This is a genomic window from Pseudomonas sp. CH235, assembly GCF_004368175.1.
GTDB classification, from domain to species: domain Bacteria; phylum Pseudomonadota; class Gammaproteobacteria; order Pseudomonadales; family Pseudomonadaceae; genus Aquipseudomonas; species Aquipseudomonas paraglycinae.
Genome location: NZ_RRZJ01000024.1, coordinates 1 through 88114, shown reverse-complemented (window position 1 = coordinate 88114; position 88114 = coordinate 1). Strand labels below are relative to the sequence as shown.

General features: G+C 61.0%; 90 protein-coding genes and 2 pseudogenes. 51 read left to right on the top strand and 41 right to left on the bottom strand.

Going from position 1 to position 88114, the window contains the following annotated elements:
- From EIY71_RS21720 to EIY71_RS21665, 12 genes are all read left to right on the top strand, one after another.
- The coding region (locus EIY71_RS21720; protein WP_372239292.1) for a type IV pilus biogenesis/stability protein PilW at positions 1–512 on the top strand (512 nt) is incomplete at its 5' end.
- Between the two features lie 37 nt (positions 513–549).
- The gene (locus EIY71_RS21715; protein ID WP_064600452.1) at positions 550–1011 is read left to right on the top strand and encodes a hypothetical protein; all 462 of its coding nucleotides are present in this window, start codon (positions 550–552) and stop codon (positions 1009–1011) included.
- 20 nt (positions 1012–1031) lie between these two features.
- The gene (locus EIY71_RS21710; RefSeq protein ID WP_064600451.1) at positions 1032–2396 is read left to right on the top strand and encodes a lysozyme inhibitor LprI family protein; all 1365 of its coding nucleotides are present in this window, start codon (positions 1032–1034) and stop codon (positions 2394–2396) included.
- A gap of 138 nt (positions 2397–2534) precedes the next feature.
- Positions 2535–3929 (top strand): TIGR01777 family oxidoreductase, encoded by a 1395-nt coding sequence (locus EIY71_RS21705; protein ID WP_082934453.1) that lies wholly within the window; start codon positions 2535–2537, stop codon positions 3927–3929.
- A gap of 9 nt (positions 3930–3938) precedes the next feature.
- The gene (locus tag EIY71_RS21700; RefSeq protein WP_064600448.1) at positions 3939–6389 is read left to right on the top strand and encodes a hypothetical protein; all 2451 of its coding nucleotides are present in this window, start codon (positions 3939–3941) and stop codon (positions 6387–6389) included.
- On the top strand, positions 6386–6895 hold the full coding sequence (locus tag EIY71_RS21695; RefSeq protein ID WP_111539323.1) for a hypothetical protein: 510 nt from the start codon (positions 6386–6388) through the stop codon (positions 6893–6895). Before EIY71_RS21700 ends, EIY71_RS21695 begins: the two co-directional genes overlap by 4 nt.
- Positions 6896–6981: 86 nt before the next feature.
- Positions 6982–7437 carry a hypothetical protein gene (locus EIY71_RS21690; RefSeq protein WP_039765437.1) on the top strand — a complete coding sequence of 152 codons (456 nt, stop codon included), beginning with the start codon at positions 6982–6984 and terminating at the stop codon, positions 7435–7437.
- Positions 7438–7441: 4 nt separating this feature from the next.
- Positions 7442–7987 (top strand): hypothetical protein, encoded by a 546-nt coding sequence (locus EIY71_RS21685; RefSeq protein ID WP_134023031.1) that lies wholly within the window; start codon positions 7442–7444, stop codon positions 7985–7987.
- Positions 7974–8822, top strand: a complete 849-nt coding sequence (locus EIY71_RS21680; RefSeq protein ID WP_134023029.1) for a type IV pilus biogenesis/stability protein PilW — start codon at positions 7974–7976, stop codon at positions 8820–8822. Before EIY71_RS21685 ends, EIY71_RS21680 begins: the two co-directional genes overlap by 14 nt.
- A gap of 2 nt (positions 8823–8824) precedes the next feature.
- The gene (locus EIY71_RS21675; RefSeq protein ID WP_134023037.1) at positions 8825–9634 is read left to right on the top strand and encodes a lysozyme inhibitor LprI family protein; all 810 of its coding nucleotides are present in this window, start codon (positions 8825–8827) and stop codon (positions 9632–9634) included.
- Positions 9631–10236: a lysozyme inhibitor LprI family protein gene (locus EIY71_RS21670; RefSeq protein ID WP_134023027.1), complete on the top strand. Its 606-nt coding sequence runs from the start codon at positions 9631–9633 to the stop codon at positions 10234–10236. Before EIY71_RS21675 ends, EIY71_RS21670 begins: the two co-directional genes overlap by 4 nt.
- A 4-nt stretch (positions 10237–10240) precedes the next feature.
- Positions 10241–10681 (top strand): hypothetical protein, encoded by a 441-nt coding sequence (locus tag EIY71_RS21665; protein WP_256661101.1) that lies wholly within the window; start codon positions 10241–10243, stop codon positions 10679–10681.
- Positions 10682–10736: 55 nt separating this feature from the next.
- On the opposite strand, the gene EIY71_RS21660 is transcribed toward EIY71_RS21665, so the two are convergent.
- Positions 10737–11105, bottom strand: coding sequence for a DUF6124 family protein (locus EIY71_RS21660; protein WP_134023025.1), 369 nt, complete (start codon positions 11103–11105; stop codon positions 10737–10739).
- A 587-nt stretch (positions 11106–11692) separates the two neighbouring features.
- On the opposite strand from EIY71_RS21660, the gene EIY71_RS21655 reads away from it, so the two are divergent.
- Positions 11693–12079, top strand: coding sequence for an SCP2 sterol-binding domain-containing protein (locus EIY71_RS21655; protein WP_134023023.1), 387 nt, complete (start codon positions 11693–11695; stop codon positions 12077–12079).
- A gap of 120 nt (positions 12080–12199) precedes the next feature.
- Here the strand turns inward: EIY71_RS21655 and EIY71_RS21650 are convergent, their stop codons facing one another.
- The 6 genes from EIY71_RS21650 to exbB all read right to left on the bottom strand — a co-directional run bounded on the left by EIY71_RS21650 (position 12200) and on the right by exbB (position 18998).
- Positions 12200–13600, bottom strand: coding sequence for an aminoacyl-tRNA deacylase and HDOD domain-containing protein (locus EIY71_RS21650; protein WP_134023021.1), 1401 nt, complete (start codon positions 13598–13600; stop codon positions 12200–12202).
- Between the two features lie 79 nt (positions 13601–13679).
- Positions 13680–15755 (bottom strand): ATP-dependent DNA helicase RecG, encoded by a 2076-nt coding sequence (gene recG / locus EIY71_RS21645; RefSeq protein WP_085746808.1) that lies wholly within the window; start codon positions 15753–15755, stop codon positions 13680–13682.
- Positions 15756–15764: 9 nt separating this feature from the next.
- Entirely contained in the window at positions 15765–16694 is a 930-nt protein-coding gene (locus EIY71_RS21640; RefSeq protein ID WP_007954418.1) for a hydrogen peroxide-inducible genes activator, read from the bottom strand.
- A gap of 175 nt (positions 16695–16869) precedes the next feature.
- Complete coding sequence (locus tag EIY71_RS21635; RefSeq protein ID WP_007954422.1) at positions 16870–17616, bottom strand: energy transducer TonB; 747 nt, start codon at positions 17614–17616, stop codon at positions 16870–16872.
- A complete protein-coding gene (exbD, locus tag EIY71_RS21630; RefSeq protein WP_039765185.1) occupies positions 17613–18041 on the bottom strand; it encodes a TonB system transport protein ExbD in 429 nt (142 codons plus the stop codon). Before exbD ends, EIY71_RS21635 begins: the two co-directional genes overlap by 4 nt.
- A gap of 6 nt (positions 18042–18047) precedes the next feature.
- Complete coding sequence (gene exbB / locus EIY71_RS21625; RefSeq protein WP_134023019.1) at positions 18048–18998, bottom strand: tonB-system energizer ExbB; 951 nt, start codon at positions 18996–18998, stop codon at positions 18048–18050.
- A 188-nt stretch (positions 18999–19186) separates the two neighbouring features.
- On the opposite strand from exbB, the gene EIY71_RS21620 reads away from it, so the two are divergent.
- A complete protein-coding gene (locus EIY71_RS21620; protein WP_134023017.1) occupies positions 19187–20044 on the top strand; it encodes an SDR family oxidoreductase in 858 nt (285 codons plus the stop codon).
- Positions 20045–20108: 64 nt separating this feature from the next.
- On the opposite strand, the gene EIY71_RS21615 is transcribed toward EIY71_RS21620, so the two are convergent.
- The 6 genes from EIY71_RS21615 to EIY71_RS21590 all read right to left on the bottom strand — a co-directional run bounded on the left by EIY71_RS21615 (position 20109) and on the right by EIY71_RS21590 (position 25419).
- Positions 20109–20849, bottom strand: coding sequence for a hypothetical protein (locus EIY71_RS21615; protein ID WP_007954437.1), 741 nt, complete (start codon positions 20847–20849; stop codon positions 20109–20111).
- 72 nt (positions 20850–20921) lie between these two features.
- On the bottom strand, positions 20922–21302 hold the full coding sequence (locus tag EIY71_RS21610) for a RidA family protein (RefSeq protein ID WP_003229509.1): 381 nt from the start codon (positions 21300–21302) through the stop codon (positions 20922–20924).
- Between the two features lie 24 nt (positions 21303–21326).
- On the bottom strand, positions 21327–23432 hold the full coding sequence (spoT, locus tag EIY71_RS21605) for a bifunctional GTP diphosphokinase/guanosine-3',5'-bis pyrophosphate 3'-pyrophosphohydrolase (protein WP_007954439.1): 2106 nt from the start codon (positions 23430–23432) through the stop codon (positions 21327–21329).
- Between the two features lie 57 nt (positions 23433–23489).
- Entirely contained in the window at positions 23490–23753 is a 264-nt protein-coding gene (rpoZ, locus tag EIY71_RS21600) for a DNA-directed RNA polymerase subunit omega (protein ID WP_003229503.1), read from the bottom strand.
- A 168-nt stretch (positions 23754–23921) separates the two neighbouring features.
- Positions 23922–24542 (bottom strand): guanylate kinase, encoded by a 621-nt coding sequence (gene gmk, locus EIY71_RS21595; RefSeq protein ID WP_003229498.1) that lies wholly within the window; start codon positions 24540–24542, stop codon positions 23922–23924.
- A gap of 13 nt (positions 24543–24555) precedes the next feature.
- On the bottom strand, positions 24556–25419 hold the full coding sequence (locus EIY71_RS21590) for a YicC/YloC family endoribonuclease (protein WP_007954440.1): 864 nt from the start codon (positions 25417–25419) through the stop codon (positions 24556–24558).
- Positions 25420–25686: 267 nt separating this feature from the next.
- On the opposite strand from EIY71_RS21590, the gene rph reads away from it, so the two are divergent.
- Both rph and EIY71_RS21580 read left to right on the top strand, forming a co-directional pair.
- Positions 25687–26409, top strand: coding sequence for a ribonuclease PH (gene rph, locus EIY71_RS21585; RefSeq protein WP_003229494.1), 723 nt, complete (start codon positions 25687–25689; stop codon positions 26407–26409).
- A 29-nt stretch (positions 26410–26438) separates the two neighbouring features.
- Positions 26439–26807: a DUF4870 domain-containing protein gene (locus EIY71_RS21580; RefSeq protein WP_007954441.1), complete on the top strand. Its 369-nt coding sequence runs from the start codon at positions 26439–26441 to the stop codon at positions 26805–26807.
- Between the two features lie 63 nt (positions 26808–26870).
- Here the strand turns inward: EIY71_RS21580 and EIY71_RS21575 are convergent, their stop codons facing one another.
- Entirely contained in the window at positions 26871–27650 is a 780-nt protein-coding gene (locus tag EIY71_RS21575; protein ID WP_007920349.1) for an exodeoxyribonuclease III, read from the bottom strand.
- A gap of 82 nt (positions 27651–27732) precedes the next feature.
- On the opposite strand from EIY71_RS21575, the gene pyrE reads away from it, so the two are divergent.
- The gene (pyrE, locus tag EIY71_RS21570; protein WP_007954442.1) at positions 27733–28377 is read left to right on the top strand and encodes an orotate phosphoribosyltransferase; all 645 of its coding nucleotides are present in this window, start codon (positions 27733–27735) and stop codon (positions 28375–28377) included.
- Positions 28378–28446: 69 nt separating this feature from the next.
- Here the strand turns inward: pyrE and argB are convergent, their stop codons facing one another.
- The 4 genes and pseudogenes from argB to coaBC form a co-directional block, all read right to left on the bottom strand.
- Entirely contained in the window at positions 28447–29352 is a 906-nt protein-coding gene (gene argB, locus EIY71_RS21565; protein WP_007954443.1) for an acetylglutamate kinase, read from the bottom strand.
- 24 nt (positions 29353–29376) lie between these two features.
- Positions 29377–30753 (bottom strand): annotated as a pseudogene (locus EIY71_RS21560) (phosphomannomutase/phosphoglucomutase); the annotation flags it as partial.
- 257 nt (positions 30754–31010) lie between these two features.
- Positions 31011–31466: a dUTP diphosphatase gene (dut, locus tag EIY71_RS21550; protein ID WP_007954445.1), complete on the bottom strand. Its 456-nt coding sequence runs from the start codon at positions 31464–31466 to the stop codon at positions 31011–31013.
- 5 nt (positions 31467–31471) lie between these two features.
- The gene (gene coaBC, locus EIY71_RS21545; RefSeq protein ID WP_134023013.1) at positions 31472–32680 is read right to left on the bottom strand and encodes a bifunctional phosphopantothenoylcysteine decarboxylase/phosphopantothenate--cysteine ligase CoaBC; all 1209 of its coding nucleotides are present in this window, start codon (positions 32678–32680) and stop codon (positions 31472–31474) included.
- Between the two features lie 136 nt (positions 32681–32816).
- Between coaBC and radC the strand changes: the two genes are divergently transcribed.
- On the top strand, positions 32817–33491 hold the full coding sequence (radC, locus tag EIY71_RS21540) for a DNA repair protein RadC (protein ID WP_007954447.1): 675 nt from the start codon (positions 32817–32819) through the stop codon (positions 33489–33491).
- Positions 33492–33623: 132 nt separating this feature from the next.
- Here radC and EIY71_RS21535 read toward each other — a convergent pair whose 3' ends face one another.
- On the bottom strand, positions 33624–35210 hold the full coding sequence (locus EIY71_RS21535) for an ABC transporter substrate-binding protein (RefSeq protein WP_102685871.1): 1587 nt from the start codon (positions 35208–35210) through the stop codon (positions 33624–33626).
- Positions 35211–35656: 446 nt separating this feature from the next.
- On the opposite strand from EIY71_RS21535, the gene rpmB reads away from it, so the two are divergent.
- Positions 35657–35890 carry a 50S ribosomal protein L28 gene (gene rpmB / locus EIY71_RS21530; RefSeq protein ID WP_003177273.1) on the top strand — a complete coding sequence of 78 codons (234 nt, stop codon included), beginning with the start codon at positions 35657–35659 and terminating at the stop codon, positions 35888–35890.
- Between the two features lie 11 nt (positions 35891–35901).
- Positions 35902–36057: a 50S ribosomal protein L33 gene (gene rpmG / locus EIY71_RS21525; protein WP_003177274.1), complete on the top strand. Its 156-nt coding sequence runs from the start codon at positions 35902–35904 to the stop codon at positions 36055–36057.
- Positions 36058–36209: 152 nt separating this feature from the next.
- Here rpmG and EIY71_RS21520 read toward each other — a convergent pair whose 3' ends face one another.
- Both EIY71_RS21520 and EIY71_RS21515 read right to left on the bottom strand, forming a co-directional pair.
- Complete coding sequence (locus EIY71_RS21520) at positions 36210–36416, bottom strand: hypothetical protein (RefSeq protein ID WP_085746801.1); 207 nt, start codon at positions 36414–36416, stop codon at positions 36210–36212.
- 84 nt (positions 36417–36500) lie between these two features.
- Complete coding sequence (locus EIY71_RS21515; RefSeq protein ID WP_085746800.1) at positions 36501–36860, bottom strand: cupin domain-containing protein; 360 nt, start codon at positions 36858–36860, stop codon at positions 36501–36503.
- Between the two features lie 235 nt (positions 36861–37095).
- On the opposite strand from EIY71_RS21515, the gene EIY71_RS21510 reads away from it, so the two are divergent.
- Together EIY71_RS21510 and EIY71_RS21505 are read left to right on the top strand one after the other, a co-directional pair.
- A complete protein-coding gene (locus tag EIY71_RS21510; RefSeq protein ID WP_102685870.1) occupies positions 37096–38589 on the top strand; it encodes an aldehyde dehydrogenase in 1494 nt (497 codons plus the stop codon).
- Between the two features lie 184 nt (positions 38590–38773).
- Positions 38774–39919, top strand: a complete 1146-nt coding sequence (locus tag EIY71_RS21505) for an MFS transporter (protein ID WP_007954456.1) — start codon at positions 38774–38776, stop codon at positions 39917–39919.
- Positions 39920–39940: 21 nt separating this feature from the next.
- Here the strand turns inward: EIY71_RS21505 and EIY71_RS21500 are convergent, their stop codons facing one another.
- Together EIY71_RS21500 and EIY71_RS21495 are read right to left on the bottom strand one after the other, a co-directional pair.
- The gene (locus EIY71_RS21500) at positions 39941–41509 is read right to left on the bottom strand and encodes a phospholipase D family protein (RefSeq protein ID WP_102685869.1); all 1569 of its coding nucleotides are present in this window, start codon (positions 41507–41509) and stop codon (positions 39941–39943) included.
- Positions 41510–41569: 60 nt separating this feature from the next.
- Positions 41570–42991: a PLP-dependent aminotransferase family protein gene (locus tag EIY71_RS21495; protein WP_102685868.1), complete on the bottom strand. Its 1422-nt coding sequence runs from the start codon at positions 42989–42991 to the stop codon at positions 41570–41572.
- A 179-nt stretch (positions 42992–43170) separates the two neighbouring features.
- Here EIY71_RS21495 and EIY71_RS21490 point away from each other — a divergent pair, with 179 nt between their 5' ends.
- Entirely contained in the window at positions 43171–43416 is a 246-nt protein-coding gene (locus EIY71_RS21490; RefSeq protein ID WP_039765237.1) for a DUF1127 domain-containing protein, read from the top strand.
- Positions 43417–43523: 107 nt separating this feature from the next.
- On the opposite strand, the gene EIY71_RS21485 is transcribed toward EIY71_RS21490, so the two are convergent.
- Positions 43524–44834 (bottom strand): FAD-binding oxidoreductase, encoded by a 1311-nt coding sequence (locus EIY71_RS21485; RefSeq protein WP_134023011.1) that lies wholly within the window; start codon positions 44832–44834, stop codon positions 43524–43526.
- A gap of 145 nt (positions 44835–44979) precedes the next feature.
- Between EIY71_RS21485 and EIY71_RS21480 the strand changes: the two genes are divergently transcribed.
- Positions 44980–45333 carry a YkgJ family cysteine cluster protein gene (locus EIY71_RS21480; protein WP_007954485.1) on the top strand — a complete coding sequence of 118 codons (354 nt, stop codon included), beginning with the start codon at positions 44980–44982 and terminating at the stop codon, positions 45331–45333.
- A 114-nt stretch (positions 45334–45447) separates the two neighbouring features.
- Here the strand turns inward: EIY71_RS21480 and EIY71_RS21475 are convergent, their stop codons facing one another.
- Positions 45448–45936 (bottom strand): Lrp/AsnC ligand binding domain-containing protein, encoded by a 489-nt coding sequence (locus EIY71_RS21475; protein WP_003177284.1) that lies wholly within the window; start codon positions 45934–45936, stop codon positions 45448–45450.
- A 154-nt stretch (positions 45937–46090) separates the two neighbouring features.
- Here EIY71_RS21475 and dadA point away from each other — a divergent pair, with 154 nt between their 5' ends.
- The 6 genes from dadA to EIY71_RS21445 all read left to right on the top strand — a co-directional run bounded on the left by dadA (position 46091) and on the right by EIY71_RS21445 (position 52183).
- Positions 46091–47395 carry a D-amino acid dehydrogenase gene (gene dadA / locus EIY71_RS21470; RefSeq protein ID WP_007954487.1) on the top strand — a complete coding sequence of 435 codons (1305 nt, stop codon included), beginning with the start codon at positions 46091–46093 and terminating at the stop codon, positions 47393–47395.
- Positions 47367–47720, top strand: coding sequence for a RidA family protein (locus EIY71_RS21465; protein ID WP_039765240.1), 354 nt, complete (start codon positions 47367–47369; stop codon positions 47718–47720). The genes dadA and EIY71_RS21465 overlap by 29 nt, the downstream gene beginning before the upstream one ends.
- 95 nt (positions 47721–47815) lie before the next feature.
- Positions 47816–48889, top strand: coding sequence for an alanine racemase (alr, locus tag EIY71_RS21460; RefSeq protein ID WP_085746795.1), 1074 nt, complete (start codon positions 47816–47818; stop codon positions 48887–48889).
- An 88-nt stretch (positions 48890–48977) separates the two neighbouring features.
- Complete coding sequence (locus EIY71_RS21455; RefSeq protein ID WP_003229444.1) at positions 48978–49526, top strand: cupin domain-containing protein; 549 nt, start codon at positions 48978–48980, stop codon at positions 49524–49526.
- A gap of 181 nt (positions 49527–49707) precedes the next feature.
- Positions 49708–50124, top strand: coding sequence for a cytochrome c5 family protein (locus EIY71_RS21450; protein WP_085746794.1), 417 nt, complete (start codon positions 49708–49710; stop codon positions 50122–50124).
- 136 nt (positions 50125–50260) lie between these two features.
- A complete protein-coding gene (locus EIY71_RS21445; protein ID WP_134023009.1) occupies positions 50261–52183 on the top strand; it encodes an acetyl-CoA hydrolase/transferase C-terminal domain-containing protein in 1923 nt (640 codons plus the stop codon).
- 137 nt (positions 52184–52320) lie between these two features.
- Here the strand turns inward: EIY71_RS21445 and EIY71_RS21440 are convergent, their stop codons facing one another.
- Both EIY71_RS21440 and rep read right to left on the bottom strand, forming a co-directional pair.
- On the bottom strand, positions 52321–52893 hold the full coding sequence (locus tag EIY71_RS21440) for a xanthine phosphoribosyltransferase (protein ID WP_003229440.1): 573 nt from the start codon (positions 52891–52893) through the stop codon (positions 52321–52323).
- Between the two features lie 57 nt (positions 52894–52950).
- Positions 52951–54960, bottom strand: coding sequence for a DNA helicase Rep (rep, locus tag EIY71_RS21435; RefSeq protein ID WP_085731399.1), 2010 nt, complete (start codon positions 54958–54960; stop codon positions 52951–52953).
- 264 nt (positions 54961–55224) lie between these two features.
- Here rep and EIY71_RS21430 point away from each other — a divergent pair, with 264 nt between their 5' ends.
- Positions 55225–56895 carry a bifunctional diguanylate cyclase/phosphodiesterase gene (locus tag EIY71_RS21430; protein WP_085746792.1) on the top strand — a complete coding sequence of 557 codons (1671 nt, stop codon included), beginning with the start codon at positions 55225–55227 and terminating at the stop codon, positions 56893–56895.
- Positions 56896–56935: 40 nt separating this feature from the next.
- Here EIY71_RS21430 and EIY71_RS21425 read toward each other — a convergent pair whose 3' ends face one another.
- Complete coding sequence (locus tag EIY71_RS21425; protein ID WP_085746791.1) at positions 56936–58330, bottom strand: NorM family multidrug efflux MATE transporter; 1395 nt, start codon at positions 58328–58330, stop codon at positions 56936–56938.
- A gap of 157 nt (positions 58331–58487) precedes the next feature.
- On the opposite strand from EIY71_RS21425, the gene EIY71_RS21420 reads away from it, so the two are divergent.
- From EIY71_RS21420 to EIY71_RS28960, 3 genes and pseudogenes are all read left to right on the top strand, one after another.
- Positions 58488–59408, top strand: coding sequence for a LysR substrate-binding domain-containing protein (locus EIY71_RS21420; RefSeq protein ID WP_085746790.1), 921 nt, complete (start codon positions 58488–58490; stop codon positions 59406–59408).
- A gap of 180 nt (positions 59409–59588) precedes the next feature.
- Positions 59589–60710, top strand: a pseudogene (locus EIY71_RS28965) (Cache 3/Cache 2 fusion domain-containing protein); the annotation flags it as partial.
- Complete coding sequence (locus EIY71_RS28960) at positions 60705–61565, top strand: methyl-accepting chemotaxis protein (RefSeq protein ID WP_371855392.1); 861 nt, start codon at positions 60705–60707, stop codon at positions 61563–61565. The pseudogene EIY71_RS28965 and the gene EIY71_RS28960, both read left to right, overlap by 6 nt.
- 105 nt (positions 61566–61670) lie before the next feature.
- Here EIY71_RS28960 and EIY71_RS21410 read toward each other — a convergent pair whose 3' ends face one another.
- Positions 61671–63164 (bottom strand): YifB family Mg chelatase-like AAA ATPase, encoded by a 1494-nt coding sequence (locus EIY71_RS21410; protein ID WP_134023007.1) that lies wholly within the window; start codon positions 63162–63164, stop codon positions 61671–61673.
- Between the two features lie 484 nt (positions 63165–63648).
- On the opposite strand from EIY71_RS21410, the gene EIY71_RS21405 reads away from it, so the two are divergent.
- The gene (locus tag EIY71_RS21405; RefSeq protein ID WP_102717318.1) at positions 63649–63903 is read left to right on the top strand and encodes a HigA family addiction module antitoxin; all 255 of its coding nucleotides are present in this window, start codon (positions 63649–63651) and stop codon (positions 63901–63903) included.
- A gap of 304 nt (positions 63904–64207) precedes the next feature.
- Here the strand turns inward: EIY71_RS21405 and EIY71_RS21400 are convergent, their stop codons facing one another.
- Positions 64208–64468 (bottom strand): accessory factor UbiK family protein, encoded by a 261-nt coding sequence (locus EIY71_RS21400; RefSeq protein WP_011336527.1) that lies wholly within the window; start codon positions 64466–64468, stop codon positions 64208–64210.
- A gap of 398 nt (positions 64469–64866) precedes the next feature.
- On the opposite strand from EIY71_RS21400, the gene glnK reads away from it, so the two are divergent.
- The 4 genes from glnK (at position 64867) to sutA (ending at position 67650) form a co-directional block, all read left to right on the top strand.
- Positions 64867–65205 (top strand): P-II family nitrogen regulator, encoded by a 339-nt coding sequence (gene glnK, locus EIY71_RS21395; RefSeq protein WP_002555808.1) that lies wholly within the window; start codon positions 64867–64869, stop codon positions 65203–65205.
- A gap of 37 nt (positions 65206–65242) precedes the next feature.
- Positions 65243–66580: an ammonium transporter gene (locus tag EIY71_RS21390; protein WP_007951904.1), complete on the top strand. Its 1338-nt coding sequence runs from the start codon at positions 65243–65245 to the stop codon at positions 66578–66580.
- Between the two features lie 215 nt (positions 66581–66795).
- Positions 66796–67221: a secondary thiamine-phosphate synthase enzyme YjbQ gene (locus EIY71_RS21385; protein ID WP_011336526.1), complete on the top strand. Its 426-nt coding sequence runs from the start codon at positions 66796–66798 to the stop codon at positions 67219–67221.
- Positions 67222–67323: 102 nt separating this feature from the next.
- Positions 67324–67650: a transcriptional regulator SutA gene (sutA, locus tag EIY71_RS21380; protein ID WP_007951900.1), complete on the top strand. Its 327-nt coding sequence runs from the start codon at positions 67324–67326 to the stop codon at positions 67648–67650.
- Positions 67651–67715: 65 nt separating this feature from the next.
- On the opposite strand, the gene EIY71_RS21375 is transcribed toward sutA, so the two are convergent.
- From EIY71_RS21375 to EIY71_RS21350, 6 genes are read right to left on the bottom strand one after another with little or no spacing between them, the layout of a single operon-like run.
- On the bottom strand, positions 67716–68420 hold the full coding sequence (locus tag EIY71_RS21375; RefSeq protein WP_085746783.1) for an HAD family hydrolase: 705 nt from the start codon (positions 68418–68420) through the stop codon (positions 67716–67718).
- On the bottom strand, positions 68417–69316 hold the full coding sequence (xerC, locus tag EIY71_RS21370) for a tyrosine recombinase XerC (RefSeq protein WP_085746782.1): 900 nt from the start codon (positions 69314–69316) through the stop codon (positions 68417–68419). Before xerC ends, EIY71_RS21375 begins: the two co-directional genes overlap by 4 nt.
- Positions 69317–69318: 2 nt before the next feature.
- The gene (locus EIY71_RS21365) at positions 69319–70044 is read right to left on the bottom strand and encodes a DUF484 family protein (RefSeq protein ID WP_007951894.1); all 726 of its coding nucleotides are present in this window, start codon (positions 70042–70044) and stop codon (positions 69319–69321) included.
- 13 nt (positions 70045–70057) lie between these two features.
- A complete protein-coding gene (gene dapF, locus EIY71_RS21360; protein ID WP_011336523.1) occupies positions 70058–70888 on the bottom strand; it encodes a diaminopimelate epimerase in 831 nt (276 codons plus the stop codon).
- A gap of 4 nt (positions 70889–70892) precedes the next feature.
- Entirely contained in the window at positions 70893–72140 is a 1248-nt protein-coding gene (gene lysA, locus EIY71_RS21355; protein WP_102685858.1) for a diaminopimelate decarboxylase, read from the bottom strand.
- A 9-nt stretch (positions 72141–72149) separates the two neighbouring features.
- The gene (locus EIY71_RS21350; RefSeq protein ID WP_007951888.1) at positions 72150–72323 is read right to left on the bottom strand and encodes a lipoprotein; all 174 of its coding nucleotides are present in this window, start codon (positions 72321–72323) and stop codon (positions 72150–72152) included.
- A 239-nt stretch (positions 72324–72562) separates the two neighbouring features.
- Between EIY71_RS21350 and cyaY the strand changes: the two genes are divergently transcribed.
- The 3 genes from cyaY (at position 72563) to rnk (ending at position 73663) form a co-directional block, all read left to right on the top strand.
- A complete protein-coding gene (cyaY, locus tag EIY71_RS21345) occupies positions 72563–72895 on the top strand; it encodes an iron donor protein CyaY (RefSeq protein ID WP_007951887.1) in 333 nt (110 codons plus the stop codon).
- 4 nt (positions 72896–72899) lie between these two features.
- Positions 72900–73124: a DUF1289 domain-containing protein gene (locus EIY71_RS21340; protein WP_045121669.1), complete on the top strand. Its 225-nt coding sequence runs from the start codon at positions 72900–72902 to the stop codon at positions 73122–73124.
- Between the two features lie 128 nt (positions 73125–73252).
- Positions 73253–73663: a nucleoside diphosphate kinase regulator gene (gene rnk / locus EIY71_RS21335; protein WP_007951886.1), complete on the top strand. Its 411-nt coding sequence runs from the start codon at positions 73253–73255 to the stop codon at positions 73661–73663.
- A gap of 6 nt (positions 73664–73669) precedes the next feature.
- On the opposite strand, the gene EIY71_RS21330 is transcribed toward rnk, so the two are convergent.
- The 3 genes from EIY71_RS21330 to EIY71_RS21320 all read right to left on the bottom strand — a co-directional run bounded on the left by EIY71_RS21330 (position 73670) and on the right by EIY71_RS21320 (position 77429).
- Entirely contained in the window at positions 73670–76513 is a 2844-nt protein-coding gene (locus tag EIY71_RS21330; protein ID WP_085746780.1) for a class I adenylate cyclase, read from the bottom strand.
- A 194-nt stretch (positions 76514–76707) separates the two neighbouring features.
- Positions 76708–76953, bottom strand: a complete 246-nt coding sequence (locus tag EIY71_RS21325) for a TIGR02647 family protein (protein ID WP_007951883.1) — start codon at positions 76951–76953, stop codon at positions 76708–76710.
- 191 nt (positions 76954–77144) lie between these two features.
- The gene (locus EIY71_RS21320) at positions 77145–77429 is read right to left on the bottom strand and encodes a hypothetical protein (protein ID WP_085746779.1); all 285 of its coding nucleotides are present in this window, start codon (positions 77427–77429) and stop codon (positions 77145–77147) included.
- Positions 77430–77552: 123 nt separating this feature from the next.
- Between EIY71_RS21320 and EIY71_RS21315 the strand changes: the two genes are divergently transcribed.
- A complete protein-coding gene (locus EIY71_RS21315) occupies positions 77553–78212 on the top strand; it encodes a glutathione S-transferase (RefSeq protein WP_085746778.1) in 660 nt (219 codons plus the stop codon).
- A 127-nt stretch (positions 78213–78339) separates the two neighbouring features.
- Here the strand turns inward: EIY71_RS21315 and argH are convergent, their stop codons facing one another.
- Positions 78340–79734 (bottom strand): argininosuccinate lyase, encoded by a 1395-nt coding sequence (argH, locus tag EIY71_RS21310; RefSeq protein ID WP_011336517.1) that lies wholly within the window; start codon positions 79732–79734, stop codon positions 78340–78342.
- Positions 79735–80208: 474 nt separating this feature from the next.
- Between argH and EIY71_RS21300 the strand changes: the two genes are divergently transcribed.
- From EIY71_RS21300 to rsd, 7 genes are all read left to right on the top strand, one after another.
- Complete coding sequence (locus EIY71_RS21300; RefSeq protein ID WP_007951875.1) at positions 80209–80955, top strand: LytTR family DNA-binding domain-containing protein; 747 nt, start codon at positions 80209–80211, stop codon at positions 80953–80955.
- 138 nt (positions 80956–81093) lie between these two features.
- The gene (gene hemC / locus EIY71_RS21295; protein WP_007951874.1) at positions 81094–82035 is read left to right on the top strand and encodes a hydroxymethylbilane synthase; all 942 of its coding nucleotides are present in this window, start codon (positions 81094–81096) and stop codon (positions 82033–82035) included.
- Positions 82032–82799 carry a uroporphyrinogen-III synthase gene (locus tag EIY71_RS21290; RefSeq protein ID WP_134023005.1) on the top strand — a complete coding sequence of 256 codons (768 nt, stop codon included), beginning with the start codon at positions 82032–82034 and terminating at the stop codon, positions 82797–82799. The genes hemC and EIY71_RS21290 overlap by 4 nt, the downstream gene beginning before the upstream one ends.
- A gap of 16 nt (positions 82800–82815) precedes the next feature.
- A complete protein-coding gene (locus EIY71_RS21285; protein ID WP_102717325.1) occupies positions 82816–83958 on the top strand; it encodes a uroporphyrinogen-III C-methyltransferase in 1143 nt (380 codons plus the stop codon).
- Complete coding sequence (locus tag EIY71_RS21280; RefSeq protein ID WP_102685852.1) at positions 83955–85193, top strand: heme biosynthesis protein HemY; 1239 nt, start codon at positions 83955–83957, stop codon at positions 85191–85193. The genes EIY71_RS21285 and EIY71_RS21280 overlap by 4 nt, the downstream gene beginning before the upstream one ends.
- Before the next feature lie 219 nt (positions 85194–85412).
- On the top strand, positions 85413–85964 hold the full coding sequence (locus EIY71_RS21275; protein WP_085746773.1) for a disulfide bond formation protein B: 552 nt from the start codon (positions 85413–85415) through the stop codon (positions 85962–85964).
- A gap of 185 nt (positions 85965–86149) precedes the next feature.
- The gene (gene rsd / locus EIY71_RS21270; RefSeq protein ID WP_102685851.1) at positions 86150–86608 is read left to right on the top strand and encodes a sigma D regulator; all 459 of its coding nucleotides are present in this window, start codon (positions 86150–86152) and stop codon (positions 86606–86608) included.
- A 60-nt stretch (positions 86609–86668) separates the two neighbouring features.
- Here rsd and EIY71_RS21265 read toward each other — a convergent pair whose 3' ends face one another.
- Entirely contained in the window at positions 86669–87334 is a 666-nt protein-coding gene (locus tag EIY71_RS21265; RefSeq protein ID WP_085746772.1) for an FKBP-type peptidyl-prolyl cis-trans isomerase, read from the bottom strand.
- 192 nt (positions 87335–87526) lie between these two features.
- Here EIY71_RS21265 and EIY71_RS21260 point away from each other — a divergent pair.
- A partial coding sequence (locus EIY71_RS21260; RefSeq protein ID WP_218568801.1) for an AlgP family protein occupies positions 87527–88114 on the top strand: 588 nt, incomplete at its 3' end.

Below are 88114 nucleotides of genomic sequence, written 5' to 3'. Positions count from 1 at the left end.
AATTTAATGTTCAGCGTATATCGTGTTTCACTTTGTTTTCTCAATTCTCAGAAAGTGCACCGAAGTTTAGCTATTTGAGTGATGAGACTCAGCTTGCAGAAATCAGGAAAGACTTCAAATATATCCTTAGCGAGCTTCCTCAGGGTGAAAAAGGAGAATTATTTTATGGGCTCGATGATAGCGGGAATAAGGTAAGGCGGAACATTCCCCAAGAGCTGGTGTATGAGCTGACTTTGATTGTTGCTGATGATAATGTCGGACCTTTAAATGACTATGCTTATTATTTGTATCGCAGCAAAAACAATGTTTTAGCTGCTTTGCTTTTGAGGGAGATTCATAAAAAATTCCCGGAGAGAGTCGTTGCAACACTAAATTTGGCAGATGCCTATTGGGATATAGGAATGAGGTCCGACGCATGTCCGCTTTATAAGGAATACATCGCGCAAATGACAAAAAACGGAAAAGGTGGACGTATTCCACAGGCGGCGAAATCTCGGGAAAACTGCAATTGAGACGAGCCGCGTTTTTCAGTGAAAGTTAGGCAAGTACATGCAATTCAAAAATCTAGCGGTACCACTGCTCGGCTTGATGTGGACCCTCCAGGCGTTTGCCGAGACGTCGACGTTCAGCCCAACCCAAGGCGTCGAGGCGGCGCTGGTTCTCGAAGGCTCCACGCTGAACATCGCGGTTAAAGGCGAAACGCATAACGAGTCGCGGACAATCGATTTTCAAGCCGAAAACGAACTCCATGTGCAGGTCGATGATTTCAATTTTGACGGCGCCAAGGATTTCGCGGTCCGGCAGCTCGATGACGGCATGGGCACTTACGACTACTACCGGGTATTCATTTACCAAGCCAGAACGGGCACCTTCAAAGAGTTACAGCCGGACTGTGGCGATGGCTTCGTTAATTTGCGTGTCGATAAAAAACGTAAAGCTTTGCTCAGCACCTATTGGGAAATGAACATAGCCAAGCAATGCGTCACCCGGTTCGCCAAACGCAAAGCCTGAATGACTCAAGGAAGAACATAGTGAAACGTTTTGTTTTTACCCTGCTGGCCGTGCTGCTGCCTGTTTCAGCAGTGTATGCGCAGGATGGCTGCAGCAATGTCACCTCTAGCCTGGAAATGGTGCCGTGCTCGGAGGCGGCGAAGAAGGCTGCCGATACGCAGCTGAACGTCAGCTACAAGCAATTGATGGCGCGGCTTGAGTCTGACTATCGAGCAGATCCGGCATTGGGCGCGGAGTACGCGGCGAAGGTTAAAGAGTCGCAACGTGCATGGCTGAAGTTGCGCGATGCGAATTGTCCGTTGGAGGCATTCGAGATCGAGACGGGGATGCCAGCGCATGTGTTCGCGGTCAACTCGTGCATCGCCAGAATGAGTCGCGAACGCTCGGCGTATCTGGACAAGATCGTCCCTGCTCTTGCATCCGACAAGAGTACTTCGACAGCGCCGGCCAACGGCGCTTGTCCTTCGGAGGAGTTCCCTGCTTTCCTGACAGCCTTTTCCGCCAGCAGTGAATTACAGCGCCGTCTCACTGCGATGACGGTCAAGTCGCTTGTTTTGAAGCCGGTAGCAGGCAAGGACCGTAGTACCTTTGAGCCTTCGACCTCGGGCGTCAGCGGAGCTTCCTTCACCTACCCGCTGATGGCCGCCATCACACCCGGCAAGACACCTGGAGTCGAGATTGAAGAGGTCGATGACAGTCACGTCAACGTGGTCGATAAGCGGGCGGGCAACAGCAATGTGAAAATCTTCAACTTCTCTCGTCAGGCATGTTGGGTGCTTGAGGGGATTGAGGATTGGTCAGTGAGTGAGAAGGATCTTGTCGCAACTCGTAACCCCGGAATGAGCCGCGCTGAGAATTTCTGCGAACAGCGTGCTGAAGCTTTAGGAGGGTTAGGTTTTCTTGAGCAATACCCTCTGACTGGGGAGTTGATTGAAGCGTCTCTGGAAAACTATGTCTGTGCAGCAGAGTCGGGTGACCCACAGGCGAGTCTCTCAGCGGCAAGCTTGAGCCTTTCGCAGATGGCGTCTCAGTTGGAAACGAGCAAGGTTGAGGCGTTGTTCAAAGCGGCCTCGAAAATACCGAGTGGTGCGTTGGGCTATGCCACGTTTCTTTGTTCAGGAAACTCCACCGACTATAACGGTCCTTGTCTTCATCCCAAGCAGGCAGAAGAGCAGGTCATTCGAGCAATCAACATGGGCTCCATAGAGGGAATGAGTTATCTGGCTTCTACCTTTGAGGGTGGCGAGTTGGGAACAAAGGATATGTCCCGAGCATTAGCCTGTTATCAAATGGCGGCTGACAAAGGTCATCGGTTGAGCATCGACAACGTGGCGCGATTGAAGTCGCAAGGTCCAGAGCCGATCAAGGCGAGCCACTGCATTTGAATTTCGGGTTCATGCTTGATGCGCTTCCGCACTTGTTGGGCGTGAGCCTGTCACGGTAAACGTTTAACGCTTGTGCATCTGACAACCCCCATTTTCCTTTAAACTCCCCGCCCTCAAGGAACGCGCTCAGGACACGGAATGCCAGCCCCCTCTTTCTCTCTTCGCTCCGCGATGGTGCTTTGGCTGTATGCCGCCGCGATCGTGCATGTGCTCGCCGGTCTCACGCTGACCTGGGCCGGTCATTCCGGATTACTCGACGGCTATTTGAACACCCTCGAACTCGCATTCTGGGGCGCCGATGCGGTCCCTGCCGCCGGTCACGAGCAGCAGGTATGGTGGCTCGCGCTGTTCGGCGCGACGCTGCAAAGTTATTCGCTGTACATGCTTGCGTTGGTGCACCTCGGCAACCGTTTTAAAGCTCCCGCAATTTGGGGCTGGTTGATGGCTGGTGTTCTGTTATGGGCGCCGCAGGACATGTGGCTTTCAGCTCAACAACAGGTCTGGTCGCATCTGTGGCTCGACGGTTTTGCGCTGCTGGTGCTGTTGCCGCCGCTGGTCTGGTTGCTGCGCCATGATCGTCGAAAATCCCCACCAGAAAGGACCGTGAGCAAGTCCAACCCCTTTGTCGGCGGCGCCTACAAGCGTGTGCTGATCACCGGGGGCACCGGGTTTATCGGTGAAGCCGTGGTCAATCAATTACTCGACGCCGGCCACACGGTCAGCGTGTTGGCGCGGGATCCGTTGAAAGCGGCGAACCTGTTCAACGGTCGCGTTCGCTGTTTGCGTTTGTTGAGCGAACTCGGCTGCGACGAACCCTTCGACGTGGTGATCAATCTGGCTGGCGCACCGGTCGCTGGTCCGCGCTGGAGCCCCGAACGGCAGGCGCAATTGCTCGCCAGTCGGGTCAACATCACTGAAGCGTTGATGACCTGGCTGGAAAACGCCAGGCACAAACCGGCGCTGTGGATTCAGGCCTCGGCCATAGGTTACTACGGCGTGCGCGATGCCAGCGAAAGCCTCGATGAACAGGCCCGCAAGGGCGACGGTTTCATGGCCGAACTCTGTGCGTGTTGGGAGGCTTCGGCGCAACCCGCCACGCAGTTTGGCGTGCGTCAGGTGGTGCTGCGCCTCGGCGTGGTGTTCGGGCCGGGCGGTGCGCTGCTGCCGTTGCTGATTCCGTTTCGCCTGGGTTTCGGCGGTCGCATGGGCGATGGTCAGCAGATCATGAGCTGGGTGCACCGCGACGATGTGATTCAGGTGATCGCTCGATCCTTCCACGATGAAAATTTGCGCGGCACCTACAACATGGTCGCGCCTGAAACCATCAGTCAGGCAGCCTTCGCCGAGAACGTCGGCAAGGTCCTCAAGCGTCCGGTGTGGTTCCACATTCCTGCAGCGCCGGTGCGTGCGTTGGCCGGGGAAATGGCTCAGCTGTTCTTCGACGGTCAGCGTGTGGTGCCGCAGCGTTTGAGCGAGGCGGGCTACACGTTCCGCTATCCGACTCTCGACGCCGCGCTGCGCGATCTGGCCTGAGGATCGCCCATGAGCAAGCCCCTGATGTACTTGCTGGCCGGCAACGGCAGCGCCGCCGATTGGTGGGATGACGCGCTGCCGCATTTTCAGCGTTACGACGTGGTGCCGCTGGAGCTGCCGGGCTTCGGCGCCAACCCGCAGCCGCCCTGCGAGGATCTGGCGGCTTACGCCCAGGCCTTGTTGGCGATGACGCAAAAGGGCAGCGCGATCATGGCCGTCGGGGTCAACGCGTTGCTGGTGCTGCATGCGCTGCAACGCCGGCCCGGGCACTTTTCTCGCAGTGTGTTGCTGGCGCCGGTGGGCGCCTTTTTGTGGCAGCGACGATTGCCGGCGCTGATGTCACCGCTGCCAATCCGCAGGACTATTCACTGGCTGTTGTCGAACAGACCCACGCTGTTCGCGCACAAGTTCTCCAACCAGACCTGGACGCCCGCGCAGTATCAGCGCATGGGCGCCGGTTATGCGCGCTGCCGTGCGTTTGTGCCGCACTGGGATCTGATCCGTGCGGACACCGCGCTGCCATTGCTGGAGTGGATCACCGACCCGGTTGAACTGGTCTGGGGCGATCAGGACAAGGTACTGGGCATCGAGCAAGCGGCCGCATGGTCGGCGATTCTTGCGCGCGCAGACCTGACTATCAGCCTCAAACCCGGTTGGGGTCATTACCCGTGGATCGACGCGCCCGCGCCGTTTGCGCAGTGGCTGGAGTCGGGCGAGCGCGGGTTTGTCGCGCACACCAAGGGCGGGCGTTTGCGTCTGGCGGAACTGGCCCGGCAACCGGTGCCGGCGGCGCTGACCCTCAACGATTGCAACGACCCGCGACTACCGGTCTTTCTCGCCCGCCAACCACAGGCGACTTGGGCGGTGCGCTCCTCCAGTTATGGCGAAGATCAGGCCGACTCGGCGAATGCCGGTTTGAGTACGACCTATCTGCGCGAGCCGAGCGCCAACGTGCCGGCGCGCATTGCCGCGCTGACTGCCGAAGGTGTCGAGGAAGTGGTGGTGCAGCGCTTCATCACGCCGCAGGTGTCGGGCATCGCGTTTGTGCGTCATCTGTCGGTGGAGCTTGAATGGGTTGAAGGTCATCTTGAGTCCCTTGCCGACGGTCAGATCAGCCCGGAACGAGCGACGCTTTCGCGGCTCGGCGATGCCTGGCGCAGCGGCACGTTCACGGCCGCCCACGGTTTGACCGAAGACGTGCTGTGGCGCTTTCTCCAGGATGTCTTGCGGGTGTTCCACTATGTGCCGGGCGATGTCGAATGGGCCTGGGACGGAACACAGCTGTGGCTGCTGCAATACCGACCGATCAGCGACTACGGCTGGCGCCGGCACCTGACGGCCGCCAACATCGCCGAGATCCTGCCGCCGCAACCCAGCGTGCTGGTGGAATACGCCCAGCGCCGGGCCGCCGCGAGCATTCCGGCGATCATGGCCCGTTGGGATGCGCGGGTGTTGCAGGACAACGAACCGTTCACGGCCGTGTTTGGCGGTGCGTCTTACATCAATAACGACCTGTTTCTCGCACGTTTGGGCGACTGGGGCATCAGCGCCAGCAACTATGCCGGTGAAGTTGGCGGCGCGACCCCGCATCTGCCGTGGCGACCGCTGCGGATGTTGCGTTCGCTGCCATTGTTTCTGCGCATGCAGCGTATCGCTCGCGGGCATTTGCTGAGCCTTGAACAGGGCTTGCAGCGCTTCGACCGGGAGCTGACCGACCTCGTCGCCCAGGGTGCTGACGGTCAGCAACTGGCCGACTGGTTCACCCGTTTCTATGTGTTCGTGGTGCAGGGCAATCTGTGCATCGCCACGGCGCTGGCCAGCAGCGGCGGGGACTGGCTGGGCCGACCGCCCACCGCTTACGACAACCTGGAAAACAGCCCCCATCGACTGCCGTGGGAGACAGATCCGGCCACACCTCGACCCGCGTCGAATGCGCTGCCATTACAGGTGTTCCCGCAATGGTCAGGGCTGATCCGCCTCGCGTATTCAACCGGCCTGCCAGGCCTGCGTGGTTACTACCTGCAAGTGCGCGAGTGGTATCGCGACAACCTGATGCGCATCTTCTTCCGCCTGCATCACGCCATGCCACTGGCGGATCGCGAACACTGGTTTGCGCCGCACCCGGACGTCCGCACGCGCGACGGCAGCTTCTGGCAGGACGGCCGCGAAGGTGCCGAGCAAGCCACCGGATTCATGATTTACCCGGGGCAGGTGCGGGGCATTCTTGGCGAAGACATCTTGCTGGAAGACACCCTCGATCCCGGGCGCCACGCGCACTATCAGGCCGCGCGGGCGGTGATTGCGCGGATGGGTGGACGGTTGTCGCATGGTTCGACGTTGTTGCGGGAACTGCGCAAGCCTTCGGCGGTGATGCCGCAGGTGGATCTGGCGTGGATCGGGTGCGAAGTGTTGTATCGGGATGGTGAATTGGAATTGATGAATTCGAAGGATGTGAAGTGAAACGACTGCTGGTGTTATGCATGAGCTGGTTGCCAATGGCCGTTCTGGCGGCAGGTGTCTGCAATCAGGAAACTGACTCCAAATATTTCTTATCGCAATGGCCGGAGAGCGGCGCAGATCCGGAAGACATACTTTCCAGTCTCGATGGAAAAGAATTCTCTATCGAGCCAGGCCACGTGGTCTTCCGTGGCGACCTAAATGGCGATGGTATTGAAGACTTCATCTTCAATTCCCGCGTAGGCATTGGCTCATCGATGGACAGCACATTCGCCTTCCTGATCCAGTGCCGTGGTTACTTGAAGTATTCGGGTGGCGATTACTTCGCCGGAGTCAAAGTTCTGGACGGTCCGCCCAAAGGTGGCGGTGAATTCAAGGACATCGAGATCTACTCCTACATCAGGGACAAGCGAGGGCGGATTCGCTACAAGGGCGAAGAGGGCATGACCCGACCACATCTGTGGCAATTCAACCCGCAGACACAGCGTTATGAAGGTCAGTCTGAGTAAGCCAACGGTTTTCACTGCAGTTATGGAGTTAGTACTTGAAAGGATTTTCGATTGTTCTCGGCAGCTTGCTATCAGCTGCCACTTCCATGGCATTCGCCGCCGATCCCGACTTTAAGGATTACGCCGTCACCCCCGTTTTCAGCGGCCCCAACCATGAGCCGGTGCAGCAAGAACAAAGCAACGCGGTCATGGACAGCACCCGTGCGAAGGCCCTGCAAGGCAAGGTCAACTTCGCCGGCCATTACATCCTGTACAGGTTCGGCTGTGGCGGCGGCGCCATTTGTGGCGAAGTGCTGGACGCCCACAACGGTGATGTCGTTGGCGGTCTTCCGAATGCCTACGACGGCAGCACTTTCGACACGACGTACCTGCCCGATAGTCGCTTGATCATCATTTCCGGCGTCACGCTCGATGGCGAAGAAGACGCCCAGGGAAATCCTCTGGAAAACCGTAACCGGGATCGGTACTACGAATTCGTGAACAACGAGTTCCGGCTGCTTGGCATGACCGACGTGGAATCGCCGTCGATTGATGAGGAATGAGTGGATGAACCGACTACTCGCGGGCAGCCTTTCGCTGCTGCTCTCGCTTCCAGCATTCGCCGTTCCCAAGGATGCCTACACCCAGCGCGATGTCATGCAATGTGGCGGCGTTGAAGTGGTGATGGTGTCGTCCTGCCGATCCGTGACGGTGGATGCCGCAGAAACCCACCTCATCCCGGTTTGCTCCGACCAGGCGATCAACATTGGCGGCAAAGTGTTGCGCCGCAACATCGACAAGGTTTCACAGCTCACGTCTGACGGTAAGAAAGCGAAGATGCTGAGTAACGTTGTCGTGGCGATGGATTGTGTGAAAGGCACCAAGGGCAGTCTTGTTTCGATAGGTGGTTATGGCGGTTGCGGCGCCTGCCCTGAATGGCGCGGGTATTACTCGACGGCGGGGCGATTGGAGCAATACAGCTTCGATAATACCCAGCGCTCATTTGGTTCGAAGGGCTCCTGGGAAGAGCTGATCAAGGCTTATGGCGTGACGAAGAGGCAGCTGCAGTCGGAAAGTCCGTCAGTGAAAAGGATCGACTATGGACAGCCTTAAGTGGGTATCGATGATCGGCTGTCTGTTCGGAGCTATGAGCGCGTTTGCCGAAGACCCGCCAATAGTTGGTGTCAACGGGAACACGGTGTCATTTCGGGCTACAGAATGGGCGATGCCCGGTGTGGATTCGGCGACTGCATGGTTCACCGCCAATGGCAAAACCTTCCCGCTCTTTGGCGCCGATATTGGCGCCGATGGGCACTCCAATATGCTCAGTCCTGACAAGAAAACCTTGCTGCTCGACCCGGTGATCTTCGGCATGTTGTCGGACGAAAACGGTGAAGAGAAGCTAGTGTCGCAACAGCATTGCACGGTGATCTCCATGGAGACCGGTTGTGTGCTGGCTGATCGTTCGGCCACTTTTTGTGTCGGCCAGTGGAAGGGCAATCAGTGGGTTACCGGCGACGGCGATGTGCTCACTCCCGCCCTGGAGACGAGGTCTCCAAAGGACTTGCTGAAACATGTCTCAAGTAACGAACCGGCGCAGTCCCGCGCAGAGTCCATCGAATGGGGTCTGGTCTTTTTAAGTCCGGAGTCTTACATGGCGTGTCATCCCCCGGCGCAAAATGTTCAGGCCTATAACGACCTAGGCTTTTACCTGGCCGAGGGCGGCAAAGATGAGCTTGCACTGAAGTTTTATCGCGGCGTTGAGGCCGTCGGTAAACGCACCGTGCTGATGTTGAACATCGCCGATTCACTCTGGCGCCTTGATCGCAAAGACGAAGCGCAGCGCTATTACAGCCAGTACCGCGACGCAATGAGTGCCGACGGTAAGGCGCAGAAAATACCTCAACGTGCAGTTGAGCGATCCGTTATTCAGGGAATGAAAAAATGAACATGTTTGTGCGCGTTATAGCGTTGTCCTTCGGATGCCTGTTTGCCTCCTTTGCGATGGCCGAGGAGAACTGCAAAGAGATCACCGTGAGCTCGCAGGTTGATCGCTGCGTGGAGGCGGCCCGCAAGGAAGCCGATGCACAGCTCAATATCAGCTACAAGAAGTTATTGGCGCGCTTCGAGTCTCAGCAACAGAGCGATCCGGAGCAGGGCAAGACGCTGGTTGCCATGACCAGAGAATCCCAGCGCGCCTGGATCAAGCTGCGCGACACCACGTGCCCGCTCGAAGCCACGGAAATTGAGCCGGGGATGGCAGCGCATGTCACGACCATCAACAACTGCATTGCCAGAATGAGCCTGGAGCGTGCGGCTTATCTGGACACAATCGTCGCTGACGAGCCGGGGAATGTGGTTGATCTCAACAAGGTGTTCCTGTCCGGCTCCCAGCGCTTCGGCGATGTCGTGGCGCGTTATGTCAGCACCTTTGGCAGTCCTTGTTTGACAGTTCAGATTCTGGCGCCTAACGGCGGTTGGAGAGTGCTTTCTTCAAAGCGTTTTTGCAGTTTTGATGGCAAGTCGTTTTGGTCGGGTTATGCCGACGCGGGATTTGAGGGGCACGTATTTGCGGACGACGGTTTGCACGTGACACTTAGCCTGACAGAGCTTCGTCCTATCGGCGAAAAGCGCCTCACCTGTGTAATTCCAATTCAGAACGAGCAAATCAAAGAGCTGAAGTGCGGCGCCTCCGAGCTCGGTGCCTCGAAGGTATCTGGACGGGTAGCTGAGCGCAGCACCGGAGTATCCGGATCATGATCAAACTCAAGGCGTTTTTTGGGCTGGTCGCGGGTGTTTCTTTGGCTGCTTTGCTGGTTCCTGCGCATGCCCAGGAAACCTGCAATCCCGACAGCTTTTCCAATCCCGATATGATCATTTGCGGTCAACAGACTTTCGAAAAAGTCGATGCAGTGCTGAATGAGCAATACAAGAAAGCGCTGGTCAGTTTGGCGCCGGCTGACAAGAAGCAACTGACCGATGTGCAAAAGAAGTGGGTGCGCTTTAAAGAGGCGTATTGCGAGGATATCTATCAGTCGGCCTTGCCCGGTGCAGAGGCGCCTATCGAAAGGCTTGGGTGCCTGGTGCAAACAACCAATGCCCGGTTGGGGGAATTGGTTGCTCTGCAGACTGGGATGATGATTGATGGCTTCTACAAATCGGCATCTGTAATGGCCGGGGCCGGTGAGAACCGGGAGAGGGAAATGGTGGCTTCAATCGAGCGACTGGGAGGGGCTGAGCTCGATGATCCGCTATTTAAGCAATACGCTAGTGGGCACTGCGAAATGAGCGAACGTGTGCTCCGGGAAGATTCAGTCTATTGCACGGCGCGAATGCGCTTTCAGCTGCCTCTGAACCGTTGAAGGGATGACCGGTTTGAAATCAATGCGCGCATTGTTCGTTACGCTGTCGTTCCTCTTTCCTGTGATGGCTCACAGCGAGGTCAAAACGGAGGTCTATTGCTTCCGCTCACAAGAGGGCAAGAGCATCAATTTTGAATTGCGGACCTATTACGACTCGACCGTCAAATGGCAAGGTGCGAGCGTCAAGTACAGCAAGTCGAAAGAGGCAATTGCGCTCGTTTATGGCGGCGCGGAAGAAGAGTTTCCAAACCCTAACCGCCCTCCCGAAATCACGACGAAGTGGGTGGAGGTGTCCGGAGGCATGGTGACTGGTGATTATGTAATGGCGAGCCAGGATCCCTTCATTTACGGAATCGTTTACACAAACCGCAAGTCCGGAAAGAAATATATATTCGAGCACGATAGCAATATGAGTGCTTTGCCTGAAACCGGCTGCCAGTGGTGACTCAGGTATTTGAGAAAGGGGACTCAACGTCCCCTTTTTTCCGCCCGCGATTCAGCTACGGCTTGGCCTGATACTCCCGAAACTCAATGTGATCGAGCGTGCCTTCCACCATCAACCGCACGCCGTCCGCCATTCTGCTCAGGCCCAGTGCCATCGAGCGGCGGGGGCCGTCGAGGTCGTCGGCCAGGTTGGCGGCGAAGGCGCTGATGGACAGGAGGTCTTCGGAGGCGTTGGCCATGAGGGCTTCGGCGTCGGCGTTGGGGCAGAGGGCGAACAGGCCGCCCAAGCGTTTGGGGCGTGGGGTGGTGGGTTTGAAATGGTGGTCGAGGGCGCGTTCGGCGGCTTCGTGGAGTTTCTTCGAATCGGGGGATTCGTAGGGGGAGGTTTCTGGTGTTTCTGGTGGATTGGGTGTTGGTTTGATCATGGATGTCATCCCTGGAGTTAAGACGCTGACACCGTTTCGCTTTGCACTTCGAAATAGGTGGCAGCTGTGCGTTGGTGTGCAAGACCGGTCCAGGTGCCCGGCAGACCCAAAGGTCTCCGACGCACAGCCGCCATAACGATCCGCGAGCATAGGAAAAGGCTCGGCGAAATGCCATTGCGATTGTGCACCTGAACCGGACTTGCACGTCCGAGTCACCGATTTTGCGGTGACACACAGAGGCTATCGACGATGGTCTAGCCTGCCTAGTTCATGGACAGCACCGCAGTTTGAAGGACATTTCCCAAGGAGTTGCGGGGTAGAGGAACAAGAAACCATTGCTATCGGCAGCTCCTACAGGAATGTGTTTCTTCAGGTGTAGGACGGGGGATGGTGTGACGCGGAGCGTCACGGGATGCATTCCCACGTAGAGCGTGGGAACGATCAGGCTCAAGGGTTAGGAAGCGTGACTTGGCAGTCATCATGCGAGAAAAGACCTGCATCGTCTTCTATCAATCCAGGATAGTGGCGAATCCGTCCGAATCCCTTACACTCCCCCAGCCGTTCATTTCCCTTTTGAGGCTGTGCGCATGAAATTTCGTTTTCTTCTGTGGATGCTGGGTCTGTTGATGGGTAAGGCCAGTCGGACAAATCCTGCGTTCCAGCAGCAGTTGGGTGACAAGGAACTGGTGTTTCAGCTACAGACTCTGGACGGGAAAGTGGCGCGGCATTTTGTGGTGAAGGATCAGCGCATTACCAGCAAGTCCGGGGTGGTAGCGGAGCCGGCGTTTGCGATTGCCTTTAAAGACGCGGCCTTCGGGTTTGCCACGATGCAGGCGAAGAACAAGCAGCTGGCGTTCATGCAGGGGATTCAGGACAAGTCGATCCAGCTCAAGGGGAATCCGGCGCTGGTGATGTGGTTTCAGGGGTTGATGAAGTATTTGAAGCCGCGGAAGGCGAAGGCCAAGGCTGCTTGAGTATTGCGTGAGGCTGTGACGCGGAGCGTCATGGACTGCATTCCCACGCAGAGCGTGGGAACGATCAAATACAAAGGCCCCACACTCGGTTGAGTGTGGGGCCTTTTTTATGAGCGCAAATCAGGCCTGGCTGAACTGCGAAGCCAGTTCCCGCAGCAGCACTTCCGCCTCAAGCACTTTGCTGACCACATCATTGGCCTTGTCGCGGCTCAAACCAACACGCTCCAGCAGCGCATCCGGAATGTCTTCATCCGGGCCGGAGCCGATCCCGCGACTGCGCAGCAGGCGCACGGCCAGGCAGACGAGGTTCGGGTATTCGGCGTAGGCGCCGTCGTAGTTCGGGTCGTGCTGGAAGCGCAGGGCGGTGGCCAGTTCGTCGGGCATGTCCCAGTAGCGCATCAGCCAGGAGCCGATCTGTTCGCGGCTGATGCCCAGCAGGTGTTGCTCGACATAGCTGTGGCACAGGTGCGGGTTGACCTCCAGGTGGCGGCAGATCAGTGAGAAGTGCGGCGGGAACACGTGGGCCAGCAGCAGGTAGCCGAAGTTGTGAAGCAGGCCGGCGAGGTAGGTCAGGCCGGATTCCGGACGCTGGGCACGCGGCATGGCGCGGGTCAGGCCTTCGATGACGGCGGCGGTGTAGATCGACTGCTGCCAGTACGGCGTGGTGTGTTGCGGGTGATCCTTGGGCAGGCTCAGGGTCTTGCCAAGGGCCAGGCCCAGCGCCAGGTTGATCACCAGATCGAAGCCCAGCACGCGGACGATCGCGTCTTCCACCGAACGGATCTTGCCCGGCGAGGCGTAGTACGGCGACGCCGCCCAGCTCACCACTTGCGCAGCCAGCGCCGGGTCGGTTTCGACCACGCCGGTGATGTCGTCGATGGTGGCGTTCGGGTCGACGCGCAGCTTGATGATTTTTTGTGCGGTTTCGGCCAGCGGCGGAATTTCGATGGTAGCTTCCAGACGCTGCTGGATGCGCCGCGCGGTGAACGCCTGCACGGCCTGGGTGATTTCCTCGCGGTCATCGTCCGGGCGGTCGAGGTTCGGGCGGATGCTGCTCAGGGCTTCGCCGAAGTTGGCGGCGCTGGCCTTGGTCAGCATGGTCTTGAAGTCTTCGCTGGCGATTTCCAGCAGCAGGCCCGGCTCGCCGGAGTTGATCAGCAACTTCGGCTCGCGCAGCAGGCCTTCTTCGTAGAGGCACGGCGAGCTGGTCAGCGCCGGCAGGCCCGGCAGCAGGCTCAGGCTGTGTTTGCCGAGCATCTTTTCCAGGCGCTCGGTGGACACGGCGGTCAGGCGACGGCCCGTCAGTTCGGCGAGGCGGTTGAGATCCAGCAACTGGCTCTGTGGAAACAGCACCATCAGCGCACCGACCGCGTCGTCCAGCAACACGGCCTGCACTTTGCGCGAGGCATTGAGGCCGTGGTGGTCGAGCACTTCTTCGTAGGCGACGCCCAGCTTGTTGAGCAGCAGCCGAATAACAGACGGAGCGTGCGGGAGTTCGGGGGCGAGAGCAGCTTCGGTCATGGTCTGTATCCGTTTTTGAAACAATTGCTGGAGTATAACCAGCTTGGTTGGAACGAGCTGTCAGAAACTGCGACGGTGCTCACACTTGGCCGTATTGCTGCCCGTGTCGCAGCCAGCGGTCGAGCAACGGGCTGACGTGGTTAGGCCAGCGTTCGAGCAAGGCCTGGGCGGCATCGCGCACGGCGGGCAGCAGATCGGCGTCGCGCATCAGGTCGGCGACCTTGAATTGCAGCAGGCCGGTCTGGCGGGTGCCGAGCATTTCGCCGGGGCCGCGCAGTTCGAGGTCTTTTTCGGCGATGACGAAACCGTCGTTGGTCTCGCGCATGATGCCCAGGCGCTGGCGGCCGATCTGCGACAGCGGCGGATGGTAGAGCAGCACGCAATGGCTGACGGCGCTGCCCCGGCCGACCCGACCGCGCAACTGGTGCAGTTGCGCAAGGCCCAGGCGCTCGGGGTTTTCGATGATCATCAGGCTGGCGTTGGGCACGTCGACACCGACTTCGATCACGGTGGTGGCGACCAGCAGTTGCAGGTTGCCGGCCTTGAATTCGGCCATGACGGCGGCTTTCTCGGCGGGTTTCATGCGGCCGTGGATCAGCCCGACCTTCAACTCGCCGAGGGCGGCGGTGAGGTCTTCGAACGTGGTTTCGGCGGCCTGACAGGTCAGCTCTTCGGACTCTTCGATCAGCGTGCACACCCAATAGGCCTGACGGCCCTCGGCGCAGGCGCTGCGCACCCGTTCGATGACTTCGACGCGGCGGGTGTCGGTGACCAGCACGGTGTTGACCGGGGTTCGGCCGGGCGGCAGTTCGTCGAGGATCGAGGTGTCGAGGTCGGCGTAGGCGCTCATCGCCAGCGTCCGCGGAATCGGCGTGGCGGTCATGATCAGTTGATGCGGGCACATGCGCCCGCCGACGCCTTTCTGCCGCAGCGCCAGACGTTGCTGCACGCCGAAGCGATGCTGTTCGTCGATGATCACCAGCGCGAGGTTCTTGAACTGCACTTCATCCTGGAACAGTGCGTGAGTGCCGACCACCATCGGCGTGCCGCTGGCGATCTGCTCCAGCGCGGCGACGCGGTTCTTGCCCTTGAGCTTGCCGGCCAGCCACGCCACGTCGATCCCCAGCGGTTCGAGCCAGCGCTTGAAGGTGATGAAGTGCTGCTCGGCGAGGATCTCGGTCGGCGCCATCAGGGCGACCTGATAACCCGCTTCCAGCGCTTGCAGCGCTGCGAGGGCGGCGACCACGGTTTTGCCGGCGCCAACGTCGCCCTGAATCAGCCGCAGCATCGGTTCGTGCTGACTGAGGTCGTAGGCGATTTCATTGCCGACCCGCTGTTGCGCGCCGGTCGGGTTGAAGCCCAGGTTGGCCAGGTATTTCGCCGGCAGTTTGGTGGCTTTCGGCATCGCCGGCGCGCGCAGGGAACGCATGCTTTCACGCAGGCGCTGTTGCGATAGCTGGTGAGTCAGCAGTTCTTCGAAAGCGAGGCGATGCTGGGCCCAGTGATGACCGAGGGCGAGTTCGTCGACGTCGGCATCGGCGGGCGGGTTGTGCAGGTAGCGGATCGCGTCGGCCAGCGGCGCCAGTTGATAGTCGCGGGCCAGTTCGGTCGGCAACCAGTCGGGCAGGGTGGCCGGCTTGAGCAGGGTCAACGTCTGCATGCACAACTGGCGCAGACGCGCCTGGGTCAGGCCTTCGGTCAGCGGGTAGACCGGGGTCAGGGTTTCATCCACCGGCGGCGGTTCGTCGCCGTTGATGGCGCGGTATTCCGGATGGTAGATCTCCAGCCCCGAGGCGCCGGGCCGGGCTTCGCCGTAGCAGCGAATCCGCGTGCCGCGCTTGAGGCCTTCTTTCTGCGCATTGCTGAAGTGGTAGAAGCGCAGGCTCAAGCCGCCGGTGCCGTCCTGCAAGCGCACGACGAGGCTGCGGCGCCGGCCCATGACCACGTCGGCGCCGCTGACGGTGCCTTCGACCACGGCGTCCTGCCCCGGCCGCAACGCGCCGATCGGCACCACGCGGGTGCGATCCTGATAACGCAGCGGCAGGTGGAACAGTACGTCCTGGAGGTTTTCCAGACCGACCTTGGCCAGTTTCTCGGCCATGGCTTCACCGACACCCTTGAGTGCGGTGACCGACACCTGCGACAGCTCCGTCATGACGCTGGCTTAACCGGCCGTGACCGGCGCGGCAGGTTTGGCGACCGAGCACAGGCGAATGGAGTCGGCGAGGATCTCGATGGCTTTCGGCCGTGGGAAACTGGCGCGCCAGGCGATGGCCACGGTGCGGAACGGCACTGGTGCCGACAGCGGGCGCACTTCGATCACGCCCGGGGCGTAGTGATGGCTGTCCACCGCCGACAGCGGCAGGATCGAGATGCCCAGACCGGACGCGACCATGTGGCGAATGGTTTCCAGCGAGCTGGATTCGACCGTGGTGTGCTTGGCGCCGTCGTTGCCCTTGGTCAGGGTCGGGCAGGCTTCCAGCACTTGATCGCGGAAGCAATGGCCCTCGCCGAGCAGCAGCAGGCTCTTGTCATTGAGCAGCGCGGCGTCGATGGATTCTTTCTGGGTCCACGGGTGCTGGGCAGGCATCAGGACGTAGAACGGCTCGTCGTAGAGTTGCAGGGTCAGCACGTCGGCTTCGTTGAACGGCAGGGCGATGATGATCGCGTCCAGTTCGCCGTTGCGCAATTTGTCGCGCAGCACGTGGGTGAAGTTTTCTTCGATGTACAACGGCATCTGCGGGGCGACCCGGTGCAGTTGCGGAATCAGATGCGGGAACAGGTACGGGCCGACGGTGTAGATTGCGCCGACTTTCAGTGGGGCGGTCAGCTGGTTCTTGCCGGCCTGGGCCAGTTCGCGAATGCCCTGGGCCTGCTCCAGCACTTTCTGCGCCTGGGCGACGATACCTTCGCCGACCGGGGTCAGGCGCACGGCGCTTTTGCTGCGCTCGAAAATCAGCACACCGAGTTCGTCTTCAAGCTTTTTCACGCCCACCGACAGGGTCGGCTGGCTGACGTGGCAACGCTCGGCCGCGTGGCCGAAATGCTGCTCTTGGGCGAGGGTAACGATGTAGCGTAATTCTGTGAGGGTCATAGCAAGCGTCCATGAAGATGCGGGCCAAGCATACCGGCTGCAATCGATAGACGCACGTTATCAGACTGAGTGATGAATGCGACACCGGGCAATGCCGGTTTGCCGTGGATGGATAAGCAAAAGGCACCTTTCGGTGCCTTCTGGGCTGGATCAGGCCGGGATCCGCGAGTGCGGATCAGCGGCGGCGTTCCAGCGAATACACAAACGGCGCAACGATTTCGATCGCGCCATTGGTCAGCATGTCGGCCGGTGGCTTGGGCAGCGGTTGGGCGCGGCGGATCATTTCCAGGGTGGCCCGGTCCAGATCGGCGTTGCCGGAGCGGCCCACCAGTTCGAACGACAGCACGTTGCCTTCGCCATCGACCACGAAGCGCAACCGGTTCAAGCCTTCCTTGCCCCGTGCCTGAGCGCTGGCCGGGTACTTCTTGTACTTGGCCAGATGCGCGAGCAGGGTGCCTTGCCAGCTGGCCTTGGCGGCCATTTGTGCAGGCGACGGGCCCGGTGCAGGCTGGGCGGATTTCTCCGTCGGGGCCTGAGTCGGCTGGGTATCGGCCGGCTTCTCTTCGGACGGTTTCTCCTTCGGCGGATCGGGCAGTTTCTTCTCGATCGGCTTCGGCGGTTTGGGTTTCGGCTTGGGTTTCGGTTTCTGCACCGCGATCTCGGCTTTCGGCGCTTCGGCCAGTTTCGGGATCGGCAGTTCTTCAACCGGAGCCGGTGGCTGCGGTGGGGTGACGACTTTCGGCGGTGCGGGCGGTGGCGGGGCCGGAACCGGTGCCAGCTCGACCATCATTGCCTGCGGCGGCAATTCGATGGGCGGGCGGGCGGTCCAGTTCAGCGCCAGCGCGATTGCCAGCGCGTGAACACCCAGCACCACGGCCAGGCTACCGCTGTAACGCGTCAGCTTATGGCGCGTCGTGATCATTTCTTGACCGCGCTCTCGAGTCCGACCAGACCGACCTTCAGGTAACCGGCGGCGCGCAGGTTATCCATCACGCTCATCAGGTCGCCGTAATCCACGCCTTTGTCGGCCTGGAAGAAGATCGTCGTGTCTTTCTTGCCCTGGGTCTTGGCGTCGAGGACGGCGCCGAGGGTTTCGGCTTTCACTTCGTCATCGCCAATGAACAGGCGCTGGTCAGCCTTCACGCTGAGGAACACCGGTTTCTCCGGCCGCGGCGCCGGTTTGGCGGTCGAGGCAGGCAGGTCAACCTTGATGTCCACGGTGGCCAGCGGCGCGGCCACCATGAAGATGATCAACAGCACCAGCATCACGTCGATGAACGGCGTGACGTTGATTTCGTGGTTCTCGGCCAGATCGTCGTCTGCGCCTTCTTTCAAATGCAGGCCCATGGCCGATTACCCCACTTTCACCATGTGCGGTTGCGAGCTGTTGCGCTCAGGCTGGTGGTCGAGGTCGCGGCTGACCAGCAGCAGCACCTGAGCTGACGCATCGGACACCTGAGCCTTGTAACCGGCGATGGAGCGGGCGAAGACGTTGTAGATGACCACGGCAGGAATCGCGGCTACCAGACCCAGTGCGGTAGCCAGCAGCGCTTCAGCGATACCCGGTGCTACGACGGCAAGGTTGGTGGTCTGGGTTTTGGCGATGCCGATGAAGCTGTTCATGATGCCCCACACGGTACCGAACAGACCGACGAACGGTGCGGTGGAACCGATGGTGGCGAGGACGCCGGTGCCGCTGCTCATGTTGCGGCCACAGGCGGCAACCAGGCGCTCGAGGCGGAAGCTGACGCGTTCCTTGATGCCTTCTTTCTCGCGGGCGTTGGTCGACAGGCGCATTTCTTCCAGCGCGTCGTGTACCAGCAGGTTGGCGAGGGTGCCTTCCTTCGCGGCGGTGGCGCTGGCCTCTTTGAGCGTGGCGGCTTTTTTCAGGGCGGCAATCTCGCCGCGCAGACGACGCTTGGCGCCCATCAGCTCGAAGCCCTTGGCGATCCAGATGGTCCAGGTGATGATCGAGGCGATCGCCAGGCCGATCATCACGGCTTTAACGATCACGTCGGCGTTCTGGTACATGCCCCATGGCGACAGGTCGTGGGCCATGCCCAGAGTGTTGTCGGCTTCGAGGACTTCCGGCGCGTCGGCGGCGCTGGCCTCTACGGCCTGCACCGGGTCGGTCGCGGGTGCGGCGGCCGGAGCGCTTTGCTCGGTGGCGGCTGGCGCGGCCGGGGCCTGGGCGTCAGCGAATGCGGCGACTGGTGCGAGCATCAGGCTGAGCATCAGGGCAGCCACGGCGCTCCAGGCGCGAGGTCGGTTGGTTGGCGAAGCGGAGTTTTGAATGCGTGTCATGCTGGCCGGACCTGAGATAGAAAAACGGTAATGCTCTTCCAAGCCTCGTGAGGCCGAGAACAAAAGTGGCGTGCATTATTGCAAGTAATTCTTGTTAACAGAAGTAATAGAGTTGCTTTTTTTCCTTCATTGCTAGCCGCTCGTCCCTTGTCGAGGCTAGTCTGTCGCTTTCCGATGGGAGATTTTTGATGTCCGCGCCTTCTGTTTTGATCGCCGGTTGCGGTGATGTCGGCAGCCGTCTGGCCACGCAATTGCTGGCTGCCGGCTTCCAGGTCTACGGCCTGCGCCGTGATATTTCACGTTTGCCGGACGGCGTTATCGGTGTGGCCGGTGACTTGTTCAATGAGGATTGCCCCAAGACGTGGCCGGTGGGCGCTATCGATTACCTGGTGTATAGCGCGGCGGCCACTGATCACGATGAGGCCGGTTATCGCGCGGCGTATGTGCAGGGTTTGCAGCATGTGCTGGGTTGGCTGAACGATTACGGTCAGGAGCCGGAGCGGCTGCTGTTCGTTTCCAGCAGCAGTGTTTACGGGCAGCGGAACGGCGAATGGGTCGATGAAAAATCCGAAGCTGTCGCTGCGGGTTATTCCGGTCGATTGATGCTGGAGGCCGAGCAGGTTGCGCTCAACTCTGGCATCCCCGCGAGCATCGTGCGCCTGACCGGTATTTACGGCCCCGGCCGTGAGTGGCTGCTGACCCAGGTGCGTCGGGGTTATCGGGTGGCGGTCGATCCACCGCTGTATGGCAATCGCATCCATGCCGATGACGCGGCGGGGTTGATGGCGTTCTTGCTGGAGGCGGATCGCAAAGGCGTGACGCTGGATGACATCTATATCGGCGTGGACGATGCGCCGGCGCCGCTGGCCGAAGTGGTGGCGTGGCTGCGTGATTATCTGGGTGTCACCGAATGGTCGGAAGACGAGAGCGTGCGTCGCACCGGCAGCAAGCGTTGCAGCAATGCCCGGGCGAAGGCGCTGGGTTGGGTGCCGAAGTATCCGAGTTATCGCGAGGGGTATGCCGCGATTCTTGAGGGGCGCTGCTGATCTTCAGGCGTAAAAAAGGCGGGAGCAAATGTTTGCTCCCGCCTTTTTTTGTCTCAAGCGCCGATCACTGCTTCTCGAGCAACCACTTGCGTTCACCCGGGGTGAACTGCGGTTGTTCGTCCGCCAGCGCGGTGTTCACGGCCTGCAGGATTTCCAGCTCTTTGCCCTTGCGCACAAAGATCCAGTTATTGCCCTGACCGTTCTGCTGCAACCACATGCTGTCGTTGCCGCTGCTCATCGACGCGCAATCGCCGGCGAGGCACAACGCATAGCGGTCGGCACCCGGCAGGCCGGAGACTTGTCCGTCAGCCTGGAATTGCACGGTGGCGCCTTCGCCCTGGCCGCTGGTGATCGTCCAGTTGCCGCCCAGATAAGCGGAATACAGCGCGCGTTCGAAGCTGGCGCCGATCGGTGCGCCTTCCGGCACCGGAATCTGTGCGCGGTCGAAGACCTGTTCCGGTTCGTTTTCATTGGCGGCTTGTTGCAGTTGACCACCATCACGTTTCAGCTCGCTGGCGGAGCTGCCATAGAAATCGACTTTCCAGGCACCGGACTGTTCGCCGAGCAGGCGACCTTCGACGTTTTCGAAACCGTTGGTGTAGCGGGCCTGACCGGCCTTGGTGTTGACGTCCCACTCCAGGTTCGGGCCGTAAGCCTGAAGCGCTTCGCGCAGGGGGCCGCCCTTGGCAGCGGCATCGATGGCGACCTGATTGATCCAGGTGCCGCTGATGTCACGGTCGGCAGGGTTGCTGGCGCAACCGCCGAGGAAAATGGCGAGCAGCGAGAGAGCAAGCGCTTTGCGCATGGTGGAATCCTTTCAAAACCTTTTCTTTACCGCAGAGCAGTCGGCGCGGTGTATTAGACCGCGCCGTGCGCATTACTCGATGACCAGAATGGCATCCATTTCAACCTGCGAACCCTTTGGCAGGGCTGCCACGCCGATGGCGGCGCGCGCCGGGTACGGCTGGTCGAAGTACTTGCCCATGATCTCGTTGACCTTGGCGAAGTGGCTCAGGTCGGTGAGGAAGATGTTCAGCTTGACGATGTCCTTGAACGAACCGCCGGCGGCTTCGGCCACGGCTTTCAGGTTCTCGAACACCTGGACGGTCTGGGCTTCGAAGCCTTCGACCAGTTCCATGGTTTTTGGATCGAGGGGAATCTGACCCGACATGTAAACGGTGTTACCGGCCTTGATCGCCTGGGAGTAAGTACCGATGGCGGCCGGGGCCTTGTCGCTGGTGATAACGGTCTTGGTCATGTATGACTCCTTGTAATGTTTGAGTTATGCACGCATGCGGGTGATGCGGATCACCCCGGTCAGGGCGCGCAGTTTCTTGATCACGCGGGCCAGGTGCACACGGTCGTGGACGCTGACCACCAACTGGACAACGCTGATGCGGCCATCGCGTTCGTCCATGCTGATTTTCTCGATATTGCCGTCGGCTGCGTTGACGCTGCTGGCCAGCAGGGCGATCAGGCCGCGCTGGTGTTCCAGCTCGACGCGCAGTTCGACGTTGAATTCGCCGGTGACATCCTTGGCCCACGAGAGCTGGATGCATTTTTCCGGGTTGTGGCGGATTTCGCTGATGTTGCGGCAGTTGTCCAGGTGCACGACCATGCCTTTGCCCGCCGACAGGTGACCGACAATCGGGTCGCCCGGGATCGGCGTGCAGCATTTGGCATAACTGAGGACCAAACCTTCGGTGCCGCGAATCGCCAGCGGGCCTTCCGGGCTTGGCAGTTGCTCGCCTTCGCCGAGCAGGCGGCGCGCCACGACGTAGGCCATGCGGTTGCCGAGGCCGATGTCTTCCAGCAAGTCTTCGATCAGTTCGAGGCGGTACTCGGTGAGCATCGCCTTCACGCGTTCGGCCGGAATCTGTTCCAGCGCGCTGTCGAAGCCGTTGAGCACCTTGTTCAGCAGGCGTTCGCCGAGGCTGATGGATTCGGAGCGGCGCTGCAGTTTCAGCGCATGGCGGATGTGTGTGCGCGCCTTGCCGGTGACCACGAAGTTGAGCCACGCCGGGTTCGGCCGCGCGCCGGGGGCGCTGACGATCTCGACCGTGGAGCCGCTTTGCAGCGGTTCGGACAGCGGTGCGAGACGACGGTTGATCCGGCAGGCGATGCAGCTGTTGCCGACGTCGGTGTGTACCGCGTAGGCAAAGTCGACCGCCGTGGAGCCTTTGGGCAGCTCCATGATCCGGCCTTTGGGCGTGAACACGTAAACCTCGTCCGGGAACAGGTCGATCTTTACGCTCTCGATGAATTCCAGCGAGTTGCCGGCGCGTTGCTGCATCTCCAGCACGCCCTTGACCCACTGACGGGCGCGGGCATGGGTGCCTTTCGGCTGCTCGTCGCCGCTGGATTTGTACAGCCAATGGGCGGCGATGCCGTTGTTGGCCATCTCTTCCATTTCACGGGTGCGGATCTGGATCTCGATCGGTACACCGTGCATGCCGAACAGCGTGGTGTGCAGCGACTGATAGCCGTTGGCCTTGGGGATCGCGATGTAATCCTTGAAGCGCCCCGGCAACGGTTTGTACAAATTATGTACGGCACCCAGCACGCGGTAGCAGGTATCGACCTTGTCGACGATGATCCGGAACGCATAGACGTCCATGATCTCGTTGAAGGCCCGACGCTTGCCGCGCATTTTCTTGTAGATGCCGTAGAGGTGTTTCTGGCGACCGCTGACTTCACCCTGGATGCCGTCGATGGCGAGGCAGTGGCCGAGGGATTCTTCGATCTTGTTGACGATTTCCTTGCGGTTGCCCCGGGCGCGCTTGACCGCCTGGTAGATCCGCGCGGAACGCATCGGGTGCATCGCCTTGAAGCCGAGGTCTTCGAACTCGATGCGGATCGCGTGCATGCCCAGCCGGTTGGCGATGGGTGCGTAGATCTCGAGGGTTTCCTTGGCGATGCGTCGGCGTTTTTCGCCGGACAGCACTTCCAGCGTGCGCATGTTGTGCAGGCGGTCGGCGAGCTTGACCAGGATCACGCGAATGTCACGTGCCATGGCCATGGCCATCTTCTGGAAGTTTTCCGCCTGGGCTTCGGCCTTGGTCTCGAAGTTCATCTGGGTCAGTTTGCTGACCCCGTCGACCAGTTCGGCCACGGTTTCACCGAACTGCGCTTGCAGCGCTTCCTTGGCGATACCGGTGTCTTCGATCACGTCATGCAGCATCGCGGCCATCAGGCTCTGATGGTCCATGTGCATGTCGGCAAGAATATTGGCCACGGCAAGAGGATGCGTGACGTACGCCTCGCCGCTGCGGCGGCGTTGGCCGTCGTGGGCTTGTTCGGCGTAGAAATACGCTCGGCGGACCAGGTTGACCTGGTCATTGCCGAGGTAGGTCGATAAGCGATCGGCGAGGGCGTCTATGCTCGGCATGATGTCTCCTGCCGTAGGCTGTGATCCCGCGCCGTGCTACGTCGACCAGGCATAGGCTTAGACGGCCTCGTTGGACTCGTCCTCGAACGCAGCGAAGACAGGGTCTTCGTGGACGATTTCCTGCTCGGCGATGAACTCGTAGCTCATCAGGCCTTCAGCGATTTCACGCAGCGCAACTACGGTCGGTTTGTCGTTTTCCCACTGAACCAGGGGCTCTTTGCCGCCGGTGGCCAGTTGACGGGCACGCTTGGTAGAGAGCATGACCAGCTCAAAGCGGTTTTCCACGTGTTCTAGGCAGTCTTCAACGGTTACGCGGGCCATGGTATTCCTCGGAGCGAATGCAATATGCGCGCTGCCCGGTTGGGCGAGCGGACTCAACAGTTTAAAAAATCACCAGCGATTAGGGAAGCGCTGATTTTTTGACCAGACTCTTCAACGCGCTGCAAGTGCCAATGTAAAGCCCTTGCAGCGGTTTTGGGAAGTGCTGTTTCAGCCCAGCAATTCCGCCAGCAATTTGCCGAAACGCACTTGTTGGCGTTTCTGTTGCAGCTGATTGGCGCGGAAAATCGCTTTCAGATCGTCCAGCGCGTGGGCGAAATCATCGTTGATGATCAGGTAGTCGTACTCGACGTAGTGGCTCATCTCGCTGACCGCTTCACGCATCCGGCCGTCGATGATCTCGTCGCTGTCCTGGCCACGGTTGGTCAGGCGCTGGTGCAGGGCCTGCAGCGAAGGCGGCAGAATGAAGATCGAACGGGCCTGCGGCATCAGCTTGCGCACTTGCTCGGCGCCTTGCCAGTCGATCTCGAGAATCAGGTCGTGACCTTCGTCCAGGGTCTGCTGCAGGCGGCTTTGCGAGGTGCCGTAGAAGTTGCCGAAGACTTCGGCGCGTTCCAGGAAGTCGCCGTGCTCGCCCATCTTCACGAACTCTTCGCGGGTTACGAAGTGATAGTTCACGCCGTCCACTTCGCCCGGGCGCATGGCGCGGGTGGTGTGGGAAATCGAGACGCGGATTTCCGGGTTGGCGTCGGTCAGGGCCTTGACCAGGCTGCTCTTGCCCGCGCCCGAAGGGGCGGAAATGATGTACAGGGTGCCGGTGCTGTGGGTCATGTCGGGGGTAGCCTTACTCAATATTCTGCACTTGTTCGCGCATCTGCTCGATCAACACCTTGAGGTTGACCGCCGCCTGGGTGCTGCGCGGGTCGAAGGCCTTGGAGCCCAGTGTGTTGGCTTCGCGGTTGAGCTCCTGCATCAGGAAGTCCAGGCGCCGGCCGGCGGCACCGCCGGACTTGAGCACCCGGCGAACTTCGATGATGTGGGTGCTCAGGCGATCCAGTTCTTCGGCCACGTCGCTCTTTTGTGCGAGCATGACCATTTCCTGTTCCAGACGCTGCGGGTCCATCTCGGCCTTCATGTCGGCGAAACGGTCGAGGACTTTCTGGCGCTGGGTAGCGAGCATCTGCGGAACCAGTTCGCGCAGGGTCACCACGTCTTCCTCGATGGAGGTCAGGCGGTCGTTGATCAGGCGGGCCAGCTCCGCGCCTTCGCGTTCGCGGCCGGCCTTGAGGTCTTTCAGGCCTTGATTGAACAGAGCCAGCGCCTCGGCGTTCAACGCCTGCGGGTCGGTGGCGTCGGCGACCAGTACGCCCGGCCAGGCCAGCACTTCCAGCGGGTTCAGCGCGGCCGGGTTCTTGATCAGGCCGGCAACGGTTTCGGCCGCGGCGACCAGTTGCGCGGCGCGCTCGCGATCCACTTGCAGCGGCTTGCCGGTGCTTTCCTCGGTGAAACGCAGGGTGCATTCCAGTTTGCCGCGCGACAGGCCCTGGCGCAGGGCTTCGCGGACGGCGCCTTCGAGGTCGCGAAACGACTCCGGCAGGCGCAGGTGGGGTTCCAGGTAGCGGCTGTTGACCGAGCGCAGTTCCCAGCTCAGGGTGCCCTGAACGCCGGCTTTTTCGACGCGGGCGAAGGCGGTCATGCTGTGCACCATGGGGTGACCTCGCGATACAGATCGGCGCGAATGGAAGCTCCGCAGCTCGATATCAATGAATTTAAGCCGACTGGCAGCAAAGGCGCAGGATTGTAGCGCAGTGCGGCAGATGCGCCCAAACACACGGTGTGACAAAGGGCTGCAGGCCGTCGGCGAAGCGCGTTTCAGGGCCTTCGGTCGTCGGCCGGATTTTTTAACGAGTGCCCAGGCGCGGTGCGCGGCTCTATAATGCTCCGCAGTTTTCCGTCCCCAGTACAGGTATCTCCTATGAAACGTCCAAGTGGTCGCGCTGCCGATCAGCTCCGCTCGATCCGCATTACCCGCAACTACACCAAACACGCCGAGGGATCCGTACTGGTCGAATTCGGTGATACCAAAGTCATCTGCACCGTCAGCGTCGAAAACGGCGTGCCGCGTTTCCTTAAAGGCCAGGGCCAGGGTTGGCTGACCGCCGAATACGGCATGCTGCCGCGCGCCACTGGCGAGCGTAACCAGCGTGAAGCCAGCCGTGGCAAGCAGGGTGGTCGTACCCTGGAAATCCAGCGCCTGATCGGCCGTTCCCTGCGCGCTGCGCTGGACATGTCCAAGCTGGGCGACGTCACCCTGTACGTCGACTGCGACGTGATCCAGGCCGATGGCGGTACCCGCACCGCGTCGATCACCGGCGCCATGGTTGCGCTGGTCGATGCACTGAAAGTGATCAAGAAGCGCGGCGGCCTGAAAGGCGGCGACCCGCTCAAGCAAATGATTGGCGCCGTTTCCGTGGGCATGTACCAGGGCGAGCCGGTGCTGGATCTGGACTATCTTGAAGATTCCGCCGCCGAGACCGACCTCAACGTGGTGATGACCAGCACCGGTGGTTTCATCGAAGTGCAGGGCACTGCCGAAGGCGCCCCGTTCCAGCCTGAAGAGCTGAACGCGATGCTGGAACTGGCGAAGAAAGGCATGAACGAAATCTTCGAACTGCAAAAGGCTGCACTGGCCGACTGAGCAGGTTCGTAACCCGCAAGGAGGACGCAATGAGTGATGAGCAAGAGTTGCTGCCCAAACCGAGCCAGGAGGTTCGCCAATGGGCCATGTTTTGTCACTTGTCCGCCTTGCTGGGGATCTGGATTCCGTTCGGCACGCTGATCGGGCCGCTGGTTCTGTGGCAGATGAAGCGCGAGACCGATCCGTTCATCGACGCCCAGGGCAAGGAAGCGCTGAATTTTCAGATCACTGTGGCGATCGCTTCGATGATCTGCTTCGTGCTGATGCTGTTGCTCATCGGGTTCGTGCTGTTTGGCCTGCTGGCCATCGCGGCGCTGGTGTTGACGATTATCGGCGGGGTGAAAGCCAACGAAGGTTTCCCGTACCGTTATCCGTTCACCTGGCGGTTGATCAAATAACGAACGATCGCCCACAAAAAAACCGACAGTGATGTCGGTTTTTTTGTGTCTGCGAAAGGCCGCTTAGATGGTCAGCGTCCAGTCGTAGTCGACGATCAGCGGCGCATGCTGCGAGAACCGTGGCTGACGTGGCAGGCGTGCGCTGCGCACGAAGCGCCGCAGCCCTGGAGTCAGGATCTGGTAGTCGAAGCGCCAGCCCAGATTCAGCATCTCGGCCTGTTCGTTGTCCGGCCACCAGCTGTACTGGTCGCCTTCGCGGCTGACTTCGCGCAGGGCATCTACGTAGCCCATGTTGCCGACAATCTCGTCCATCCAGGCGCGTTCCGGCGCCAGGAAGCCCGGTGATTGCTGGCTGTCGCGCCAGTTTTTGATGTCGAGCTTCTGCTGCGCGACGTACAGCGAGCCACAATAAATGTACTCGCGACGTTTGCGCCGCTGTTTGTCCAGGTACTTGCCGAAGTCGTCCATGAGCTTGAACTTCTGGTTCAAGTCCTCATCGCCGTTCATCCCCGAAGGAAGCAGCAAGGTGGCAATACTGACTTTGTCGAAATCTGCTTGCAGGTAGCGCCCGTAGCGGTCGGCCGTCTCGAAACCGAGACCGCTGATGACAGCCTTCGGTTGCAACCGCGAATACAAAGCCACGCCGCCTTGGGCAGGGACTTCAGCATCGCAGGCATAAAGGAAGTAGCCATCCAGTTGGAAGGCTGGGTCGTCCAGTTCAAAGGCGGAGGCACGGGTGTCCTGCAGGCAGATGACGTCGGCATTCTGTGCCTGCAGCCAACTGAGCAAACCGCGCTCGACTGCAGCCTGAATACCATTGACGTTCACACTGATGATCCGCATAAATGGCCCCAAAAATCGCGTGCGTGTATGATACACGGCGTCAAGCTAATTAGCTAAATCCGTGGTATTTGGGGTTTTTTTCATGCAAGCGTATCAGCGCGATTTCATTCGTTTTGCCATCGATCGCGGCGTTTTGCGCTTCGGTGAGTTCACCCTGAAGTCCGGGCGCACCAGTCCTTACTTCTTCAATGCCGGCCTGTTCAACTCGGGTTCCGCGCTGGCGCAGCTGGGGCGTTTCTACGCCGCAGCCATCGCCGAGAGCGGCATTCCGTTCGACGTGCTGTTCGGCCCGGCCTACAAAGGCATCCCGCTGGCGGCAACCACTGCCGTGGCGCTGGCCGAACACCACAACCGTGATCTGCCATGGTGCTTCAACCGCAAGGAAGCCAAGGCCCACGGCGAAGGCGGCAGCCTGGTCGGCGCACCGCTGACCGGTGAAGTGCTGATCATTGACGACGTGATCACTGCCGGCACCGCGATCCGTGAAGTGATGCAGATCATCGCTTCCCAGGACGGCGCCAAGGCCGCCGGTGTGCTGATCGCCCTCAACCGTCAGGAGCGCGGCAACGGCGAGCTGTCGGCGATTCAGGAAGTCGAGCGTGATTTCGGTATCCCGGTCATCAGCATCGTGTCGCTGAACCAGGTGCTGGAATTCCTGGCTGACGATCCGCAGCTCAAGCAGCACCTGCCAGCCGTTGAAGCATACCGCGCCCAGTTCGGCGTCTGATCGCAGCTTCAGGCAAAAAAAGACCCCGCTCAGCCAGGCTGAGCGGGGTCTTTTTGTTTGCGCGAGCGCTTATGGACGCTTGCGATTGCTGATCAGCGTACCCACACCGGTGTCGGTGAAGATTTCCAGCAGGATCGCGTTCGGCACGCGACCGTCGATGATCAGCGAACTGCCAACGCCACCCTGTACCGCTTCCAGCGCGCAGCGGATCTTCGGCAGCATGCCGCCGTAGATGGTGCCGTCGGCGATCAGGTCGTCGACTTGCTGGGTGCTCAGGCCGGTCAGTACGGTGCCCGACTTGTCCATCAGGCCGGCGATGTTGGTCAGCAGCATCAGCTTTTCGGCTTTCAGCGCTTCAGCAACCTTGCCGGCCACCAGGTCCGCGTTGATGTTGTACGACTCGCCGTTTTCACCCACGCCGATCGGTGCGATCACCGGGATGAAGTTGCCTTTGACCAGCAGGTTCAGCAGTTCGGTGTTGATCCCGACCACTTCGCCCACATGGCCGATGTCGATGATTTCCGGCTGGGTCATCTCCGGGGTCTGGCGGGTGACGGTGAGCTTCTTCGCGCGAATCAGCCCGGCGTCTTTACCGGTCAGGCCGATGGCGCTGCCGCCGTGACGGTTGATCAGGTTGACGATGCTTTTGTTGACCTGACCGCCGAGGACCATTTCCACCACGTCCATGGTCGCGGCATCGGTGACGCGCATGCCGTCGACGAAATGGCTTTCGATCGACAGGCGTTTGAGCAGATCACCGATCTGCGGGCCACCGCCGTGCACGACCACCGGGTTGATGCCCACGGCCTTCATCAGCACGATGTCGCGGGCGAAGCCGGTTTTCAGCTCCTCGCTTTCCATCGCGTTGCCGCCGTATTTGATCACCAGGGTCTTGCCGACGTATCGGCGGATGTAAGGCAGCGCTTCGGACAGGACCTTGGCAGTGTTGGCGGCGGCATCGCGTTCGAGGGTCATTCAGGGCTCCGGGTGAATCAGCAATCAGAACGGTAGTTGGAGATCAGGTGCAACGCGTTTCAGTTGGGCATGGAACACAGCCTTGATGCGCTGCAGTTCCGCCTCGTCATCGGCCTCGAAGCGCAGCACCAGCACCGGTGTGGTGTTGGACGCGCGCACCAGGCCCCAGCCTTTGGCGTAGTCGACCCGCACGCCGTCAATGGTGGTCAGGTCGGCGCCTGGGCCCCACTGCGCATCGTGCAGTGCATCAATGATGCTGAATTTGCTCTCTTCGGTCACATGGATATTGATTTCCGGCGTGGAAATATCGTTCGGGAAGGTCGCGAACAGCTCCTCGGCCGAAGATTTTTCCTTGCTGAGGATTTCCAGCAGCCGTGCGGCGCTGTAAATGCCGTCGTCGAAACCGAACCAGCGTTCCTTGAAGAAAATGTGCCCGCTCATTTCGCCGGCCAGCAGTGCGCCGGACTGTTTCATTTTCTTTTTGATCAACGAGTGACCGGTCTTCCACATTAGCGGCCGACCGCCATATTCCTTGATCAGCGGGATCAGGCGACGGGTGCATTTGACGTCGAAGATGATCTCCGCGTCCGGGTTGCGCGCCACCACGTCACGGGCGAACAGCATCAGCAGACGGTCCGGAAAGACGATGGTGCCGGTGTTGGTCACCACACCGACGCGGTCGCCGTCACCGTCAAAGGCCAGGCCGATGTCAGCTTGGGTTTCCTTGACCTTGGCGATCAGGTCGACGAGGTTCTCAGGCTTGCCCGGATCCGGGTGATGGTTCGGGAAGTTGCCGTCGACTTCGCAGAACAGCGGGATGACTTCGCAGTTCAGCGCTTCGATCAATTGCGGGGCGATCACGCCGGCCGCGCCGTTGCCGCAATCCACCACGACTTTCAGGCGCCGGGCCAGTTTGATGTCCTGGACGATTTCGGTGTTGTAGCGGTCGAGGATCTCGACCTGGGTCACGCTGCCCGTGCCGCTGCTCAGGTTGCCGGTTTTGAGGCGCTCGTGCAGGGCCTGGATCTGTTCGTTGGCGAGGGTGTCGCCGGCGATCACGATCTTGAAGCCGTTGTAGTTCGACGGGTTGTGGCTGCCGGTGAGCATCACGCCGGATTTGCCGGCCAGCACATTGGCGGCGTAGTAGAGCGCCGGGGTCGGCACCAGGCCGACGTCGCTGACGTGGCAGCCGCTTTCGGCGATACCGCGGATCAGTTCGGCAACCAGTTCCGGGCCGGACAGGCGGCCGTCACGACCGACGGACACGTTCGGCTCGCCCTGGGCCAGGCTCTGGGAGCCGATGGCGCGGCCGATCCAGTAGGCGGTTTCGGCATTTAGGAATTCCGGCACGGTGCCGCGAATGTCGTAGGCGCGGAAGATGCTGTCGGGAAGCTTCGGGGCGACTTGGGCGGGGGTGCTCATCTGCAAAAATGCTCCATCTCGAAAGTGGCTGGACACACCGACGATTCATTCGACGGCAAGCTCAAACTGAAGGGTATGACGGCGGTTTTCACAGAGAGTTCGTGGTGTGAAAGGGCCATGACGCCTTGTGTGGCGTGGCTTCGGCCTGCCAATGCCTTGATTTTCAGCGGTAAAGCTTGCAGATGAATCTGCGTATTTTTATGGCGAAGGAGCAGGCTCCCTCGCCATAAAACCAATCACTTGGTGCCGGAATGGCCGAAACCGCCAGCGCCGCGTTCGGTTTCGACGAACTCTTCAACCATTTCGAAGTGCGCCTGAACCACCGGCACCAGCACCAGCTGCGCCAGGCGCTCGCCGACCGGCATGGTGAATTCGGTCTGGCCACGGTTCCAGCAGGAGACCATCAACGGGCCCTGGTAGTCGGAGTCGATCAGGCCGACCAGATTGCCCAGCACGATGCCGTGCTTATGGCCCATGCCCGAGCGCGGCAGGATCAGCGCTGCGAGGTTCGGATCGCCGATGTAGACCGACAGACCGGTCGGAATCAGCACGGTTTCACCCGGTTTGATCACGATGTCCTCTTGCAGCATGGCCCGCAGGTCGAGGCCGGCGGAGCCCGGTGTGGCGTATTGCGGCAGCGGGAATTCGGTACCGATGCGTGGGTCGAGGATCTTGGCTTGCAAAGCGTGCATGTAAATTAAACCTGGTTCAGACGTTCGGCGATAAAAGTGACCAGTTGGCGAGCGATCTTGCTCTTGCTGGTCTGGGCGAAAACCGTGGGGTGCAGCGCACGGTCGATGACGCTGCAGGCGTTTTCTTCGCTGTTGAAACCGATGCTCGGGTTGGCGACGTCGTTGGCGACGATCAGATCGAGATTCTTGTCCTTCAGCTTGCGTGCAGCGTAGTCGAGCAGGTGTTCGGTCTCGGCGGCGAAGCCGACACTGAACGGACGGTCGGGACGGGTCGCGATGGTGGCCAGGATGTCCGGGTTACGCACCATTTGCAGGACGAAGCCGTCGCCGCTCGTAGGGTCTTTCTTCAATTTTTGCGGGGCGACGACTTCCGGACGGTAGTCCGCGACCGCCGCCGAGGCGATGAAGATGTCGCAAGGGATCGCGGCTTCACACGCGGCGAGCATGTCGCGGGCGCTGACCACGTCGATGCGGGTGACGCGATCCGGCGTCGGCAAATGCACCGGGCCGCTGATCAGCGTGACGCGGGCGCCGGCTTCCACCGCCGCTTCAGCCAGGGCGAAGCCCATTTTGCCGGAGCTGTGGTTGGTGATGTAGCGCACCGGGTCGATGTTTTCCTGGGTCGGGCCGGCGGTGATGACCACGTGCTTGCCGGTCAGCGCCTGACGCTGGAAACAGTCCGCCGCGAGCTGGGCCAGATCGGTGGCTTCCATCATGCGGCCCATGCCGACGTCGCCGCAGGCCTGGCTGCCGGAGGCCGGGCCGAAGGTTTTCAGGCCACGGCTTTCAAGGAGTTGCAGGTTGGCCTGGGTCGCCGGATCCCGCCACATGGCCTGGTTCATCGCCGGAGCGACAGCGACGATGGCGTCGGTGGCCAGCACCAGCGTGGTCAGCAGATCGTTGGCGATGCCTTGGGCCAGACGGGCCAGCAGGTCGGCGGTGGCCGGGGCGATCAGCACCAGATCGGCCCATTTGGCCAGTTCGATGTGGCCCATCGCCGCTTCGGCGGCCGGGTCGAGCAGGTCCAGATGAACCGGGTGGCCGGACAGCGCCTGCATGGTCAGCGGGGTGATGAATTCGCTGCCGCCGCGGGTCATGACCACGCGCACTTCGGCGCCCTGGTCGATCAGGCGGCGCACAAGGTCGGCGCTCTTGTAGGCAGCAATGCCGCCGCCGACGCCCAGAACGATGCGTTTCCGATACAGCCGCTGCATAGGTCTGCCTTTACATTTCGTTGGTGACATACGTGGCGAAACCCTCTCCCAAGAGTGAATTCGCCCGCAAAAAAGATGGGCTACGATATCACAGCGACCGCTACGGAACAGCGGCGCCCACAGACAAGGAAGGTGTATGAGTATTCGCGATTGGCCGGCGGCGGAAAGGCCGCGGGAGAAGCTGTTGGAACAGGGCTCGGGAAGTCTTTCCGATGCCGAATTGCTGGCGATTTTTCTGCGCACGGGTGTATCCGGCAAAAGCGCGGTGGATGTCGCGAGACACCTGTTGGGTCAGTTCGGCAGCTTGCGAGCCTTGCTTGAGGCCGATCTCGCAACGTTCAGTGAGCAATTGGGCCTGGGCCCGGCGAAGTTCGCCCAATTGCAGGCCGTGCTGGAAATGGGCCGGCGACACCTGGCCGAGCGCATGCGCCAGAAAACGGCGCTGGAAAACCCGCAGGTCGTACGTGATTACCTCAAAGCCATGCTGCGCCACGAACCGCACGAGGTGTTCGGTTGCCTGTTTCTCGACTCCAAACATCAGGTGCTGACCTTCGAGACGCTGTTTCGCGGCTCGATCGACAACACCGCCGTGCATCCCCGGGAAGTCGTGAAACGTTCCCTGGCCAACAACGCGGCGGCGGTGATCCTGTGCCACAACCATCCGTCGGGGAACAGCGATCCGAGTCAGGCTGATCGATTATTGACCAAACGCTTGCAGAAGGCTTTGGAGTTGATCGATGTGCGGGTGCTCGATCACTTCATCGTTGGCGATGGCGAGCCGTTGTCGATGGCGGAGTGTGGCTGGATGTAGATCCGAGGGGAGAATGCAAAACCCTGTGGGAGCTGGCTTGCCAGCGATGACGGCGGCACATTCAGCACAATGTTGGCTGTCAGTCCGCTATCGCTGGCAAGCCAGCTCCAACAGGTTTTGTGTTGTGGCGGGTTATTTGAGGGTGACTTTGGAATAGTCTTGCCGACCGAACGGGGAGACCGAGTAACCCTGAACGTCCTTACGCGTCAGCGCATACGCCGTAGGATGCGCCAGCGGCAGCCACAACGCCTGCTGCTGGATCTGCGCCTGTGCCTGTTCGTAGAGCTTGGTGCGTACGCCTTGCTCGCTGGTGGTCTTGCCGGCGCTGATCAGTTTGTCCAGATCGGCATTGCAGTAGCGGGCGAAGTTGGTGCCGGACTTGACCGCCGCGCAGGAAAACTGCGGGGTCAGGAAGTTGTCCGGGTCGCCGTTGTCGCCAGCCCAGCCCATGAACAGCAGGTCATGTTCGCCAGCCTTGGCGCGACGAATCAGCTCGCCCCATTCGATCACGCGGATTTCTGCCTGAATGCCGATTTCCGCCAGATCCGATTGCAGCAGTTGTGCGCCGAGGCTCGGATTCGGGTTCAGCAGGCTGCCGGACGGGCGGGTCCAGATGGTGGTCTGGAAACCGTCCTTCAATCCGGCCTTGGCCAGCAGGGCCTTGGCCTTGTTCACGTCGTGGGCGTAACCCGGCAGGTTCTTCGCGTAGCTCCAGGTGTTCGGCGGATATGGACCGTTGGCGGCTTCGGCGGTGTCTTCGAATACAGCCTTGAGGTAGTTGGCCTTGTCGAACGCGAGGTTGATCGCCTGGCGCACTTCCGGTTTGTCCAGCGGCGGATGCTGGCTGTTGATGCCAACGAATGCGGTCATGAACGCGTCAGTTTTTTCGACTTTCAGCGTCGGCTCCTGCTTCGCGGCCTGTACGTCCAGCGGTTTTGGCGACAGGGCAATCTGGCACTCGTTGCGCCGCAGCTTTTGCAGGCGCACGTTGGCGTCCGGAGTGATGGCGAAAATCAGTGGGTCCACCGCAGGCTTGCCACGGAAGTAGTCCGGGTTGGCCTTGTAGCGGATCGAGGCGTCTTTCTGGAACCGGGTGAACACGAACGGACCGGTGCCGACCGGCTGGCTGTTGAGCTTGTCGGTGGCATCGGCCTTCAGCAGCTTGTCGGCGTATTCAGCAGAATAAATGGAGGCGAAACCCATGCTCAGGGTCGCGAGGAACGTCGAGTCCGGGTGGTCGAGGGTGAAACGAACGGTCAGCGGATCCAGCGCGTCGATCTTCTTGATCAGGCTCGGCAGCTGCATCGACTGGGCGTGTGGGAAGCCGCTCTGGGCGACTTTGTGCCACGGGTTGGCCGGGTCGAGCATGCGGTCGAAGCTGAATTTGACGTCTTCGGCAGTCAGTTCGCGGGTCGGCTTGAAGTAGTCGGTGCTGTGGAACTTCACCTGCGGGTGCAGCTTGAACACGTAGGTAAGGCCGTCAGTGCTGACTTCCCAGCTGTCGGCCAGGCTTGGGACGACTTTACCGCTGGCGGTGTCGAAGTCCACCAGGCGGTTCATCAGCACGTCGGCCGAAGCGTTGGTGGTGGTCAGCGAGTTGTACTGCACCACGTCGAACCCTTCGGGGCTGGCCTCGGTGCAGACGCTCAGGGCGGCGGCCTGGGCCAGTGGACTCAGTAACAGCGGGGCGAAGAGCAGGGGGAGGGCAGCGAGGCGCATGGTCGGCTTCCTTTACAGATCGAAGGCCCATCTGCAAGTGCAGTCTGGAAAAGGTCTACCCTAGTGGTCGCGATTGCAAATGACTATCCCCTTTTTGCATTTTCGGGGCTGCGCGGCTGAGGATTTGTCGGAAGAGGCGATGGGAAAAGTCCCGATCGCGGGTATGATCGGTTTTCTTCGACGAATGGTAAAAATTGCCGGCAGCCTTTGCCCAAAGCGCTTTCAGCCGGAAAAAGCGGCTTTTTAGCCATTCTTTCCACACGGAAAGTTGTTGCTCCGTGGTCTTTCTGGTATAAAGCAGCGCTCTTTTCTAGGGGCCCGGTTCCTTCGCTTGTAGGTGTAGCCGGTAAGACCTCTAAAGAATCGCGGCGCCTGGCGCCACAATGACTAGAGATTAAGCGGCCAACCCATGCCGGGTTGGGCATGTGGTTTTAGAGGGCTGAGGCATGTCTAGAGTATGTCAAGTTACCGGTAAGGGTCCGGTGACTGGGAACAACATTTCCCACGCAAACAACAAAACCCGTCGTCGTTTCCTGCCGAACCTGCAGCATCACCGCTTCTGGGTTGAAGAAGAGAAACGTTTCGTACGCCTGCGCGTTTCCGCCAAAGGCATGCGTATCATCGACAAGCGTGGCATCAGCGTTGTGCTGGCCGAGCTGCGTCGCGACGGCAAGGTTTAAGGGAGCTAATCATGCGTGAATTGATTCGTTTGATCTCGAGCGCCGGTACTGGTCACTTCTACACTACCGACAAGAACAAGCGTACTACCCCGGACAAAATCGAGATCAAGAAATATGATCCGGTTGTTCGCAAGCACGTGATCTACAAGGAAGGCAAAATCAAGTAATTGATTTTTCCCGACTTACGAAAAAGGCCCGTATCTCACGATACGGGCCTTTTTTGTTGTCCGGCAATTGTGGTGGCCGGTGGGATCGCGACAAAAAAGGCCTGCATCTCGCGATGCAGGCCTTCGAAAGGTAAGCCTTTCAGTGGCGCCAATTATTCGTGGATCTGAAACGACAGGATCTTGCCCTCGTTGCAGATGAAGATGTCTACGGTCCTATACCTGGCCCGGAGGTTATCTGGCCCTTGAATTGGCCCGTTGGCGGTGAAACCGGTCAGTTCGTTGATATAGGCCTTTACGGTCTCTACATACGGGGTGCCGATCAAGTGGTGAATCTTGTTGAAAGCTTCTATTTTGGTCATGCCGCATTTCCTTATACGTGACGGGAATGTCCTTATGGACGACCCGATTTTCAACCCGTCAGCATTCGGTCGTGCGTTACATAGTTATTTTTCTTCGAAGATCACGTAGATCTTGCGGCAAGCCTCCAGCACTTCCCAGGTGCCACGAAAGCCGGCCGGAATCACAAAGCGGTCGCCGACACGCAGGGTCTTGGCATTGCCTTCACTGTCACGCAGCACCGATACGCCCTGCAGGATTTCGCAGTATTCGTGCTCGGTGTAATTCACCGTCCACTGACCTACCGCACCTTCCCACACGCCGACACCCATTTGCCCGCAAGGGCTGTCGTACTGATTGAACACCGCTTGCTCGGGATCACCCTTGAGCACTTTGGCCGGGTCCGGGCGATAGCGTTCGGCTTCGGTTGTGGTCAGGCTGATGTCGACGACGTTCTGGATGTTCATTGTTGTTTTCTCCCGTGATGACGGCGCGATGGCGTGAAAGGGCCAAAGTCTATGTTGATTAAATTGAACGCCGCAAGGCCGTATGGCGAGCTTATGTCAAATATATTGAAACAACCCCGGTCGCTGGTTTAGGGTGGCGGATGCCTTGGGCCGAAAAGCAGGCTGGCCGGGCAGTATTCCTGAGGACGACCGCGACGATCGCGGCGCTCGTATTGAACAAGAGGAGGACACTCGAATGACCACCCTGACTCGTGCCGACTGGGAACAACGCGCCCGCGACCTGAAGATCGAAGGCCGCGCCTACCTTAATGGCGAGTACACCGATGCCGTCTCCGGCGAGACCTTCGAGTGCATCAGTCCGGTCGATGGCCGTCTGCTGGGCAAGATTGCCAGCTGTGACGCCGCCGACGCTCAGCGCGCCGTGGAAAACGCCCGCGCCACGTTCAATTCCGGCGTCTGGTCGCGCCTGGCGCCGACCAAACGCAAAGCCACCATGATCCGTTTCGCCGGCCTGCTCAAGCAGCACGCCGAAGAACTGGCCCTGCTCGAAACCCTCGACATGGGCAAGCCGATCAGCGATTCGCTGTACATCGACGTGCCGGGCGCTGCGCAAGCCCTGAGCTGGAGCGGTGAGGCGATCGACAAGATCTACGACGAAGTCGCCGCTACGCCGCACGATCAACTGGGTCTGGTGACCCGTGAGCCAGTGGGCGTAGTTGGCGCTATCGTGCCGTGGAACTTCCCGCTGATGATGGCCTGCTGGAAACTCGGCCCGGCCCTGTCGACCGGCAACTCGGTGATCCTCAAGCCGTCGGAAAAATCCCCGCTGACCGCCATCCGCATTGCCGAACTGGCCGTTGAAGCCGGCATTCCGAAAGGCGTGCTGAACGTACTGCCAGGTTACGGCCACACTGTCGGCAAGGCGCTCGCTCTGCACAATGATGTCGACACTCTGGTGTTCACCGGTTCGACCAAGATCGCCAAGCAACTGATGATCTATTCCGGCGAATCGAACATGAAGCGCGTCTGGCTGGAAGCCGGCGGCAAGAGCCCGAACATCGTGTTTGCCGATGCTCCGGATCTGCGAGCCGCCGCCGAATCCGCCGCCAGCGCCATCGCCTTCAACCAGGGCGAAGTCTGCACCGCAGGTTCCCGTCTGCTGGTCGAGCGTTCGATCAAGGACAAGTTCCTGCCGATGGTGATCGAGGCGCTGAAAACCTGGAAGCCTGGCAACCCGCTGGATCCGGCCACCAACGTTGGCGCGCTGGTCGATACCCAACAGATGAACACCGTGCTTTCCTACATCGAGTCGGGACACACCGACGGCGCCAAACTGGTGGCCGGCGGCAAGCGCATTCTTCAGGAAACCGGTGGCACCTACGTCGAGCCGACGATTTTCGACGGCGTGAGCAACGCGATGAAGATTGCCCAGGAAGAGATCTTCGGCCCGGTGCTGTCGGTCATTGCGTTCGATACCGCTGAGGAAGCGATCAACATCGCCAACGACACGCCTTACGGCCTGGCGGCAGCGGTCTGGACTCAGGACATTTCCAAGGCGCACCTCACCGCCAAGGCCCTGCGTGCCGGCAGTGTGTGGGTCAACCAGTACGACGGCGGCGACATGACCGCACCGTTCGGCGGCTTCAAGCAGTCGGGCAACGGTCGCGACAAGTCGCTGCACGCCTTCGACAAATACACCGAGCTGAAGGCGACCTGGATCAAGCTGTAAATCGCTGAGGGAGCCTGCCGAGGTGGGCTCCCGAACGATACAAAGATCCCTGTGGGAGCGAGCTTGCTCGCGAAAGCGGTGTATCAGTCAGCACATTTGCTGAATGTGAAACCGTTATCGCGAGCAAGCTCGCTCCCACAGTGTTTTGTGGTGCACATAAAAATTATCCACAGGAGCGTGGACCATGCGTTGGGCGACGTATTTCGCCGTGTTGGCGTCTGTCTTGAGTGTTGGCCTGGCCCTCGGTGTCAGCATGCCGCTGGTGTCGTTGCGCCTGGAGGGCTGGGGCTACGGCTCGTTCGCCATCGGCGTGATGGCGGCGATGCCGGCCATTGGCGTGTTGCTGGGGGCGAAAATTTCCAGTCATCTGGCCGCTCGTTTCGGTACCGCGAACCTGATGCGCCTGTGCCTGTGGGCCGGGGCACTGTCCATCGGTCTGCTGGCGCTGCTGCCGAGCTACCCGATCTGGCTGGTGCTGCGGCTGATGATCGGGGTGATCCTGACCATCGTGTTCATCCTCGGCGAGAGCTGGATCAATCAACTGGTGGTCGAGCACTGGCGCGGGCGATTGGTCGCGCTGTATGGCAGCAGTTATGCGCTGAGCCAACTGTCTGGTCCGTTGCTGTTGGGCGCACTCGGTACCGATCACGATTATGGTTTCTGGGTAGGTGTCGGTCTGCTGATCGCTTCGCCGTTTCTGCTGCTGGGTCGCAGCGGCGCGCCAAGCAGCGAGGCCAGCAGCGTGACCTTCGGTGATTTGTGGGGTTTCGCTCGCGAACTGCCGGCCATCGCCTGGGCGGTGTCGCTGTTCGCCGCGTTCGAGGCGATGATCCTGACCCTTTTGCCGGTGTATTGCCTGCAACAGGGCTTCACCGCCGAAATCGCGCTGGCGATGGTCAGCACCGTGGTGGTGGGCGATGCGCTGCTGCAATTGCCCATCGGTGCGCTGGCCGATTATCTGTCACGGCGGACTCTGTTCACCGGCTGCGCTGTGGTGCTGATGCTGTCGAGTCTGGCGATCCCGATGCTGCTCGACACTTTGCTGATCTGGCCGCTGTGGGTGCTGTTCGGCGCCAGTGCCGGTGGCTTGTTTACTCTTTCGCTGATTTTGATCGGCGAGCGCTACCGCGACGATGCGCTGGTGCGGGCGAATGCGCATGTTGCTCAGCTGTGGGGTGTCGGTTGTCTGATCGGGCCGTTGATGGCGGGGGCTGGCAGTCAGTGGATCAGCGGGCACGCATTGCCGTGGCTGATGGCGGCCGGGGCGTTCGGGCTGGTGATTCTGCTGTCGCGGCAAGGGGCGTTCGGCAAGGTGCCGGAGCCCGCCTGATATGCCGGCTGGAGCGGGCTGTTACAGCATCCGCTCCAGTCCCACGGTGGTGCTGAACCACGCATTGAAGCGCCGCCACCAACTCCCCGGCTCCTTGGTCAGCGTGTGCATCTGACCGTTGTCCTCGGTGACCCACACCACTTTTCCGTCCTGCAGTTTCGCTTCGTAGCTGAGCGCTGGCGCCATGCCTTGCAAGGCCAGTTCGCGTACGTGGGCTGCCAGTTCGGGACTGTCCACCAACACCCCGACTTCGGTGTTCCACAGCACCGAGCGCGGGTCGAAATTGAACGAGCCGATGAACGATTTTTTGCCGTCGAAGATCATCGCCTTGCTATGCAGGCTCGAGTCCGAGCCACGATAGGACTTGCTGTAAAACAGGTGCGGGCCGCTGCCATAGTTATCCCCAGGCTGGCGCCGCAGCTCAAACAGCTTCACGCCATGTTCCAGCAGCGCCTTGCGATACGGCGCATAACCGCCGTGCACCGCTGGCACATCGGTGGCTTCCAGCGAGTTGGTCAGCAGGCTCACCGACACGCCGGCATCAGCGCGACCGGTCAAGTAGACCAGTCCCGGCTGTCCCGGCACGAAGTAGGCAGAAATCATCACCAGTTCTTTGCTGACACCCGTGAGCTCCGGTGCCAGTTGGGTCGTCAGCAGCAATTGCGGTTCGGGTTCGCCCTTGGCCAGTACCTTGCTCGGCGCATCCCACAGCGCCTGGTTCCAGGCCCAGATCAGCTCTTTGCGCCAGATATCCATGCGCGGGTCGGTGCGGTAGGTCATCAACTGCTGATACAGCGCGTGATTCTGTTTGCGGGTTTCTTCGAGGGATTCTTCCAGGCGTGTGCGGGTGTTCTGCAGGTCTTTGGCCGAGGGTTTGCTGGAGAGGAATTCGTCGATCGGCTTGCTCAGGGCACTGTTCCAGTACTGGTCGAAACTGTGCCCGAGCTGTTCGGCGACCGGCCCGACACTCAGCATGTCGATATCGGTGAAATTCAGGTTGGGCTCGGCATCGAAGTATTCGTCGCCCAGATTGCGCCCGCCAACGATGGCCGCGCTATTGTCCGCCAGCCACAACTTGTTGTGCATCCGCCGGTGTTGCAGCGACAGGTTGAACAGCCGCCCGGCCGCCCGGGTCACGCCGGTGCTGCGCCCCAGGTGCAGCGGATTGAACAGGCGAATCTGGATCTGCGGATGTGCCGCCAGGGTGGCGATGATCAGGTCGAGGCCGTCGCTGGTGGTGTCGTCCAGCAGGATCCGCACCCGCACGCCACGATCGGCGGCCTTCAACACTTCCTCCACCAGCATTCGCGTACTGATGCCGTCATGGACGATGTAGTACTGCAAGTCGAGGCTGCGTTGTGCGTTGCGGATCAGCTCGGCGCGAGCGGTAAAGGCTTCGGTGCTGTTGGACAGCAGGCGAAAGCCGGACTGGCCCTTGTAGGGCGCCGCCTGGGCCTGGATCGAACGGCCGAACGCGGAGTCGGCCGCCGGCAACGCCTGGCTCGGTTCGCGCGGTACGTCGATAGACGCACAACCGCCAAGGAACGTGGAGAGTACCAGCAGAGCGGGTAGGGGCTGTCTGAAGCTCACGTGGGATCGTTCCGGTTGGCGGCAGGGTTGGGCATATGGACGCTGTTTGCTCGTGAAAAGTCAGTCGGCTTCGGCCAGCAGTCTGATCGCTGCCGCACCGACCTTGCGCACTGCCTCTTCGATCAAAGCTGTCGGTTTGGCAGCGTAGTTCATGCGCAGGCAATTGCGGTACTTGCCCGAGGCGGAAAAGATGCTGCCGACGGCAATCTGTACGCCCTGATCGTGCAGCGCACGATTCAGTTTCAGCGTATCGAAACCTTCCGGCAGTTCGACCCAGAGCATGAAGCTGCCTTGCGGACGGCTCGCGCGGGTACCGGCCGGGAAGTAACGCGTCACCCAGTCGATCATCACGTCGCGATTGCGCTGGTATTGCGTGCGCATCCGCCGCAAATGCGGTTCGAAGTGCCCGGCTTTTAAGAATTCGGCGATAGCAATCTGCGGCTGGGGCGCAGTGGAGCCAGTGCTGATGTATTTCATGTGCAGCACGCGTTCGAGATAGCGACCGGGCGCGACCCAGCCGATGCGCAATCCCGGCGCGAGCGTCTTGGAAAATGAACTGCAGAGTAAGACTCGGCCATCTTCGTCGAAGGATTTGATCGTGCGCGGACGCGGGTAGGTGTAGGCCAGTTCGCCATACACGTCGTCCTCGATGATCGCCACGTCGAAGCGCTGGGCCAGGTTGAGCAGGGCACGTTTGCGCGACTCCGGCATGATGTAGCCGAGCGGGTTGTTGCAGTTGGGCGTGAGCTGGATGACCTTGATCGGCCATTGCTCCAGCGCCAGTTCCAGCGCTTCGAGGCTGATGCCGGTGAGCGGGTCGGTGGGGATTTCCAGGGCTTTCATGCCCAGCCCTTTGAGGGTCTGCATGGCGCCGTGGAAGCTTGGCGAATCCACCGCGACGATGTCACCGGGCTCGCAGATTGCGTGGATGCTGGTAGACAGCGCTTCATGGCAACCGGTGGTGACCACCAGATCGCTGGCGCTCAACTGGCAGCCGGAATCGAGCATCAGCCGGGCGATCTGTTCGCGCAGTTCGAGGGTGCCGTGGATGTTGTCGTAATACAGACCGGGCATGTCCTGACGGCGACTGATACGGGCCAGTCCGCGCAGCAGCGGCTTCATCGTCGGCGACGAGATGTCCGGCATGCCGCGACCGAGTTGCACCACGTCCTTGCGCGGCACCGCGCGAATCAGTTCCAGCACCTGATCCCACTGGGAAATCTCCACCGGCCGTTGCGCGGGGCGCCCGACTGCCGGCAGTTCGGGCAACTCACGCCCGACCGGCACGAAGTACCCGGATTTGGGTTTCGGCGTGGCCAGGCCGCTGTCTTCCAGCATCCGATAGGCCTGCTGCACCGTGCTCAGGCTGACTCCGTGTTCTACGCTCAAGGCGCGCACCGAGGGCAGGCGATCACCAGGACGGTAGAAGCCTTGTTCGATGCGGGTGCCGAGCAACTCGGCGAGATTCACATAGAGCGTCATGGCACTGCCTCGATGCAGATGATTCGTTAAACCAGTACAGATGCGGCGTAAATCGACAATTCAGTCTCAGAGACAGCAAATCTGTATGGAAATAATACAGATGTGTTGAATCTGTAATGCTTTTGCTCGCCCGCGCATCATGGAATCTCTGGCTACCCAAGTAAACAGGAGCAATGAAAATGAACGGTTTGAGCGATGTGCGGCTGACGTTACACAGTCAGGAACTGGAGGCAGGGCAACAGGACAATGCGCGCAACGAGAGCATGTGCAACGCACCGTCCGGCCTGAGTCGCTGGGACCTGTTCTGGCATCGTCTGCACACGCGCAAGGCGTTGCTGCGCCTGACGCCGGAACAGCTCAAGGACATCGGGCTGACCCGCGAGCAGGCGCTGGAGGAAGGGTTGAAGCCGTTCTGGCGGATTTAGAGGGATCGTTCCCACGCTCTGCGTGGGAACGCCGCCCCGGACGCTCTGCGTCCGCTGTGATGCAGAGCGTCACTGGATGCATTCCCACGCAGAGCGTGGGAACGATCTCAGACCAACTCTTTAAGCCGGTGCCACAACATCCCCAACGCCAGCAGCGGCGAGCGCAGATGCTTGCCGCCGGGGAAGGTGATGTGTGGCACTTTAGCGAACAGGTCGAAGCCGCCGCTGTGCTGACCACTGATGGCCTCGGCCAGCAGCTTGCCTGCCAGGTGCGTGGCATTCACGCCATGGCCGGAATAGGCCTGGGCGTAATACACGTTCGGCTGGTCGGCGAGCCGGCCTATCTGCGGCAGACGGTTGGCACCGATGCCGATCATCCCGCCCCACTGATAATCGATCTTCGCTGACGCGAGCTGCGGGAACACCTCCAGCATCTTCGGCCGCATGTAGGCGCCGATGTCTTTCGGATCACGCCCCGAGTAATGGCAGGCGCCGCCGAACAGCAGGCGACGGTCCGCCGAGAGCCGGTAGTAATCGAGCGCCACCCGCTGGTCGCAGACAGCCATGTTCTGTGGCAGCAGGGCGTGGGCCTGTTCTTCGCTCAGGGGTTCGGTGGCGATGATGTAGCTGCCGGCCGGCAGTACCTTGCCGCTGAGTTGCGGATTCAGATTGTTGAGGTACGCGTTACAGCCCAGCACGAGCGTCTTCGCCCGTACCGAGCCTTGTGCCGTGTGCACCCTTACTTCGGGGCCATAGTCGATGCGGGTGACCGCCGATTGTTCGAACAGTTTGACGCCCAGTTGTTGCGCCGCTGCGGCTTCTCCGAGTGCCAGGTTCAGCGGGTGCAGATGCCCGGAACCCATGTCGATCAAACCGCCGACGTAGCGGTTGGAGCCGACTACGGTGTGCATCTCGTTCGCTTGCAGCAGGCGGATTTCGTAGCGGTAACCGAGGCTGCGCAGCTCTTCGGCGTCTTCGGCAAAGCCTTCCAGATCGGAAGGTTTGTTGGCGAGGTCGCAGTAACCCCAGGTCAGGTCGCAGGGAATCTGAAATTTTTCGACGCGCTGGCGGACGATTTCCACCGCTTCCAGGCCCATGAGTTTCATTTGACGCAGGCCGTCGGCGCCGATCACGTTGGCGAACTGATCGAGGCCGTGACCGACCCCGCGAATCAGTTGCCCGCCGTTGCGTCCGCTGGCGCCCCAGCCGATCCGGTGCGCTTCCAGCAGCACCACGCTCAAACCCCGTTCAGCCAATTCCAGCGCCGTGTTCAGCCCGGAGAAACCTCCACCGACCACGCACACGTCGGCGATCAGTTCACCTTTCAGCACCGGATGGTCGGGCTGCGGCAAGCTGCTGGCGGCGTAATAAGAGGCAACGTGGGGTTGGCTCGCGGTGGCTTGGGCGCGGGCATTCATGGGCGTCATCCTGAGCGGGTGTCGAGAAAATTTGACGGAGCATAAGCCGCAGGCCCGAGGCCGGGCAACATTGGTCGGCCCGTGGTGTCTGGATCACGGCTTTTGCGGCACAATTGCCGCCTATTCCGCTCCGGTTACCGCTGCAATGAGCTGCAACAGTCAGAAAATCCGCACCCTGCGTCAGCAGATTCCCACGTTCGAATGCGTGCCGGGCTGTCATGACTGTTGCGGGCCGGTGACCACCTCACCCGAGGAAATGTCCCGCCTGCCGCGCAAGACCCGCGCCGAGCAGGACGCAGCGATGGAAGAGCTCAACTGTGTGCACTTGGGACCGAATGGCTGCACGGTGTATGACGAACGGCCGCTGATCTGCCGGTTGTTCGGCACCACCCAGACCTTGCCGTGCCCCAACGGCCGGCGACCGGTGGAACTGATTCATCCACGGGTCGAGAAGCAGGTGTTCGAGTACATGGCCGAAAACCGGCAGGTGCTGGTCTGACTCTGATCGTTCCCACGCTCTGCGTGGGAATGCAGCCCGGGACGCTCCGCGTCCCTTCCAAAGCCGAACGCGGAGCGTGGGAACGATCCAGTGGGCAGGTACTGGTCTGAGCGATCAGTCCGGAATCGGCAGGCTCAGGCTCTCTTTCACTTCTTCCATCACGATGTAGCTCTTGGATTCACGCACGTGCGGCAGCTTGAGCAGGATGTCGCCCAGCAGCTTGCGGTACGAGGCCATCTCGGAAATCCGCGCCTTCACCAGATAGTCGAAATCCCCTGACACCAGATGGCATTCCAGCACGTGGGGCAATTTCAGCACCGCACGTCGGAACTCTTCGAAAGTATCGCCGGATTTGTAGTCGAGGCTGATCTCGACGAACACCAGGAGACTACCCTTCAAGTGCTGCGGATTCAGGCGGGCGTTGTAGCCCATGATGATCCCCTCGCGCTCCAGGCGCCGCACCCGCTCCGTGCAAGGCGTGGTGGAGAGCCCGACCTTCTCGCCCAGCTCGGTAAATGAAATCCGCCCGTCCGCCTGCAGGATCCGCAAGATGTTGCGGTCGATCTTGTCCAGCTCACGTTTGGTCTGAGTGTTGGTACGCATAGGGGATGCGCCTCCGTGAAAAGGGTTTTTGCCGAGAATTGTCGCCAAATATAGGCGCTTATACAGTGAAAAGCACTGGCAAATCTTTTTTACACTGCGCGCATCATTGCTCTAACAACAGACGTACGCGGCACGCCGCGATGAGGGATACAAAATGCGCGTTATGGTCTTGGGTAGCGGCGTCATCGGTACCGCCAGTGCTTACTATCTGGCCCGTGCCGGGTTTGAAGTGGTGGTGGTCGACCGGCAGCCCGCCGCGGCCATGGAGACCAGTTTCGCCAACGCCGGCCAGGTCTCGCCGGGCTATGCCTCGCCGTGGGCCGCGCCGGGCGTACCCCTCAAAGCCATCAAGTGGCTGCTGCAACGCCACGCACCGCTGGCGATCAAGGCCACCGCCGACATCGACCAGTACCTGTGGATGGCGCAGATGCTGCGCAACTGCACTGCCAACCGTTACGCGGTGAACAAGGAGCGCATGGTGCGTCTGTCCGAGTACAGCCGCGACTGCCTCGACGAATTGCGCGCCGAAACCGGCATCGCCTACGAAGGCCGCAGCCTCGGTACGACCCAGTTGTTCCGCACCCAGGCGCAACTGGATAACGCCGCCAAGGACATCGCTGTATTGAAAGAGTCCGGCGTACCGTTCGAAGTGCTCGATCGTGCCGGCATTGCCCGCGTCGAACCGGCTCTGGCCGGTGTCACCGACATCCTCGCCGGTGCCCTGCGCCTGCCGAACGACCAGACCGGCGACTGCCAGATCTTCACCACCCGCCTCGCCGAAATGGCCACCAAGCTCGGTGTGGAGTTCCGCTTCGGCCAGGATATCCAGCGGCTCGACTTCGCCGGTGACCGCATCAACGGCGTGTGGATCGACGGCAAGCTGGAAACCGCTGACCGCTACGTGCTGGCCCTCGGCAGCTACTCGCCGCAACTGCTCAAGCCGCTGGGCATCAAGGCCCCGGTGTATCCGTTGAAGGGCTACTCGCTGACCGTGCCGATCACCAACCCGGCGATGGCCCCGACTTCGACCATTCTCGACGAGACTTACAAAGTCGCGATCACCCGTTTCGATAACCGCATCCGCGTCGGCGGCATGGCGGAGATCGCCGGTTTTGACCTGTCGCTGAACCCGCGTCGGCGCGAAACCCTGGAGATGATCGTCAACGACCTTTATCCTCAGGGCGGCAATCTGGCCGAAGCGAGTTTCTGGACCGGCCTGCGTCCAACCACCCCGGATGGCACGCCGATCGTCGGCGCCACCCCGTTCAAGAACCTGTTCCTGAACACCGGTCACGGCACCCTCGGCTGGACCATGGCGTGCGGCTCCGGTCGCTTGCTGGCTGATTTGATGGCGAAGAAAAAGCCGCAGATCAGCGCCGAAGGCCTCGATATTTCCCGTTATGGCAACACCACCCAGGAGTCCGCAAAGCATGGCAATCCAGCGCCAGCTCACCAATGAGCGCATGAGTCAGATCGTCAGCCACAACGGTACGGTGTATCTGTCCGGGCAGGTCGGCGATGACTTCAACGCCGGTGTCGAACAGCAGACCCGCGACGTACTCGCCAATATCGAGCGCCTGCTCGATCTGGCCGGCACCGACAAACAGCACCTGCTGTCGGCGACGATCTACCTGAACGACATCGAGGCGCACTTTGCCGGCATGAATTCGGTGTGGGATCAGTGGCTGCCCAAAGGCGCCGCCCCGGCCCGTGCCACGGTTGAAGCGAAGATGGCCAAGCCGAGCATCCTGGTCGAGATCTCCATCGTCGCCGCGCTGCCGTAACCCGTTGTAAAGATCCCTCTCCCGGTGCTGTTGGCGGTTCACGCCGTCAGCCAGCGCCGGTTTTTATTCCCATGACCGCCAAGAAGTCTGCTGCCATGCGTCCTGCCCGTGCCCTGATCGACCTTCAAGCCCTGCGTCACAACTACCGTATCGCCCGTGAAGTCACCGGTGCCAAGGCACTGGCGGTGATCAAGGCCGATGCCTACGGCCATGGCGCAGTGCGTTGCGCCCAGGCGCTGGAGGCTGAAGCGGACGGCTTCGCGGTGGCGTGCATCGAAGAAGCCCTGGAACTGCGTGCCGCCGGGATTCGCGCGCCGGTGCTGTTGCTCGAAGGCTTTTTCGAGGCCGATGAGCTGGCGCTGATCGTCGAGCACGATTTCTGGTGCGTGGTGCATTCGCTGTGGCAGCTCGAAGCGATCGAGCAGGCGGCGTTGGGCAAACCGATCACCGTATGGCTGAAGCTCGATTCGGGCATGCACCGTGTGGGCCTGCATCCGAAGGATTACCCGGCGGCTTATCAGCGTCTGCTGGCCAGCGGCAACGTAGCGAAAGTCGTGCTGATGAGCCACTTCGCCCGGGCCGATGAGCTGCACGAGCAGAGCAGCGCCGAGCAGGTTGCCGTGTTCGAAGCCGCGCGTCAGGGCCTGGCCGCTGAAGTCAGCCTGCGCAATTCGCCGGCGGTGCTGGGCTGGCCTCAGATTCACAGCGACTGGGTGCGTCCGGGCATCATGCTCTACGGCGCCACTCCGTTCGAAGAAGCCAACGCCGTGGCCGAGCGCCTGCAACCGGTGATGACCCTGGAATCGAAAGTCATCAGCGTGCGCGAGCTGCCGGCCGGCGAACCGGTGGGTTACGGTGCGAAATTCATCACCGACAAACCGATGCGCATCGGCGTGGTCGCCATGGGTTACGCCGACGGTTATCCGCGTCAGGCGCCGACCGGCACTCCGGTACTGGTGGCCGGTCAGCGCAGCCGCATTCTTGGCCGGGTGTCGATGGACATGCTGTGCATCGACCTGACTGACGTGCCGCAAGCCGGCCTCGGATCGACTGTCGAGTTGTGGGGCAAGAACATCCTCGCCAGCGATGTGGCGAAGTGGGCGGACACCATTCCTTACCAGATCTTCTGCAACCTGCGCCGGGTGCCAAGGCTCTATTCCGAGGGTTGAAGCGCTAGCGGGGCCCAAGTGTTGTAAATACTGAACGCTGTCGCCATGATAACGCTCAATATTTCTACAACATCAGGAGGCTCCAGCCTTGGACGTCGGTGAACGACTGCAATCGATCCGCAAGCTCAAAGGGCTTTCCCAGCGTGAACTCGCCAAGCGCGCGGGCGTCACCAACAGCACCATTTCGATGATCGAAAAGAACAGCGTCAGCCCTTCGATCAGTTCGCTGAGGAAAGTTCTTGGCGGGATTCCCATGTCCATGGTCGAGTTCTTTTCCGAAGAGATCCTGCAGGAAAAACCGACCCAGATCGTCTACAAGGCCAACGAGCTGATCGACATTTCCGACGGCGCCGTGACCATGAAACTGGTCGGCCGCGCGCACCCGAGCCGGGCCATCGCGTTCCTCAATGAAATCTACCCGCCGGGCGCGGATACCGGCGAGGAAATGCTCACCCACGAAGGCGAGGAAACCGGAATTCTGGTGGAAGGGCGCCTGGAGCTGGTGGTGGGCCTTGAAACTTTTATCCTCGAAGCCGGCGACAGCTACTACTTTGAAAGTACCAAGCCGCATCGTTTCCGTAATCCGTTCGATGCACCGGCGCGACTAATCAGCGCAGCCACGCCGGCGAATTTTTAAACAAAGAGGCGCCAGGCCATACCGGCGAGGCACCCGAAACGTTTTTCCACAGCGCGATATAACCCCTTCGACTTTGGGGTTGTTTCAGTGAAGCGGGCTAACCGCTATACTTGCGCCCGCCTGCGAACCGTGGCCGCAGGCGTGAATAGCCACCATTGAGGGTGAACGCGTGAACCTAATTATGAAAATGCTGGCTGCACCAGCAACCGTACTGGCCCTCTGGGCTGTCAGCGCTCAAGCTGCGACGAATGACGACATTGCCAAACGCCTTGAGCCGGTCGGCCAGGTGTGTGTTCAAGGGCAAGAGTGCAAGGGGATGGAAGTCGCTGCTTCGGCAGGCGGCGGTGGCGGCGCCAAGACGCCGGACGAAGTGATTGCCAAACATTGCAACGCTTGCCACGGCTCCGGCCTGTTGGGCGCGCCGAAAATCGGTGACACCGCAGCCTGGAAAGAGCGCGCCGATCACCAGGGCGGCCTCGACGGCATCCTGGCCAAGGCCATCACCGGCATCAACGCCATGCCGCCGAAAGGCACCTGCGCCGATTGCTCGGACGACGAGCTGAAGGGCGCGATCCAGAAGATGTCCGGCCTGAAATAAGCCGCGCTTCTGACGAAAAAAACCGTCTTCGGACGGTTTTTTTGTGCCCGCGATTCGGGCCTGAGGCTGTTCTTTGCAGCAAACAACCGGCAATCTCGGTCGTACCTCTATTCACGGAACGGGCAGGAGGCTTCAGATGGTGCAGTTGTGTTCGATCGAACAGGCAGTGGACGACGTGCTGGCGCGGTTGCCGGCGCACATCCACATGGGCCTGCCGCTGGGGCTGGGCAAACCCAATCCCTTCGTCAACGCGCTGTACCGGCGTATTGCCGGATTGCCCGAACGGCAACTGACGATTTACACCGCCTTGTGCCTCGGCCGTCCGGCCTTGGGCGATGGTTTGCAGAAGCGCTTCATCGAACCCTTCGTCGAGCGGGTGTTCGGTGATTACCCGGAACTGGAATTTCTCGCCGACCTGCACCGTGACAGCCTGCCGTCCAACATCCGCATCGAGCAATTCTTCATGCAGCCCGGCAGTCTGCTCAACAGCGCGCCGGCCCAGCAGGATTATGTCAGCAGCAATTACAGCCACGCCGCCCGTGATATCAACGCCGCCGGCCTGAACCTGGTGGCGCAGTTGCTCGCCAGCAGCAGCGAACACCCGGATCGTCTGAGCCTGAGCTGCAACCCGGACATCACCCTCGACCTGTTCCCGATGATCGCCAAACGCCGGGCAGCGGGGGAAACGATCCTGCTGGTCGGCCAGGTGCACAGCGAGTTGCCGTACATGCCGGGTGACGCCGAAGTCGACATCGATACCTTCGACCTGCTGATCGACGAGAAAGACAGCAGCACGCTGTTTTCCACGCCGAACATGCCCGTCGGGTTTCAGGATCACTTCATCGGGTTGCACGCCAGTACGTTGATACGCGATGGCGGTACCTTGCAGATCGGCATCGGCTCTATGGGCGATGCGCTGACCGCTGCATTGCTGGCCCGCCAGGCCGACAACGCCGGATACCAGGACTTGCTGGCCGATGTGAACCTCAGCCAGTGGGCGCAGTTGATCGAACGCGAGGGCGGCATCGAACCCTTCGCCAAAGGCCTGTACGGTTGCAGCGAAATGTTCGTCAACGGCCTGCTGGTGCTGGCCGAAGCCGGGATCATCCGGCGCAAGGTCTACCCGGATGTACAGACTCAGCAGCAAGCCAACGCCGGGACCCTCGACGAAGCGGCGCAAACCGACGGCCTGTCGATCCACGGCGGTTTCTTCCTCGGGCCGCGCAGTTTCTATGAACGCTTGCGTGAGTTGCCGCTGAGCAAACGGCTTGAATTCAACATGACCCGCATCAGCTACATCAACGAGCTGTACGGTCAGGAAGAACTCAAACGTCTGCAGCGTCTGGATGCGCGGTTCATCAACACCGTGTTCACCATGACCCTGCTGGGTGCCGGGGTGGCGGATCAACTGGAAGACGGGCGGGTACTCAGCGGCGTCGGCGGGCAATACAACTTCGTTGCCCAGGGGCATGCGTTGCACGATGCGCGCTCCATCCTGCTGCTGCGCAGCTGGCGCGAATCCGGTGGCGATGTCAGCTCGAACATTGTCTGGGAATACGGCCATTGCACGATTCCACGGCACCTGCGCGATATCGTGGTCACCGAGTACGGCATCGCCGATCTGCGCGGCAAGTCGGATGCGGTGGTGATCGAGGCGTTGCTCAATATCAGCGATTCACGCTTCCAGCAGGGCCTGATCGAGCAGGCGCAGAAGGTCGGCAAGCTGCCGAAGGATTTCCGTCTCGATCCTCGTTTTGCCGACAACACCCCGCAACGCTTGCAGGCGATTGCCGCGCGGCATCCGAACCTGTTTCCGGAGTATCCGCTGGGCTGCGACTTCACTGAGGTCGAGAAGGATCTGTTGCGGGCGCTGAACTGGCTCAAGAGCAAATTCAAGCTGACCGAGATTCTGGAGCTGGGCAAGGCGGCGCTGGATGCGCCTGAGGCTTCGCTGTATCCGGAGCATCTGGCGCGCATGCAGCTCACTGATCCGGAAGGTCTGAAGGAAGACCTGTTTCAGCGGTTGTTGCTAACGGGCCTGAAGGCCACCGCGCAATAACAAACAACAAAAAACCTGTGGGAGCGGGCTTGCCCGCGATGGCGGTTTATCACTCAACTAGGATGTTGAAGGATATGGCCCCATCGCTGGCAAGCCAGCTCCCACAGGTATTGCAGTGTGTTTGCGCCTATCAGCGATTACTCGATGAAAGTCACCACGCCATCCTTCAGCGACTTCACGCGAGCCAGCGACTCGACGCGGTAACCCTGCGAATCCAGTTCCGCACGGCCGCCCTGGAACGACTTCTCGATCACGATGCCCAGGCCCGCGACGGTGGCGCCGGCCTGCTTGATGATCGAGATCAGCGCCTGGGACGCCTTACCGTTGGCCAGGAAGTCGTCGATGATCAGCACGCGGTCGCTGCTGGTCAGGTGACGCGGGGAGATGGCCACGGTGCTTTCGGTCTTCTTGGTGAACGAGTAAACGGTGGCCGACAGCAGGTTTTCAGTCAGGGTCAGGGACTGTTGCTTGCGGGCGAAGATCACCGGCACGCCGAGGTTCAGGCCGGTCATGATCGCCGGGGCGATGCCAGAGGCTTCGATGGTGACGATCTTGGTGATGCCCGAATCCTTGAACAGCGTGGCGAATTCGTCGCCGATCAGCTTCATCAGGGCCGGGTCGATCTGGTGGTTCAGGAAGGCGTCGACCTTCAGGACCTGGTCGGAAAGCACAATGCCTTGTTCGCGGATTTTCTGGTGCAATGCTTCCATGAAGCTGTCCTCATTTGACGCTTTGTGCGTCGAAGGTCTAGTAAAAAGTGGTCAATTCTAGCGCTTTAACATCGCGCGTATATCAGCCAATGCGCTGTTGCCCCGCACGGCTTTGACTTCGGTCGGTGTGTCGTCGTTGCCTTCCCAGGCCAGGTCGTCCGGCGGCAGCTCATCGAGGAAGCGGCTTGGCGCGCAGTCGATGATCTCGCCGTACTGTTTGCGCTTGGCGGCGAAAGTAAACGCGAGGGTCTGGCGCGCGCGGGTGATGCCCACGTAAGCCAGGCGGCGTTCTTCTTCGATGGTGTCGGCTTCGATGCTGGAGCGGTGCGGGAGGATTTCCTCTTCCATGCCCATGATGAACACGTAAGGGAATTCCAGGCCCTTGGACGCATGCAGGGTCATCATCTGCACGCCTTCGGCGCCGTCTTCCTCTTCCTGCTGACGTTCCAGCATGTCACGCAGGACGAGTTTGCCGATGGCGTCCTCGACGGTCATTTCGCCGTCTTCGTCTTTTTCCAGGGTGTTCTTCAAGGCTTCGATCAGGAACCAGACGTTGCTCATCCGGTAGTCCGCAGCCTTGTCGCTGGAACTGTTGGTGCGCAGCCAGTTCTCGTAGTCGATGTCCATGACCATGCTGCGCAGGGCGGAGATCGGGTCTTCGCCGGCGCATTGCTCGCGCACCTTGTCCATGAAGCGCTTGAAGCGCGACAGGCGATCAGTGAAGCGGCTGTCCAGATGCTCGCCCAGGCCGAGTTCGTCGGTGGCGGCGTACATCGAGATCTTGCGTTCGGTGGCGTAGTTGCCGAGTTTTTCCAGGGTCGTCGAGCCGATTTCACGGCGCGGCACGTTGATCACCCGCAGGAAGGCGTTGTCGTCGTCCGGGTTCACGATCAGGCGGAAGTAGGCCATCAGGTCTTTCACTTCCTGACGCCCGAAGAAGCTGTTGCCGCCGCTCAAACGGTATGGCACTTGATGGTGCTGCAGTTTCAGCTCGATCAGCTTGGCCTGGTAGTTGCCGCGATAGAGGATCGCGAAATCGCTGTACGGGCGGTCGGTGCGCAAGTGCAGGCTGAGGATTTCCATGGCCACGCGCTCGGCTTCGGCGTCCTCGTTGCGGCAGCGGATCACGCGGATCTCGTCGCCGTGGCCCATTTCACTCCACAGCTGCTTTTCGAATTCGTGCGGGTTGTTCGAGATCAGCACGTTGGCGCAGCGCAGGATGCGGCTGGTGGAGCGGTAGTTCTGCTCCAGCATCACCACTTTCAGGGACGGGTAGTCGTCCTTGAGCAGCATCAGGTTTTCCGGCCGCGCGCCACGCCAGGCGTAGATCGACTGGTCGTCGTCGCCCACCACGGTGAACTGGTTACGCTTGCCGATGAGCATTTTCACCAGCAAATACTGGCTGGCGTTGGTGTCCTGGTATTCGTCGACCAGCAGGTAACGCACCTTGTTCTGCCACTTTTCGAGGATGTCGGCGTGCTCTTCGAAGAGTTTAACCGGCAGCAGGATCAGGTCGTCGAAGTCCACCGCGTTGAACGCCTTGAGCGTGCGCTGATAGTGGGTGTAGACGATGGCGGCGGTCTGTTCCTTGGGGTTACGGGCGTTTTCCAGGGCCTCGGCCGGCAGGATCAGATCGTTTTTCCAGGCGCCGATCATGTTCTTGATCTCGTCGACGCCGTCGTCGCCTGCATATTCCTTCTGCATGATGTCAGTCATCAGCGACTTGACGTCGGTTTCATCGAAGATCGAGAAACCGGGTTTGTAGCCCAGCCGTTCATGTTCCTTGCGGATGATGTTCAGGCCCAGGTTATGGAAGGTGCAGACCGTCAGGCCGCGACCTTCGCCTGCACGCAGCAGGGTGCCGACCCGTTCCTTCATCTCGCGCGCGGCCTTGTTGGTGAAGGTCATGGCGACGATGTATTGGGCACGGATGCCGCAGTTCTGGATCAGGTGCGCGATCTTGCGCGTGATCACACTGGTCTTGCCGGAGCCAGCACCGGCGAGCACCAATAGAGGGCCGCCGACGTAGTTCACGGCTTCTTGCTGCCGGGGATTGAGTCGGGACATACGAAAATTCGGGAGTCGTTGACGAAATGGGCCGGCATTTTAACAGGCTCAGCGATTTGTGCTGCTCTCTCCGACTTGTGACGCAACACGCGATTCAAATTTGCCGGTTTTGTTACTTTCACGCAGGATGCGCGGTGATTTTGCGGCTAATGTTCTCATTCGTGACACAAAATAACGTTTTGATAACCGTTGTCGTTTGGTCATTGGTAGCCGCAACGGCATAATGCCCGCCGCCCACATCATTGCAGAGTCTAGGGAGTCAGCTTGACTACGCCTGTCGAACCCTTGCGTTTGCTGCTACTGGCCGAAGAGCCAGCGTGGACAGCGTTATTGCGCGAGTGTCTGGCTCCGTTGGGGAGTGCGGCGGTGCTGATCAGCGCGCCGAGCTGGGAGTCGGTCAGCAGTCTGTTCGAAGACAACCGCCACGCGGTGTTGTTGACCGTTCCCGCGTTGCAGCCGGCGCCCGGCCGTTGCAGCCTGCCGACGGTATTGCTTCTGGAACACGAGCCGGCGACCGCGCCCGACGGCGTCAGCGACTGGCTGGTATTCGATGCCCTCGATGCCGGCATGCTACGGCGTTGCCTGCGGCATGTGCGCGAACGCGGCGTGCTGGAAAACACCCTGCAACGCCTGGCCGAGCAGGATCCGCTGACTGGCATCGCCAACCGTCAGGGTTTCCAGACTCTTCTGACGGCGCGCCTCGCCGAAAATGACGGCCGCGGCCTGGCCCTCGGGCATCTTGATCTCGACAACTTCCGCCACGCCAACGACGCCCTCGGCCACCAGGCCGGCGACCGCCTGATCCTGCAAGTCGTCGCACGGCTGAAAAGTCAGCTGGAAGTCGGCGATCAACTGGCGCGCCTCGGCAGCGATGAATTCGCCTTGCTGATCGATACCCGTCGCGCCCCGCAACGGGCCGAATGGATGGCCGAACGCATCACCGAGGCTTTGGCCGAACCCTACTGGGTCGATGGCGAAAGCCTGCTGATAGGCTCCAGCCTCGGTATCGCCCATGCCCGCGCCCAGGGCGGCGCCGATCCGCTGATGTGGCACGCGCACATCGCCATGCAGCAGGCCAAGAGCACGCAAGGCTGCACCTTTCACATCTTCAACGAACGAATCAACCGCAACGCGCGAAGCATGGCCGACCTCGAAAGCGAGCTGCGCCGGGCCTTGCGTCGCGACGAGCTGGAGCTGCACTACCAGCCGCGCCTGAACCTGCAGGACGGCCAGATCGTCGGCCTCGAAGCGCTGGTGCGCTGGCGCCACAGCGAACGCGGCCTGCTACCACCGAGCGAATTCGTGCCGCTGGCGGAGCAGAGCGGTCTGATCGTGCCGCTGGGTTACTGGGTGATTTCCCGGGCCCTGCGCGATATGCAGGCGTTGCGCGAACGCGGATTGCCGGCGCTGCATATGGCGATCAACCTGTCGTTCCGCCAGTTTCAGGACAGCCAGTTGCTGCCGACGCTCAGCCGTCTGATCGCCGAGCGCGGAGTCGAAGCGCAGTGGCTGGAATTCGAACTCACCGAAACCGCTGTGATGCGCCGCAGCGATCTGGTCAAGCAGACCATGGACGCTCTCGGTCGCCTCGGCGTGCGTTTCTCGCTGGATGATTTCGGCACCGGGTTCTCGTCGTTCGTGCACCTCAACAGCCTGCCGATCACCTTGCTGAAGATCGACAAGAGTTTCGTCGGCGGCATGGAGCAGCGCGAAGAGAACCGCAAACTGGTGCACGCGATGATCAACCTTGCGCACAACCTGCACCTGGAAGTGGTTGCCGAAGGGGTGGAAACCCGCGAGCAACTGGATCTGTTGCGCGGGTTCGGTTGCGATCAGGTGCAGGGTTACCTGATCAGCAAGCCGTTGCCGTTGACGGAACTGGTTGATTACCTGGTGGCTGATGCCAGTCAGCCGCCGCTGGGCATTGTGGTCTGACGAACCAGTAAGCGGGAGCAAGGTTGCTCCCGCCGACCTGTCATTCCGGCTGAGCGATCTTGAAGCCTTGAGCTTGCGGTTCGAGCCGAATCATCCGCTTCATCTTCCATTCGAACGCCAGCGTCAGGCTCACCGCCGCACACGCCAGCCCCAGCGCCAGACCCCACCAGACGCCGGTCGGCCCCCAGTGCAAATGGAACGCCATCAGCCACGCCGCCGGCGCGCCGATCAGCCAGTAGCAACCGAGCCCGACCAGAAACGTGGTCTTGGCATCCTTGAGCCCGCGAATGCAGCCCATGGCAATCGTCTGCGTGCCGTCGAACAGCTCGAACCACGCTGCCACGGCGAGCAGGCTCACCGCCAGACGAATCACCTCGGCAAACGCCGGATCGTTATGGTCGAGGAACAAGCCGACCAACTGATTCGGCAGCAGCCAGAACACCATCGCAAACCCCAGCATTACCACTGCTCCGAAGACGATGCCGACCCGCCCGGACATCCGCGCATCGCTCAATTGCCCGGCGCCGTAATGCTGGCCGACGCGCATGGTGATCGCATACGACATCCCCGCCGGAACCATGAACGCCACCGAGACGATTTGCAGAGCGATCTGGTGCGCCGCCAGTTGCGTGCTGCCCATGGTGCCCATGCACAGCGCCGCGAAGGCGAACAGCCCGACTTCCACCGCGTAGGTCCCGCCGATCGGCAGACCCAAGCGCCAGAGCTCTTTGAGGTACTGCCGGTTCGGCCGCGACAGGCCTTCACGCAGCGGGTAAGCGTCGTAGGCCGGATGCCGGCGAATGTGCCAGGCCAGTGCGAGAGCCATGCAGTTGGCGACAATCGCCGTGACCAGGCCGATACCGGTCAGCCCGAGCTGCGGCAGGCCGAACATGCCGGTGATCAGCGCGTAATTGAGCAGGAAGTTGGCCACCGTGCCGGCGAGGCTGATGACCATCACCGGCGTTGCCCGGCCGATGGCGCTGGTGAAACCGCGTAAGGCCATGAAACTCAGGTAGCCGGGCAGGGCGAACGGCAGGGCGACCAGAAATTGCCCGGCGGCGTTGACGTTGGTCTCGGTCTGGCCGAACAGCAACAGCACCGGTTTCAGATTCCACAACAGCAGCCCGGCACCGAGTGCCATCAGCCACGCCAGCCATAGCCCGGCCTGGGTCAGGCGGGCGGCGCCGATGATGTCGCCGGCGCCCTGACGAATCGCCACCAGAGTGCCGACCGCCGCAATCACGCCAATGCAGAAGATCGACACGAACGAATAACTCGCCGCGCCCAGACCGCCGCCGGCCAGCGCTTCGGGACTGAGGCGGGCCATCATCAGGGTGTCGGTCAGCACCATCAGCATGTGCGCCAACTGCGAGGCGATCAACGGCCCCGCCAGCCGCAGGATGGCCCAGAGTTCGGTACGCACAGGACGCTGCATGTTTTCACATCCTTATAAAAGAGGGAGCAAGAGACCGTCGATTCTCAGGGTTTGGCGCGGGTTGCACAAAGGGATAAAAAGGATGGGTAGCATGATTAAAACTCATCCTGTCGCGATTCTGCTAAGTTGGCGCAATCCCGCCATTGGAGCGTTGTGCATGTCCCGTCGTCTTCCACCCTTGTATGCTCTGCGCGCATTCGAAGCGGCGGCCCGCCACAGTTCGTTCACCCGGGCAGCCGAAGAGTTGTCGATCACTCAGAGTGCGGTGAGCCGGCACATCCGCACGCTCGAAGAGCATTTCGCCTGCCGCTTGTTCCACCGCAGCGGGCGCAACCTGCAACTGACCGAGTCGGCACGCCTTCTGCTGCCGGGCATCCGTGATGGCTTTGCCGCGCTGGAACGGGCCTGCAATACCTTGCGCGCCGAAGATGACATCCTGCGCATGAAAGCCCCGTCGACCCTGACGATGCGCTGGTTGCTGGCCCGGCTCAGTCGCTTCCGCCATTTGCAGCCAGGAAACGAGGTGCAACTGACCAGCGCGTGGATGGACGTGGATTCGGTGGACTTCAATAACGAACCCTTCGATTGCGCGGTGTTGTTGAGTGACGGGCATTTTCCGCCGGACTGGGAAGCCAGCCTGCTGTTTCCGGAGGAGCTGATTCCGGTCGGCGCGCCGAATCTGCTCAACGATCAGCCGTGGGACGTGGCGCGGCTGGCCAGCGCCGAATTGCTGCACCCGACACCGGACCGCCGCGACTGGCGCAGTTGGCTGGAGCACATGGGGCTGTCGGATCAGGTGTCGCTCAAGGGCGGACAGGTGTTCGATACTCTGGAACTCGGGATGATTGCGGCGGCTCGGGGCTATGGGGTTTCCATGGGCGATCTGCTGATGGTGGCCGAGGATGTCGCGCAAGGACGCTTGAGTCTGCCGTGGCCGACGGCGGTCGCCAGCGGCCTGAATTATTACCTGGTGTGGCCAAAGACTCGTCCGGGAGGTGAACGTTTGCGCCGTCTGAGCGACTTCCTGCAAGGCGAAGTCCGCGCCATGGCGCTGCCGGCGGTCACGCGCTTGAGCTGAAACGTTCGAGCCTGCACAATGCCGGCCTTTCGCCATAACCCTGCTGTTCGCTCAAGTATTCGGTTTTACCGCCGAATACGTGCATGTGGAACCGTCGTGCCGGTGGCCACGATTTACCCCCATTAGAAAATTACCCGAGCTGCGATCAAGGAGGATCGGAAGTTCGGCCAGGAGCTGTCCATGTCTCAACCTCGCGCTCGGATCGCCTCGCAGCTGGGCCTCGCGCTCGCCGTGATACTGGCGATAGTCATCAGCGGCAGTACGGTGTTCGCCCTGCGTTCGCTGGACACCGCCAATCTCGCCACCCGTGAAGAACACCTGGCCAGCGAGGCACGCCTGCTCGCCGACCAGCTGAGCACTTTTCACGGCACGCTGCGCGAAAGCACCCAGCGCCTGAGCGGGTTGTTCGAGAAGCGCTTCATCGCGGGTCTGAGCATTCACCCGAGCGAGCCGGTCAATGTTGCGGGCACCCAGACCCCGGGCCTGCACTTGGGCAGCGAGGTGTTGAACAACAACTTCAAGGAAGTCGACGAGTTCAAGCAGATGACGGCGGGCGTTGCCACGCTGTTCGTGCGCAGCGGCGAAGACTTCATTCGCGTCAGCACCTCTCTGAGCAAACAAGACGGCACCCGCGCCATCGGCACCGTGCTCGACCACGCTCACCCGGCCTATGCGAAATTGATGGCGGGGCAGGGTTACGTCGGTCGCGCCTTGCTGTTCGATCGCTCCTACATGACTCAGTACACCCCGGTGCGTGACAGCAGCGGCAAGGTAATCGCGGTGTTGTTCGTCGGCTTCGATTACACCGACGCGCAGAACGCCCAGTTCGCCAATCTCAAGCGCTTCCGTATCGGCCAGACCGGCTCGCTGGCGCTGCTGGACGAGAAGAACCAGTGGCTGGTGGCGCCGGCCGGTGTGCAGGCGCTGGATCAAGCGGTTCCTGTAATCAACGGTCTGGCGAAAACGCCGGGTAAAGGACAGTTCTGGAGCGACAAGTCCGAAGACTTCTACAGCATCGCCGTGCCGTTCGAGGGTGGCCCGTGGTCGGTGGTGGCGAGCATGCCGAAAGCCGAGATCCGCGCGGTGACCTGGAGCGTCGGCACTCAGCTGGCCATCGGCAGTCTGCTGGCGATGCTGCTGGCGGTCGGCTCCGTGGTCTGGTTGCTGCGCAGCAAACTGGCACCGCTGGGCGATCTGGTCCGCCAGGCTGAAGCCCTGGGCGCCGGCGATCTGAGCGTGCGCCTGAGTGTGTCGAGCAACGACGAGATTGGCCAGTTGGCCCGCGCGTTCAACCAGATGAGCCAGGCCCTGTCGACCATGGTCGAGCACATCCGCCGCGCCTCGGAAGAGGTCAACCGTCGGGCTCAAGCGCTGTCCGGTCTGTCTGGCGGCGCCTATGAAGGCATGGAGCAACAGTCTGGCGAAATCACCAGCATGGCCGGCGCCGTTGAAGAGTTCTCCGCCACGTCGCTGAACATTGCCGACAACATGGGCAACACCCAGCGTCTGGCCCAGGAAAACGCCCAGCAGACCCAGATCGGTCGCACGTCGATGGAAGAAGCGTCTTCCTCGCTGGAGCAGATTGCCGGCGCACTGAACACCACCGCGACCGTGATCAACACGCTCGGTCAGCGCTCCCAGGAAATCGGCGGCATCGTCAGCGTGATCACCTCGATTGCCGAACAGACCAACCTGCTGGCACTCAACGCTGCCATCGAAGCGGCCCGTGCCGGTGAACAAGGTCGCGGGTTTGCCGTGGTGGCCGACGAAGTGCGCAGCCTCGCCTCGCGTACCCGTCAGGCGACGGATGAAATTTCCAGCATGATTCACAGCATTCAGCAGGAAACCGGCAACGCCATCAGCAACATGGAGCAGGGCAACCTGCTGATGCAGGAAGGCCTGTCGCGCAATGCCAATGTGGCGTCGGCGCTGGCGCGCATTGACGAGCAAAGCCGCTCGGCGGGTGAGCAGTTTGCCGCGATCACCACCGCGACTCAGGAGCAGAGCAGCACCGCGACTTTGCTCAGCAGCAACTTGCAGAGCATCGCGATGGCCAACAGCGAGCAGCGCGAAGTGGTATCGAACCTGGCCATCACCGCCAAGGAACTGGAAGGCCTCGCAGCCGACCTGCGCCAGGAAGTCGACCGCTTCCGGTGAGGCGTCTCTGAAATAGCTATCGCGAGCAGGCTCGCTCCCACAGGTTTTTTGTTGGACCTGTGAGAGCGAGCCTGCTTGCGTTTGGGCCCGCCACGACCTCGACACTTACTGAGTCGCCGGCCGATACTGCAACGCTTCGGCCAGATGTTCGCGACTGATATCCGCGCACTTCTCCAGATCCGCCAGCGTCCGCGCGACCTTGAGCAGCCGATGCGCCGAGCGCAGCGACAAGGTCAGTCTTTCGCACGCCGTCTCCAGCCAGGTTTCATCGGCTGTGGATAACTTGCAGTGCTTCTTCAGCCCCGGCAAATCGAGAAATGCATTGGCACAGCCCTGGCGTTTTTGCTGACGATCGCGGGCCTCTGCGACCAATGTGGCCGCGCTGGCGCTGTCCTCTCCCGGTTCCACCGCAGGGTTCAACGCTGTCGCCTCCCGCGCCACCGTCAGGTGCAAATCGATCCGGTCCAGCAACGGCCCCGACAGTTTGTTGCGATAGCGCTGCACCATGTCCGGCGTGCACGAACACTTGCCGCTCGGTTCGCCAAGATATCCACAGGGACAGGGATTCATCGCCGCCACCAGCTGGAATCTCGCGGGAAACCGCACCCTTTCCTTGGCCCGTGCGATGACGATGCAGCCGGATTCCAGCGGTTCGCGCAGAACCTCCAGCACCTTGCGATCAAACTCGGGCAGTTCATCGAGAAACAGTACGCCGTGATGGGCGAGCGTGATTTCGCCGGGTTGCGGTTTTGAGCTGCCACCGACCAGTGCCGGCCCGGAGGCCGAGTGATGCGGCTGGCGAAACGGGCGCTGCGGCCAGTGGGTCAACGGTGCGCCGCTGGCGACGGATTGAATCGCCGCCACCTCCAGCGCTTCGCTCTCGGCCAGCGGTGGCAGCAAACCGGGTAATCGACTTGCCAGCAACGTCTTGCCCGTCCCCGGCGGCCCGCTGAACAGTAGGTTGTGCGCGCCGGCGGCGGCAATCAGCAGCGCCCGTTTGGCGGCCAGTTGGCCCTGTACTTCATTCAGGTCGGGATAGGGTTTGGCGGCATGGATCAGCCCATCCGAGACATAAGGCTCGACCGGCGTATGCCCGTTGAAATGCGCCACGGCCTCCAGCAGATGATCCACCGCGATCACCCTCAGCCCAGATGCCAGACAAGCCTCCTCGGCATTCGCCCGTGGCACCACCAGCGTCCGCCCGGCCTTGCGCGCTGCCAGTGCCGCCGGCAACACCCCGCGCACCGCCCGCACGGCACCGGACAACGCCAGTTCGCCAAGGCACTCCACGTCATCCAGCGTCAACGTCGGCACCTGCACACTCGCCGACAGAATCCCCAGCGCAATCGCCAGATCGAACCGCCCGCCATCCTTGGGCAAATCAGCCGGCGCCAGATTCAGCGTGATCCGCCGCGCCGGAAACTGCAGCCCCGAATTGATGATCGCACTGCGCACCCGGTCCTTGCTCTCTTTCACCGCGGCTTCGGGCAGGCCGACCATGGTCAGCGAGGGCAGGCCGTTGGCCAGGTGGACTTCGACGGTGACGGCGGGAGCATCCACGCCAATCTGGGCGCGGCTGTGGACGATGGCGAGTGACATGGTCGTTCCTTGAAAAGACAGAGGCCGCTTCCTGCGGGTTTTTGAAGGGTAGTTGAGCGGGGTTCTAGCGTTTGAGTAGAGGTTTACAAGACGTATCAGAAAGCGGTTGTGAGGCCCGATGCACTCATCTTCTGCCTGCTAACAGACCACTTGGCTCAAGCTCAGGTCCGCACGTAACGGCAACTTCAATAAACCTCCGTTGATTGGCTGACAATTTCCAGCCAGTCGGAGTGCTTCGAGGTGTAGTTCAACAACCTGAAGTAGCTTTGTCTTTCTCTTTTTATCCTTCACAGAGACCTCATTCCTGATGGGTGTCGCTAATGTAATGACAGGCGTAAGGACAACATAAATAGGCGCAGACGCTGATTTTTGTAGGGGCATGCCCTAATAGTTGTAGGACGCCAGCGAAAGCGACCCGACGGTCTTGTATCGCAAAGTCGGATGCTCCAGTTTGGCCGCTCAATGCAGCCTCTGGAGGCGAAAAATGGACCGCAATGGTATGCGCCCGATTCATCCGGGTGAGGTTCTGAATAAGGAATTCATGGAGCCGTTGGGCATGACTGTCATGGACTTGGCCATGCCCACAAACTGGCCTGAAACCGAGATCGAGAAGCTTGTGAAATGCCAGCTCAGGATCTGCGCCGATCTGGCAATCAGGCTGGCCATTCACCTCAACACCACGACTGAGTTCTGGATGAATCTTCAGTCGACTTACGATTTGCGAAAAGCTGGAGTTTAGAGAGGAGCTTCCGTCCGTGATCAAGTGGAGTGGCTGGCGCATTGCGCTTGATCTGAATTCAAGGTCGTACGGCGGGGAGCTGAACAGTTGCTGTGACTACTCCTCAGAAAACCGATTGTTGCAGCTATCTCGAGGCGAAAAAAAAACCGCCTTGAGGAGACGGTTTTCAGTTGCAGGCTTCGGTGAGGCCAAGGCCTGCGCATCCTTAGTGGACACACTCGCGTATCCCGAGGTTATGCATGTTTGATCGCTGGCGCAAGCATCAACGAAATTCCGCCAGCCAGTGGCAGGCTGGGATGAGGACTCACTCAGCCGGCGGCGTCAGCTTCGCTTCCAGCTCCGCCACCTTCGCCTCAAGGCTCTCGAGCCGGGCGCGAGTGCGCGCCAGCACTACCATCTGACTGTCAAACTCTTCGCGGCTCACCAGGTCCAGTTTGCTGAAGGCGCTTTGCAGCAGCATCTTGAACTGGCTTTCGATTTCGGCTTTTGGCAAGGGCGTGTCGCCGCTGAACAGGCGGGAGGCGGTGCCGCTCAGGGCGTCGAGGAAGTCTTTGGGCGCGAGCATGGGATATGTCCTGGAAACAATGGCCGGCAGTGTATCACGCAGTGTCTATAGTCATTGGCGCAGGCACGGATGCACGCTTTTCGCGCAACTGGATGCACGGCCGCGCACCGTTGTTGTGCGTATCCCGAGTGCCATTTGGGTGATGGCATCTGCCGCAGCGGCCAAGGGATTGAAATCAGTGGTTTTTGGCGAGATGGCAAGCTTTCTGCTTAGTCACCTTCGACCCATGCACTGATGCAGTCGCTGTGACGAATGCAGTGCGGCAGACGGAGCGGGGAGTTTCGTCTGGAGCGGTTAGCTGGCGTCGACAACGAAGCGTTACAAAGCCAGGCACTGCGCTTAGACTTGAGTCGGGTTTGTTTTCCTGGGGCAAGTCCACCAATTCGGGAGAGAGTTTCATGAAGCTAGTCACTGCCATCATCAAGCCGTTCAAGTTGGACGACGTGCGCGAGTCGCTGTCCGAAATCGGCGTGCAGGGCATTACCGTTACTGAAGTCAAAGGCTTCGGTCGGCAGAAGGGTCACACCGAGCTGTATCGCGGCGCGGAGTATGTGGTCGATTTTCTGCCCAAGGTGAAAATCGACGTTGCCATCGACGACAAGGATCTGGATCGGGTTATCGAGGCGATAACCAAGGCTGCCAACACCGGCAAGATCGGTGACGGCAAGATCTTCGTGGTCAATCTGGAACAGGCGATCCGCATCCGTACCGGCGAAACCGATACCGACGCGATCTAAACGCCGCCACAAACCCAACGCCCCAGGAGAAAACAATATGACTCTGCGTAAATTCGCAGGGCTAGGAGCCCTGTTGTCTATCGTAATGCCCGGCCTGGCCATGGCGGCAGACGAAGTGGCAGCTCCAGTCCTGAACTCCGGCGACACCGCCTGGATGCTCACCTCCACAGCCCTCGTGCTGTTCATGACCATTCCTGGCCTCGCGCTGTTCTACGGCGGCATGGTTCGGTCGAAAAACATTCTTTCCGTGATGATGCAGTGCTTCGCCATTACCGGTCTGATCAGCGTCCTGTGGGTCATTTATGGCTACAGCATCGCGTTCGACACCACCGGCATGGAGCAGGGCGTCGTCAACTTCAACTCGTTCGTGGGCGGTTTCGGCAAGGCGTTCCTGGCCGGCGTCACCCCAGCGAGCCTGACCGGCCCGGCGGCGCTGTTCCCCGAGGCGGTCTTCATCACCTTCCAGATGACCTTCGCGATCATCACCCCGGCGCTGATCGTCGGTGCGTTCGCCGAGCGGATGAAGTTCTCCGCGATGCTGATCTTCATGGGCATCTGGTTCACCCTTGTCTACGCACCGATCGCGCACATGGTCTGGTCCGGCAACGGCGGCCTGATGTGGGACTGGGGCGTACTCGACTTCGCCGGCGGCACCGTGGTGCACATCAACGCCGGTGTGGCCGGTCTGATTGCCTGCCTGGTACTGGGTAAACGCAAAGGCTTCCCGACCACCCCGATGGCGCCACACAATCTGGGTTACACCCTGATGGGCGCAGCGATGCTGTGGGTTGGCTGGTTCGGCTTCAACGCCGGTTCCGCTGCGGCTGCCAACGGCACCGCCGGCATGGCGATGCTGGTGACCCAGATTGCGACCGCCGCTGCGGCACTGGGCTGGATGTTCGCCGAGTGGATCACTCACGGCAAACCAAGCGCACTGGGTATCGCATCCGGCGTCGTCGCAGGTCTGGTCGCGATCACTCCGGCCGCTGGCACCGTGGGCCCGATGGGCGCACTGGTGATCGGTCTGGCGGCAGGCGTGGTGTGCTTCTTCTGCGCTACCACCCTGAAACGCAAACTCGGTTATGACGACTCCCTGGACGCCTTCGGCGTGCACGGTATCGGCGGTATCCTCGGCGCGATCCTGACCGGTGTGTTTGCTGCACCGTCGCTGGGTGGCTTCGGCACCGTCACCGACATCGCCGCACAAGTCTGGATTCAGTGCAAAGGCGTCGGCTTCACCGTGATCTACACCGCGATCGTCACCTTCATCATCCTCAAGGTGCTGGATGCCGTGATGGGTCTGCGCGTGACCGAGGAAGAAGAATCGGTCGGCCTGGATCTGGCACAACACAACGAGCGCGGCTACAACCTGTAAGCACGCGCCGCAAAAAACTTGCCCGGCTCGCCGGGCATTTTTTTGTCTGGAATTTGTCTTCCCTGATACAGCTGAAAGGATTTTTCGTACTGCTTTGGTCGTGTTTACGACGAGTGTTTTTCTGCGGCCAAAGGCTTACATCATTGAAGGAATATTAGGGCCTTTGTTTTTTTCCAGAGCGCGCTAGAATGCGCCCCGAACGTGCGGAGAACTGTATGTGGCAACAGACTCTGATAACCCTGCGGGCACGGCCCCGGGGCTTTCATCTGGTGACGGACGAGTTGCTCGCCGGCCTGCCTGAACTCAAGGCATGCCGGGTCGGTCTGTTGCATTTGTGGCTGCAGCATACCTCGGCGTCGTTGACCATCAACGAGAACGCCGATCCGGCGGTACGTCGCGACTTCGAACGATTTTTCAATCGTCTGATCCCACAAGGAGCAGACGGCTATGAGCATAACGACGAAGGCCTGGACGACCTCCCGGCGCACTTCAAGGCCAGCGTGCTGGGCTGTCAGATCAGTTTGCCGGTAACGGCAGGCCGACTGGCACTGGGCACCTGGCAAGGCGTTTACCTGGGCGAGCACCGTGATCATGGCGGTGCCCGTAAAGTCCTCGCCACCTTGCACGGTGAAGGGGCATAAACCGTTGGTCACCAATGGTTACCGATTTTTTTCCGGCGACTTTCGACAGTCGCCAAAGCTGGTCTATAACTAATCTGCTTTTCGCAAGTCATGAGGTAGAACATGAGCGACGATGATCTGGAAAACGACGACCTCGAAGTAGGCGACGAAGACGAGGCCGAAGACGGTCTGGAAGCAGCAGCGGAAGACGTTGCTGAAGACGATGGCGGTGACGATACGCCGGCCCCGGCTGCCAAAGGCAAGGCCAAGGCTGCGGTGTCGGTCGACGAGTTGCCGAGCATCGAAGCCAAGAACAAGGAGCGCGATGCCCTGGCCAAGGCCATGGAAGAGTTCCTTGCGCGCGGCGGCAAGGTGCAGGAAGTGGAGGCCAACGTGGTCGCCGATCCGCCCAAGAAGCCGGACAACAAGTACGGCAGCCGCCCTATCTGAGGCGTGTCGCTTGCTTGCTGAAAAAGCCCGCCGTCGCTGCGGGCTTTTTCATGGGCGAAAGAAAGTTAGCCGCGGCTGTTCCAGCGGGCGAGCACCGCGGGCAGATCGTTCAGGCTACGAATCTCGGCATCCGGCAGGCGCTCCGCTTCCCAGTCCTTGCCGGCCGGGTTGAACCAGATCGCTCGCAGACCGGCCTGCTGCGCCCCGGCGATGTCATCCCCCGGGTGATCGCCGATATGCACAGCGGCTTCGGCGCTCACGCCGCCGCGCTGCAACGCTTCATGGAACAGTCGAGCATCCGGCTTGGCTATGCCGATGTCTTCGGCACACAACGCAAACTTGAAGTAATCCGCCAGCCCGAGACGACGGACATCGGCGTTGCCGTTGGTGACCACCCCGAGGGCGTAATGCTTGGCGAGGGTTTCCAGGATCGGCTCGACCTCCGGGAACACCTCGATCTGATGCCGCGCATGCAGAAACACTTCAAAACTCTTGTCCGCCAGATCCGACGCTTCGCCGTGGGCGTACCCGGCTTCTTCCAGCGCATGGAACAGCACGCGCCGGCGCAACGCGCTGATGCGGTGCTTCAGGCCCGGTTCGTTGGCCAGCACCCGCTCGCGGATCGACCACAGATGCTCGACCGGCACCGCGCCCAGATTCGGCGCATGTTCGCTCAGCCATTCGCGCAAAACCGCTTCGGCGCTGACGATCACCGGGGCGGTGTCCCACAAGGTGTCGTCGAGGTCGAAGGTGATCAACTGGATGCTCATGAATCGTCGCCTTTCATGCGTTTGGCCCGTGGGTGGGCGCTGTCGTAGACCGCCGCCAGGTGCTGGAAGTCCAGGTGGGTATAGATCTGGGTGGTCTTGATGTCCGAGTGGCCGAGCAGTTCCTGCACCGCTCGCAGGTCCTGAGAGGACTCGAGCAAATGGCTGGCGAAGGAGTGCCGCAGCATGTGCGGGTGCAGGTTCTGTCCCAGCTCGCGTTCGCCGGCCAGTTTGACCCGCACCTGAATCGCGCGCGGGCCAAGGCGTCGGCCTTGCTGGCTGACGAATACCGCGTCGTCCGCCGGATTGGTCAGCGCCCGCAGCGGCAGCCATTGCTCCAGTGCTTCCCGGGCCTTTTTGCCGACGGGCAACAGACGCGTCTTGCTGCCCTTGCCGAGCACCTGAACCATGCCGTCGGCCAGATCGAGCTGATCGAGATTGAGCCCGGTCAGCTCCGACAGACGCAGTCCGGAGGAATAGAACAACTCCAGAATCGCCTGATCGCGCCGCGCGAGGAAATCGTCCTCCACGGCACCTTCAAGCAGTTGCAGGGCGCGATCGGTGTCGAGGGTTTTCGGCAGCCGGCGTTCGCCTTTGGGCGGTGCCAGGCCGGTGGCCGGATCGTGATCGCAGAGACCTTCACGATTCAGATAGTGATAGAGCCCGCGCACCGCTGAGAGCAGGCGCGCCAGACTGCGTGAGGACTGGCCCTGGGCATGCAGGCGGGCGATCAGGCTGCGCAGGCGCTGGATGTCCAGCGCCTGCCAGCTATCGATGTTCTGTTTGTTGCACCAGCCGAGGACTTTGTCGAGGTCGCGTCGGTAGGCCGACAGCGTGTGCGGCGACACCTGCCGCTCACTGCGCAGGTGTTCGCAGTAAGCGTCCAGTTGTCGTTCCATGCTCAGCGTACCGAGCGCAGGGAGCTGTTGACCCGTGGCAGCACGCGACCCATGACTTCGGCGATGTAGCTGAGGAACAGCGTGCCGACCGAGCTCTTGTAGTGCTGCGGATCACGGCTGGCGATGGCCAGGATTCCGTGGATGCCCTGATGGCTGACGGCGACCACGGCGGTGGAGCCGATCTGCTTGCGCTGTTCTTCGCCGAACAGGAAGTCCAGCTCATGCTCACGCAGGCTGCCGCTGACGCTCTTGCCTTCGGTGAGCAATCCGCCGATGGCGGTTTGCGCGTCGGCGTGGGTCACCCAGCGGCCGACCGGGGCCGGGTTGTCGCCCAGCAGGATCAGGCTGACGAAGGGCACCTGAAAATCCTGACGCAGGCTGTCTTCGACGCTGATCACCACGTCTTCCAGAGTGGCGGCGTCCATCAGGGCGAGGATCAAGCGGCGGGTCTTGTCGAACAGGCGATCGTTGTCCCGGGCGACGTCCATCAAGTGCGAGAGACGATGACGCATCTCGATGTTGCGGTCGCGCAGGATGGCCATCTGGCGCTCGACCAGCGAGACGGTATCGCCGCGCTGATGGGGGATGCGCAGGGACGGCAGCAGTTCTTCATGCTCGACGAAGAAGTCCGGATGAGCCTCCAGGTACGCGGCAACCGCTGCCGCCTCCAGGCTCTCGGACGCTGATTCACCGGACTGTCGGGCGGGTACCTGAGGCTTATCGGTCATGGCTTCTGCTCACTCAAAGACGCACTTGTCCTTCGTATACGCGCACTGCCGGGCCGGTCATCAACACCGGTTGGCCGGGGCCTGCCCACTCAATGGACAGACGCCCGCCCGGCAGGTCGATCAGCAGTGGCGAATCCATCCACCCCTGACTGATCGCAGCTACAGCAGCAGCGCAGGCACCGGTGCCGCAGGCCTGGGTTTCCCCGGCGCCGCGTTCCCAGACGCGCAGTTGCGCGCGATGGCGGTCGATGACCTGGAGAAAACCGACGTTGACCCGCGCCGGAAAGCGCGGATGGTGTTCGATTTTCGGCCCCAGTTCATGCACCGGTGCAGTGTTGATATCGCTGACCCGCAGCACCGCATGGGGGTTGCCCATGGACACCGCCGCCAGATCGACCGGCGTACCGTCGACATCGACCTGATAACTCAGGGCCTGCTCCGGCGCCTGGAACGGAATGTCCGCCGGCACCAGGCGCGGGGCGCCCATGTTCACGCCGATCTGGCCGTCATTACGCACGTCCAGTTCGATGATGCCGCCCTTGGTCTCGACGCGGATCTGCCGTTTGGCGGTCAGACGCTTGTCGAGCACGAAGCGGGCGAAGCAGCGCGCACCGTTGCCGCACTGCTCCACTTCGGAACCGTCGGAGTTGAAGATCCGGTAACGGAAATCCACATCCGGATTGCTCGGCGCTTCGACGATCAGCAACTGGTCGAAACCGATGCCGGTGTGCCGGTCGCCCCACATTTTTGCGTGCTTGGGCTGAATATGCGCGTGCTGGCTGACCAGGTCGAGAACCATGAAGTCGTTGCCCAGGCCGTGCATCTTGGTAAAACGCAGCAGCATGGGGTTACTCCGGCAGCAGGCTTTCGCCGGCAAACAGCTCGGCCACGGTTTCGCGGCGACGCACTTCAAATGCCTGATCACCATCCACCAGCACTTCAGCGGCACGGCCGCGGGTGTTGTAGTTGGAGCTCATCACGAAACCGTAGGCACCGGCCGAATGCACGGCCAGCAGATCGCCTTCTTCCAGCGCCAGTTCGCGTTCCTTGGCGAGGAAGTCGCCGGTTTCGCAGATCGGGCCGACGATGTCGTAGGTACGCGCAGCAGTATCGCGTGGCTTGACCGGGGTCACGTCCATCCAGGCCTGGTACAGCGCCGGGCGGATCAGGTCGTTCATGGCCGCGTCGACGATAGCGAAGTCTTTGTGCTCGGTGTGCTTGAGGTACTCGACCTGAGTCAGCAGCACACCGGCGTTGGCGACAATGAAGCGGCCCGGTTCGAACACCAGCGCCAGATCACGACCGACCAGACGCTCGCGTACAGCCTTGATGTAATCGGCGGCCAACGGCGGCTCTTCATCGCGATAACGCACACCCAGGCCGCCACCGAGATCGATGTGACGCAGGTGGATGCCGCAATCGCCGAGGCGATCGACCAGATCCAGCAGGCGATCGAGGGCATCGAGGAACGGCGGCAGGGTGGTCAGTTGCGAACCGATGTGGCAGTCGACGCCGACCACTTCCAGGTTCGGCAGGTGCGCGGCACGCACGTACACGTCTTCGGCGTCGGCGATGGCGATGCCGAACTTGTTCTCTTTGAGACCGGTGGAAATGTACGGGTGGGTGCCGGCATCGACGTCCGGGTTCACGCGCAGCGAGATCGGCGCACGAACGCCCAGTTCGGCGGCGACCACTTGCAGGCGCTCGAGCTCGTCGGTGGATTCGACGTTGAAGCAATGCACGCCGACTTCCAGCGCACGGCGCATGTCGTCACGGGTCTTGCCGACGCCGGAGAACACGATCTTGTCCGGGCTGCCGCCGGCGGCCAGAACACGCTCCAGCTCGCCACGGGAAACGATGTCGAAACCGGCACCGATACGGGCCAGGACATTCAGGACGCCGAGGTTGGAATTGGCCTTGACCGCGAAGCACACCAGGTGCGGCATGCCGGCCAGCGCATCGGCGTAGGCCAGGTACTGGGCCTCGATGTGCGCGCGGGAGTAGACGTAGGTCGGTGTGCCGAAGCGATCGGCGATGGCGGACAGCGCCACACCTTCCGCGAACAGTTCCCCGCCACGGTAGTTAAAAGCGTCCATGGCGATCCCTTAGTAAACGTCGTGCTTGTGTGCCTTGGAGACAGGCTGCTTTTGCGAAGACTGGGCTTGCTCGGCCGGGTCCTGATCTTCATCGGGCAGGTACAGCGGGCCTTTTTGACCACAAGCCGAAACAAGGCAGGCAACCGCGACGAGCGCAGCAAGGGAAGAGATCAGGCGCTTCATGGCGAAATCCTTGAAAATGCGTTAATTGCGCCGGAGTATACCGGCCACCCGGCAGCTTGCCTATGCGACGGAACTCCCGTCCGGCGGGGCTCGGGCTGCGGCGCGGAAACTTTTCCCGCGTGGCGGGTGGATATTTCGTCGCCGGGCAGGGCGCTTGGTCGTTATCCTTTGCAATCGGCTGGCAGCGTCCGTATCTTGCGGCGCTTGAGCCTGATCAGACATTTTTTGAGGTTGCCGCAATGAGTTTGTCCGAAGCCCGTTTCCACGATCTGGTCGATGAAACCCAGGAAAAACTGGAAGACATCTTCGACGACAGCGACCTGGACATCGACATGGAGAACTCGGCCGGTGTGCTGACCGTCAAGTTCGAGAACGGCACCCAGCTGATCTTCAGTCGTCAGGAACCGTTGCGTCAGCTGTGGCTGGCCGCGGTGTCCGGCGGTTTCCACTTCGACTACGACGAAGAAAGCGAACGCTGGATGTGCGACAAGAGCGAAGAACAGCTGGGCGAAATGCTCGAGCGCATCGTCAAGCAGCAGGCCGGCACCGAATTCGATTTCGAAGGCCTGTGATTTCGTGACTGATACTGCGCCCGTCCGTCCGCCGAAGCCGCTCTACAGCAACGTCAGCCCGGCCGTCCCTTCGCCGTGCACCGGCGTGTGCCGGCTGGATGAACAGAAGGTCTGCCTCGGCTGCATGCGCCATGTCGAAGACATCCGCGAGTGGCGTTCGGCCGATGACGAGCGCCGCCGGGTGATTTGCGCGCAGGCGGCTCAGCGCCGGCAGCTCGCCGGAGCGTAGCTTGTATATTTTTTGAGCTGTGATAGTGTCCGGAAACGCCTCAACCCATCGAGGCCTGGTGAAAACCCCGTCTTTTTTGGCGGGGTTTTGCTTTTTTTGTGTGCAGAAGAAAGGAGTCTGCCCGGATCATGACCGCACCTTCCATCACCCTTACCCGTCTGGACGTGCAACGTCTGGAGCGCCTGATCGACAGCCTGGATGACACGCTGCCGGGCGTGATCGCGCTGCAAACCGAACTGGACCGCGCCGATACCCTGGTCGGTCACGATGAAGTGCCTGCCGATGTCGTGACGATGAATTCCCGCGTGCACTGCCGCGAAGAGAGCAGTGGCAAGGACTACCACCTGACCCTGGTCTACCCGAAGCACGCCAACGCCGACGAAGGCAAAGTCTCGATCCTGGCCCCGGTCGGCAGTGCGCTGCTGGGCCTGAAAGTCGGTCAGCACATCGACTGGCCGGCTCCGGGTGGCAAGACCCTGAAACTGACTTTGCTCGAAGTCGAATCGCAGCCGGCCAACGGCGGTGATTTCCCGGAGTAACCCGCCTCAGACCTGCTCGAGCGCGTCGTTCAGAGAGCGTTCCAGGTCGGCCTTGTAACGCAGATACAGATTGCTCGAACTCTGCCCGTCACCGATCACACCCGACAGGTCCAGGTCGGTGATGTAGCAGCGGTAGCGCTCGCTTTCCCGGCGCTGCCCGACGATCTCCCGGGCGACCACGCTGAACAGCTGGTCGCCATGTTCCAGCTCGCTGAATTCCCGTTGATTGCAATACAGCGTGACCTGCACTTCGCCGGGTGCGGCTTTGCCGACGATCGCCTGCACGTCGTAGAACGGTTTGTTGACCGGCGTCTGCGGCGCCGGGCGCATTTCGACCCGTCGTGCGCGTCCCGGCCCTGATGGCAATAACTGGTAATACAAGATTTCAAGGCTGGCGGCATGGCCCGCATCCATCGGCAGCAGCGCTTCGCGGCGGAACTGGATCGATTGCAGGAACCGCTGCAGCGGCACCAACAGGCTTTGCTCGTCGTGATAGGGCAAGTGCTGTTGCCACAGCGCATTGAACTCGTCGAGTACGTACAGCTCGGCGGTTTGTTCGGTGATCCGGTAGAACACCTGAATGCATTCGGGCTGGCCCATCGGCAGGATCAACGCCAGGTCGTGGTCTTCCAGCGCCATCGGGTCCAGGTGCAGCGGGCTGTAGCGCGGCTGTTCCTCGCCCAGGTAATCGAGCAGCGCCGGCAGGGTGGCGAGGGGCACATGGCTGACCTGGCCCGGCACCAGTTCCAGCACGTGGTAATGCTGTTGCACCTGAATCAGGTAGCGGTGATTCAGGTCGCTGAGCAACAGCGTCTGCGCGGTGTCGACAATTTCTTCCACCCGGCGGGCGATGAATTGCGCGCGGTTGTGACAGAAACAGCGCACTCGCAGCGAGGGCTGTTGCGGCCCGCGCGGCAGGTTGTTGAGGTAATCGCGCAGGCAGTCCATCAGGGCATGCGGGCCATCGAAGCGGTTGACCAGCACTTCGTTCCAGCTGTTGAGCGTGACCTGATCCAGGGTCAGCACCAGGTTTTCCCGCACGCCGGCGTAGCTCAGGGAGTCCGTGCGCTCGGTGGTCATCAGGATGTTCAGGTCGCGGTGATGCTTGAGCGGATCGACTCCGACATTCACCAGCATCAGCACTTCGCTCGGCACGGCGGCGCGCAGCAGCGGTTCTTCGGCGACGGTCGACAAGGGCAGGGCGATGCTTTGTTGCAGGCTGCCGAGCAGGTTGAACAGCTCGAACTCGCTCAAATCGCTGGTGCCGGGGTGCAGGGCCAGTCGGGTGCTGCTGTCGATCACGCCGTTGCGGTGGCACCAGGTCAGCAGTTCGAGCAACTCGCGGCTGCGCTTGATCGGCGCGAAGTGTTCCCACTCCAGCGCCGTCAGGCTGCCGTTGTACAGGCCCCACTGGGTTTGTCCCGGTTCCTTTTTGTTCGGCGATTGCACCAGGGTCAGGGTGTCTTCGGCCAGGTCCGGGGCGATGCCGGGATTGATGAACTCGACCTTGTCGGCCTTGCGTTCGAACGCTGCGTACAGGCGCCGGCCGAGAACGTTGAGGTCGCGCTTGTTGATCAGGCTGACCGTCTGTTCGGTGCGGGCGAACTGGGTCAGGAAGCGGTAGCTGTAATTCAGCTCGTTGACCAGCGCCCGGCGCTCGGCGCTGACCTGGCGGACTTTCCACTGGCTGCGGCTGTCGAGCAGCGCCAGTTGCCGCTGATCCCAGTGCCATTCGCTGGCCAGTCTTTCCAGCAGTGAACGCTGCCAGCTCTGGGTGCGGGTGTTGCCGGTGAGCTTGCGGTTGACCTTGAGGTACAGCGCGCGGCGTACCAGCTCCAGGCGCTCCGGCTCGTTGCGCGCAGTGAGGTATTCCTCGATCCGCCGGTAGACCACCATGTACGGGTCCAGCTCGTCGAGATCCAGCCGGTTGGCGAACACCGCCTGCTTGAAGCGCAGGCTCAGACATTGCACCTGCGGATGTTCGCTGGCGTAAACCTCGGTCAGCAGCAGCTTGAGCACCGATTTGTAAGGTGACTCGATGCCTTTGAACAGTTGCCACAGCCCGGCGCCGACGAACTCGCCCGGCGGAATGTGCGCCATCGGCCCCAGGTCGAGGGTTTCATCATTGCGGATGAAACGTTTGGAAATCAGCGTGTGGGTGTACGCGTCGTAGGCACGTTCTTCGTAGACCGGCACCAGCCACCAGATCGGCGTGCGCCCGGCGAGCCAGATCGCGGTGCGGTAGAACTCGTCCAGCAGCAGATAGTGCTGGGTGGTGCCGCAATCTTCGGAGCTGAGTTGAGTGTCGCGTTCGCCTTTGATGAAACGCACCGGGTCGATCAGGAAAAAGTGCGCCTCGGCTCCCTGGCTGGCGGCCCAGGTTTCGAGCAACTGGCATTTCTTGCGCAGTTCGGCCAGCTCGCTGTCGCTCAGGTCGGGGGCGTGGCAGACCCACACGTCCATGTCGCTCTGGTCGGCCTGGGCCAGCGTGCCGAGGCTGCCCATCAGGAACAGCCCATGAATCGGCCGTGGCGGGTTGCTGCCGTGACGCGGCTTGTAGGAGAACGAGCGGGTCAGGCGCTGGGCTTCGGCAAGCGCATCGGCTTCCGGTTCGTAATTCGACAGCCCGGCCGGCGTACTGCCCGAGACATAACCCGGCAACAGCGGATGATTGACGTGGAAAAACAGCGGCAGCAGCGTCAGCACACTTTGCTGGCGCGTCGAAAGACCTTCCAGCGCCCGGTTCAGGCGGCCTTCATTGAGTTTGAGAAAACGTGCACGTAGCTGGCTGAGTACCTTGCGGTCGATGCCTTCGTCCAGGTCGGGGCGGATTTCATGGGTGCGGGTCATGTCGGCTCAAACCGGCGCGCAGGGCTCGGAGGCAAATGGTCTCGGGTGTCCGGGAGTTTAGCGCCTGAGCGACAGGAGTTTTAAGCTGAATTTGTTTTTTGACGTCAGATTTCTATCGCGCGGCGATGGGCGACGTTCATGGCTGGCCCGCGGAAATCCCGTGGCAGGGGTTTCCGTGGGCAAAGTCGGGAGGATCAGGCGGTTTGCTGCTCTTTGAGAATCGTCAGTACGGTTTGCACGTTCTGTGCGGCATCGCGACCGAGGCTGGTCAGGTAACCGCCATCAGGCTGGTCTGTCAGTTCTTTTTCGAACAGGCGTTGTGCGGCGGCAATGTGCTTCGGGGCAGCGGTCTGATGAATTTTCAGACCTTCCTGGGAACTGTCCAGGTTGAAGAGTGCGAGGACTTCCAGTTCGGCAACCAACTCAGGGGTAAGCGACATAAGGACTCCAGACTTTCTAGGAATTGGACGACAGCGCCCCTAAGGTGAACCTGCCGGCGCGGCCTGTCCAGTGCGCGTGTCAGGGTTTTTATCCCGGGGTGGATTCCAGTGTAGTCAGGGGGCGGCAGAAGGCCGCGAAGATGGGTGACAAATTGTGTGGGAGCAGGTCTGCTCCCACAGCGAGGGGCCGTTTACTGCTTTTCCGGTGGCAACTCGGGCAGTGCGCGCAGCGAGGTTTCGTACCACTCGGTATCGAACGCGCGGTCTTCGTCGAGCATCGCGTCGATTTCACAGGCCAGCACGTGGGCCATCAGATTCAGGATGTCATCACGCTCGTAACCGACCAGCGTCAGCTTGTTGAAGGTTGCCTTGGCCGCTGGCGGGTTGTCGCTTTCGATCTGGTTCTCGATCGCTTCGATCAGCGTCGATTCGGTGAACTCTTCTTCATCATTGTCGATGTCAGTCGGCTCGCTCATGGCAGGCTCCTCAAGGAAAGGCGCCAGTTTACCCGCATTCAGCAGCGTGATGCTGCTGGCGCGAATCCCTGGTGCGATCTATAAACAGGCACTGCCCACCCCGCACGGCCTGGAGGCTATGTGATGTTCAAGCTCTATGGATTCTCCGTCAGCAACTACTACAACATGGTCAAACTGGCGCTGCTGGAAAAAGGCCTGCCGTTCGAGGAGGTCACGTTCTACCCGACACCAACGCCTGAGTCTCTGGCCATCAGCCCGCGTGGCAAGGTGCCGGTGCTGGGGGCCGAAGGTGGTTACATCAACGAAACGATGGTGATGCTCGAATACCTCGAAAGCAGTCAAAAGGGTGTCCCGCTGTTGCCGACCGAGCCGTTTGCCCGTGCTCAGGTGCTGGCAGTGGCCAAGGAAATCGAGCTGTATATCGAGCTGCCGGCACGAGCCTGTTACGGCGAAGCGTTTTTCGGTACGGCGCTGCCGGAGGCGATCAAGGAGAAAACCAAGGCTGAATTGCTGCTGGGCTTTGCGGCGCTGGGGCGCCACGGCAAGTTCGCCCCGTATGTAGCGGGCGACAGCTTGAGCATTGCGGATTTGTATTTCCTCTACAGCGTGCCGCTGGCGGTTGCCGTGGGGCACAAGCTGTTCGGTCTGGATTTGCTGGCGGAGATGCCGAAGGCCAAGGCGCTGCTGGAGCGGCTTGAGCAGAATGCGCATGTGCAGAAGATTGCAGCGGACAAGGATGCGGCGATGCCGGCGTTTTTGGCGATGATCGCCGCCAAAAAGTAGCATTTTGTAGCGTTTTGAAATCAGTCATCGCGGGCAAGCCCGCTCCCACAGGGTTTTCGGTTGAAACACAATTGCATGTTCGACACTGAACCTGTGGGAGCTGGCTTGCCAGCGATGTTTTTGGCTTTTAGCGGCTGGCGATCAACGCCTGACCACGAACCACGGCAGCCTTGACCTGCGCCGGCGCAGTGCCGCCGATGTGGTCACGGGCATTCACCGAGCCTTCCAGGGTCAGCACGGCAAACACGTCCTGCTCGATCTGGTCGCTGAACTGGCGCAGTTCTTCCAGGCTCATTTCCGCCAGATCCTTGCCGGTGTCGACGCCGTACTTCACGGCATGACCGACGATCTCGTGGCAATCACGGAACGGCAGGCCACGGCGTACCAGGTAGTCGGCCAGGTCAGTGGCAGTGGAGAAGCCGCGCAGCGCCGCTTCACGCATGATCGCGTGCTTAGGCTTGATCGCCGGGATCATGTCGGCAAAGGCGCGCAACGAGTCGCGCAGGGTGTCGGCGGCGTCGAACAGCGGTTCCTTGTCTTCCTGGTTGTCCTTGTTGTAGGCCAGCGGCTGGCCTTTCATCAGGGTCAGCAGGCCCATCAGCGCACCGAACACTCGGCCGGTCTTGCCGCGTACCAGCTCTGGCACGTCGGGGTTTTTCTTTTGCGGCATGATCGAGCTGCCGGTGCAGAAACGGTCCGGCAGATCGATGAACTGGAACTGCGCGCTGGTCCACAGCACCAGCTCTTCGGAGAAGCGCGACAGGTGCATCATCGCGATGCTGGCGGCCGAGCAGAATTCGATGGCGAAGTCGCGGTCGGACACGTTGTCCAGCGAGTTGCCGCCGACGGCGTCGAAGCCCAGCAGTTGCGCGGTGTATTCGCGGTCGATCGGGTAAGTGGTGCCGGCCAGCGCGGCGCTGCCCAGCGGCATGCGGTTGGTGCGCTTGCGGCAGTCGACCAGGCGCTCGTAGTCGCGGCTGAGCATTTCGAACCAGGCCAGCATGTGGTGCCCGAAGGTCACTGGCTGAGCGGTCTGCAGGTGGGTGAAGCCCGGCATGATGCTGGCGGCTTCACGCTCGGCCTGCTCCAGCAGGCCTTTTTGCAGGCGGGTGATTTCGCTCAGGATCAGGTCGATCTCGTCACGCAGCCACAGGCGGATGTCGGTGGCGACCTGGTCGTTGCGGCTGCGGCCGGTGTGCAGCTTCTTGCCGGTGACGCCGATGCGGTCGGTCAGGCGTGCTTCGATGTTCATGTGCACGTCTTCGAGGTCGACGCGCCAGTCGAACTGGCCGGCCTCGATTTCGCCCTGGATGGTCTTCAGGCCATCGATGATGCTGTCGCGCTCGGCATCCGTCAGCACGCCGACCTTGGCCAGCATGGTGGCGTGGGCGATCGAGCCCATGATGTCGTGGCGATACAGGCGCTGGTCGAAAGTGACGGAGGCGGTGAAGCGGGCGACGAAGGCGTCGACGGGTTCACTGAAGCGGCCGCCCCAGGACTGATTGGTCTTGTCAGTGCTCATGAATTCGCTCGTATCGGCTTGAAGAAAGAAGGCGTGAAACGCTGGCGCGGATAATAACAGGGTTGCCAATCCTGTCGCTGACACTGGTCGATACGTTTTTTTCTCATGACCTGATCCATAGTCGCCGGTGTCGCCGGGGGATTTGCGCAAGGATATTTTTCGATTGAGCAATATCGGCCCGACGAGCGTCTACAGTAGGACATAGGGGTCGACGTGGCGGCGGATCGCGCAAAGGTCCGGCCACCGACTATAAGAAGAGAGAGGGGTGGGTGTATTGGCCATTGGCATACCCTGCGTAAAACGCAGTCGGCGACGGGCGTCAGGCGGTACGTTGCAGGTGTCGGCAAATATTGCCGGCCGACGTACGGCACTTTTTGGCGCTCGCGCTAGTCTTAGCGTGGATCGCGGTGACGGACGTCACTCCACTTGTCTACGCTATCCTTGTGCGAGACTCACGCAGGAATCCAGCGCAATATGAATGTCCTGATCGTTGATGACGAACCACTGGCCCGCGAGCGACTCAGCCGAATGGTGAGCGAGCTCGAGGGCTACACAGTCCTGGAGCCCAGCGCCACCAATGGCGAAGAGGCGTTGGCGCTGATCGACAGCCACAAGCCGGATATCGTGCTGCTCGATATCCGCATGCCGGGCCTCGATGGCCTGCAGGTGGCTGCCCGTCTGTGCGAACGCGAAACCCCGCCAGCCGTGGTGTTTTGCGCAGGTCCCGATGAATTTGCCGTGGAAGCCCTGCAGGCCAGCGCCGTGGGCTATGTGGTGAAACCCGTGCGAACCGAACATCTGCATGACGCCCTGAAACGGGCTGAACGTCCCAACCGGGCCCAGCTCTCGGCCCTGACCCGTCCTGCCGCCGAAAGCGGTAACGGCCCGCGCAGCCACATCAGCGCCCGGACCCGCAAAGGCATCGAATTGATCCCGCTGGATCAGGTGGTGTACTTCATTGCCGACCACAAATACGTGACCTTGCGCCACGAAGGTGGCGAAGTCCTTCTGGATGAACCGCTCAAGGCGCTGGAAGACGAATTCGGCGAGCGCTTCGTGCGGATCCACCGCAACGCGCTGGTCGCCCGCGACCGCATCGAGCGATTGCAGCGCACACCGCTGGGCCACTTCCAGTTGTTCCTCAAGGGCCTCAACGGAGATGCGCTGATCGTCAGCCGCCGGCATGTGGCGGGCGTGCGCAAAATGATGCAGGGGCTTTAGTCCGCAGGCTCCGGGCGGTTCTTCGTTTCATTCACCAGGCATCGCAGGCCAGGGAGGCCACGCCGTTTCTGATTCAGGTCAAAGTGGATTTGGCTGAGCTGTTATTATCCGCCGTATCTATTCAGTACGGATTGATCCATGTCCTCTCGCGAAATCCGCATCGCCACCCGCAAAAGTGCTCTGGCCCTCTGGCAGGCCGAATACGTCAAAGCCCGTCTGGAAGCAGCCCACCCGGGCCTGCTGGTGACGCTGGTGCCCATGGTCAGTCGCGGCGACAAGCTGCTTGATTCGCCCCTGTCGAAAATCGGCGGCAAGGGCCTGTTCGTCAAGGAACTGGAAACCGCGCTGCTGGAAAACGAAGCCGACATCGCCGTGCATTCGATGAAAGACGTGCCGATGGATTTCCCCGAAGGCCTCGGTCTGTTCTGCATCTGCGAGCGTGAAGACCCGCGTGACGCGTTTGTCTCCAATACGTATTCCAGCCTCGATGCGTTGCCAGCCGGCAGCATCGTCGGCACCTCCAGCCTGCGTCGCCAGGCACAGTTGCTGACGCGCCGTCCGGATCTCGAGATCCGTTTCCTGCGCGGTAACGTCAACACCCGTCTGGCCAAGCTCGACGCCGGCGAGTACGACGCGATCATCCTCGCGGCAGCCGGTCTGATCCGCCTCGGTTTCGAAGACCGCATCACCTCGGCCATCAGCGTCGACGATAGCCTGCCGGCCGGTGGCCAGGGCGCCGTCGGTATCGAATGCCGCAGCGCCGACACTGAGATTCATGCCTTGCTCGCGCCCCTGCATCACGCCGACACCGCCGACCGTGTCACCGCCGAGCGTGCCCTTAACAAACATCTGAATGGCGGCTGCCAGGTGCCGATCGCCTGCTACGCCGTGCTCGAAGGCGATCAGTTGTGGCTTCGCGGCCTGGTGGGCGAGCCGAGCGGCGGCAAGCTGCTCAGCGCACAGGCTCGTGCACCGCGTGCCGCAGCCGAGACGCTGGGTGTGCAGGTGGCCGAAGACCTGCTCAGTCAGGGCGCCGACGATATTCTCAAGGCAGTCTACGGCGAGGCAGGTCACGAGTGACCGCCTGGCGCCTGCTGCTGACGCGCCCGGCGGAGGACTGTTCGGCGCTCGCCACCGTGCTGGCCGAACAAGGGATTTTCAGCAGCTGTCTGCCGCTTTTGGAAATCGCGCCACTGCCGGTCTCTGACACAATGCGCCGCACGATCACGCAACTGCCGCGTTACAGCGCGGTGATCGTGGTCAGCAAACCGGCGGCGCGGATCGCGGTGGATCTGCTCGACGCTCTGGGTCTGGCGACTCTGACGATGCCGTGGTTCAGCGTGGGCGCGGCGACCGCCGCTATCCTTCGGGATCGAGGACTGGATGTGAGCTTCCCCGACGCGGGTGACGACAGCGAAGCCTTGCTGCAATTGCCGCGTCTGCTGGCGGCGGTGGCAGAGCCCGGCTCGCAGGTGTTGATCCTGCGCGGGGAGGGCGGACGCGAGCTGCTGGCCGAGCGCCTGCGCGCGCTTGGTGCTAGTGTCGAATACTTGGAGTTGTACCGTCGCGACCTGCCGGACTATCCGCCGCAGGAGCTGCCCCGCAGGATTGCAGCGGAACGCCTGAACGGGCTGGTGGTCAGCAGTGGACAGGGTTTCGAGCACCTGCGCCAACTGGCTGGCGACAGCTGGCCTGTACTTGCGCAGTTGCCGTTGTTTGTTCCAAGCCCAAGGGTTGCCGAGCAGGCCAGTGCCGCCGGGGCCCGAACAGTTGTGGATTGTCGCGGCGCGAGTGCCGCGGCCTTGCTGACGGCGTTACGGGAGCATCCCGTGCCCGTTCTCTAATGCAAAGGATGGATACGTGAGCGAAACAGCCTTGCCTAAAGATGACGTTCAACCTGTGATCGATGCACCGGTTGATGCACCGCCACCGGCCGCGGAACCGCGCCGAGGCAACGGATTGGCCATTCTCGCGCTGCTGCTCGGCGCCGCCGGTGTTGCGGTGGGTGGCTGGGGTGTCTGGCAGGTGCGACACCTGCAGACCAGCACTCAGAATCAGTTGAGCCAGGTCCAGGCGTTGAACGATCAGGCCCAGACCCTGAAGCTCAATGAGCAACGACTGACCGAGCGCCTCGCGCAATTGCCCGGCGCCGATGAACTTGCCGATCGCCAGCGTCTGGTGTCGCAACTTCAGGGCGATCAGCAGCGCCTCAATCAACGTCTGGAAACCGTCCTTGGCGCCAGCCGCAAGGACTGGCGTCTGGCCGAGGCCGAGCACTTGCTGCGTCTGGCCAGCCTGCGTCTTTCCGCCCTCCAGGACATCAGCAGCGCCCAGGCGCTGGTGCAGGGTGCCGATGAAATCCTGCGCGAGCAGAATGATCCCGGCTCGTTCGCCGCTCGTGAGCAAGTGGCGAAAACCCTGGTGGCGCTGCGCAGCACCGAGCAACCGGATCGCACCGGGCTGTTCCTGCGCCTGGGCGCCTTGCGTGATCAGGTCGTCGGCCTCACCGAGCTGGCGCCGGAATACAAGGATCGCGGCGATTCGCTGCTGGGCCTGACCTCCGATGGCGACGGCGCCAGTCGCTGGGCGCAGTGGTGGGATCAGATCTCGCGCTACATCCGCATCGATTTCAACGCTGACAAAAATGTTCGGCCGCTGCTTGCTGGCCAGAGTCTGAGCCAGGTGCGTCTGGCCCTGAGCCTTTCGCTCGAACAGGCACAATGGGCCGCGCTCAACGGTCAGGCGCCGGTGTACACCCAGGCCCTTGCAGAAGCGCGTGACGTCCTCACGGGCAACTTCAATCCGGACAACCCGCAGAGCAAGATCATGCTCGAGCAGGTCGCGGAATTGAGCAAGCAACCGGTTACCGTCAACACGCCGGATCTCGCTGGAACCTTGAGTGCGGTTCAGGCGTATCTGGAGCGCCGTAACGTCAACGCCGAAGACTCGGTGAAACCCTTCGCCAAACCAGCCGCCAGCACCGCGCAGGAGGCGACACCATGAAGCGCCTGTATGTGATCGTGTTTCTGGTGATCGCGGCAACGGCGGCGCTGGGCCTGGCGATTGCCGAGCATTCCGGATACGTGCTGGTCGCCTACAAAAGCTTTCGTTATGAATCGAGCCTGTGGGCGACCCTGGCGGTGGTGGCGGTGCTGTGGCTGCTGGTCTGGGGTATCAAGGCGCTGGTCGAACTGGTGCTGACCTCGGGCGGCGTGGTCAATCCCTGGTCGCGTCGCAACCGCAGCCGTCGCGTGCAAGTGGCGATCGAGCACGGTCAGCTCGATCTGGCCGAAGGTCGCTGGGCCAGTGCCCAGCGTCACCTTTACCGGGCCGCCGAAGCCGAGCGTCAGCCGTTGCTCTATTACCTGGGTGCCGCCCGCGCCGCCAACGAACAAGGCAACTACGAGGAAAGCGATCGCCTGCTGGAACGCGCCCTCGAGCGTCAGCCGCAGGCCGAGCTGGCGATCGCCCTCAGCCATGCGCAGTTGCAGACCGATCGTGGTGATACCGATGGGGCCCTGGTCACCTTGCAGGCGATGCACGAGCGCCATCCGCACAATGTCCAGACCTTGCGTCAATTGCAGCGTCTGCATCAGCAGCGCGGTGACTGGTCGTCGGTGATCCGGCTGTTGCCGGAGCTGCGCAAAGACAAAGTTCTGCCACCGGCCGAACTGTCCGAGCTCGAGCGTCGTGCCTGGGGGGAAAACCTTTCCCTGGCGGCCCAGCGTGAAGAGGATGGAGCCGTCGGTTTGCAGTCGCTCAACCGCGCCTGGCAGCAACTGACTTCTGCCCAGCGCCAGGAGCCGGCGCTGGTATTGGCCTATGCCGAGCAATTGCGTCAGTTGGGCGCTCAGGTCGAAGCGGAAGAAGTGCTGCGCACGGCGCTCAAGCGCAAGTACGACAGCCATCTGGCGCGCCTTTACGGTCTGGTGCGCGGCAGCGATCCGGCGCGTCAGTTGCAGACGGCCGAAGGCTGGCTCAAGGATCATCCGGGTGATGCCAGCCTGCTGCTGACGCTGGGGCGCCTGTGCCTGCAAGCCAGCCTGTGGGGCAAGGCACGGGACTATCTGGAAAGCAGCCTGCGAGTACAGCGCAATCCGGAAGCGTGCGCCGAATTGGCGCGCCTGCTGGCCCGGCTGGGTGACACCGAGCGCAGCAACCTGTTGTTCCAGGAAGGACTCGGTATGCTGGATGAACGACTTTTGGCTTCGCCATTGCCCGTAGCCGTTCGGGCGTGATCAGAAAGGAGGAGCGTGCTCCTCCTTTTCTTTCCGATGACGGAATAGTTACCGTTAAATCTCCTCCAGAGCAACGTCCTACAGAGGGCTACACCGAATCCTTCGGTGCCTGTCGGGATTTCCCTACACTTCTGCTGAAGTGTCGCCAGTGACCTGCCTTGAAAGCCCGAGGCCCTTTCCTCTACCGTAACTGCCTGTCTTTATTGTTACGGATAAGCCATGTCGTTGGCCTGCTCACGCTCCCTGTTCTTTATGGCTTTTACTGCGGGGATTCTGGCCCTGGGAGCTTCCTATTACCTTGAATATGCGGTCGGTCTGGTGCCTTGCAGTCTGTGTCTGGTCCAGCGTCTGTTCATGAGCGTCCTCACCCTTTGTTGTGGTGTGGCTGCGATCCATGGGCCGCAACGTGTCGGTCTGTCGCTTTACTGGATGATGGCGTTGCTCACCAGTCTTGGCGGGACGACAGCGGCGTGGCGGCAAGTGCTGCTGCAAGGTGATTCCCTGCAAAGGTTGGCGCATTGCGCGCCGGGTCCGGAAGAAATGTTCAGCAGCCTGCCGTGGTTATGCGCGCTGATGCGGATGTTCAACGATACGGCCGATTGCGCGGAATTGTCCTGGACGCTGTTCGATCTGAGCATTCCGGAGTGGAGCCTGCTGTTTTTTGTGGGGATGTCGATCCTGGCCGTTTACCAGTTGCTGCGGCAGGTCTGGATGGCGTTGCAGCAACCGCTCAGCGGCCAACCGTCGCACCCGGTGCTGGTCAGGGATTAAACACTTGTATGAACTTTCTCTCCTGCGTACCTTGAAGCCATAGGCGTGCGGGCATAATCTGGCCCGCACGTGTCATTGGAATTGTGTTGCTCGATGACGCTCTGCCTGGCCGCCTCTCAAAGCAATATTCACAAGAAGGGGCGCGGGTGTAGAGCAGCATGACCCACAAGGGAAGAGAGATCGCCATGCTCGAAAGTTGTCAGAATGCTCAGGAACGTTGGGGTGGAGTTCATCTGCTGATCGACCGCTGGCTGCAGGAGCGTGAGGAATTGATCGCTGCCTATGACAAGCTGGGCGCCAAACCTCAGGCACTGTCCGAGGATCGAAAGCCCTTGCAGGAATTCTGCGGCGTGCTGGTCGATTACGTCTCGGCCGGCCACTTCGAGATCTACGAACAGCTGACGGGCGAGGCCAAGGCCTTCAACGACAAGCGCGGCCTGGAACTGGCCGAGACGATCTATCCGCGGATCGATGTCATCACCGAAAAACTGCTCGCGTTCAACGACCTTTGCGATGAAGGCAGATGCGTTGCGGAGAAATTCAAGGAGCTGGGCGGCCTGCTCCACGAGCGCTTCGAACTGGAAGACTGCCTGATCGAAGTGCTGCATACCGCACACAAGGAAGAGGATTCGGTTCAGGCCTGAATCGGACTTCGCAAGACACAGAAACGGTGCGCCCACAGCGCACCGTTTTTTATTGGGCGATCAACTGGTCGCGCCGCGCAATTCCACTTCGAACACCAGCGGTGTGAACGGCGCGATCAAGTCGCCGGCACCGTCGGCGCCGTACGCTTGATCCGATGGAATCACCAGACGCCACTTCGCGCCGACCGGCATGTTCTGCAACGCGGTGCGCCAGCCGGCGATCACGCTGTCGAGATTGAACCACTGCGGCTGGCTGTTCTGATCGAACACGGTGCCGTCGGGCAATCGACCGATGTACAGCACCTGCACTTTTCCATCCGGACCGGCCTTCGTGCCATTCCCCGGCGCCAGCTCGGTCAGCAGGATGCCGTCGGCCAACTCCTTCACACCCGGTTTGGCTTTTTCGGCGGTGAGAAAACGTCGCTCGCTTTCCATCGCCGCTTCAGTCGAAGGCATCGCCGCCTGCTCGGCTGTCTGCGATTCGTGATCGGCGAGGATCTGCTCGATGCGTGCTTCGCTCAATGCCAGCGGCTTGCCTTGATAGGCCTGTTGCAGGCCTTCGATCAACGCCTGGATCTGGAGCTGCGGCACTTCCTGACGCAGCCGTTCGCCGAGGCTGGCACCAAGGCTGTAAGCCAGATCGTGAGCGTCATTCGCGGTGGTTTTTTCGTCGGCCTGAGCCACGGAAAAAATCATGCAGAGGGATAAAAAAAGGTAGCGCGACATGGGCACTCTCCGTCCTGAATTGCGGTGGATTATGCCAGCGCGAACGTCTGCAACGGTGAACTGCTTTTGCCAATGCACAGAAGTTTTTCGCAAGCCTGCAACCGAGTGCTTTCGATACTGTCAACATGCCCTAGCGGCGGTAGCAGCAGAGGTCTAGTATGAGCCGCACTCACGTCAGCCAGGAGGTAAACCATGTCGGCCACCAAGAAGCCTGTAAACACTCCGTTGCATTTACTCCAACAACTCTCGGGCAGCCTGCTCGAGCATCTGGAAAACGCTTGCTCCCAAGCCTTGGCTGATGCTGAAAAACTGCTCGCCAAACTGGAAAAGCAACGCGGCAAGGCGCAAGAAAAACTGCACAAATCCCGCACCAAATTGCAGGACGCAGCAGCAGCCGGTAAAGCCAAGGCGCAGACCAAGGCCAAGGCTGCCGTGAAGGAACTCGAAGACCTGCTCGATGCGCTGAAGGATCGTCAGTCCGATACCCGCAGCTACATTCTGCAACTCAAACGCGATGCCCAGGAAAGCCTGAAACTGGCCCAGGGTGTCGGTCGTGTTCAAGAGGCTGTCGGCAAGGCGTTGTCCCTGCGTTCGGCTAAACCTGCAGCGGCACCTGCGAAAAAAGCGGCCGCCAAACCTGCTGCAAAAGCACCGGCCAAATCGCCTGCCAAAGCGCCAGTGAAAGTCGCTGCAAAACCAGCCGCGAAGAAACCCGCAGCAGCCAGCGCTGCCAAACCTGCGGCTAAAACCACAGCGGCCAAACCAGCTGCCGCCAAGCCG

What these genes read in the sequence shown, in the direction of transcription:
- EIY71_RS21505 (WP_007954456.1), top strand. Translation starts at nt 38,774, where the DNA reads ATGCGTTGGGCGACGTATTTCGCCGTGTTGGCGTCTGTCTTGAGTGTT.
- EIY71_RS21475 (WP_003177284.1), bottom strand. Translation starts at nt 45,936, where the DNA reads ATGCGTACCAACACTCAGACCAAACGTGAGCTGGACAAGATCGACCGC.
- EIY71_RS21650 (WP_134023021.1), bottom strand. Translation starts at nt 13,600, where the DNA reads ATGACCGAAGCTGCTCTCGCCCCCGAACTCCCGCACGCTCCGTCTGTT.
- rpmB (WP_003177273.1), top strand. Translation starts at nt 35,657, where the DNA reads ATGTCTAGAGTATGTCAAGTTACCGGTAAGGGTCCGGTGACTGGGAAC.
- EIY71_RS21440 (WP_003229440.1), bottom strand. Translation starts at nt 52,893, where the DNA reads ATGGAAGCATTGCACCAGAAAATCCGCGAACAAGGCATTGTGCTTTCC.
- EIY71_RS21670 (WP_134023027.1), top strand. Translation starts at nt 9,631, where the DNA reads ATGATCAAACTCAAGGCGTTTTTTGGGCTGGTCGCGGGTGTTTCTTTG.
- exbD (WP_039765185.1), bottom strand. Translation starts at nt 18,041, where the DNA reads ATGGGCCTGCATTTGAAAGAAGGCGCAGACGACGATCTGGCCGAGAAC.
- recG (WP_085746808.1), bottom strand. Translation starts at nt 15,755, where the DNA reads ATGACGGAGCTGTCGCAGGTGTCGGTCACCGCACTCAAGGGTGTCGGT.
- EIY71_RS21580 (WP_007954441.1), top strand. Translation starts at nt 26,439, where the DNA reads ATGAGTGATGAGCAAGAGTTGCTGCCCAAACCGAGCCAGGAGGTTCGC.
- EIY71_RS21485 (WP_134023011.1), bottom strand. Translation starts at nt 44,834, where the DNA reads ATGAATGCCCGCGCCCAAGCCACCGCGAGCCAACCCCACGTTGCCTCT.
- exbB (WP_134023019.1), bottom strand. Translation starts at nt 18,998, where the DNA reads ATGACACGCATTCAAAACTCCGCTTCGCCAACCAACCGACCTCGCGCC.
- EIY71_RS21705 (WP_082934453.1), top strand. Translation starts at nt 2,535, where the DNA reads ATGCCAGCCCCCTCTTTCTCTCTTCGCTCCGCGATGGTGCTTTGGCTG.
- EIY71_RS21375 (WP_085746783.1), bottom strand. Translation starts at nt 68,420, where the DNA reads ATGAGCATCCAGTTGATCACCTTCGACCTCGACGACACCTTGTGGGAC.
- EIY71_RS21330 (WP_085746780.1), bottom strand. Translation starts at nt 76,513, where the DNA reads ATGACCCGCACCCATGAAATCCGCCCCGACCTGGACGAAGGCATCGAC.
- EIY71_RS21405 (WP_102717318.1), top strand. Translation starts at nt 63,649, where the DNA reads ATGGACCGCAATGGTATGCGCCCGATTCATCCGGGTGAGGTTCTGAAT.
- EIY71_RS21300 (WP_007951875.1), top strand. Translation starts at nt 80,209, where the DNA reads ATGAATGTCCTGATCGTTGATGACGAACCACTGGCCCGCGAGCGACTC.
- pyrE (WP_007954442.1), top strand. Translation starts at nt 27,733, where the DNA reads ATGCAAGCGTATCAGCGCGATTTCATTCGTTTTGCCATCGATCGCGGC.
- rpoZ (WP_003229503.1), bottom strand. Translation starts at nt 23,753, where the DNA reads ATGGCCCGCGTAACCGTTGAAGACTGCCTAGAACACGTGGAAAACCGC.
- EIY71_RS21635 (WP_007954422.1), bottom strand. Translation starts at nt 17,616, where the DNA reads ATGATCACGACGCGCCATAAGCTGACGCGTTACAGCGGTAGCCTGGCC.
- argH (WP_011336517.1), bottom strand. Translation starts at nt 79,734, where the DNA reads ATGAGCACTGACAAGACCAATCAGTCCTGGGGCGGCCGCTTCAGTGAA.
- EIY71_RS21700 (WP_064600448.1), top strand. Translation starts at nt 3,939, where the DNA reads ATGAGCAAGCCCCTGATGTACTTGCTGGCCGGCAACGGCAGCGCCGCC.
- EIY71_RS21575 (WP_007920349.1), bottom strand. Translation starts at nt 27,650, where the DNA reads ATGCGGATCATCAGTGTGAACGTCAATGGTATTCAGGCTGCAGTCGAG.
- EIY71_RS21520 (WP_085746801.1), bottom strand. Translation starts at nt 36,416, where the DNA reads ATGACCAAAATAGAAGCTTTCAACAAGATTCACCACTTGATCGGCACC.
- EIY71_RS21675 (WP_134023037.1), top strand. Translation starts at nt 8,825, where the DNA reads ATGTTTGTGCGCGTTATAGCGTTGTCCTTCGGATGCCTGTTTGCCTCC.
- EIY71_RS21685 (WP_134023031.1), top strand. Translation starts at nt 7,442, where the DNA reads ATGAACCGACTACTCGCGGGCAGCCTTTCGCTGCTGCTCTCGCTTCCA.
- EIY71_RS21640 (WP_007954418.1), bottom strand. Translation starts at nt 16,694, where the DNA reads ATGACCCTCACAGAATTACGCTACATCGTTACCCTCGCCCAAGAGCAG.
- EIY71_RS21325 (WP_007951883.1), bottom strand. Translation starts at nt 76,953, where the DNA reads ATGTCGCTTACCCCTGAGTTGGTTGCCGAACTGGAAGTCCTCGCACTC.
- alr (WP_085746795.1), top strand. Translation starts at nt 47,816, where the DNA reads ATGCGTCCTGCCCGTGCCCTGATCGACCTTCAAGCCCTGCGTCACAAC.
- EIY71_RS21425 (WP_085746791.1), bottom strand. Translation starts at nt 58,330, where the DNA reads ATGCAGCGTCCTGTGCGTACCGAACTCTGGGCCATCCTGCGGCTGGCG.
- EIY71_RS21690 (WP_039765437.1), top strand. Translation starts at nt 6,982, where the DNA reads ATGGCATTCGCCGCCGATCCCGACTTTAAGGATTACGCCGTCACCCCC.
- EIY71_RS21480 (WP_007954485.1), top strand. Translation starts at nt 44,980, where the DNA reads ATGAGCTGCAACAGTCAGAAAATCCGCACCCTGCGTCAGCAGATTCCC.
- rsd (WP_102685851.1), top strand. Translation starts at nt 86,150, where the DNA reads ATGCTCGAAAGTTGTCAGAATGCTCAGGAACGTTGGGGTGGAGTTCAT.
- coaBC (WP_134023013.1), bottom strand. Translation starts at nt 32,680, where the DNA reads ATGCAGCGGCTGTATCGGAAACGCATCGTTCTGGGCGTCGGCGGCGGC.
- rep (WP_085731399.1), bottom strand. Translation starts at nt 54,960, where the DNA reads ATGTCCCGACTCAATCCCCGGCAGCAAGAAGCCGTGAACTACGTCGGC.
- EIY71_RS21445 (WP_134023009.1), top strand. Translation starts at nt 50,261, where the DNA reads ATGGTGCAGTTGTGTTCGATCGAACAGGCAGTGGACGACGTGCTGGCG.
- EIY71_RS21280 (WP_102685852.1), top strand. Translation starts at nt 83,955, where the DNA reads ATGAAGCGCCTGTATGTGATCGTGTTTCTGGTGATCGCGGCAACGGCG.
- EIY71_RS21535 (WP_102685871.1), bottom strand. Translation starts at nt 35,210, where the DNA reads ATGCGCCTCGCTGCCCTCCCCCTGCTCTTCGCCCCGCTGTTACTGAGT.
- rnk (WP_007951886.1), top strand. Translation starts at nt 73,253, where the DNA reads ATGACCGCACCTTCCATCACCCTTACCCGTCTGGACGTGCAACGTCTG.
- EIY71_RS21680 (WP_134023029.1), top strand. Translation starts at nt 7,974, where the DNA reads ATGGACAGCCTTAAGTGGGTATCGATGATCGGCTGTCTGTTCGGAGCT.
- EIY71_RS21400 (WP_011336527.1), bottom strand. Translation starts at nt 64,468, where the DNA reads ATGCTCGCGCCCAAAGACTTCCTCGACGCCCTGAGCGGCACCGCCTCC.
- EIY71_RS21385 (WP_011336526.1), top strand. Translation starts at nt 66,796, where the DNA reads ATGTGGCAACAGACTCTGATAACCCTGCGGGCACGGCCCCGGGGCTTT.
- EIY71_RS21390 (WP_007951904.1), top strand. Translation starts at nt 65,243, where the DNA reads ATGACTCTGCGTAAATTCGCAGGGCTAGGAGCCCTGTTGTCTATCGTA.
- EIY71_RS21615 (WP_007954437.1), bottom strand. Translation starts at nt 20,849, where the DNA reads ATGCGCAAAGCGCTTGCTCTCTCGCTGCTCGCCATTTTCCTCGGCGGT.
- EIY71_RS21715 (WP_064600452.1), top strand. Translation starts at nt 550, where the DNA reads ATGCAATTCAAAAATCTAGCGGTACCACTGCTCGGCTTGATGTGGACC.
- gmk (WP_003229498.1), bottom strand. Translation starts at nt 24,542, where the DNA reads ATGACCCACAGCACCGGCACCCTGTACATCATTTCCGCCCCTTCGGGC.
- EIY71_RS21665 (WP_256661101.1), top strand. Translation starts at nt 10,241, where the DNA reads ATGACCGGTTTGAAATCAATGCGCGCATTGTTCGTTACGCTGTCGTTC.
- EIY71_RS28960 (WP_371855392.1), top strand. Translation starts at nt 60,705, where the DNA reads ATGAGCCAGGCCCTGTCGACCATGGTCGAGCACATCCGCCGCGCCTCG.
- EIY71_RS21515 (WP_085746800.1), bottom strand. Translation starts at nt 36,860, where the DNA reads ATGAACATCCAGAACGTCGTCGACATCAGCCTGACCACAACCGAAGCC.
- xerC (WP_085746782.1), bottom strand. Translation starts at nt 69,316, where the DNA reads ATGGAACGACAACTGGACGCTTACTGCGAACACCTGCGCAGTGAGCGG.
- EIY71_RS21660 (WP_134023025.1), bottom strand. Translation starts at nt 11,105, where the DNA reads ATGATCAAACCAACACCCAATCCACCAGAAACACCAGAAACCTCCCCC.
- EIY71_RS21315 (WP_085746778.1), top strand. Translation starts at nt 77,553, where the DNA reads ATGTTCAAGCTCTATGGATTCTCCGTCAGCAACTACTACAACATGGTC.
- glnK (WP_002555808.1), top strand. Translation starts at nt 64,867, where the DNA reads ATGAAGCTAGTCACTGCCATCATCAAGCCGTTCAAGTTGGACGACGTG.
- EIY71_RS21275 (WP_085746773.1), top strand. Translation starts at nt 85,413, where the DNA reads ATGTCGTTGGCCTGCTCACGCTCCCTGTTCTTTATGGCTTTTACTGCG.
- EIY71_RS21490 (WP_039765237.1), top strand. Translation starts at nt 43,171, where the DNA reads ATGAACGGTTTGAGCGATGTGCGGCTGACGTTACACAGTCAGGAACTG.
- EIY71_RS21655 (WP_134023023.1), top strand. Translation starts at nt 11,693, where the DNA reads ATGAAATTTCGTTTTCTTCTGTGGATGCTGGGTCTGTTGATGGGTAAG.
- EIY71_RS21265 (WP_085746772.1), bottom strand. Translation starts at nt 87,334, where the DNA reads ATGTCGCGCTACCTTTTTTTATCCCTCTGCATGATTTTTTCCGTGGCT.
- EIY71_RS21320 (WP_085746779.1), bottom strand. Translation starts at nt 77,429, where the DNA reads ATGAGCGAGCCGACTGACATCGACAATGATGAAGAAGAGTTCACCGAA.
- EIY71_RS21590 (WP_007954440.1), bottom strand. Translation starts at nt 25,419, where the DNA reads ATGGTGCACAGCATGACCGCCTTCGCCCGCGTCGAAAAAGCCGGCGTT.
- dadA (WP_007954487.1), top strand. Translation starts at nt 46,091, where the DNA reads ATGCGCGTTATGGTCTTGGGTAGCGGCGTCATCGGTACCGCCAGTGCT.
- rpmG (WP_003177274.1), top strand. Translation starts at nt 35,902, where the DNA reads ATGCGTGAATTGATTCGTTTGATCTCGAGCGCCGGTACTGGTCACTTC.
- EIY71_RS21465 (WP_039765240.1), top strand. Translation starts at nt 47,367, where the DNA reads ATGGCAATCCAGCGCCAGCTCACCAATGAGCGCATGAGTCAGATCGTC.
- sutA (WP_007951900.1), top strand. Translation starts at nt 67,324, where the DNA reads ATGAGCGACGATGATCTGGAAAACGACGACCTCGAAGTAGGCGACGAA.
- EIY71_RS21410 (WP_134023007.1), bottom strand. Translation starts at nt 63,164, where the DNA reads ATGTCACTCGCCATCGTCCACAGCCGCGCCCAGATTGGCGTGGATGCT.
- cyaY (WP_007951887.1), top strand. Translation starts at nt 72,563, where the DNA reads ATGAGTTTGTCCGAAGCCCGTTTCCACGATCTGGTCGATGAAACCCAG.
- dut (WP_007954445.1), bottom strand. Translation starts at nt 31,466, where the DNA reads ATGCACGCTTTGCAAGCCAAGATCCTCGACCCACGCATCGGTACCGAA.
- EIY71_RS21450 (WP_085746794.1), top strand. Translation starts at nt 49,708, where the DNA reads ATGAAAATGCTGGCTGCACCAGCAACCGTACTGGCCCTCTGGGCTGTC.
- radC (WP_007954447.1), top strand. Translation starts at nt 32,817, where the DNA reads ATGAGTATTCGCGATTGGCCGGCGGCGGAAAGGCCGCGGGAGAAGCTG.
- EIY71_RS21510 (WP_102685870.1), top strand. Translation starts at nt 37,096, where the DNA reads ATGACCACCCTGACTCGTGCCGACTGGGAACAACGCGCCCGCGACCTG.
- EIY71_RS21350 (WP_007951888.1), bottom strand. Translation starts at nt 72,323, where the DNA reads ATGAAGCGCCTGATCTCTTCCCTTGCTGCGCTCGTCGCGGTTGCCTGC.
- hemC (WP_007951874.1), top strand. Translation starts at nt 81,094, where the DNA reads ATGTCCTCTCGCGAAATCCGCATCGCCACCCGCAAAAGTGCTCTGGCC.
- EIY71_RS21620 (WP_134023017.1), top strand. Translation starts at nt 19,187, where the DNA reads ATGTCCGCGCCTTCTGTTTTGATCGCCGGTTGCGGTGATGTCGGCAGC.
- EIY71_RS21365 (WP_007951894.1), bottom strand. Translation starts at nt 70,044, where the DNA reads ATGACCGATAAGCCTCAGGTACCCGCCCGACAGTCCGGTGAATCAGCG.
- EIY71_RS21610 (WP_003229509.1), bottom strand. Translation starts at nt 21,302, where the DNA reads ATGACCAAGACCGTTATCACCAGCGACAAGGCCCCGGCCGCCATCGGT.
- spoT (WP_007954439.1), bottom strand. Translation starts at nt 23,432, where the DNA reads ATGCCGAGCATAGACGCCCTCGCCGATCGCTTATCGACCTACCTCGGC.
- argB (WP_007954443.1), bottom strand. Translation starts at nt 29,352, where the DNA reads ATGACCCTCGAACGCGATGCCGCCGCCAACACTGCCAAGGTCCTGTCC.
- lysA (WP_102685858.1), bottom strand. Translation starts at nt 72,140, where the DNA reads ATGGACGCTTTTAACTACCGTGGCGGGGAACTGTTCGCGGAAGGTGTG.
- dapF (WP_011336523.1), bottom strand. Translation starts at nt 70,888, where the DNA reads ATGCTGCTGCGTTTTACCAAGATGCACGGCCTGGGCAACGACTTCATG.
- EIY71_RS21495 (WP_102685868.1), bottom strand. Translation starts at nt 42,991, where the DNA reads ATGACGCTCTATGTGAATCTCGCCGAGTTGCTCGGCACCCGCATCGAA.
- rph (WP_003229494.1), top strand. Translation starts at nt 25,687, where the DNA reads ATGAAACGTCCAAGTGGTCGCGCTGCCGATCAGCTCCGCTCGATCCGC.
- EIY71_RS21420 (WP_085746790.1), top strand. Translation starts at nt 58,488, where the DNA reads ATGTCCCGTCGTCTTCCACCCTTGTATGCTCTGCGCGCATTCGAAGCG.